Annotated in this window: 95 protein-coding genes and 6 pseudogenes (1 of these 101 only partly in view); 44 read left to right on the forward strand and 57 right to left on the reverse strand. The window is 70.9% G+C overall.

The genetic code is table 11. The annotated features are described in order from the left end of the window. Positions 1–447 precede the first annotated feature (447 nt). Positions 448–1158 carry a DUF4232 domain-containing protein gene (locus tag ACJ9NR_RS37970; protein WP_412492871.1) on the forward strand — a complete coding sequence of 237 codons (711 nt, stop codon included), beginning with the start codon at positions 448–450 and terminating at the stop codon, positions 1156–1158. A gap of 17 nt (positions 1159–1175) precedes the next feature. After that, positions 1176–1757 (forward strand): P-loop nucleotide/nucleoside kinase family protein, encoded by a 582-nt coding sequence (locus tag ACJ9NR_RS37975; protein ID WP_412492872.1) that lies wholly within the window; start codon positions 1176–1178, stop codon positions 1755–1757. A 305-nt stretch (positions 1758–2062) separates the two neighbouring features. Here the strand turns inward: ACJ9NR_RS37975 and ACJ9NR_RS37980 are convergent, their stop codons facing one another. Continuing rightward, the gene (locus ACJ9NR_RS37980) at positions 2063–2782 is read right to left on the reverse strand and encodes a VOC family protein (RefSeq protein WP_412492873.1); all 720 of its coding nucleotides are present in this window, start codon (positions 2780–2782) and stop codon (positions 2063–2065) included. Positions 2783–3071: 289 nt separating this feature from the next. Beyond that, entirely contained in the window at positions 3072–3458 is a 387-nt protein-coding gene (locus ACJ9NR_RS37985; protein WP_412492874.1) for a peptidase inhibitor family I36 protein, read from the reverse strand. Positions 3459–3709: 251 nt separating this feature from the next. On the opposite strand from ACJ9NR_RS37985, the gene ACJ9NR_RS37990 reads away from it, so the two are divergent. Continuing rightward, on the forward strand, positions 3710–4645 hold the full coding sequence (locus tag ACJ9NR_RS37990; RefSeq protein WP_412492875.1) for a helix-turn-helix domain-containing protein: 936 nt from the start codon (positions 3710–3712) through the stop codon (positions 4643–4645). Positions 4646–5357: 712 nt separating this feature from the next. On the opposite strand, the gene ACJ9NR_RS37995 is transcribed toward ACJ9NR_RS37990, so the two are convergent. Further along, entirely contained in the window at positions 5358–5594 is a 237-nt protein-coding gene (locus ACJ9NR_RS37995; protein WP_412492877.1) for a GMC oxidoreductase, read from the reverse strand. Positions 5595–5640: 46 nt separating this feature from the next. Further along, positions 5641–6243: pseudogene (locus ACJ9NR_RS38000) on the reverse strand (GMC family oxidoreductase); the annotation flags it as partial. A gap of 764 nt (positions 6244–7007) precedes the next feature. On the opposite strand from ACJ9NR_RS38000, the gene ACJ9NR_RS38005 reads away from it, so the two are divergent. After that, positions 7008–8156, forward strand: coding sequence for a glycosyltransferase (locus tag ACJ9NR_RS38005; RefSeq protein WP_412492973.1), 1149 nt, complete (start codon positions 7008–7010; stop codon positions 8154–8156). A gap of 648 nt (positions 8157–8804) precedes the next feature. On the opposite strand, the gene ACJ9NR_RS38010 is transcribed toward ACJ9NR_RS38005, so the two are convergent. Next, a complete protein-coding gene (locus tag ACJ9NR_RS38010; RefSeq protein WP_412512778.1) occupies positions 8805–10457 on the reverse strand; it encodes an ISAzo13 family transposase in 1653 nt (550 codons plus the stop codon). 66 nt (positions 10458–10523) lie between these two features. Between ACJ9NR_RS38010 and ACJ9NR_RS38015 the strand changes: the two are divergent. Beyond that, positions 10524–11270: pseudogene (locus ACJ9NR_RS38015) on the forward strand (IS256 family transposase); the annotation flags it as partial. Between the two features lie 15 nt (positions 11271–11285). Here the strand turns inward: ACJ9NR_RS38015 and ACJ9NR_RS38020 are convergent. Then, the gene (locus tag ACJ9NR_RS38020; protein ID WP_412494822.1) at positions 11286–13391 is read right to left on the reverse strand and encodes an ISAzo13 family transposase; all 2106 of its coding nucleotides are present in this window, start codon (positions 13389–13391) and stop codon (positions 11286–11288) included. Positions 13392–13438: 47 nt separating this feature from the next. On the opposite strand from ACJ9NR_RS38020, the pseudogene ACJ9NR_RS38025 reads away from it, so the two are divergent. Then, positions 13439–13897: pseudogene (locus ACJ9NR_RS38025) on the forward strand (transposase); the annotation flags it as partial. Positions 13898–14088: 191 nt separating this feature from the next. Here ACJ9NR_RS38025 and ACJ9NR_RS38030 read toward each other — a convergent pair. From ACJ9NR_RS38030 to ACJ9NR_RS38050, 5 genes and pseudogenes are all read right to left on the reverse strand, one after another. Then, a pseudogene (locus tag ACJ9NR_RS38030) lies at positions 14089–15719 on the reverse strand (transketolase-like TK C-terminal-containing protein). Positions 15720–16033: 314 nt separating this feature from the next. Continuing rightward, positions 16034–16966, reverse strand: a complete 933-nt coding sequence (locus ACJ9NR_RS38035) for an alpha/beta fold hydrolase (RefSeq protein WP_412492878.1) — start codon at positions 16964–16966, stop codon at positions 16034–16036. A 148-nt stretch (positions 16967–17114) separates the two neighbouring features. Further along, on the reverse strand, positions 17115–18398 hold the full coding sequence (locus ACJ9NR_RS38040; RefSeq protein ID WP_412492879.1) for a cystathionine gamma-synthase family protein: 1284 nt from the start codon (positions 18396–18398) through the stop codon (positions 17115–17117). 41 nt (positions 18399–18439) lie between these two features. After that, the gene (locus ACJ9NR_RS38045) at positions 18440–19303 is read right to left on the reverse strand and encodes a VOC family protein (RefSeq protein WP_412492880.1); all 864 of its coding nucleotides are present in this window, start codon (positions 19301–19303) and stop codon (positions 18440–18442) included. A 61-nt stretch (positions 19304–19364) separates the two neighbouring features. Further along, entirely contained in the window at positions 19365–20369 is a 1005-nt protein-coding gene (locus ACJ9NR_RS38050; RefSeq protein ID WP_412492881.1) for an NAD-dependent epimerase/dehydratase family protein, read from the reverse strand. 221 nt (positions 20370–20590) lie between these two features. On the opposite strand from ACJ9NR_RS38050, the gene ACJ9NR_RS38055 reads away from it, so the two are divergent. After that, the gene (locus ACJ9NR_RS38055; protein WP_412492882.1) at positions 20591–21184 is read left to right on the forward strand and encodes a TetR/AcrR family transcriptional regulator; all 594 of its coding nucleotides are present in this window, start codon (positions 20591–20593) and stop codon (positions 21182–21184) included. A gap of 397 nt (positions 21185–21581) precedes the next feature. On the opposite strand, the gene ACJ9NR_RS38060 is transcribed toward ACJ9NR_RS38055, so the two are convergent. Further along, positions 21582–22631: an aldo/keto reductase gene (locus ACJ9NR_RS38060; protein WP_412492883.1), complete on the reverse strand. Its 1050-nt coding sequence runs from the start codon at positions 22629–22631 to the stop codon at positions 21582–21584. A 90-nt stretch (positions 22632–22721) separates the two neighbouring features. Here ACJ9NR_RS38060 and ACJ9NR_RS38065 point away from each other — a divergent pair, with 90 nt between their 5' ends. Next, positions 22722–23279, forward strand: coding sequence for a TetR/AcrR family transcriptional regulator (locus tag ACJ9NR_RS38065; RefSeq protein WP_412492884.1), 558 nt, complete (start codon positions 22722–22724; stop codon positions 23277–23279). Positions 23280–23446: 167 nt separating this feature from the next. On the opposite strand, the gene ACJ9NR_RS38070 is transcribed toward ACJ9NR_RS38065, so the two are convergent. The 5 genes from ACJ9NR_RS38070 to ACJ9NR_RS38090 all read right to left on the reverse strand — a co-directional run bounded on the left by ACJ9NR_RS38070 (position 23447) and on the right by ACJ9NR_RS38090 (position 28408). Further along, the gene (locus tag ACJ9NR_RS38070; RefSeq protein WP_412492885.1) at positions 23447–24292 is read right to left on the reverse strand and encodes a MerR family transcriptional regulator; all 846 of its coding nucleotides are present in this window, start codon (positions 24290–24292) and stop codon (positions 23447–23449) included. Between the two features lie 46 nt (positions 24293–24338). Next, positions 24339–24662 (reverse strand): nuclear transport factor 2 family protein, encoded by a 324-nt coding sequence (locus tag ACJ9NR_RS38075; RefSeq protein ID WP_412492886.1) that lies wholly within the window; start codon positions 24660–24662, stop codon positions 24339–24341. 34 nt (positions 24663–24696) lie between these two features. Beyond that, the gene (locus tag ACJ9NR_RS38080; RefSeq protein ID WP_412492887.1) at positions 24697–25470 is read right to left on the reverse strand and encodes an SDR family oxidoreductase; all 774 of its coding nucleotides are present in this window, start codon (positions 25468–25470) and stop codon (positions 24697–24699) included. A 191-nt stretch (positions 25471–25661) separates the two neighbouring features. Next, positions 25662–27080, reverse strand: a complete 1419-nt coding sequence (locus ACJ9NR_RS38085; protein ID WP_412492888.1) for an MFS transporter — start codon at positions 27078–27080, stop codon at positions 25662–25664. After that, on the reverse strand, positions 27077–28408 hold the full coding sequence (locus ACJ9NR_RS38090; protein WP_412492889.1) for an amidohydrolase family protein: 1332 nt from the start codon (positions 28406–28408) through the stop codon (positions 27077–27079). Before ACJ9NR_RS38090 ends, ACJ9NR_RS38085 begins: the two co-directional genes overlap by 4 nt. 115 nt (positions 28409–28523) lie before the next feature. Here ACJ9NR_RS38090 and ACJ9NR_RS38095 point away from each other — a divergent pair, with 115 nt between their 5' ends. After that, the gene (locus ACJ9NR_RS38095) at positions 28524–28919 is read left to right on the forward strand and encodes a winged helix-turn-helix transcriptional regulator (protein ID WP_412492890.1); all 396 of its coding nucleotides are present in this window, start codon (positions 28524–28526) and stop codon (positions 28917–28919) included. Between the two features lie 260 nt (positions 28920–29179). On the opposite strand, the gene ACJ9NR_RS38100 is transcribed toward ACJ9NR_RS38095, so the two are convergent. The 4 genes from ACJ9NR_RS38100 to ACJ9NR_RS38115 all read right to left on the reverse strand — a co-directional run bounded on the left by ACJ9NR_RS38100 (position 29180) and on the right by ACJ9NR_RS38115 (position 33144). Further along, entirely contained in the window at positions 29180–29512 is a 333-nt protein-coding gene (locus ACJ9NR_RS38100) for a hypothetical protein (RefSeq protein ID WP_412492891.1), read from the reverse strand. Positions 29513–29662: 150 nt separating this feature from the next. Continuing rightward, the gene (locus ACJ9NR_RS38105) at positions 29663–30529 is read right to left on the reverse strand and encodes a helix-turn-helix domain-containing protein (protein WP_491074832.1); all 867 of its coding nucleotides are present in this window, start codon (positions 30527–30529) and stop codon (positions 29663–29665) included. Between the two features lie 165 nt (positions 30530–30694). Next, positions 30695–31627, reverse strand: a complete 933-nt coding sequence (locus ACJ9NR_RS38110; protein WP_412492893.1) for an alpha/beta hydrolase — start codon at positions 31625–31627, stop codon at positions 30695–30697. Between the two features lie 161 nt (positions 31628–31788). Then, positions 31789–33144, reverse strand: a complete 1356-nt coding sequence (locus tag ACJ9NR_RS38115) for an aldehyde dehydrogenase family protein (protein ID WP_412492894.1) — start codon at positions 33142–33144, stop codon at positions 31789–31791. Between the two features lie 349 nt (positions 33145–33493). Between ACJ9NR_RS38115 and ACJ9NR_RS38120 the strand changes: the two genes are divergently transcribed. Then, positions 33494–34129 (forward strand): TetR/AcrR family transcriptional regulator, encoded by a 636-nt coding sequence (locus tag ACJ9NR_RS38120; RefSeq protein ID WP_412492895.1) that lies wholly within the window; start codon positions 33494–33496, stop codon positions 34127–34129. A gap of 344 nt (positions 34130–34473) precedes the next feature. On the opposite strand, the gene ACJ9NR_RS38125 is transcribed toward ACJ9NR_RS38120, so the two are convergent. From ACJ9NR_RS38125 to ACJ9NR_RS38170, 10 genes and pseudogenes are all read right to left on the reverse strand, one after another. Next, positions 34474–35841, reverse strand: coding sequence for an aldehyde dehydrogenase family protein (locus tag ACJ9NR_RS38125; RefSeq protein ID WP_412492896.1), 1368 nt, complete (start codon positions 35839–35841; stop codon positions 34474–34476). A gap of 25 nt (positions 35842–35866) precedes the next feature. Further along, a complete protein-coding gene (locus tag ACJ9NR_RS38130) occupies positions 35867–36931 on the reverse strand; it encodes a DODA-type extradiol aromatic ring-opening family dioxygenase (RefSeq protein WP_412492897.1) in 1065 nt (354 codons plus the stop codon). Positions 36932–37033: 102 nt separating this feature from the next. After that, on the reverse strand, positions 37034–38314 hold the full coding sequence (locus ACJ9NR_RS38135; RefSeq protein ID WP_412492898.1) for an aromatic ring-hydroxylating oxygenase subunit alpha: 1281 nt from the start codon (positions 38312–38314) through the stop codon (positions 37034–37036). A gap of 33 nt (positions 38315–38347) precedes the next feature. Beyond that, a complete protein-coding gene (locus ACJ9NR_RS38140) occupies positions 38348–38902 on the reverse strand; it encodes an aromatic-ring-hydroxylating dioxygenase subunit beta (RefSeq protein ID WP_412492899.1) in 555 nt (184 codons plus the stop codon). Beyond that, entirely contained in the window at positions 38899–39639 is a 741-nt protein-coding gene (locus ACJ9NR_RS38145) for an alpha/beta fold hydrolase (RefSeq protein WP_412492900.1), read from the reverse strand. The genes ACJ9NR_RS38140 and ACJ9NR_RS38145 overlap by 4 nt, the downstream gene beginning before the upstream one ends. Then, a pseudogene (locus ACJ9NR_RS38150) lies at positions 39636–39857 on the reverse strand (tautomerase family protein); the annotation flags it as partial. The gene ACJ9NR_RS38145 and the pseudogene ACJ9NR_RS38150, both read right to left, overlap by 4 nt. Before the next feature lie 24 nt (positions 39858–39881). Then, positions 39882–40682: a 2-keto-4-pentenoate hydratase gene (locus tag ACJ9NR_RS38155; RefSeq protein WP_412492901.1), complete on the reverse strand. Its 801-nt coding sequence runs from the start codon at positions 40680–40682 to the stop codon at positions 39882–39884. Next, a complete protein-coding gene (locus ACJ9NR_RS38160; protein WP_412492902.1) occupies positions 40679–41461 on the reverse strand; it encodes a 2-keto-4-pentenoate hydratase in 783 nt (260 codons plus the stop codon). Before ACJ9NR_RS38160 ends, ACJ9NR_RS38155 begins: the two co-directional genes overlap by 4 nt. 109 nt (positions 41462–41570) lie before the next feature. Then, the gene (locus ACJ9NR_RS38165; protein WP_412492903.1) at positions 41571–42569 is read right to left on the reverse strand and encodes an NAD(P)/FAD-dependent oxidoreductase; all 999 of its coding nucleotides are present in this window, start codon (positions 42567–42569) and stop codon (positions 41571–41573) included. Positions 42570–42809: 240 nt separating this feature from the next. Then, entirely contained in the window at positions 42810–44264 is a 1455-nt protein-coding gene (locus ACJ9NR_RS38170; RefSeq protein ID WP_412492904.1) for an aldehyde dehydrogenase, read from the reverse strand. Between the two features lie 381 nt (positions 44265–44645). On the opposite strand from ACJ9NR_RS38170, the gene ACJ9NR_RS38175 reads away from it, so the two are divergent. Next, complete coding sequence (locus ACJ9NR_RS38175; protein ID WP_412492905.1) at positions 44646–45515, forward strand: 2-keto-4-pentenoate hydratase; 870 nt, start codon at positions 44646–44648, stop codon at positions 45513–45515. A 70-nt stretch (positions 45516–45585) separates the two neighbouring features. Here the strand turns inward: ACJ9NR_RS38175 and ACJ9NR_RS38180 are convergent, their stop codons facing one another. The 3 genes from ACJ9NR_RS38180 to ACJ9NR_RS38190 all read right to left on the reverse strand — a co-directional run bounded on the left by ACJ9NR_RS38180 (position 45586) and on the right by ACJ9NR_RS38190 (position 47866). Continuing rightward, positions 45586–46416 (reverse strand): IclR family transcriptional regulator, encoded by an 831-nt coding sequence (locus tag ACJ9NR_RS38180; RefSeq protein ID WP_412492906.1) that lies wholly within the window; start codon positions 46414–46416, stop codon positions 45586–45588. Positions 46417–46562: 146 nt separating this feature from the next. After that, positions 46563–47531, reverse strand: a complete 969-nt coding sequence (locus tag ACJ9NR_RS38185; protein WP_412492908.1) for an amidohydrolase family protein — start codon at positions 47529–47531, stop codon at positions 46563–46565. After that, entirely contained in the window at positions 47528–47866 is a 339-nt protein-coding gene (locus tag ACJ9NR_RS38190) for a ferredoxin family protein (protein WP_412492909.1), read from the reverse strand. The genes ACJ9NR_RS38185 and ACJ9NR_RS38190 overlap by 4 nt, the downstream gene beginning before the upstream one ends. A 446-nt stretch (positions 47867–48312) precedes the next feature. Here ACJ9NR_RS38190 and ACJ9NR_RS38195 point away from each other — a divergent pair, with 446 nt between their 5' ends. Continuing rightward, positions 48313–50571, forward strand: coding sequence for an ATP-binding SpoIIE family protein phosphatase (locus tag ACJ9NR_RS38195; RefSeq protein ID WP_412492910.1), 2259 nt, complete (start codon positions 48313–48315; stop codon positions 50569–50571). A 177-nt stretch (positions 50572–50748) separates the two neighbouring features. Here the strand turns inward: ACJ9NR_RS38195 and ACJ9NR_RS38200 are convergent, their stop codons facing one another. Beyond that, complete coding sequence (locus ACJ9NR_RS38200) at positions 50749–51624, reverse strand: helix-turn-helix domain-containing protein (protein WP_412492911.1); 876 nt, start codon at positions 51622–51624, stop codon at positions 50749–50751. Positions 51625–51784: 160 nt separating this feature from the next. On the opposite strand from ACJ9NR_RS38200, the gene ACJ9NR_RS38205 reads away from it, so the two are divergent. The 3 genes from ACJ9NR_RS38205 to ACJ9NR_RS38215 all read left to right on the forward strand — a co-directional run bounded on the left by ACJ9NR_RS38205 (position 51785) and on the right by ACJ9NR_RS38215 (position 56387). Further along, positions 51785–52624: an SDR family oxidoreductase gene (locus ACJ9NR_RS38205; protein ID WP_412492912.1), complete on the forward strand. Its 840-nt coding sequence runs from the start codon at positions 51785–51787 to the stop codon at positions 52622–52624. A gap of 264 nt (positions 52625–52888) precedes the next feature. Beyond that, positions 52889–55753: an AfsR/SARP family transcriptional regulator gene (locus ACJ9NR_RS38210; protein ID WP_412492975.1), complete on the forward strand. Its 2865-nt coding sequence runs from the start codon at positions 52889–52891 to the stop codon at positions 55751–55753. A 103-nt stretch (positions 55754–55856) separates the two neighbouring features. Continuing rightward, positions 55857–56387, forward strand: a complete 531-nt coding sequence (locus tag ACJ9NR_RS38215; RefSeq protein WP_412492913.1) for a sigma-70 family RNA polymerase sigma factor — start codon at positions 55857–55859, stop codon at positions 56385–56387. A 550-nt stretch (positions 56388–56937) separates the two neighbouring features. Here the strand turns inward: ACJ9NR_RS38215 and ACJ9NR_RS38220 are convergent. Next, on the reverse strand, positions 56938–57378 hold the full coding sequence (locus ACJ9NR_RS38220; RefSeq protein ID WP_412492914.1) for a three-helix bundle dimerization domain-containing protein: 441 nt from the start codon (positions 57376–57378) through the stop codon (positions 56938–56940). 590 nt (positions 57379–57968) lie between these two features. Here ACJ9NR_RS38220 and ACJ9NR_RS38225 point away from each other — a divergent pair. The 5 genes from ACJ9NR_RS38225 to gtfA all read left to right on the forward strand — a co-directional run bounded on the left by ACJ9NR_RS38225 (position 57969) and on the right by gtfA (position 64684). Further along, positions 57969–59015 carry a LacI family DNA-binding transcriptional regulator gene (locus tag ACJ9NR_RS38225; RefSeq protein ID WP_412492915.1) on the forward strand — a complete coding sequence of 349 codons (1047 nt, stop codon included), beginning with the start codon at positions 57969–57971 and terminating at the stop codon, positions 59013–59015. Positions 59016–59607: 592 nt separating this feature from the next. Then, entirely contained in the window at positions 59608–60927 is a 1320-nt protein-coding gene (locus tag ACJ9NR_RS38230; protein WP_412512779.1) for an ABC transporter substrate-binding protein, read from the forward strand. After that, on the forward strand, positions 60924–61862 hold the full coding sequence (locus ACJ9NR_RS38235) for a carbohydrate ABC transporter permease (protein ID WP_412492917.1): 939 nt from the start codon (positions 60924–60926) through the stop codon (positions 61860–61862). The genes ACJ9NR_RS38230 and ACJ9NR_RS38235 overlap by 4 nt, the downstream gene beginning before the upstream one ends. After that, positions 61859–62683, forward strand: a complete 825-nt coding sequence (locus tag ACJ9NR_RS38240) for a carbohydrate ABC transporter permease (protein WP_412492918.1) — start codon at positions 61859–61861, stop codon at positions 62681–62683. The genes ACJ9NR_RS38235 and ACJ9NR_RS38240 overlap by 4 nt, the downstream gene beginning before the upstream one ends. Before the next feature lie 435 nt (positions 62684–63118). Further along, on the forward strand, positions 63119–64684 hold the full coding sequence (gtfA, locus tag ACJ9NR_RS38245; protein WP_412492919.1) for a sucrose phosphorylase: 1566 nt from the start codon (positions 63119–63121) through the stop codon (positions 64682–64684). A gap of 214 nt (positions 64685–64898) precedes the next feature. Here the strand turns inward: gtfA and ACJ9NR_RS38250 are convergent, their stop codons facing one another. Genes ACJ9NR_RS38250 through ACJ9NR_RS38260 form a run of 3 tightly spaced genes read right to left on the reverse strand, consistent with a single transcriptional unit; the run spans position 64899 to position 69095 of the window. Next, complete coding sequence (locus ACJ9NR_RS38250) at positions 64899–66887, reverse strand: PfkB family carbohydrate kinase (protein WP_412492920.1); 1989 nt, start codon at positions 66885–66887, stop codon at positions 64899–64901. Beyond that, positions 66884–67744, reverse strand: coding sequence for a fumarylacetoacetate hydrolase family protein (locus tag ACJ9NR_RS38255; protein WP_412492921.1), 861 nt, complete (start codon positions 67742–67744; stop codon positions 66884–66886). Before ACJ9NR_RS38255 ends, ACJ9NR_RS38250 begins: the two co-directional genes overlap by 4 nt. Positions 67745–67754: 10 nt before the next feature. After that, positions 67755–69095 (reverse strand): MFS transporter, encoded by a 1341-nt coding sequence (locus tag ACJ9NR_RS38260; protein ID WP_412492922.1) that lies wholly within the window; start codon positions 69093–69095, stop codon positions 67755–67757. A 270-nt stretch (positions 69096–69365) separates the two neighbouring features. Here ACJ9NR_RS38260 and ACJ9NR_RS38265 point away from each other — a divergent pair, with 270 nt between their 5' ends. The 3 genes from ACJ9NR_RS38265 (at position 69366) to ACJ9NR_RS38275 (ending at position 72644) form a co-directional block, all read left to right on the forward strand. Beyond that, positions 69366–70157, forward strand: a complete 792-nt coding sequence (locus tag ACJ9NR_RS38265) for an IclR family transcriptional regulator (protein ID WP_412492923.1) — start codon at positions 69366–69368, stop codon at positions 70155–70157. 523 nt (positions 70158–70680) lie between these two features. Then, positions 70681–71598, forward strand: a complete 918-nt coding sequence (locus ACJ9NR_RS38270) for an endo-beta-N-acetylglucosaminidase H (RefSeq protein WP_412492924.1) — start codon at positions 70681–70683, stop codon at positions 71596–71598. 254 nt (positions 71599–71852) lie between these two features. Next, entirely contained in the window at positions 71853–72644 is a 792-nt protein-coding gene (locus ACJ9NR_RS38275) for a class I SAM-dependent methyltransferase (protein ID WP_412492925.1), read from the forward strand. Between the two features lie 10 nt (positions 72645–72654). Here the strand turns inward: ACJ9NR_RS38275 and ACJ9NR_RS38280 are convergent, their stop codons facing one another. The 4 genes from ACJ9NR_RS38280 to ACJ9NR_RS38295 all read right to left on the reverse strand — a co-directional run bounded on the left by ACJ9NR_RS38280 (position 72655) and on the right by ACJ9NR_RS38295 (position 77825). Next, entirely contained in the window at positions 72655–73884 is a 1230-nt protein-coding gene (locus ACJ9NR_RS38280) for a PP2C family protein-serine/threonine phosphatase (RefSeq protein ID WP_412492926.1), read from the reverse strand. 247 nt (positions 73885–74131) lie between these two features. Further along, the gene (locus ACJ9NR_RS38285; RefSeq protein ID WP_412492927.1) at positions 74132–74884 is read right to left on the reverse strand and encodes a GAF and ANTAR domain-containing protein; all 753 of its coding nucleotides are present in this window, start codon (positions 74882–74884) and stop codon (positions 74132–74134) included. Between the two features lie 784 nt (positions 74885–75668). Beyond that, the gene (locus ACJ9NR_RS38290) at positions 75669–76124 is read right to left on the reverse strand and encodes a DoxX family protein (RefSeq protein ID WP_412492928.1); all 456 of its coding nucleotides are present in this window, start codon (positions 76122–76124) and stop codon (positions 75669–75671) included. Between the two features lie 318 nt (positions 76125–76442). Then, complete coding sequence (locus ACJ9NR_RS38295; RefSeq protein ID WP_412492929.1) at positions 76443–77825, reverse strand: FAD-dependent monooxygenase; 1383 nt, start codon at positions 77823–77825, stop codon at positions 76443–76445. 70 nt (positions 77826–77895) lie between these two features. Here ACJ9NR_RS38295 and ACJ9NR_RS38300 point away from each other — a divergent pair, with 70 nt between their 5' ends. Together ACJ9NR_RS38300 and ACJ9NR_RS38305 are read left to right on the forward strand one after the other, a co-directional pair. Then, positions 77896–78546, forward strand: coding sequence for a TetR/AcrR family transcriptional regulator C-terminal domain-containing protein (locus ACJ9NR_RS38300; RefSeq protein WP_412492930.1), 651 nt, complete (start codon positions 77896–77898; stop codon positions 78544–78546). 391 nt (positions 78547–78937) lie between these two features. Then, positions 78938–79195 carry a Rossmann-fold NAD(P)-binding domain-containing protein gene (locus ACJ9NR_RS38305; RefSeq protein WP_412492931.1) on the forward strand — a complete coding sequence of 86 codons (258 nt, stop codon included), beginning with the start codon at positions 78938–78940 and terminating at the stop codon, positions 79193–79195. A 436-nt stretch (positions 79196–79631) separates the two neighbouring features. Here the strand turns inward: ACJ9NR_RS38305 and ACJ9NR_RS38310 are convergent, their stop codons facing one another. Then, entirely contained in the window at positions 79632–80210 is a 579-nt protein-coding gene (locus ACJ9NR_RS38310) for a TetR/AcrR family transcriptional regulator (RefSeq protein WP_412492932.1), read from the reverse strand. A gap of 89 nt (positions 80211–80299) precedes the next feature. Between ACJ9NR_RS38310 and ACJ9NR_RS38315 the strand changes: the two genes are divergently transcribed. Further along, complete coding sequence (locus ACJ9NR_RS38315) at positions 80300–81268, forward strand: NADP-dependent oxidoreductase (protein WP_412492933.1); 969 nt, start codon at positions 80300–80302, stop codon at positions 81266–81268. A 113-nt stretch (positions 81269–81381) separates the two neighbouring features. Here ACJ9NR_RS38315 and ACJ9NR_RS38320 read toward each other — a convergent pair whose 3' ends face one another. The 3 genes from ACJ9NR_RS38320 to ACJ9NR_RS38330 all read right to left on the reverse strand — a co-directional run bounded on the left by ACJ9NR_RS38320 (position 81382) and on the right by ACJ9NR_RS38330 (position 84317). After that, the gene (locus tag ACJ9NR_RS38320) at positions 81382–81582 is read right to left on the reverse strand and encodes a ferredoxin (protein WP_412492934.1); all 201 of its coding nucleotides are present in this window, start codon (positions 81580–81582) and stop codon (positions 81382–81384) included. After that, positions 81579–82766 carry a cytochrome P450 gene (locus tag ACJ9NR_RS38325; RefSeq protein WP_412492935.1) on the reverse strand — a complete coding sequence of 396 codons (1188 nt, stop codon included), beginning with the start codon at positions 82764–82766 and terminating at the stop codon, positions 81579–81581. Before ACJ9NR_RS38325 ends, ACJ9NR_RS38320 begins: the two co-directional genes overlap by 4 nt. A 75-nt stretch (positions 82767–82841) precedes the next feature. Further along, on the reverse strand, positions 82842–84317 hold the full coding sequence (locus tag ACJ9NR_RS38330) for an MFS transporter (RefSeq protein WP_412492936.1): 1476 nt from the start codon (positions 84315–84317) through the stop codon (positions 82842–82844). A 132-nt stretch (positions 84318–84449) separates the two neighbouring features. Here ACJ9NR_RS38330 and ACJ9NR_RS38335 point away from each other — a divergent pair, with 132 nt between their 5' ends. Further along, positions 84450–85007 (forward strand): TetR/AcrR family transcriptional regulator, encoded by a 558-nt coding sequence (locus ACJ9NR_RS38335; protein ID WP_412492937.1) that lies wholly within the window; start codon positions 84450–84452, stop codon positions 85005–85007. 409 nt (positions 85008–85416) lie between these two features. Here the strand turns inward: ACJ9NR_RS38335 and ACJ9NR_RS38340 are convergent, their stop codons facing one another. Next, positions 85417–86385, reverse strand: a complete 969-nt coding sequence (locus ACJ9NR_RS38340; protein WP_412492938.1) for a TIGR01777 family oxidoreductase — start codon at positions 86383–86385, stop codon at positions 85417–85419. 64 nt (positions 86386–86449) lie between these two features. Between ACJ9NR_RS38340 and ACJ9NR_RS38345 the strand changes: the two genes are divergently transcribed. Beyond that, a complete protein-coding gene (locus ACJ9NR_RS38345; protein ID WP_412492939.1) occupies positions 86450–86824 on the forward strand; it encodes a hypothetical protein in 375 nt (124 codons plus the stop codon). Positions 86825–87555: 731 nt separating this feature from the next. Here ACJ9NR_RS38345 and ACJ9NR_RS38350 read toward each other — a convergent pair. Beyond that, positions 87556–88419: a LysR family transcriptional regulator gene (locus ACJ9NR_RS38350; protein WP_412492940.1), complete on the reverse strand. Its 864-nt coding sequence runs from the start codon at positions 88417–88419 to the stop codon at positions 87556–87558. 93 nt (positions 88420–88512) lie between these two features. Between ACJ9NR_RS38350 and ACJ9NR_RS38355 the strand changes: the two genes are divergently transcribed. From ACJ9NR_RS38355 to ACJ9NR_RS38365, 3 genes are all read left to right on the forward strand, one after another. Continuing rightward, on the forward strand, positions 88513–89397 hold the full coding sequence (locus tag ACJ9NR_RS38355) for an aldo/keto reductase family oxidoreductase (RefSeq protein WP_412492941.1): 885 nt from the start codon (positions 88513–88515) through the stop codon (positions 89395–89397). Positions 89398–89881: 484 nt separating this feature from the next. Further along, positions 89882–90718, forward strand: a complete 837-nt coding sequence (locus ACJ9NR_RS38360) for a prephenate dehydratase (RefSeq protein ID WP_412492942.1) — start codon at positions 89882–89884, stop codon at positions 90716–90718. Between the two features lie 115 nt (positions 90719–90833). Further along, positions 90834–90995, forward strand: coding sequence for a hypothetical protein (locus tag ACJ9NR_RS38365; protein WP_412492943.1), 162 nt, complete (start codon positions 90834–90836; stop codon positions 90993–90995). 21 nt (positions 90996–91016) lie between these two features. On the opposite strand, the gene ACJ9NR_RS38370 is transcribed toward ACJ9NR_RS38365, so the two are convergent. Continuing rightward, positions 91017–92009: a substrate-binding domain-containing protein gene (locus ACJ9NR_RS38370; protein WP_412492944.1), complete on the reverse strand. Its 993-nt coding sequence runs from the start codon at positions 92007–92009 to the stop codon at positions 91017–91019. 99 nt (positions 92010–92108) lie between these two features. Between ACJ9NR_RS38370 and ACJ9NR_RS38375 the strand changes: the two genes are divergently transcribed. Next, a complete protein-coding gene (locus ACJ9NR_RS38375; protein WP_412492945.1) occupies positions 92109–92750 on the forward strand; it encodes a TetR/AcrR family transcriptional regulator in 642 nt (213 codons plus the stop codon). Positions 92751–93234: 484 nt separating this feature from the next. Here the strand turns inward: ACJ9NR_RS38375 and ACJ9NR_RS38380 are convergent, their stop codons facing one another. Then, on the reverse strand, positions 93235–93504 hold the full coding sequence (locus ACJ9NR_RS38380; protein WP_412492946.1) for a hypothetical protein: 270 nt from the start codon (positions 93502–93504) through the stop codon (positions 93235–93237). A gap of 966 nt (positions 93505–94470) precedes the next feature. Between ACJ9NR_RS38380 and ACJ9NR_RS38385 the strand changes: the two genes are divergently transcribed. From ACJ9NR_RS38385 to ACJ9NR_RS38405, 5 genes are read left to right on the forward strand one after another with little or no spacing between them, the layout of a single operon-like run. Then, on the forward strand, positions 94471–94581 hold the full coding sequence (locus ACJ9NR_RS38385; RefSeq protein ID WP_107056101.1) for a keywimysin-related RiPP: 111 nt from the start codon (positions 94471–94473) through the stop codon (positions 94579–94581). A 25-nt stretch (positions 94582–94606) separates the two neighbouring features. Beyond that, complete coding sequence (locus ACJ9NR_RS38390) at positions 94607–96457, forward strand: lasso peptide isopeptide bond-forming cyclase (RefSeq protein WP_412492947.1); 1851 nt, start codon at positions 94607–94609, stop codon at positions 96455–96457. Between the two features lie 48 nt (positions 96458–96505). After that, on the forward strand, positions 96506–96760 hold the full coding sequence (locus ACJ9NR_RS38395) for a lasso peptide biosynthesis PqqD family chaperone (protein ID WP_412492948.1): 255 nt from the start codon (positions 96506–96508) through the stop codon (positions 96758–96760). Then, positions 96757–97194, forward strand: coding sequence for a lasso peptide biosynthesis B2 protein (locus ACJ9NR_RS38400; protein ID WP_412492949.1), 438 nt, complete (start codon positions 96757–96759; stop codon positions 97192–97194). Before ACJ9NR_RS38395 ends, ACJ9NR_RS38400 begins: the two co-directional genes overlap by 4 nt. After that, positions 97191–99044, forward strand: coding sequence for an ABC transporter ATP-binding protein (locus ACJ9NR_RS38405; RefSeq protein ID WP_412492950.1), 1854 nt, complete (start codon positions 97191–97193; stop codon positions 99042–99044). The genes ACJ9NR_RS38400 and ACJ9NR_RS38405 overlap by 4 nt, the downstream gene beginning before the upstream one ends. A gap of 308 nt (positions 99045–99352) precedes the next feature. On the opposite strand, the pseudogene ACJ9NR_RS38410 reads toward ACJ9NR_RS38405, so the two are convergent. Further along, positions 99353–100475, reverse strand: a pseudogene (locus ACJ9NR_RS38410) (lipid II:glycine glycyltransferase FemX). Positions 100476–100939: 464 nt separating this feature from the next. Between ACJ9NR_RS38410 and ACJ9NR_RS38415 the strand changes: the two are divergent. Beyond that, entirely contained in the window at positions 100940–101908 is a 969-nt protein-coding gene (locus tag ACJ9NR_RS38415; protein ID WP_412492951.1) for a phosphotransferase family protein, read from the forward strand. A 489-nt stretch (positions 101909–102397) separates the two neighbouring features. Here ACJ9NR_RS38415 and ACJ9NR_RS38420 read toward each other — a convergent pair whose 3' ends face one another. After that, positions 102398–103294: an alpha/beta hydrolase gene (locus ACJ9NR_RS38420; RefSeq protein ID WP_412492952.1), complete on the reverse strand. Its 897-nt coding sequence runs from the start codon at positions 103292–103294 to the stop codon at positions 102398–102400. Positions 103295–103334: 40 nt separating this feature from the next. Between ACJ9NR_RS38420 and ACJ9NR_RS38425 the strand changes: the two genes are divergently transcribed. Beyond that, entirely contained in the window at positions 103335–103823 is a 489-nt protein-coding gene (locus ACJ9NR_RS38425) for a MarR family winged helix-turn-helix transcriptional regulator (RefSeq protein ID WP_412492953.1), read from the forward strand. 149 nt (positions 103824–103972) lie between these two features. On the opposite strand, the gene ACJ9NR_RS38430 is transcribed toward ACJ9NR_RS38425, so the two are convergent. The 3 genes from ACJ9NR_RS38430 to ACJ9NR_RS38440 are packed head-to-tail and all read right to left on the reverse strand — an operon-like array spanning position 103973 to position 108637. Continuing rightward, positions 103973–105463 (reverse strand): M16 family metallopeptidase, encoded by a 1491-nt coding sequence (locus ACJ9NR_RS38430; RefSeq protein WP_412512780.1) that lies wholly within the window; start codon positions 105461–105463, stop codon positions 103973–103975. After that, positions 105460–106806, reverse strand: coding sequence for a M16 family metallopeptidase (locus tag ACJ9NR_RS38435; RefSeq protein ID WP_412494574.1), 1347 nt, complete (start codon positions 106804–106806; stop codon positions 105460–105462). The genes ACJ9NR_RS38430 and ACJ9NR_RS38435 overlap by 4 nt, the downstream gene beginning before the upstream one ends. After that, positions 106799–108637: an ABC transporter ATP-binding protein gene (locus ACJ9NR_RS38440; RefSeq protein ID WP_412494573.1), complete on the reverse strand. Its 1839-nt coding sequence runs from the start codon at positions 108635–108637 to the stop codon at positions 106799–106801. Before ACJ9NR_RS38440 ends, ACJ9NR_RS38435 begins: the two co-directional genes overlap by 8 nt. Before the next feature lie 152 nt (positions 108638–108789). Between ACJ9NR_RS38440 and lxmK the strand changes: the two genes are divergently transcribed. The 5 genes from lxmK to ACJ9NR_RS38465 are packed head-to-tail and all read left to right on the forward strand — an operon-like array spanning position 108790 to position 113703. Beyond that, positions 108790–109941: a class V lanthionine synthetase subunit LxmK gene (lxmK, locus tag ACJ9NR_RS38445; RefSeq protein ID WP_412494572.1), complete on the forward strand. Its 1152-nt coding sequence runs from the start codon at positions 108790–108792 to the stop codon at positions 109939–109941. Next, the gene (locus ACJ9NR_RS38450; RefSeq protein WP_412494571.1) at positions 109938–111017 is read left to right on the forward strand and encodes a T3SS effector HopA1 family protein; all 1080 of its coding nucleotides are present in this window, start codon (positions 109938–109940) and stop codon (positions 111015–111017) included. Before lxmK ends, ACJ9NR_RS38450 begins: the two co-directional genes overlap by 4 nt. 26 nt (positions 111018–111043) lie before the next feature. Continuing rightward, entirely contained in the window at positions 111044–112024 is a 981-nt protein-coding gene (locus ACJ9NR_RS38455; RefSeq protein WP_412494570.1) for an LLM class flavin-dependent oxidoreductase, read from the forward strand. Further along, positions 112017–112715 (forward strand): flavoprotein, encoded by a 699-nt coding sequence (locus tag ACJ9NR_RS38460; RefSeq protein ID WP_412494569.1) that lies wholly within the window; start codon positions 112017–112019, stop codon positions 112713–112715. Before ACJ9NR_RS38455 ends, ACJ9NR_RS38460 begins: the two co-directional genes overlap by 8 nt. Beyond that, positions 112699–113703, forward strand: a complete 1005-nt coding sequence (locus ACJ9NR_RS38465) for a hypothetical protein (protein WP_412494568.1) — start codon at positions 112699–112701, stop codon at positions 113701–113703. The genes ACJ9NR_RS38460 and ACJ9NR_RS38465 overlap by 17 nt, the downstream gene beginning before the upstream one ends. Before the next feature lie 190 nt (positions 113704–113893). Here the strand turns inward: ACJ9NR_RS38465 and ACJ9NR_RS38470 are convergent, their stop codons facing one another. Then, on the reverse strand, positions 113894–114714 hold the 3' portion of the coding sequence (locus ACJ9NR_RS38470; protein WP_412494567.1) for a helix-turn-helix domain-containing protein. The gene runs 403 nt beyond the window's last position; only the last 821 of its 1224 coding nucleotides appear in the window; its start codon lies beyond the right edge, outside the window; the stop codon is at positions 113894–113896.

Here is a 114714-nt window from a genome sequence, read left to right on the forward strand (position 1 = left end):
AAGACTGGCCCCAACTCCACCGAGCCGGGGCCAGAACCCGAGATTTTCAGCAGCCTTCTAGTCGGGGCGGCGGCCCGAGAGGCCGGTCACGGCGGGGTGCTGGATGCGTGGGACGAGGACCTGGACCTCATGAGACCGCGATGAGGGACGCGGGAACTCCCTGCGGCCGTGGTCCACGATCACGACCTCATCGCCGCCTCCAGGACCCTCCCGGGACGGGACGATGCGTCGTAGGTGCGGCGGCCGGAGGCGCTGAGCTGCCGGCGGGCACGGTGTGAACACCGGCCTGCCGGCGCCCGGTTGCCCTGTTACCGAATACGGACAGAACGGAGTGAACGACGCTCGCACCGGCGGCATCTCATGGGGTGCAGCGAAACAGCGGATGCGGCAGGTCACCTGCGGGAGCAGGGAATGCCGCGTCCTGACCGACCATGGGGGAGCTTCATCATGACCACGTACCGTGCCCGCCGTAACGCCCGTTGCGCCGCCGTTGCCGCCGCCACCGCCGCGCTGGCGCTGGGTCTGACCGCCTGCGGCGGCTCCGACAACGGCCCGAAGGCGGTGGGAGGCGGCCACACCGCTGCCACCGCCCAGAACCGGTCCGCGACCGGCGGGGACCACAAGGGCAACGCGCCGCAGGCCGACAGCGGTGGCGCCACCAAGCAGGCTGCGCGCTCGGCGACCGCCTCGGGCGGAACGGAGGAGGTCGCGAGCACGACCACGACGGCCGGCGCCCAGCCGTGCCGTGGAGACGAGATGCTGATCACCGCGGTGCACCGGTTCGCCGGCCAGCAAGGCGACCACCTGCTGCTCACCGCCGTGAACGAGGGCACCAAGCCCTGCTGGGTCACCTCGTACCCGGCCGTGGTGCTCGACTGGAACGTCCACAACGTCGCACTGCCGCACTCGAAGAAGGACAACCCGGGCGGCGCCAGGCACATCACACTGCGGCCCGGAGCCAAGGCATACAGTGCGGTGAACCTCTTCGACTACGGCTCGAAGAACCACACGGCGCAGTCGCTCGCCATCGCGCTGCGCGGCGCGGACGGCCGCCACGGTGCCTTCTACTCCGTCGTCATGAAGGGCCAGAAGCAGCAGTTCAGCTGGAACGAGGCCGACGTGCTGAACTGGAGCACCGAGAAGCCGTACGACTTCTGACGCTAGCGTTGTGACCCGTGATCGTATGGCTCAACGGCACCCATGGCGCGGGCAAGACGACGACCAGTGTGCTCGTGCAGCAATTGATTCCGGATTCCCGGGTGTTCGACGCCGAGAAGGTCGGCGAGACGCTCATGGACATCACGCCGGGGCTGCCGGAGACGGACAACTTCCAGCACTGGCCGCCGTGGCGGCCGCTCGTGGTGGAGACGGCTCGCCAGGTACTCGACTACACCGGCGGCACGCTGGTGATGCCCATGACGGTCCTGGTCGAGCAGTATTGGCGCGAGATCAGCAAGGGTCTCGCTCAATACGCCATTCCGGTACGGCATTTCGTTCTCCATGCCGACCAGGACACCCTGCGCGGGCGCATCGCGGGCGACTCCGTCCTCGGACCCGACTCTCCCTTCCGCCTCAGGCACCTCGAGCCCTACGCCGAGGCGGCCCGTACCTGGCTGCACGCCGAGGCCGAGGTTGTCGACACCACGCACCTGACGCCCGCGCAGGCCGCCCTGCAGATCGCAGAGGCCGTCCACAGAGCTGATGTGCCGCTCCGCGAGAACCGCGTAGGGGAGGGGGAGGGGGTGGCAAAGGAATGATCTTCTCCCTGTCGGTGCGTGGTGGCCTCGACGCTCGCGCTCGCGGTGGCCCAGGGGCGCCGCGAGTTCGGGCTGCTGCGCACCGGACGGTTCGGCGCGCCCAGAGCCGGGCGAGAGCGGTGGGGGATCCGGGCCCAGGGCGGTGTGCAGCGTGAGTCCGCCGGCTTCTGTGGCCGGGCCGGTAGGGAGCTCAGCAGGCGGGACTGGTCGGGCGGGCGCGTGCCGGTTCGGTGATGGGGCGTCCGACTCTCTCCTGCGCTTCCGGCCGCAGCCACCGCCGGCCGCGGCTTGCATGGGTTCCGGCGTCACCGGTGGGTGAGCACGCGGAACTCGTTGCCGTCGGGGTCGGCCAGCAGCACCGCGCCGTCCTTGCCGGGGGCGGAGCCGAGAGGCTTTGCTCCGAGGGAGAGCAGGCGCTCGATCTCCACCTGTTGATCGCCGTCCGGCGCGAGGTCGAAATGCAGGTCCTTGCCGGGGTCCGGCATCAACGGCGGACCGCCCCACGTGATCTTCGTGCCGCCGTTCGGGGACTGGATGGCGGTCTCCTCGTCCTGGTCCCAGACCAACGGCCAGCCCAGCGCCTGGCTCCAGAAATAGCCCACGGCCTGTGAACCGTCGCAGGCGAGCGCTCCGATGACGCCGCAGCCGGCGAGGAAGTCGTTGCCCGGCTCGATGACACAGAACTCGTTGCCCTCGGGGTCGGCGAGCACCACATGGGACGCGTCCGGTCCCTGGCCGACGTCGGCGTGCTGCGCGCCGAGGGCGAGCGCCCTGGTCACCGTCTGCTGTTGATCCTCCAGGGAGGAACTGGTCAGGTCGAAGTGCCGCCGGTTCTGGCCGGTCTTCCGCGCCCGGGTGGGACGGAAACCGAGGCGGTATCCGGCGTCGTTCCCCGACGCCAGGGCGACGCCGTCGTGGAAATCGCCGGCTTCCTCCAGGTCCATGTCCAGGAGCCCGGACCAGAAACGCGCCAGGCGCTCCGGCTGGTGGGCGTCGAAGGAGAGTGCGATGAGTCGGCTGGTCATGGCGCCACGCTTCTTCGATCTGGTGAGTGCCAACTGTCGGCAGGGCGCCGTATCAGCGCCTCGAACGAGGATAGATACAGCTCTCCTGCGCGTTCGACGGCACATGTTCAAGGTTCGATGACCGCGGGAGACCAGCAGGGTGGCGACGGCCGTACCGAAGGCGTCATCACCCGCGCGAAGAGAATCATGAGTGACTACACCGTACGGACCCGGATCGGGGAGACACGGCGCGCGGCCGCCGCTCAGAGGCGTCGGCCGCGCGCTGACCAGTGGCTGTGCCCGGTCGTGTCTACTGGGGGCGGAAGGAACGAATCTGGTACGTGCCTTCGAGGCTGCCCCGGTGGCCCGATGCCGTGGAGCCGACGCGGTTGTGGTAGTTGTCCCGGGTGTAGTACTGCACGCGGTGTCCGGTGCGGTTGTAGACGGAGCGCACCTTCCAGCCCTTGCGGATCCAGGAACAGTCGTTGGCGGTGTTGCTCACGGACCTCTGCTTCCACTGGCAGCGGTGGCCGGACCCGTTCCATCCGTTGTAGATGCAGAAGTACCCCGACGAGCAGCTGTAGCTGGAGGCCTGGGCGGGCGCGGCGGTCAGGGCGGTGGCCGGTGCGGCGGTGATCCCACCGAAGGCCAGGGCGATGCCCACCGCCGGTAGTGCGAGTTTGTGCGTGATCTTCATCGGTTTGTTTTCCCCTCGTTTTCTGTACGGTCGCACGCGTCACCAGGGACGCGTCTTTCCGGCAGCCGTGACCAGCTGGTCCGGGCCGGGGCCCATGCTGCCGGGGCTACGGGGTCGGAGCTTGTACGAATGCGACTGGCGTGCCCGGATGTGCCGGAACCGGCCATATCTCGCTTTCCGTGACCGCTCCTTCTGCAGGTGTCCTAGGCTCGCCGACGTGCGATACGTCGATCGAGCGGGAGAATCGACTCATGTCCACGCATGTGCCGGAGCCGTTGCCGGGGGCCTGGCATCGGGGGAGCGCAGCAGGTGGCAGCCACGAACTGGTCGCCCGTCCCGCCGGCGTGGGGCTGCGCGACCACGTGCTCGGCTACCGCGGTTTCCGCTTCGGTGCGATCCGGGTGAGGCACCGTCTGATGGTTCCGGACGGTGTGGTGAAGGTGATGCTGGGATTCGGTGACCCACTCCGCGTCGTCGATCCGTTCCACCCGGCGCGCAGTGGCGGCGCGGCCTCGCTGGCCAACGGCGTCCGCACGACCGCCGCGATCGGCGAGCACACTGGCCTGATCTGCGGCGTGACCGTGCTGCTCACCCCGCTGGCCGCCTACCGGCTGTTCGGCGTGCCCTTGTCCGAGTGGGCGCACATGTCGGTGTGCCCGTCGGATCTCTGCCGTGCTCCTTGGGCCGGCCTGCCGACGCGTCTGGCCGCCATGCCGGACTGGGAGAGCCGTTTCGCCCTGCTGGACGAGGTGCTCCAGGCCGGTTTGCAGGCGGGGCCGGCCTGCAGCCCGGAAGTGGCATGGGCGTGGCAGGTGTTGAAGCGAACCGCCGGGCGGACCCGCATCGCGGCTCTCGCGACCGAGACCGGCTGGAGTCGGCGCCACCTCGAACGGCGCTTCCGCCGCCAGACCGGCCTCCCCCCGAAAGGGGCGGCGCAGGTGATGCGTCTGCAGGCCGCCCTGAGGCTGAAGGAAGCCGGTAACTCCTGGGCGGACGCGGCCGCACAAGCCGGGTACCACGACCAGCCGCACTTCGACCGGACGTTCAAGGCGATGACCGGCTGCACACCGAGCCACTTCCGTGCCCATCGCACTGCTGCCTCCCCCTACGATGCCCAGGACTTCGTCCCCGGCCAGGTCACAAGCGCCATCCTGCGCAACGCAGGCACTCGACCACCGGCTGCGTAGCAGCTGCCGCCGGTGGGCGGGGCTGAGGTTTCCCGCGCTGTGCGGGAGGCGCTGACTACCGGTGGGTGGTGTCGCCGCTGGTGCATGCGATCCCCCAGCCGTGGTTCCGAAGCCTTACCTCAGTGGTGTGTTTCTTGCCGAAGACCCACATCGGCGGTGTTGGTGACGCCTACTTCCGCGTTGTTCATGCTGTGGTGCCGGCCGCTGTTTCGGCGTTGGACGCGGCTGTGGTGGTGGCCGGCGCGGTCACGGTCCTACCGGTGATGGTCTCGGCCGGTGCGGGAGCCGCTGTGGCCGGCACTGTGAGGACGAGACCCGTGCGTGGCGCCGCGATCGGCAGGACGACGACGGCGCTTTCGGACGTTCATGGTCGTGATTCCTCCGTTGGTGGATGCGGCGCCGGGCCGGCTGCGGCCCGGCCCGTGCACAGAACCTACGGAAGACGCGCACATCCCGCGTCGAACCACCGCGGTAGACGTGCGGTAAACCTTCGCGGTAGATCCGCGTCGTGGATGACGGCACCCCACGCTGAGGCGCGGACTTGGCTGACCTCCCCACCGCGCGGACCCTCCACCGCCCTGACCCTCCACTGCGCTGACCTTTCCACTACGGCGAGGCCCACGACGCCGCCTGGCCGATCGCCGGCGGCACCGTTGCCAAAACAGCCGCCGCCCGAGCGCCGGCCGTCTCGACATCACCGGTGGGCGGGCAACTACCGCCCACGGGACGCGAGGATGAGGTCGCAGGCACGCTCGGCGACGGCGAGCACCGTCGCGTTGGAGTTGGCTGCGGGCAGCCGGGGCATCACGGAGGCGTCCACCACGCGCAGGCCTCCGACCCCGTGGACCCGTAGTTCGAGGTCCACCACGGACATCGCGTCGGTGCCCATGCGGCAGGTGCCCGAGGAGTGGCAGTAGGTCGCGGTGTTCTGCCGTGCGGACGAGGGCATCGGTGACGACCGTCAGATTCGGGCGGCCGAGGGCCGGCTCGAGGTAGGCGTCGTACGCACTTTGCCGGACGCCTTCGACGACGTTCAGGTCGAACCTGACTGCCCCCTCGGCGCCGGCCCCGTTGACGTCGGGGTTCAAGGCGTAGCCCTCGTCGGCCGCGGCGTCGAGGAAGGCCCGCACCAGAGGGCCGACGGGTGTGGCCGGGGCGACCTTCATGGGGCCGTCGGTGCCCCGCAGGGCCGGGTCGCGCGGCAGCTCCCCGCCTGCAGTCTCGCTGCGTTTGAAGTACGGGAGCAGAGCCTCATAGCCCCATCCCGCCGCCCCCTGTTCTTCCCAGCGCTGGTAGTCCTCGCGCGAACCCCTGATGTGGACCATGGCGTTGACGGAGCTGGATCCTCCCAGGACCTTGCCCCGGGGGATCGCCACCGAGGTCCCGTCGAGTTCTCGCTGCGGAATGGTGGTGAATGCCCAGTCGACGGACGATCCGAACAGCGCCGGCCACGCGGCCGGGACCGACATCAGGTCGGGGCCGGTTGCGGCGCCGGCCTCCACGAGCAGGACTCGCACGTCAGGGTTCTGGGTCAGCCGGGCGGCGAGGACACATCCCGCGGTGCCGCCTCCGACGAGTATGTAGTCGTACGTCGTCATCACTCGCTCTCTTTCGCCTTGCGTCTCGGACGGACCCGTTCGGCCGCCTGCCAGGTACACGAAGGTGATCGCGTGTTCCGTTCACGGAGCACACAGCGGTGGAGTGGAGGACTGCGGGTGGGGGACGGGCGGTGCCCGGTCGCTGCGGAGACGGAGAGCAGGGGGGTCACGGCCGGGCGCACGGGAGGTACTCGCGTCGGCGGCACTCCTGCTGGAGTGACCTGGGCGATGTACCGAAGTCCGGCGCTCGCGAGCCCGAGGAGACCAAGTCCTGGCGCCGGAACGGCAGATCGGCGGACTGTGGGGAGCGGGTTCCTCCGGTGGATACCAAGGGACCCGAAAGTGCCTTATTGCCCGGCGGGGACGGACGGATGACCCAAGCTCGGTGGCGGTATCAGAGGTATATCGCCCTGTGGCTTGGATGCCTTGCGCTGAGCGGGGCGGCACGGACCAGTGACCGAGCACGATCTGCCCGGCAGCACCGCCAGACAGCCGCGGAGTGTCCGGGCCCTGCCCTGCCACGCAGCTGATGGACTGCCACCAGGCGCGCGTACCGGCGCACAGCCCCGCGCGAGAGGGAAGGTCTTCCCTTTTCCGGACCGACCGCGAAGGCGACCGCTGCTCCTGGCAGGTATGAACCCTTTCGGGGACCGGTTTCGTGTGACCAGTACGCTCCCGGACTGCGGTGTGGCCACCAGAGAGATGCTGGCGGACGACCTGTGGTGCGGGCGACCCCTGTCCGAGACGAACCATCGGGACCTGTGATGCGCATCCTCTTCTCTGCAACTCCCGCCCACGGGCACATACTTCCCTTGCTTCCCCTTGCCCGCGCCTTTCGTGCTCGCAACGACGAGGTCGCCCTGCTGACGTCCGGCGGCCTCGCGTCCGCCTTCTCCGGAGAGGACGTCGAGGTCCTCGCCGCCGGGCCGGAGCTCGGCGAGCTGATGGGAGAGGTGATCGCCCGTACCGGCGCCGATCCGCTGGCCGGCCTCACTCCGGAGCAGGAGGCTGAGGCGTTCGCCGGCGTACGCGTCGACCTCACCGCTGACGTGGCGGAAGACGTTGTGCGTGGCTGGCGTCCTGACGTGATCATCAGCGAGCACTACGACTTCGTCGGGCCACTGCTGGGCGCACTGCTCGGGGTTCCGGTTGCCGTCCTCGCCTTCGGCCCCGCCATTGCACCGGACAGCGCCGCCCTCATGGCGTCCACGGTGCGCAGCCGTTGGTCCGCGCGCGGCGTGCAGGTCAAGGCGCCCGACTGGTACCTCGACACCTGCCCTCCGGCGCTGCAGATCGACGAATGGCAGCGGCCGCGGAGGCATATGGCTCTGCGTCCCGAACCCCACCGGAACCCGGGGAGCCCCTCCCGGGTGGTGGCCTCCCGAGTGCATGTCCCTGAGGACAGTGCGAGGGTGCTGGTGACGTTCGGAACCATCTTCTCCTCCCCCCAGGTCCTTGGACCGATTCTTTCGGAACTGGGTGATGCGGGATGGGAAGTGCGCGCCACGACCGGTCTTGTCTCGACGGCCGCCGAGTACGGAGTCGATCAGGACAGAGTGACTCTGGTCGAGTTCACTCCCCTTGACGAGTTGTTGGCCGACATCGATGTCGCCGTGATCCATGGCGGGGCCGGCAGCACCCTTGGGCTCCTGAGCGCGGGCATTCCGTTGGTGGTGGTGCCTCTGGGAGCCGATCACCAGATCCAGGCCGACCGGGTCACGGCTGCCGGCGCAGGCGTGACCGTCAGCTCAGGGGCCAACGGGCCGGACATCGCCAAGCTGGTGGCACACGTGCTGGGGGATGCCTCTTACCGGGCCGGCGCCCAGCGCGTCGCTGCTGAAATCGCGGCCCTTCCCTCGCCCGATGACATCGCAGCGCGGCTGCGGGTGGAAGTCGGCACGTGGAACAACTGAGTTCCACACGCGGGGCACAGTCACGCGCTGACGGGAGCCCTGCCCGCTGCATGCCTTGCGCGAAGCGGACTCCGACCGTCTCCCGTTGGACGGCACTCCCGCGGAGCGCCACCGGGGCGACGACAGGTGCGCCGTACGCCGGCACGCACCACCGGCACGGGTGAACGCGCACCTGGGGGATCGATTCGGCGGGGCAACTGCTGCGGATCTCGCCCGCACTGCCCGGCCGTGCCCCCGACCCGGCGGTGCCGCGCCCCGCGCCGGATCATCCGGATCCGGTGCGGGGCGCGGCGTCCGGCGCTCGTCGACCGGGCCCGGACGGGAGGGCCCGTGGGTGACGACATTCCGCAGACGCCCACCGGGCCGTGCGCCCAGACCCGCCCGGCGTAGCGTCGACCAAGTGCTGTCCGCGGTCCGGGCACGGGCCGGGTGCGGTGTCGTGCGACGGCAGTCGATGGCGTCCCTTGAAGTGGTGTAGTCGTTCTTGGCCGATGAGCGCCCCCGGCTCGCCACCGGGTTGCCCCTGGTGGACCGCTCGTGCGCCCTGAACGAGGACGGGCCACCGTGCAACTCTCCGCGGTGAACGGTGAATCCGACCGGGAGGTGCACGATGGCCCTGGCCCATGATGACCTGAACCTGTGCGGCAACTACTGTCCGTCTTGATGTTGCCGGGCTGCGTCGATGCGGGCCTGTAGCTGCGCGCGGGTTCGGGCCTTGGAGCCTTCGGCCGGGGCGATGTAGATGTCGTGGCGCGCGAGGAGTTCGGCAGCTCCGTCTGCGCATCGGTTCAGGTAAGTGCGGTGGCAGTCGAGGATCTCGGTGATCAGGACGGTTGTGGCCACCCGGCGGGCCCGTAGGACTGCGGCCAGTACGCGGATGTGATGTTCGAGTTGGCCGGTTCCGTGTGCGGAGGGGCGCTGACGGGGATGGCCGGTGCGGCGGGTCAGGTCGCGGTCGGCGAGCCACTGCCAGTCGTCGGCGACCAGCTCGACCAGGGAGTCCAGCTCCTGGCGGGGCATGCCGGTCAGGGCCGGGTCCGACAGCCAGGAGGTGGCGGCGGGATCGGTGCGGCGAGGCGGCGTTCGCTGCGGTTCCGGGGCTGGATGCAGGGTGTAGTTCCAGTCGCCGTGGAAGGCGTCGCGGCTCAGCGGGAGGGAGGCGACCTGCCAAGGGGTGGGGTTCTGCCCGGTGGGGTAGCGGTGGGTGTCCAGCTCGGCCCGGACGACAAGTCCGGTGCGGGTGTGAGTCGAGGCGATCGCCTTGACGGCGACCTCGTGGCTGGTCAGCGGGATGCCGCGCCATGCGCAGGTGATCCGGGAGAACAGCCGGTGTTCGACCTTGTTCCATTTACTTGTGCCGGGCGGGAAGTGGCAGACCGTGATCGGGATGTCCATCTCGCGGGCTAGGGCGGCCAGTTGCCACTTCCAGGTGTGAAAGAGAACGCCGTTGGGTCCGCCGGCATCGGCGGTGATCAGTAGGGCGGTGGCGTGGGGGTGGTCGAGGTGCCCGCGGTCGTACCACCAGCGGCGGATCGACTCCACTGCGAAGGCGGCGGTGTTGCGGTCGGTGCCGACGTTGACCCAGCCGCTGCCCTTGCCGAGGTCGTAGATTCCGTAGGGGGTGATCAGGTCGGTGTCGGCCGGGAAAGCGTGGTCGTCGACCTCGATCGGAGTGCCCTTGGGGCGCCAGGTGCGGCCCGGACGCTGATAGTTGCCAATGGCCTCCTTCTTCTTCGCATCCACGCTGATCACCGGCTGCCCGTCGGCAAGAAAGGCATCGACGGTGGCATGGATGTGCCGGAACTGCGCATCCCGGTCGGGGTGGTTGCTCCCGGAGCGGGTCTGCGCGGCGGCCTGCAGCGAGTAGCCCATCTGGTGCAGCAGCTTGCCCACGGTGCTCGCGCCGACCGGATGCCCCGTGGCGGTCAGCTGCTCAGCCAGGTCACGGAGCGAGGCAGTGGTCCAGGGCAACACCGAGGCCGGATCGCCCAGCTCGGTCGGCTCGATCAACGCGTCCAACGCCGACTGCAGCCCGGCATCGGTCGTGGTCAACGGCTTGCGACCACCACCCGGCGCGCGTTGCCGGCCCAGAACGGAAGGGCTCCCACGTAACTGGTGCAGCCCGCGACTGACGGTGGTGGTGGACACACCGGCCGCCGTGGCCACCGCGGTGATCCCGCCGTGCCCCAACGCCTGCGCTTCCGCGCCCAGATACAGACGACGCTGCCGCTCGTCCAGATGCGGCAGGACCGCCTCGAACTTGCCGCATAACGCTGCGACGGTTCCCGACGAGACCTTCATGCCGTGCGCCTACCCGCACGCCGGTCCGAAACCGGCAGAACCAGCAGTAGTTGCCGCACAGGTTCCCTGCTCCGCCTTCTGGAGTCACTACGCTCGGCGGATGGACTGGAGATCGTCCGGGCCGCGGCCGAACGAGTCCTGCAAGAACTGATAGAAGCCGAGGCGACACAGCACATCGGTGCCGCATGGGGCGAGCACACCGAGACCCGCACCGCCTACCGCAACGGCCACCGCGAACGGACCCTGACCACCCAGGCCGGCGACCTGGAACTCGCGATCCCCAAACTCCGCGCCGGCACCTTCTTCCCCAGCCTCCTGGAACGCCGGCGCCGCGTCGACCAGGCCCTCTACGCCGTCATCATCGAGGCATACGTCCATGGCGTGTCCACCCGCAGCGTCGACGACCTGGTCAAAGCCCTCGGCTCGGACACCGGCATCTCCAAGAGCGAGGTCTCCCGGATCTGCGGCGACCTCGACGAAAGCCTCGCCGCCTTCCGCAACCGCCCCCTGGACCACACCCGCTTCCCCTACGTCTACCTCGACGCCACCTACCTCAAGGCCCGCGTCGACCACCAGATCGCCTCCCGCGCGGTCGTCATCGCCACCGGCGTCACCGAGGACGGCGGCCGCGAAGTCCTCGGCGTCATGGTCGGCGACAGCGAGAACGAGATCTTCTGGACCAACTTCCTGCGTGACCTGCGTAAACGCGGCCTGAACGGGGTCCGCCTCGTCATCTCCGACCAGCACCTCGGCCTGGTCGCCGCCATCGGCAAGGTCATGATCGGAGCCGCACACCAGCGTTGTCGTGTTCATTGAAGCCGTCAAGAATCAACCTGTCGGTGTGTCGTGTTCGCTCTGCGCGGCAGTGAGGAGATCGGCTGCGGTGCGGTAGCGGGTGGTGGCCGGGGGTGGGAGGAGTCCACCTTCCGCGAGCAGGGGTCGGATCTCGCGGATGACGTTGCCGATCAGGGATCTGCTCACGTCGCCCAACGCGTCGGCGAGGACGTCCAGAGTGCATAGTTTCCGCAGGTAGAGGACGGCGAGGATGACGCGTTCCTTGTCGCCGATCTTCTGAGGGAAGACGCCGCCGCGGCTGCCCGGCTGGCGGTCGGTGCCCCGGCGCTGGTAGGAGGCGCGTTCGATCTGAGCGAGCTGGCGTGGGGCGAGACGGCGGGCGAGTGCCTCCAGGTCTTCGCGGGACATGCCGGTCAGGCGCGGATGGGACAGGCTCTCCATGATCCGGGTGCGCGTCGGGGTTTGGTCGGTGTCGAGGAAGGTCATCAGCGCGTCCGCCGTGGTGAAGCGGGTGGGGGCGTATCCGGGCTGGTGGCCATGGTCCTCCAGGACCCGGCGAGTCTCGGCGACGAGGTGGCCGACGCATTCGGGGGTGACCTCCAGCATGTCGCTCAGCAGCTTCATCGAGCACACCTGCCGTTGGTAAAGGAGAGTCAGCGGCACCCGGGTCGCGTCGTCGAACAGCGGCTTGCTGCCGCGTAGCTTTCCGGTGGCCCGGCGGGCGCGTCCGCCGCGCTGTTCGCTGTAGCGTTCCTGGGACCGGGCGGCCTGGAGTGGGGCCAACTCGGTGCACAGATCGGCGAGTTGCGTGCTGCTCAGTCCGGTCAGGCGTGGGTCGGCCAGGCGGGCCAGGAGCGCGCGACGCCGTTCGGCGACGCCGTGTGCCTCCCCGGTGGCGGGCGGGGTCTGCGCCGTGGCGGGTTCGGGCAGCAGGGTGTAGTTCCACTGGCCGTGGACATCGTGCTTGACCAGGGGCAGGGCGGCGAATCGGTCCTTGCTGATCGCGATGCCGGTGGGGTAGTCACCGCGGTCCAGGCGGGCCTCGACACGTAGTCCGGCCCGGGTGCGGGTGGCGGCGATCGTCTCGACGACGACATCGTGGCTGGTCAGGGGGCGTCCACGCCAGTTGTGGGTGATGTGGGAGAACAACCGGTGCTCGATCTTGTTCCACTTCGAGGTGCCGGGAGGGAAGTGACAGACGGTGATTGCAAGGCCGGTCTCGGCGGCCAGCGCGGCCAGCTCGCTCTTCCAGACCCGGTAGCGGTAGCCGTTGGAGCCGCCGGCATCCGCGGTGATCAGCAGCCGGGTGGCCTGCGGATAGTCGTCGTGCCCGCGGGCCTTCCACCAGCGGCGGATCGACTCGACGGCGAAGGTGGAGGTGTCATGGTCGACGCCGACGTTGACCCAGCCGGCGTTGCGGGCGATGTCGTAGATCCCGTACGGGATGGCCTGCTCGACGTCCGGTCCGCTGAAGAAGAAGTGGTGGTCCTCGACCTGCACCGGCTCGCCCTTCGGGCGCCACTCGCGTCCGGCCATGGGCAGGCGGCCGATCTGCTCGCGTTTCTTGGTGTCCACGCTGATCACCGGCTCGCCCGCCGCCTGGTGCTGCTTGACCTGCTCGTTGAGGTAGTGGAACTGGGCGTCGCGGTCGGGGTGTTGGGTACCTTCGAGGGTCTTGGCGTTGCCCTGCAGGCTGAAGCCGGCCTGCTTCAGCAACCGCCCCACTGTCGGGGCGGAGACCGGGTGGCCCTGCCTGGCCAGTTCCTCGGCCAAGTGGCGCAGCGACTTCGTCGTCCAGCGCAACGGGGACTCCGGATCGCCGCGCTCATCGGGCTCAACCAGGGCCATCAGCGCGTTCACCAGGCCGGGGTCGAGTTCCTCGGCCAGTTTGCGGCCCCCACCCTCGGCGCGGATGCGTCCGCCGGGCAGCGGCCCGACACCGGACTCCAGTTCTGCGATCCCCCGGCGCACGGTGGTCTCGCTCACGGCTGCCGCCCTGGCGGCAGCGCGTATCCCGCCGTGTCCGAGCAGCCTCGCCTCGGCCGCCACGGCCAAGCGGCGCTGCCGTTCGTTCAGATGCGGCAGCAACACCGAGAAACGGCAGTCGAGTTGGGACAGCATCTCCTCCGTGATCGCCATACCAGGCCAACGAGTCGCTGATCGCGAAGCAACAGGTTGATTCTTGACGGCTTCATTTCGTCCGCAACGTCTTCTCGGTGATCCCGAAGCAGCACGCCGAGATGGCCGCCGCGACCATCCGTACGATCTTCGCCCAGCCCGATGCCGTCTCGGTCCGCGCCCAGCTCGACACCGTCGCCGAGGCTTTCGGCAAGCAGTTCCCCAAGGTGAAGGAGATGCTCCTGGACGCCAAGGACGAGCTGACCGCCTTCGCCGACTTCCCCCACCAGCACTGGAAGAAGATCCAGTCGACCAACCCGCTGGAGCGCTTAAATCGCGAGATCAAACGCCGGGCCGACGTCGTCCAGGTCTTCCCCAACGACGCCGCCGTCGAACGCCTCGCCACCGCCGTCCTGATCGAACTACACGACGAGTGGATCGCCTTCCCCCGCCGCTACCTGTCCAACGAGAGCATGGACAGCCTCTATCCGGACAAGACCACCCTGCTGCCCGCCACCGACGAATGATCGCCTACACCACGCCAAGGGGCACGACCCGGCAGTCCTGCTGTGCCGTCCGCAGATCACGGTGCGGCCCGACTCGCATGACGTCGGGCGCCACCGCCGTCGCCACGCTGGAGCGGCGGCGCTGAGGACCTCACTGATCCAGCGGAGAGCGCCTCGGTGCCGTCACCACAGGTGGTCGGTCGGCGAGGGCTTCAGCACAGGTCGAGGCCTGCGGCGACGATCGTGTCGGCGTCCAGACCGTGGTGCCGGTAGACATCCTGCAGGCTGCCACTCTGGCCGAACCGGGTGACGCCCAGCGTGGTGGTGGGGACGTTGTTGACGGTGCCGAGGAAGGCCAGCGTGTGCGGGTGGCCGTCGACGAGGGTGACGAGGGGTGTGGCACGGTCGGCGGGGAAGACCTGCTGGAGCACCCACGAGGGTGCGTCGTCCTGGCCGTTCCGGGAGCGCAGGGCCCGGAACAGGAGGTCGGGACTGGTGATGCAGACGACGTCGGTGCGCTGTCCCAGGGCGTCGAGGCGGTCGGCGGCGGCCAGGCCCTCGGGGACGGTGGCGCCCATGGCGGCGATGGTGAGTGTGGGGGAGTGGGTGCGGCGCAGTGCGTAGGCGCCGGAGACGGCCTGGCTGCGGCGGCGCTCGCGGGCGGCGGGGTCCGCGGGGACGGCGGCGAGCTTTTGATCGACCGGCCGTGTGGACAGGCGCAGGTAGGCCGACCGGCCGTCCGGCCGGCCCAGTTGGGCCAGTGAGGCGAGCAGGCACCATTCGGTGTCGATCGCGAAGGCGGGCTCGTAGGCGATGCAGCCGGGCTGCTCGATGCCGAGCGACGGTGTCGTGACCGACTGGTGTGCGCCGCCCTCGGCGGCGAGGGTGACGCCGGAGGGGGTGCCGACGAGGATGGACTGCCCGCCGGCGTAGATGCCGAACGACCAGGGTTCCAGGGCACGGTTGACGAACGGGTCGTAGAGCACGCCGATGGGCAGGAGTGGTTGACCCCAGCGGTCCCATGTGGTGCCGAGTTCGCCGAGGAGGCCGACGAGGTTGGTCTCGGCGATGCCCAGTTGGATGTGCCGGCCCGCGGGATGCTCGCGCCAGTGCAAGATGGTTTCGGTGTCATCGGCGAACCAGTCCTGGCCTTCGGTGGGCGACCAGATCCCCACCTTGTTCAGCCAGCCGCCGAGGTTGGTGCTGGAGCTGACGCCGGGGCTGACGGTGACGATGCGCCGGGCAGCCTCGGGAGCCCTGCGGGTGAGGTCGAGCAGGGTGCGGCCCAGCGCCTGCTGGGTGTTCGCGGTGCCGGTGGGGGTGCGGCCGAGTCGCAGCAGGCTGCCGTATTGAGCGTGAGGACTTGCCAGCCGGCGGCCTCGAACATGGCGCGCAGCCGGTCGCCGCTGTTCGCGGGCACGATCCGATCCAGCGACTGCCGGTTGAGGTCGACGATCCATACGATCTCGCCGAGTCCGGCGACCGAGGGGTCGCGGACCGCCTCCCAGCACGCGCCCTCGTCGAGTTCGGCGTCGCCGATCAGCGCGTACTGCCGGCCGGTGCCGGCACCGCCGAAATGGGCGTCGACATAGCGGCGGGCGACGGCGCCCCAGACCGGCGCGGTGGCTCCGATACCGACCGACCCCGTGGAGTAGTCCACCGGGTCGGGGTCCTTGAGGCGGCTGGGGTAGCTCTGGAGGCCGCCGAACGCCCGCAGCGTGCTCAGGTGTGAGGCGCCGAGCCGTCCGAGGAGGTGACTGATGGCGTGGAGGACGGGCGAGGCGTGGGGCTTCACCGACACCCGGTCCGCGGCGGTGAGGGTGTGGAACCACAGGGCGGTCATGATGGACGTCATGGACGCGCTGGACGCCTGGTGGCCGCCGACCTTGAGCCCGGACGGGTTGGGCCGTACACGGTTGGCGTGGTCGACGACGGCCGTCGCCAGCCACAGCACCCGCCGCTCCACGGCTTCCAGGGTGGAGATGTCTGCTTCCTGGCCGGTGGCGCCGGCGTCGGCTCCTTCGCCGGCTGTCGTCTCGGTTGCCGTCATGGTCCGCCTCCTTGTCCGCCCCCTCGTCGGGCGTTTGCGCGTGTGGTGTCCGGGCCGAACGGCTTGAGCTGAAGGCGCTGGTGGGTGGCCCGTCGGATGGTGTCCGGTCATCTGCTGTCGGCCGCTTGCGCGCTGGAGGGCCGGTGCTGCCGTGCCTGGGCGGCGAGCGCGGCGACGGCGTCGGCGAGCGTCCCGTACAGCTGCGGCGGCAGGTGGTGGCCCATACCGGTGAGGGGAAGGAAGGCGGCACCGGGGATGGTGTCGGCGGTCTCCTGCCCCCCGGCGAAGGGCAGCAGCGGGTCGTCGGTGCCATGGACGACGAGAGCGGGCACTGTCAGTTCCCGCAGCAGCGCGCGGCGGTCGGGAGCGGCGGAGATCGCTGCCAATTGCCGCAGGAAACCGGCCGGATTGTGGGCACGGCGCACCGCCGCCCGCAGTGCCCCGCGCAACCGCCGCTCGTCGTGGGGGTATCCGGGGCTGCCCAGGACCCGGGCACCTGCGACGGAATGCTCGAGCCACGCATCCTCGTCGGTTCGGGGATCCGGCGCGTCGGCGGTCAGCACCGCAATCGCCTGCGGGGTGGGCAGGGGCAGTGCCCGGTTGCCGGTCGTGGACATCAAGCTGGTCAGGGTCAGAACCCGGTCCGCGTGATGGGCGGCGACCAGCTGGGCGATCATGCCTCCCATGGAGGCGCCGAGGACGTGGACGTACTCGACGCCCACCGCGTCGAGTACGGCGACGGCGTCGCGCGCCATGTCGTCGAGTGTGTACGGCACGGCCGGCGCCGGGGCACCGGCGGCAGCGGCCATGACCAGATCGAGGTCGGGGACCGGGGCGTCGTCGAGGTGGGTGGACAGACCCGTGTCACGGTTGTCGAAGCGGATCACTTGGAACCCTCGGGCCACGAGTGCCTGGGGGAATCCGTCGTCCCACTTCGTCAGCTGATCCCCCAGACCCTGCACGACCAGCAGCGGCTCTCCCGACGTGGGGCCGATGACGTCGTACTCCAACCTGATGCCGTGTGCCGTAACGGTGCTCATCGGTGTGCCTCCGCTTGCCGGTGGGAGCCAGGGGACGCCCGACAGGGAAGATGCCGGGGCGGACTGAGGGGGCGAACCAGGGAGGTATCGCTGGATGGTCGTACTCGTCCGCACGTGTTGTGCGTGCCATCGACCGGAGCGCCGGGTCTCAGCGGTGAGTGAGGGCTTGGGCGAGATCGGCGATGATGTCGTCGGCGTCCTCGATACCGACCGAGATGCGGATCAAGGAGTCCGTCAGGCCGATCTCCTCGCGCAGGTTCCTCGGGACTCCCGAGTGAGTCGTGGAAGCGGGGTGGCAGATCAGTGTCTCGGTGCCACCCAGGCTGACGGCGAGTCTGCACACCGTGAGCCGGTCCAGGAAGGCGAACGCCTCGGCCTCGCCGCCGTCGACGCGGAAGGAGAAGGTGGAGCCGGCGCCGGTGGTCTGCTGTTCGAACACCTTTCTGGCGGGGTCGTCGGTGGCGAGGAACGCCGGGTGGTCGACGCTGCTGATCCGTTGCTGACCGTGCAGGAACTTGGCGACGCGCAGGGCGTTGTCACAGGCCCGCTCGGTGCGCACGTGCAGCGTCTCCAGGGACCGCAGGAGCATCCAGCAGGTGTGCGGGTCCGGGTTGGTGCCGATGGCGGAACGGGTGCGGACGACGGCGCCGACATGTTTCGCGCTGCCGGTCACGCCCCCGGCCACCAGGTCGCTGTGGCCGCCGGCGTACTTCGTCAGCGAATACAGCGCCAGGTCCGCTCCGTGTTGGAACGGCTGCTGGAAGACGGGGCCGAGGAGAGTGTTGTCGACGGCGATCAGCGGGCGCCGCCCGGTGCGGGAACCGATCTCGTCGGCGACCTCGGTCAGCAGCCGCAGGTCCACCACACCGCCGGTCGGGTTGGCGGGTGTCTCCACCAGGATCAGACCGACCGGCCCGGTGGCCGAGGCCGCTTCGGCCGCGTCCCGCACGTGAGCGGGGTCGGTGCCGTCGGTGAAGCCGACCGGTGTGACGCCGAACGCGGACAGCGTGCCGCGCAGGAGCGTCTCGGTGCCGCCGTACAGGGGGCGCGAGTGCAGCACGGTGTCGCCGGGACGCAGGAAGGTCATGAGGGTCGTGGTGATCGCCGACATGCCCGAGGACAGGACCGCGCCGCGTTCGGCACCGTCCCACAGGGCGAGCCGCTCCTCCAGGATCTCCGCGTTGGGGTTGTTGAACCGTGAGTAGACCAACCCGATCTCCTCACCGGGGCGCGGCACGCGGCGGCCGGAGGTGATGTCGAACAAGTCCTTGCCCTGCTGGGCGGAGGCGAAGACGAAGGTGGAGGTCAGGAAGACAGGGGGCTTCAAGGAGCCCTGGGACAGACGGGGGTCGTAACCGTGCCCCATCATCAGCGTCTCAGGTCGCAGGGCGCGGCCGTCGACCTCGCGTTCGCGGTGGTGAGCAGATGTCATCGGTATGTCTCTCCACGTGCTGGAAACGGTGGGTGCCGGGCTTAGTGCGCCGGGCGCGCCTCGCGCAGGACGAGCAGGGCGCCGCAGGCATGGCGTGGCGCGACGACGAGGCTGTCGCCGGTCGCGGTGAAAGGGACGCCGGAGCGCGTCAGGCACGTCTGGGCGGCCTGTGCGTCGCGGACGGTGAGAGCGAGCACGGCGGGGCCGGACTGTGCCAGGCCGCTGAGATCGGCGCCGGGGTGGCGGGCGGTGACGGCCTCCGCCGTCAGGTAGGTCAGTGGGGCGCCGCCCGTTGGGACAACGACGGTGTCGGAGGCGATCCGGCGCGGTGAGGTGTCGAGGAAACGGGCGACGGTGGCCGCTTCGGTGTCGGGCGTGGGCGTCACGATCGCGATGGTGTCGATGCCCCAGGCGGTGTTGGGGTGGCGGGTGAGCTGGGGATGGCGAACGTGGTCGGGAGTGAGGATCTGGTTGCAGAACAGCCGCAGGAAGGGGGTGCCGGCGTCGGGGAAGTGGGCGATGGTGAAGGCGGCTTCGGCTTCGCCGCCGTCCGGCAGTGCCACAGGCCGCCGCACGCTGTGCGGTCCGCGTGCGGCGATCCCGGCAGCGGTGAGTTCGGCGACGGCCCCCTCCGCGTCGTCGGTCCCCAGGGCGATCGCGGCGATACCCTCTCGGACGGTCAGGACGTCACAGATCTCGCTGTTGAAGTCGGTGGGGGTGACGACGCCGAGGAGTTCGAGATAGCTCTGTTCCAGCATGACGGTGTGGTTGGCGGTACCCATCTCGGCGCCGTGCCGGCCGAACGGGGCGACCGTGAAACCGAGCCGTTCGAATGTCGTGCGGGCGGAGGCGAAGTCGCGTACGAGGACGCAGCAGTGGTCGATGTCTTTGATGTGGGTTCGCATGACCGGGTCTTCCTGTTCAAGGGCCGGGGTGCGGAGCCGGGAGCGCGGCGGCGCGCGCCGGTCAGACGCCGGTGGCGGGGAGGGGGGAGGCGGTGATGGCGACTCCGAACGTGCGCAGGCGGTCCAGCGCGTGCGCGGGGTCGATCACCGCTTCCGGGAAGACGACTCCGGCCCGTGGCGGGGCCGCACCGTCCAGACCGAGGACACGCTCGGCGCCGATGAGCACACCGAGTGCCGTGAGGTGGGCCTGTCCGCGCGGATCGCTGACGAGGGTGCGGCGGCCCGCGGATGCGCCGTTGTGGTCGCGGCCCCACAGGTCGATGTAGATCTCGTGGGAAGGGGTGCTGCCGGCGAGCGTGCCGAGCGAGTCGCCCGTGCCGATGTCGAAACGGATGTCCGCCGCGTCGGTCGCCGTGGCCAGGGCCGGGACGTCGAGGACCCCCATGGGCTGCGCGGCGAACGCGGGCGGGCCGCCGCGATCGACGGCGCGGATGTTCTCGGACTGCTCGATCTCGGCCCAGTGACCGCCGCGCAGGGTCAGCGCGCGGGTGAAGAACGCGCCGCTGTCGCTGCCTGTCATCGCTCCGATGGGGTCGGCGGTGTCGAACAGAGCTGCCAGCGCGATCCGGTCGACATGGGCGAACTCCCGTGCGGCCGCGAGCGCGGCGAATGTCGTGGCGCCGGCTTGCCAGTGGCCCATGATCAGGGTCGGGCGGCGTGCGAGGTCGGCTGCGGCCATCGCGGTCCGGCTGAGATTGTCCGCTTTGCGGACGATGCCGATGTGCGCGGCGCCGGCCCGCAGTGATGCCCGCAGCATCTTGTCGTCGGGGTCCTGCAGGGCGGCGATGACGAGGTCGACGGGGCCCGCAGCGGCCAGGCCGGCTGCGGCGTCGTCGCTGTCGAGCCGGACGACGTCCGCGTCGTACTCCTTCGCCAGCGCCGTGGCCTTGTCCGGCCGCCGGCCGCCGATGACGAGGTCCAGGTCGTGACCGGCCGCCCGCAGGTGGCGGACGATCCATGCGCCGACGAGTCCGTAGCCGCCGGCGACGAGTACACGGTGTTTCACACGAAGTCTCCGAGAGGGCACAGGGTCGGGTGACGACCGTCGGGGCAGAGGGGAGGGAATGCGCCGGGCCGCGTCGCGAAGCGATCCCGGCGAGCTAACCTACTGATCGTAAGTTACCATGCGTAGGTTAGGTGTCAAGGCCTCTGTCGAACAGCGGGAGGGGTCGGACGGACGCAGTAAGCTACTGTTCGTAACCACGTACGAGAGGGCGGAGGGTCACCGTGGCGGGACGTCGGCTGACGCGCGAGCAACGGCGAGCGCAGCTGCTCGACACGGCCCTTGCGATCGCCCGCGAGGAAGGCGCCGATGTCCTCACGCTCGCCCGGGTCGCCGAGGAGGCCGGCGTCAGCAAGCCCGTCGCCTACGAGCACTTCGCCACCCGGACCGGCCTGCTGACCGCGCTCTACCGCCGTATCGACCGGCAGCAGACCGAGGCGGCGACGGCTGCACTGGACACGCAGGCGCACTCGCTCGCGGAAACCGCCCGCGTTCTGGCCGAGGCGTACGTCGACTGTGTCCTGCACATCGGCAGGGAATTCGGCACCGTGACGGCCGCCCTGTCCTCCATCGCCGGCACCGAGGACCTGTTGCGCGAGGGGCGTGAACGGTACGCCGAGCTCTACCTGCGCGCCGTGGAACGCTTCGTCCCCCTTCCGGAGGGGGAGGGCATGCCCCTCATGCTCGGGGTCGTCGGTGCCACCGAGGCTCTCGCGCGTGAGGTCACCGACCACCGCCTCGGCCGCGCCGAGGCGGTCGCGGTGGCGAGCCGGATCATGCTGGGAGCGGTGATCGGCGCGGCAGAGGCGGCGCGTTGACCAGCAGGCCTTCTATTCAATGACCTGCTGGGCCGGGGATGGTTGAGCGAACCGGTGCCGGACGAGCCGGGGAAGGTGTTCCGGCGGGTTGCGTCCGGGGCGCCGTCGCGTCGGCCCGGAAGGCGGCCCGGGCGGTGCGGCCTCGGCGCGCCGGGGTTCGAGCGGCGCAGCCTCCGGCGCTCCGGTGGCTCGGGCTGTCGATCTGAGCGGCGCTCCGTCCACGGAAGGCGCCGTCGCCGTAGAGGGGGCCGGGCGGTGACAGGCGGGCGTGGTTCGGGCAGCGGACCGGTGGCCGGGCGGTCCGCCGAGGTGCTGCCCGGGTGGCGGGTGCGGGCGTGGCGGGCGGTGCTGCGGTGACGAGGGTGCGCGGTACGCCGGTCATGGCGCCCATCGCACCTCAGCTCGCCGTGGTGAACTGCGGCAGTCGCGCCATGATGGCCTGCAGGTCGCGGTCGTCTGAGATGCCCTGGAAGTCGTGGCGCGGGGTGTAGGGCCGTTCGAGGGCCAGGACCTCCTCGTCGGTGAGGTCGAGGTCGAGGGAGGCGACGGCGTCGTCGATCTGGGCCGGGGTGCTGGCGCCGACGAGTGGGGCGGCGACAACCGGCTTGCCGCGCAGCCAGGCGAGTGCGATCTGGGCGCGGGCGACACCGCGGGCCTGCGCGAGGGAGCCGACCGCGTCGACGATGGCGTGGTCGCTCTGCTGGGTCATGGGGGTGTAGAGCAGGTCGGCGAAGCCGTCGTTCTCGGAGCGGTGGGTGGCCTTGGCCTGGTCCGACGGGCGGGCGAGGCGCCCCCGGGCGAGCGGGCTCCACACCACGGTGCCGACGCCCTCGTCGAGGCAGAGCGGGATCATCTCGCGCTCCTCCTCGCGGTGGAGCAGGTTGTAGTGGTCCTGCATGGACACGAAACGCGCCCAGCCGTGTGCGCGCTGCAGGTGCAGAGCCTTGGCGAACTCCCAGGCGGGCATCGAGGAGGCGCCGAGGTAGCGAACCTTGCCGGCCTTCACCAGGTCGCTGAGTGCCTCGAGGGATTCCTCGAGCGGGGTCGAGGGGTCGTTGCGGTGGATCTGGTAGAGGTCGATGTAGTCGGTACCGAGGCGGCGCAGGCTGTGCTCGACCTCGGTCATGATCGCTTTGCGGGACAGTCCCTTCCCGTTGGGGCCCGAGCGCATCGGGTGACGCAGCTTGGTGGCGATCACGACATCGTCGCGGTCGGCGAAGTCCCGCAGGGCACGGCCGAGGATCTCCTCGCTGGAGCCCTGGGAGTAGATGTTGGCGGTGTCGAAGAAGTTGATCCCCGCCTCCAGTGCATGCCTGATGAGGGGGCGGGCGTCGTCCTCTCCGAGTGACCAGATCGGATGGCCGCGGTCGGGTTCGCCGTATGTCATCGCGCCGATGGCGATCGGGGAGATGTCGAGACCGGTCCGGCCCAGCTTGATGTAGTCCACGGACGCTCCTAGAGTCGATGAAGCGGAGAATTCTCCGCTTCATTGGCGGATAGTAGCGGAGAACTCTCCGCTTTCCAATTCGGAGGCCCCATGACACCGCCACGCTCGGACGCACAGCGCAATCGCGAGCGCATCCTCGAGGTGGCGTACGAGGCGCTGGCGGCCGATCCCGGCACGTCGCTGAACGCCATCGCGAAGTCGGCCGGTGTCGGCCCCGGCACGCTCTACCGGCACTTCCCGACCCGGGAGGACCTGATCCTGACGCTCTACCGCCAGGAGGTGCAGGCGCTGGTCGGGGAGGTGCCGGCGATCCTCGCCGTACACGAACCCCTCGACGCGCTCAGGGTCTGGTTCCGTCGCCTCGCGGAGTACGTCCGCGTCAAGCACGGGCTCGGGGAGGCGCTTCACACCGTGGCCGCCCAGGCGGCGATCAATGAGACGTACGCACCGGTCACCGCGGCGGTCGGGCGGTTGCTCGCCGCCGCGCAGGGCGCAGGAGAGGTCCGGCCAGGGCTCGATCCGGCCGACGTGCTTCTGGCCATGGGCTTCTTGTGGCGGGTCCCGCCGGGCGAGGCCGGATTGCAGCAGGCCGACCGGATCCTCGAGCTCGTCATCGACGGACTTCGCCCGCCCGCGGCGCGTCGGTGAGTCGCGTGGCCTCGGCTCGAGGCCGACGCGGCCTGTCCGGGCACGGCCGCGGCACCCGGAGAGGCCACGTCGGCTTCGAGGTTCGCCGTCGAACCGTACGATGGCCGGTTCGTCCCGTCCTGCGGGGGCCGTCCTGCAAGGGGCGGTGCACGGGATGAGGGCCGCCGCTACGCCGTCGATCGGCCGGTGTCGGGGTCGACGAGCCAGGCGACGAGGGTCCGCCAGCGGTCGGGCTGGTCGGTGTCGCGCGGTCCGACGAGGTAGATCTCCTCGACGAGGTTCTGGGAGCGCAGGCCGTGGCGCGCGGTGAAGGAGCCGATGGCGGCGTAGGTGAGGTCCAGGTCGTCGTGCGGGCCGCAGTGGGTGGCGACGGCGGCGGTGCGCTCGGGCAGTCGGAGCGGCTTCACGGTGGCCGGCGCTGCCGGTGCAAGCGGTGCCTCGGCAGGGAGATAGACGGTGGCGCGGCCGTGCCCGTCGGTGAACAGGGTGTGTTCGTAGCGGCCGCCCGGAGGGAGCACCGGACGGCGGCCGGCCGCCGCGTCCAGGTCGTCCATGGCGGTGTCGTACCAGCTCAGGTCGGCTCCGGGCGGGACGTCGAGGGACACCGCGAGAACGCGTTGCGGCGCAAGGACCTCAAGGCTCACGGTCCGTTCGGCCTGCGGGTCGAAAAGCTCCCGGAGCGCCTGGACCGCTCGCTGAGTGCGGCCGAGCCGGTCCTCGAGCCGACGGAGGTGCGCAGCGACGATCTGCTGCGCCGCACGCCGGCCCGCCTCGCCCGCGCCGCCGGACTCGGCCTGGAGGAAGCTGTGCAGGTCTGCCAGCGGGAGGTCGAGTTCCCGCAGCCGCTTGATGGTCAGTGCCAGCCGGATCTGTGCGGGCGTGTAGTAGCGGTAGCCCGTGGCCGGGTCGACCTGTGCGGGGACGAGGAGGTCCTGGGCGTGGTAGCGGCGGAGTGTGCGGATACTCAGATGTGTGATCCGGGAGAACTCCCCGATCGTCCATCGCTCCGCCACGCTGTCCTCCTTGTCGTACACATGCGGACCGGCTCGGGCCTTCATGTCAGGGTGCGATGTCCAGCAGGGTGATTCTCCCCGACGTGTTGCGTTCGAAGGTGAAGCGGAGTGTGGCCGGGCTGCCGGGGAAGTCGCCGGAAATCTCCGCGACGGCCCGACACGCGGTGGCCGTCCCGGTGACGGCGCGGAGGTCGTAGTGCACGGGCGGGACTTCGGTGCGCCAGCGGCGCACCGCAGGAAGTCCTTGGTGGCTGCGGCCGTCGTCGTGTACGACGACGACGGCGTCGTCGAAGAGCGCGAAGTAACGCTCGCGGTCGGGATCGGTCGCCGCGGCGAAGTACTCCTCGGCGAATTCCTGGATGTCCTGCACGGTTTTCTCCCGCTGTCGTGGATGAGGGGCTGGTTCAGAGGGCACGGACGGTGCCGCCGTCGACGACGTGTTCGGCGGCGGTGATCGCACTCGCCCGGTCCGAGGCCAGGAAGGCGATCAGCTCGGCCACCTCTTCCGGCTCGGCGGGTCGTCCCAGCGGGATGCCGCCGAGGACCCGCATCAGATCGGCGAGGGCGGCCTGCCGGGAGATGCCGTTCTCCTTCATCCGGCGTGCGAGGAGGTGCTCGGCGCCGTCGGTGCGGATGAAGCCGGGGGCGACCGAGTTGACCCGCACTCCGCTGGGCGCCACCTCGTTCGCGAGCCCCTTGCTGTAGGTGGCCAGGGCGCTCTTGGCCGCCGCGTAGGCCAGCGTCGAGTCGTGGAGCGGCATGCGGCGCTGGATCGAGGTCACGTGGACGACGGCGCCCGACCCGCGGGCCGCCATCCCGGGGACCAGCGCCCGGTCCAGCCGGACCGCCGGGAGCAGGTTGAGCGCAAGCTCCTCCTCCCACAGGTCGTCGTCCAGGGCGGCGTACCCGCCGGCCGGGGCGCGGGAACCGCCCACGACATGCACCAGGACGTCCGGCACACCTATCCGCTCGGCCACCGCCGCAGCTGCCGACACGACACCCTCGGGGGTGCTCAGGTCGGCCCGCACGAAGAGGGGGTCGGCCGTTTCCGGCGGCGTACGGGCGATGGTGACCACCTCGGCTCCGGCGTCTCGGAGCCGCAGAGCCGCCGCCAGCCCGGTTCCCTTGCTGCCGCCCGCCACCACGGCGCGGCGTCCATCGAGATCATCGCTGCTCATGGCCGCGACTTTGGACCCTCCCGCGAGGAGAGGGTCAAGGCGGACCCGCAGGACCGGGGCAGACGTCGGCGAACGCCGTCCGCGGGGCAGGACCGGGGAAGCGGCGAGGGAGACCCGACGGGCCGGGCGGTCTGCGTGCAACCGTGCCGTCGCCGGCCTCTGGCCGGGCGCCGCGAGCCCCCGAGCGCGGATCAGGCGGCCGAGGCCGGGTCCGGCCCGCGGCGCCCCAGAATCCCGCCGAGTACGACGCCTGCGGCCAGCACGCCGGAGGCGACCCGCAGTGCTGCCCCGACCCCCTCCCCGGCGCCCGGCCCCGCGTGCCCCGCGGCAGTGGTCATCACCGCCAGGCCGAGCGCGGCCCCGATCTGCCGGCTGGTCGTCACCAGCCCGGCAGCCAGGCCCGCCTGGGACGCGGGGACGTCCGAGGTCGCCGTGCCCGTGGTCGGTACGAAGGCCGAGCCGAGACCGAGACCGGTGAGGACCAGGGGCGCCAGGACATGGTCGGCGTACCCGACCGGGCCGTCGTTGCCGCTCAGCCACCACGTTCCCGCCGCCGCGGCGGCCAGACCGATCATGATCTGCCGGCCCGCTCCGAGGCGCACGACCGTCCGGGAGCCCAGCAGAGTCCCGGCCATCGTCGCCAGGCCGGCCGGCATGAACGCGAGACCGGCCCTCAGCGGCGCGTAGCGGTTGACGTCCTGGAGGAAGAGGGACATGAAGAAGTACATGCCGAAGAGGGCCACGCCGATGGTGGCTGCCACGCCGTTGGCCAGCATGAGCCGGCGCATGCGCAGCACGCGCAGGGGGATCAGCGCGGTGTCACCCCTCCGGGCCTCCACCAGGGCGAAGGCCGCCAGCAGGACGACGCCGAGCACCAGCGCTCCTAGCGTCGTCGGCGCCGTCCAGGCAAGCTGGGCCGCGGTGACGATCCCGTAGACGAGGCAGGACAGTCCGCAGGTCGCCAAGACGGCCCCCCACACGTCGAGCCGTCGGCGCGATCGGGTGTGCGGCCCTGTGGGGTCCAGGTAGCGGGGGACGGCCGCGAGCAGCGATGCGCCGATCGGGCCGTTGACGAACAGGACCCAGCGCCAGTCGAGGAGGTCGGTGAGGACGCCTCCGGCGACCATGCCCGCGGCGGCACCGGCGGCCGCGGTTCCCGTCCACGCACCCAGCGCCTTGCGACGGGCGTCCGGCCGGGTGAACGCGGTCGTCAGCACGCTGAGCGTCGAAGGCGCCAACAGCGCCCCACCGACGCCCTGGACGGTGCGGGCGGCGATGAGCCAGCCACCGCAGGGGGCGAGACCGCCCAGGACGCTGAAGAGTGTGAACATGCTCAGCCCGGCGAGCATCACCCGGCGGTGGCCGATCAGGTCGGCGGCGCGTGCTCCCAGCAGGAGGAATCCGGCGAAGGTCAGCGTGTAGGCGTTGATCACCCACTGCTGGCCCGTCACGCCCAGGTGGAGGCCGGTCCGGATGTCAGGCAGCGCGACGTTCATGATCGTGACATCGACCACCACCATGAACTGAGCCGCGCAGCACAGCGCCAGAACCATGCCCGGCGGCCGCGCCGGGGAGATCGCCGGCTCGGCGGCGGTATCGCTCGCGGTCACAGCGACCGTCCGCGGATACGGGTTCGCGAGCTGCGCACCTCCTGGCGTGCCTTCTCGAGGAGGCCGTCGGTGAGCGTGCCGCGGTGCTTGAGGATCCGTCCGCCGACGATCACGGTGTCCACGTCGCGTGGCCCGGCGCCCAGGAACGCCGCGAGCACGGGACTGCCGAAGCCGTCCAGGTGCGGGGTGGACAGGTCGAGCGTGATGAGGTCGGCCTGCCGGCCGACCGCGATCTCTCCGAGCTGATCGGCGAAACCGAGCACCCGGGCGCCCCCGCGCGTTGCCAGGTCCAGCATGTCGAGGTGAGAGTGCCGCAGTCCGCCGGGCATCTCACCCCGCTCGATGGGTCCCGCGTTGGTCCGGGACCGCTCGGCTGCCAGTGCCAGGCGCATCTCTGCGAACAGATCGCTGGGACCGTAGGCGACCGTGTCGGCGCCCAGCCCGACCGGCACACCGTGTTCCAGTGCGGCCCCCGTGGCGGGATGGGTGCCCAGACCCATGGTCATGTCGACGGTCGGGGTGGCCGAGACGGTGCCGCCCGATTCCGCGACCTGCTTCCATTCCCGCTCGGTGAACTCGTTGGCGTGGACGTAGTTCACGTCAGGTCCGAGAAGGTCCTGGCGCCCGAGCTGGTCGACGGCGCCGGGCAGGCCGGCCATCCCGGCGTGCAGGGAGATCGGCAGGCCCAGTTCGCGGGCGAGGCCGAACTCGTACGCGGTCTCCGCCGGTGTCGCCATGGACGGGCCGCGCAGGGCGAGCCCGAGGGCGATGCGGCCACCCGACAGGCGTGTCGCCTGTGTGGCATGCAGGCGTCGGGTCTGTGCTTCGTAGCGGGAGTGGTCCCCGCTGGAACCGGCCTTGCCGCCGAAGTACAGCCGGGCCCGGATGCCGCTGTCGTGCAGGGCACGCAGATTGGCGTCGATGTCGGCGTCGGAACCCAGGTTGTGGGCCCAGTCGGCGACGGTGGTGACCCCGGCGTTGATCGCTTGCACCGCGCCCCACAGCACGCCCGCGTACACGTCCTCGGCGGTGAACCCGTCACCGAGTCGCTCGTTCACCTGCCGCGCGTACGGCAACAGGGTGACATCGCTGGAGCCGGCCGACAGGCTTCCCAGCCACATGTGCCGGTGCGTGTCCACAAGGCCCGGCATTACCAACTGGCCGCCGGTATCGATGATCTCCTCGTCGCCGGCGGTGGCGACAGCGTCACCGGCGTCGGCGATCCGCCCGTCCCGGATCAGGACGTCGGCGATCCGGCTCGTCCCGTCCGGGAACAGGACGTGACCGCCTCGGAGCAGAAGGGGGCGGGACACGGGAGTGTCTGGCACGACGGATTCCCTCTCTAGTCGGTATACAACAGGTACCGGTATACGATTGGAACCGCCCTGCGAGTGCCGCACAAGAGAGCACTTTGAACTGCCCAGGTATCACTGGAGGTACCAGGTGGCCCACCCCGTGATGGTCGAATCGGGTGAACGCACCGACCGCGATGAGCTGTTGCGCGACGTGATGGACCGCATCGGTGACAAGTGGTCGGTCACCGTGATCTGCCGACTCGACGACGGCCCGCTCCGGTTCAACGCGCTGCGCCGGGCGGTGAAGGGCATCACGCAGCGAATGCTGAGCACCACGGTGCGTCGTCTCGAGCGTGACGGCCTGATCAGCCGCACTGTCGAGCCCACCGTGCCGCCCCGGGTCGAGTACGCGCTGACCGAACGCGGACGCAGCCTGCACGGCGTCCTTGCCGAGCTGGTCGCCTGGACCGAGGCGAACCTCGAGGCGATCCGCCGCGACCGCGAGGAGTACGACGCTGCTGCACGGTCTCACGCCGAGCAGTGACGAGGCGCCGTGCCGGCGGCCCGGCCGAGGCAATGGCCTGCTGAACCTGAGGCGCCCAGCTCGCCGGTGAGGCCGGTCCAGGGTGCGGCGCCGCCGGTGTGACGGACCCGCTCGCCGTGACGGCCCTGCTTCTGCCGCCGCGAGCCTGAAGGCGCCGCCCGCACGCGGTGACCGGCGGCGGCTGGCTGTGACCGACCGACGGCGCGGGAATCAGGGGCAACCACCGCACGCTCCGCACGGCTTGGCCCTGGAAGGGCGGGTCAGGCGGCGCCGGGGTCTGCGCGCAGGAGGCGGTGGACCAGGATGCTCCAGCTGCCGGCGAGCGGGCGGCTCGCGGCCGGCGAAGCAGGAGCGTCGGATTCGGGCAGAGCCGGATACAGCAGCAGCGGGCCTTCCGGCGCGCCGGTCAGCTGGATGGCCAGACTGTTCAGGTCGGGAAGGTCCAGCCCCGCTTGGCCGAGCAGCATACGCAGGTGAACGCGGGTGATGGTTGCCTCACCGGCCGGAACGGGCTGATTGCGGTCGAGAGCCGCGCGGGCAATGCCGTGGTGATCCAGCAGGAAGGCGGTGCGGGCCCGCCCGTAAGCCACCATGCGATCGAGTGCCGGTGCCCCCGGCCCCAGCGGGGGCGGGCAGTACAGCACTTGCTCCTGGAAGATGCACTCGTCGGCGTCGAGCAGGCTGCGAAAGATCCGGCGCGCGTGCCGAAGCGCCGAAACACGGTGCCCTTGCCCAATCGGAGATCACGGGGGCGACCCCGTGGGGGTGTCCTCCGCGCTCCACGAGGTGAGGATGCGCAGTGCTTCGTCGGACGGGCTGTCCGGTTCGGCGGTCAGGACCATGAGTCGCTTGTCCGGGTCGTCCGGGCCGGCCCAGGTGTCGCATTCCAGGGTCAGCGGGCCGGCCAGCGGATGCCGGAAGTGCTTGGTGCCGTAACTGGCGGACGATACGATCCGCCCGGCCCACCATTGCCGGAACTCCGGGCTGCGCAACGACAGTTCGCCGACCAGAGTCGCCAGGCGCGCATCGTCCGGGTTCCCCGCGGTCTCCAGGCGCAGGGCGGCCGCGCTGAGGCGGGCTGCCGCTTCCCATTCGACGTGGAGGCTGCGCATCCCGGGGTCCAGGAACAGCAGACGGGTGTAGTTCCGTTCCGCCGGGGAGAGCTGCGCGAAGTCCAGGTACAGCGCCGTGGCGGCGGCGTTCCAGGCGAGGATGTCGTTGTAGCGTCCGAGGACCATGGCCGGGGAGCGGCCGAGCTGATCCAGCAGCCGGTACATCGACGGGCGCACCCGCTGTGGCCCGCGGCGGATTCGGCGAGCGGCCGGTTTGCCGGCGAGCCCGTAGAGGTACGCCTGCTGGCCCGCGTCGAGCCGGAGCGCCCGCGCCAGTGTGCCCAACACCGTCGCCGAGACCTGCAGTCGGCCTTGCTCTATCCGGCTGTAGTAGTCGACGCTGATCGACGCCAGGCTTGCCACTTCCTCACGCCGAAGGCCGGGCACCCGCCGTGGGGTGCCATCATCGGCCAGATCCACCGCCGCAGGGGTGAGTTCAGCGCGGCGGGCCTTCAAGAACGCGCCCAACTCGGCTCGCGTCGACTTGTCATCGGTCATCTCTGTCATCCTTGCTCCGCATGGCACCCGCCGGGAAGCCGGATGTTTTCCGCTTCCCGGCGGGGCGTTTCGGTTTCCGTGCTTCCCCCTTGCGCGCCCCCTCGCACGGGTGGTTCTCGGCACTCGCTCTCGGGCTCGATTGCCCGATGGTGGTGTGTGTGGCGCTCAGGCCGCCGGCTTGTCCGGCGAGAGGCCGGAGCCGAAGAACTCGGTCAGCTTTTCCACAGCGGGCTCGACGTACTGGGCCTTGTCGTAGAGATCGACGTGGCTGGCGCCGTCGATCCAGTGCAGTTGCTTGGGTTCCTGTGCCTCGGCGTGAGCATCAACGGTCATGTGCCGGGTGATCGCCCCGGTGCCCACGATCATCAGCAGCGGTCGCGGGGCGATCAGGTTGATGAAGCGGAACGCCTCGAAGGTGGCGATCCTGTCGATGCTGGACCAGGTGAACTCCTTGGCCGAACGCGGGTGCTGGGCGCGGTCGGTGCAGTAGTAGTCGAAGCCTTCGAGTCCGTGCCGGCCGCCCGTCTCGTAGGCCTGCTCGGCCGTGGCCGGGAAGATGGGGAAGCAACCGGTGCCCTCACCGCGCGCCTCGGAGGTGCGTGCCTGGGCGGCCAGGTCCAGCAGCCCTTGGATCACCGCCGGAGCCTGGGTTCCGTCAGGACCTTCACGGTAGCTCCGCCCGACGTCGACGGCGCTGACGGTGGCGACCGCCTTGATGCGGTGGTCGGTGGCCGAGGCGGGCACGACGTAGCCCCCGGAAGCGCAGATGCCAAGAGCACCGATGCGGTCGGCGTCGACCTCGGCGCGGGTGCTCAGGAACGAGACGGCGGCCTTGAGATCCTCGACGCGCTGTGCGGGATCCTCCAGGCCGCGTGGTGTGCCCCCGCTTTCGCCCTGGTGGGCGGCGTCGAAGGCGAGCGCGACGAATCCGTGCTCGGCCAGACGGCGGGCATACAGGCCCGCAGCCTGTTCCTTCACACCGCTGGCCGGGTGTCCGACGACCACCGCGGCACGCGGCCCGCCCTGCTCGTCGTCAGGGGTGAAGAGATGGCCGGCGACCGGGATGCCGGCGCTGTCGAACGTTACGTCCGTACGCATGGATGGTTCTCCGAAACGATGCTCTTGACGCGGAAACCGATCGAGTTCCCGAGCCCCGGCGTGGTGCCGGGACACGTAGGCCAGGCTCCATGCCGCGGTGCTGCGGCATAAGGGGAGAGTTCTTGCCGGGGCAGGATTCCTCCCACCCGGTCCCGGCGGGCTCAGCTGACGGCGACGTGAAAGACGGAACGGGCGTTGGACAGCTCACGGAAGCCCCAAACGCCGTGATAGCGGCCGTAGCCGGAGGAGTTCACGCCGCCGAAGGGCAGGTTCTCCTCGGCCCAGTGCACGGCGTGGCCGTTGATGGTGACGCCGCCGGAGGTGGTGTTGTCGAGCATCCGCTCGATGAACGCGTCGTCCTTGGAGTAGACGGAGAAGCCCAGCGGCTTCCCGAGGGCGTCGGAGTGGGCGAAGATCTCCTCCTCGTCCGTGTAGGTCAGCACCGGCAGAATGGGGCCGAAGATCTCCTCCTGGATGATCTGGGTGTCCCGGGGAACGTCCACGAGGACCGTCGGCTCGATGACCAGGTTGTCCGCGTCGGTCCTGCCGCCGAAGGCGACGGTCGCGCCGCGCGCGATGGCTTCGTCGAGGTAGCCCTTGACGCGCTCGTAGTTGCGCTTGTCGACGAAGCGCCCGTCCCTCTGCCACTGGAACTCGCCGGCCTCGTCGTAGTACGCACCCTTGACCGCGGTGACGTACGTCTCGACGAAAGCATCACGCAAGTCCGCGGGAACCCACGCGTAGTCGACCGACAGGCAGGTCTGGCCGTGGTTGTAGATCTTGCCGCCCAGGAACGCCTGAGCGACCAGGCCGAGGTCGATCGTGCGGTCCACGATGGCCGGGCTCTTGCCGCCCAGTTCCAGGGTGAACGACGCCATGTGCCGGGCGGCCTTCTCCACGATGATCTTTCCGACGCGGGGGCTGCCGGTGAGGAAGATGTGGTCGACGGGCAGGTCGAGCAGTACGTCGTTGGTGCCGCGCACCCCGTCCCGTGTGCTGACGTCGTCGTCGTTGAAGACCGCGACCTCCCGCTCGTCGAAGACGGCGCGGACGATCCGCTCGATCACCTCGCCGGTCGCGGGTGCCATCGAACTGGTCTTGGCCAGGACCACATTGCCCGCGGCAACGGCCTGGATCAGCGGGGAGAAGAACATTCCGATCGGGAAGTCCCAGGTGCCGAACAGCAACACCACACCGCGGGGTTCGTACCGGACGAAGACGCGTTCTGCGGAGGGTGTGGCCGGTGACTTCGCAACGGGCAGCGGCGCCATCCAGTCCGCAAGCTCGTCCCGGACCTTGTCGAGATTGCCCATGACGGTCTGGATCTCGTCCCGGTTGTCGGCCGGGCGGCCCAGGTCCTCATGAATGGCCCGGCCGATCTCGTCCTGCCGCTTGAGGATCTCGGCGCGCAGGCGCTCCAGACGCTCGACGCGCTCCGCGGCGGTGGTGTGCCGCATGACGCGACGATGGCTGCGCTGGGCCTGGAAAATGCGCTGAATCTCGTCGGGCTCGAGCATGGTGGTGCTTCCTCTCCTGACGTGCGCAGGGCACGGCCTGTGGGTGGGAATGGGGGGTGTCCGGATGGCGCGCTGCGTACTGCAGGGCCCCGTTCGTCCGGGGGTGACGGCCTGGTCCAGGCGGCGCGCGTGGGTCGGCGTGAAGGGAGGCTCGCCATGTGGCGCCCGTCCGCGTTCTCACCCACGCTAACGCGCCGACGAGCAATGTGACAACCCTCTTACATTGGCGTCCGGGTTATCGTGTCGGCGACTCCTTGAGGGCCGGAGCGGCGCGGGTTACGCTCTATGTGATAGGCCTATAACATCTGTCGGCCGGCCGGCCGGCGCTCGCCCCACTCACGGGAGATCGGTGCCCCACAGCGACGACCCGCACCCGACGCAGCCGCGTCAGCGGCGCAAACGTGCGTACCATCACGGCGACCTGCGGGCCGCCGTGATCGACGCGGGCTTCGCACTGCTCGCGGAGAAGGGGCTCGACGCCTTCTCCGTCGCCGAGATCGCCCGGCGGGTCGGTGTCAGCGCCGCCGCTCCGTACCGGCACTTCGCCGACCGTGATGAGATCGTCGCCGCCATGGCGACCCAGGCGGCACGCGAACTGACCGCTGAGATGCGGGACGCGGTCGAAGCGGCAGGCGACGAACCGGTCGAGCGTTTCGCCGTGACCGCCGGCGTCTACGTGAGGTACGTCGCCCGGCGAGGTGCCGGGTTCAACGTCATCTTCGCGACCCGTCTGCAGAAGTTGCGCGACGAGTCACTGGCGGCCGCAGGGCGCGAACTGATCGACGTTCTGCTCGATCTGGCTGTCGCGACCGGCCGGGCTCCGGCCGAAGCCCTGGTGCTGATGGAGCGGCACATCGCCCTGGCCCACGGCTACGTCGGCCTGTTCCGAGACGGGTTCTTCCCGCAGCGCAACGCCCTCGACGAGGTCGCGGACCACGCGATCGGGGGAAGCCGGGATCTCACACGGCGCGCGAGCGCACAGTGACCGACAGGGCCCGTGCCGGCCAGCTCTGAAAAGGAGCCACGGCGGCTACGGCCGGAGCGGACGACTGGCTGAGTTCGCGGGCCCTCACGCCCGGGCGGCGGGTGGTCGCCACTGCGGCCGGCGCTGGGGACGGCAACGGCCCCACCCGCGTTCGATCCGCGGCTGAGGACGGCGATCCCGCCATGTCCGCGGGGGTACGAGGCTGTCCCGCGGGCCGGTCGGTTTGTTGCCGACGACAGGACTGTCGCACTGACCACGGCTGTATGGCCGTGTGCCGATCGCCGGGCTGCTGCGGCGGGCAGGCGGGGGAAGGCATCTGCCCGCCGCAACAGCGGTCCGATGGATCAGGGGCTGACGGCCACCGTGGTTGATTCGGTGTAGAACTGCCGGGCTGCCAGACCCTGTTCCCGGGGCCCGAAGCTGGACTCCTTGGTGCCGCCGAACGGCGCCCAGTGGTCGAGCCCGGTGGTGGGGGCGTTGACCCGGACCATCCCGGCCTCCAGGTCGCGGGTACGGGTCAACGCCGCCGTCAGATCACGCGTGTAGAGGGAGGCGGACAGGCCGTACGGCGTCGCGTTGGCGAGCTCGAGGGCGTGCTGGGAGGACCGGGCATGCAGCAGGGCGGTCACGGGAGCGAACACCTCGTCGGTGGCCAGGATGTCGTCGGCGCCCGCGACCTCGACCAACGTCGGTTCGAGGTAGGAGCCGGGATGGTCGGGACTCGTCCCGCCCGTCAGCACCCGCCCGCCGCTGGCGGCGACGGCGGCCAGGGCGCTGTCCCGGGAGGCCTCGTCGATCACCGGGCCGACCTGGCACTTCGGATCGGACGGGTCAAGAACAGCAAGGGCCTTCACCGCTTCGACCAGGGCGTCGCGGGTGTGCTCGTAGACGTCCTCGTGGACGATGATGCGGCTGGTGGCGGTGCACTTCTGTCCCGCGTAGGCGAATGCCGAACCGACGATGCCGGCAATGGCCCCCTCCACGTCGGCATCGGCCAGCACCACGGTGGGGTTCTGGCCTCCCATCTCCGCCTGGGCGACGCCGCCGCGTGCGCCGACCACAGCCGCCACCTGACGGCCCACTTCGGTCGATCCGGTGAACGACACGGCGCCGATGGCAGGCGACTGGGCCACCAGGGCCCCGGTGCCCGGCCCGACCGCCTGCAGCAGGACGCCCGGGGGAAGGTGCCGGTTGAGGATGTCCGCCAGGACCTCGGCGGTGCCGACGGCCTGTGCGGACGGCTTGAAGACGACCGCGTTGCCGTACGCCAGGGCCGGCGCCAGCTTCCAGGCGGGAATCGCCAGGGGGAAGTTCCACGGCGTGATCAGCCCTACCACGCCCCGTGGCCGTGACTGGGTGAAGGTCAGCGCCCGGGCCTCGCCACCCGGCAGCACGTCGCCCTCGGGAAACAGCGCGGTCTGCGCGAAGTAGCGGAAGGTCCGCTCCGCGCGGACGACCTCGCCCCGGGCCTCGGTGATGGGCTTGCCGACCTCGCGGGAGATCAGGTCGGCGAGACGGTCGGCCTCGGCGGCGATGCCGTCCGCGGCACGGGTGAGGGCGACGGCTCGCTCCGGGGCGGCGGTGCGCGCCCAGGCGCGGCCCGCGTCCGCTGCGAGTTCCAGCAGGTCCGCAAGCCGGTCGATCGGAGTCGCGGGGACTTCGGCGACTGTTTCCTCGGGATCGTGCGGATTGGTACTGCGCACGGTGGTCACGAACAACTCCTCGGGGGCTGGTGGCTCACGGCTGGTAGGCCGCGAAAACCTTGTCGGACACGAACAGGTGGGATCCCACGAACTCCGACCAGGTCGGCGTGGTGCGGCCCAGTTCGCTCATGGCGCCCAGCAGGGCCCACCAGTTGAGCAGTTCCTGCTGGCCGGCGGCCTCGGCCTGGGCGAGGCTGGTGGAGCGCCACACGTCCAGGTCACCGTCGACCAGCGCCCGGTACAGCCGCTGGTCGGCGGCGGTGTCCGGGAAGAGATGGTGCGTGGACTCCACGAGGAAGCTGTGCGACCAGCTGGAGGAGGCGATCAGGGCGACGCGCCAGGGGCTTTCCGCGGCCGCGCGGGCGACGGCCGCGCCCACCTGCATGACCCGGGCCGGTGACGGGCTCGGCGGATCCAGCTCGCGGATGTCACCGAGGGCGCTGATGTTGCCCTGGTAGCTGATCACCCGGCGGCCGTAGCAGTTGATGGGGAAGGCGACGACCGGGTAGCCGAAGCCCCGCCGCTCGTAGTCGAGATACAGGATCGTGTTGAGGAAGGCGTGCGGGAAGCCCGGATGGTGCAGCGGCTCGTAGGCGTAGGAGACGTCGATGTCCTGCTCGAGGAGGGCGCTCGTGAGGTACTTGGCCGCCTCGCGGTGGCCGCTGACCCGGATCTCGTGGTCCTTGGGCTCGTCCCATACGTTGTGGTCGCCCATGACGTTGGATTCGGCCGAGTGCTCCCAGGGACGGACCGTGAGGTCGTCGTAGGCGAGTACGGAGTAGGGCGGGACGATGTCCTCGCGGAAGTTCTCGTACTGGTCGTCACCCCAGATCACCACGACGTCGGGGTTGAATGCGTCGAGCGCCTGCCGTGCCTTGGCGAACTGTGCGACCAGGGCCTCGCGGTGGCGGCGGCCGGCCTGCCGGCCCTCGTCGGAGGCCCACTCCGCGCGCGCCGGTGCGGGCCAGTTGGCCGGGTCGCGGAGCGCTTCGGGAAGCCCGGGATCGGCGAGCGCGCGCTGGAACACACGGGTCAGGTTGTCGTTGGTGCCGCTCAGCGGCGGGTAGTGGGTTACTCCGAGACCGAGCACTTCTGCCATGGTCCTCGCCTTTCTGGGGTGGTGCTGCCGCGGCCGGGCAGGAGAAGAAGGCACGAGTGGGCCGCAAGTGGCCGCGCCCGCGCGGGAGTTGTGTGGAAGGTGTCAGTCCAGCAGCGACTGCCAGCGCCGCCAGAAGGCGCGCATCTGCAGCTCGTCACTGGCCATGCTGGGCTGTCCGGCGTGCTCACGGTGCATGCCGCGGGAGATGTCCGACCAGGTCACGTCCGGGGCGGTGCGCAGTCCGGCCTGGCACGCCTCACAGGCCTCCAGGTCGTCGGGGGTGGCCAGGCCCGCGGGGCCCTGGAAGGCGATGTAGCTGTCCAGGCGCCGGGCACGCAGGTCCGGGTCCTCGCCGGCGGTCGCCAGGGACCACTGGTGGATCTTTGTGTGTCCCGCCGCGGTGGGCGTGATCGTGCGGATCACCACGCCCATGATGTCGTTGATGATCAGGTTGGGGAACACCAGCAGGTTGCGGTCCGTGAGCCCGATCATCTGCGCGCGCTCGGGGCCGTAACGGTCCACCAGCTCCTGGTACTTCGCTTCGACCTGCGGGCGGTTGTGGTCGCCGAGGGCAGGGGTCCAGCGGGCCACGGGGCGCGCCCACGGACCGTGGACGCAGATGACCGCATGGCCGTTGCCCAGGTCCACCGCCTCGGTGGTGTCGTCGCGGTCGAGCGTGTTGCCCTCCCGCTCCTCCAGGTACGTGAAGTACGTCTTGTGCAGGGGCAGCAGGTGGTAGCCGTCCAGGCTGTTCTCCACGAACAGCTTCCAGTTGGCGTCCATGGAGTATTCGTGGGCGCCGGGCACGACCTCCTGGTCATCGGCCTGGTCGGCGACCAGGTCGATGTAGTCGGCCGCTCCGGCCAGATACGTCTTGAGGTCGACGGCATCGGGGTCGAAGCAGAGGAAGTAGAACCCGCGGTAGTTGTCGACCCTGGGTGGCGAGAGCAGGCCCAGGGCGGCCCGGTCGAAGTGCTCTCCGTAGCCTTCGTCGCCGGGTACGCCGTTGAGCGCTCCGGTGCTGTTGTAGGTCCAGGCGTGGTAGAAGCAGCTCATGCCGCGGGCGTTGCCCTCGGGTACGCGGCACACCAGGGCGCCGCGGTGGCGGCAGGAGTTGTACAGCACGCGCTTGGCGCCGTCGTGGCCGTGCCAGAAGATCAGCGGCCGGTTGCCGACGTCGCGGGCCTTGAAGTCGCCGGGCCTGGGGATCTCCGACGCATGGCCCACGTAGAGCCAGCATCGGCCGAACACCGACGCCATTTCGCGTTCGTAGACGGTTTCGTCGATGAGGGTGGTCCGGTCGATGCGGAACGTGCCCGCTGCGACGTCTTCGACCACCCACTCCTTGGCGGAGGTGTTGCGTGAGTCGGTGACGGGGGTCATGGTCGACGCCTCCCTTGGCGCGGACGGGACAGGTCAGAGCAGCACACTCAGCTGCCCTCCTGCCGATTCGATGCTGTGGTCGAGGGCCACCCGGCGGCGCTTGATCAGCCAGGGCACGTCGCTGTCGCTGGTGGGGACGAGCAGGTGTTCGTAGACGCCGGCGTAGCGGTCGACGACCCCGCCGCGGACCCGGGTGACCTGGAAGACGCTGCGTGTCTCAAGACCGTCCGGGCTCTGCCAGACGCGAACGTTGGTGATGTGGCGCCTGGTGCGGGAACGGGGGCTCTCGGCGTGCGCGTGCTTGCTCTTGAGCCGGTCGACACGGCCGGCGAGCGTGTTCATGGAGTCGTGCACCAGGTGCAGGGTGGTCGCCGGGTCATGGCTGAGATCTTCCGGCGTCGGGATCAGGTAGACGGCGTCCGGGTGGAACAGGCCCAGCCACTCGTCGAGGCGCCACTCGTCCAGCAGCGCGGCCTCGTCGTAGAGGAATTGGCAGACGGCACTGATCACCGTGCTGTCGCGGACCCTGACGGCGTCGGCGGGAGTGGCGTGCCCGATGGTCGTGGACGTGAGGCCGTTGGGGATCATTGCGTCAACTCCTGTGGCGGCCGCCCGTATTCACGGCCTCGGTGTTGGGCCGTCAGCAGTTCGGCCAGTGTGGCGGGACGGGACCAGAAGGGGGAGTGGGACGTGTGCAGGCGGGTGATGTGGGCGCCGAAGCGGGTCCTGGCGGCCTGGACGGCCCAGTCGCCGGAGACGGCACGGTCCGCCTCGCACACGATGTACCGGGTGGGGGAGGGGACTTCCCCACCCCAGGAAGTCTTCTCGCTGAGCACGGTGGCAGCCTGTGGCCGCAGCCGGGATGCTGCCTCGGCGGCGTCCTCGGGCGCACAGTCGTGGTAGAAGAGGTCCGCGGCGACATCCGGTGTCCACCAGCTGCGGCCACGATCGTCCTTGAGCTGGTGGGGCAGGTAGCCGGAGTAGAACTCGTCGGCCATGGGCCGGGAGGTGGACAGCTGCTCGCGCCAGCTGGCTCCTGGAAGGGGCAGCAGACAGGACAGCAGCACCAGTTCACGTACCGGTCGCCGTTCGGCGTACACCGGGGCGATCAGACCCGCCATCGAATGGGCGACCAGGACCGTGGAGCCCGGGTCCTCGACGCAGTCGTCGATGGCCCGCAGATAGGCCTCGCTGTCGGCCGCGGGGTCGTCCGAAGGCAGCTCCACCGCGACGGCCTGGTGGCCTCGGGCCCGGAGTTCGGGCAGCACCCGGTCCCAGCACCAGGCTCCGTGCCAGGCGCCGTGCACCAGGACGAACGTGCTCATGACCTGGTCCGGGCGGCGGCCGCGGCAGCCTGTTTGTCGGCCAGGAGCGTGCCCCCGGCCATGACCTCGCTCGCGTCGACCTCGACGAGCCACACGCGCACTGCGGCCTCCGGGGTGCCGGTGGCACGGGCAGCCGCCGCGGACACCTCGTGCAGCAGATCCCGCTTCTGCTCCTCGGTGCGGCCCTTGGCCATGGTGATCTGGATGAACGGCATGAATTCAGTCCTTTCTGAGGGCGGCGGTCACTGGGCGCGCACGCTGACGCCGCCCAGGCGGCTGAAGTCGGCACTGATGCAGTCGCCCGCCCGCAGCGGCACCGCGGCGGTCAGTCCTCCCGACAGCACCAGCCATCCGGGCTTGAGGGAGCCTCCGCGCCGGCCGGCCGCGTTGGCCATCCACGCCACCGCCTGCGCGGGGTCGCCGCAGACCGCGGCGCCGGCTGCGGTGGCCACCTGCCTGCCGTTGACCTCCAGCACACAGCCCAGCAGGGACAGGTCCTTGGGAGGGGCGACGAACTCGTTGCCGAGCACGAACAGCGCCGAGGAGGCGTTGTCGGCGACCGCGTCCTGCAGAGTGAACTTGAAAGCCTGGTAGCGGCTGTCGATGATTTCCAGGCCGGCACAGACCGATGAGGTGGCGTCGAGAACGTCTCCCGCGGTGATGCCCGGACCCGCCAGTTCCTCCTTGAGCACGAAGACGATCTCCGGCTCCACCCGGGGATGGATCAGCCCGGACAGGTCCACCGGCGTCGTGGCGTCGTGGAGCATCCCCGAAGTGACGTAGGCGTAGAGGGGGTTGTCCACGTTCATGTCGAGCTGCTTGGCCCGCGAGGTCAGACCGAGCTTGCCGCCGATGATGTGCTCTCCGCGCTCCTCCTTGGTGCGCAGCACCTCGTGCTGGACGCGGTAGGCATCGTCGACGCTCAGCTCCACGTCGTGGCTGAGCGGCAGGATGTCCGTCCGTGCGTCTTCAGCGGCGATGAGGCGCGAGGCCAGGTCCTGGATGGTCACCGCGGTCGTTCCGTCCTGCAGATCGCTGCTCATGCGAACACCACTCCCACCGAGCCGATCTGTCCGAAGTCGGCGCGTACGTGGTCACCGGGGGAGACCGGCAGGGCACGCGTGCAGCTGCCGGGAAGCACGACGGCTCCTTCCTCGAGGGTGACGTCGAACTCGCCCAGCTTGTTGGCCAGCCAGGCAACCGCCGAGACGGGGTTGCCCAGGGCGGCACCGGTGGCGCCGGTCTCGGTGATCTCGCCGTTGCGGCGCAGCACCACCCCGAGCAGCCGGGGGTCGATGTCGCCGATGCCGGTGGCCGTCCCGCCCAGCACGACGCGGGCCGAGGAGGCGTTGTCCGCGATGGAGTCGTAGACGGTGATCTCCCAGTTCTCAATCCGGGAGTCGATGATTTCCAGGCTGGGTACGACGAACGCGGTGGCTCGCAGGACGTCGGCCACGGTCACTCCCGGGCCGCTGAGCGGACGGTCGAGCACGAAGGCGAGTTCGGGTTCCACGCGGGGTGCGAGCAGGCTGCCTGCGGGGATCTCGGTGCCTTCGAGAAGGAACATGTCGTCGAGAAGGACGCCGTAGTCCGGTTCGGACACGCCGAACTGCTCGCGCATGACGCCGGCCGTCAGGCCCACCTTGTGTCCGCGTACCCTGGCGCCGTCGGCGACGCGGTCGGCGATCACCATGCGCTGTACCTCGTACGCGGCCGGGATGTCCAGACCGTCGTAGGTCTGGGTGAGGGGCTTGACGGGCCGGCGGTCCCGCTCGGCTTCGGTGAGCCGGCGAGCGGCCTCCTGTAGCTGGTCTTTACGCATGCTCGGAGTCTCTCCAGGGCTGTGAACAGGAACAATGCGGTCGGTCCACCGGGTGGACCGGTGTCGGTGGCGGTCGGGCGGAGCCGCGCCGAACCGGCAGGGAAACGGGCTAACAGGGCTGGTCGGTGGAGTGTCCGGGGAAGAGCGGCGCCGCAGGATTGATCAACGTCATGGCGTTGTTCACGGCGGTGGCCGCCTCGCCGAAGCCCACGGCGATCAGCCGGACCTTGCCCGGGTACTCGGTCACGTCCCCGGCGGCGAAGACACCCGGCAGACTGGTCGCCATGGTGGTGTCCACCAGGATGCGCCGGTCGCGCAGTTCGACGCCCCACTCGGTCAGGGGACCCAGATCGGCGACGAAGCCGAGCGCGGCGACCATGCTCTGGCACTTGAGGGAGCGTTCGTTGCCCTGTTTGTCGGCGACCCGTACGTTCTCCAGGGCGTGGGTCCCGCCGGCTGCCACGATCTCGTGGCCGGTCAGCACCTCGATGGACGGTGAGGCCAGCATCCGGGTCGCGCTGTGTTCGTGGGCCCGGAAGCGGGCTCGGCGGTGGACCAGGGTGACCGACCTGGCCACGCCGTCGAGCAGCAGGGCCCAGTCCACCGCGCTGTCGCCGCCGCCGACGATGACGACGTCCTGGTCGGCGAGGTCCTGGGGGCGGGGCACGAAGTACATCAGGCCGCGGCCCTCGTAGGAACCGCCGGCCGGCAGCTGGCGCGGGGTGAAGGTGCCCACCCCGGCGGTGAGGATCACCGCGCGGCAGGTGACGCGTTCTCCTGCCGAGGTGGTCAGCGTCAGCGATCCGTCGTCGGTGCGGTGCAGTTCGGTCGCCTGCTGTCCGAGCAGGTAGAGCGGCTCGAACGGCGCGGCCTGGCGCAGCAGGCCGTCGATGAGGTCCCGGCCGCGCACCGAGGGGAAGCCCGCGATGTCGTGGATGGGTTTCTCCGGGTACATCGCCATGACCTGTCCCCCCGGCTGTGGGAGCGAATCGATCACGGCCACACGAAGTCCGCGAAATCCGCCGTAGTAGGCGGCGAACAGGCCGGCGGGTCCCGCGCCGACGATGAGGAGATCGACCTCGCGGTCTCGGGCGGAAGGGTCAGCCATCACGCACTCCTAGCTTCATTGCTGGTACTTCACGATTCCGAGCAGGCGCCCGCCGGGACAACGCGGTCGTTCCATTCGGCGGGCCGCCGTTTCGGGCTTCGACGCCGCCGGACCGGCCCGGGGCGGTCGTGCGCGGTGAGAGGGCGACACTCCGTGCCGCCGGGGCTCGTGGGGCAGGCTGCGGAGCGTCCGGGGGAAGGGCGGGCGCTCCGCAGCGGTCCGGGGCCGCCTGATCGCTGCTCAGTGGAAGACGGACTTCGGTTCCTGATACCAGGCCATGCTCTGGGGCCCCAACTCCCGGCCGATGCCACTGCGTTTCACACCGCCGAAGGGTGCGCCGGGATCGGGGAGGTAGCCGTTGATGCCGACGGAACCCGTGCGGAGACGCCGGGCCACGGCGTGGGCGCGGTCAGGGCTGGCGCTCCAGACCGTGCCGGCCAGGCCGTAGGGGGAGTCGTTGGCGATGCGGACGGCCTCGTCCTCGTCGTCATAGGGGATGACGCACAGCACTGGTCCGAAGATCTCCTCCTGGGCCACGGTGCTGCGGTTGTCGACGTCGGCGAAGACGGTCGGTTCGACGAACCAGCCCTTGTCCAGTCCCGGCGGGCGGCCGCCGCCCACGACGAGGCGGGCGCCGTCGGCCTTGGCTCGTGCGACGGCGCGTTCCACCCGGTCACGTTGAGCCCGGCTGATGACGGGTCCCACCTGCGTGGCGCTATCCAGTGCGGTGCCGACGCGCAGTGCGGAGGCAAGCTCGGCGAAGACGTCGACGACCTGTGCGTACCGGGAGCGGGGCGCCAGGATGCGGGTGCTGAGGAAGCAGGTCTGGCCGTTGTTGAGCAAGGTCGCCTGGAACAGCCGCTCGCCCATGGTGGACAGGTCCAGGTCGGCGTCGTCCAGGACGATCGCGGCGGACTTCCCGCCCAGTTCGAGCGTGAGTGGGCGGAGCAGGGGGGCGCAGATTTCGGCGATCTGCTGGCCCACGGTGGTGGAACCGGTGAAGGCGACCGCGTCGATGCCGGGATGACCCACCAGGTAGGCGGCACTGTCCGCCGACGCCGGAAGGAGATTGAACACTCCAGAGGGCAGGCCGGCCTCCGCGGCGGAGTCCATCAGGTGGAAGGCGTCCAGGAGGGTGTTGGGCGAGGGCTTGAGGATCACGGTGCAGCCGGCCGCCAGCGCGGGAGCGTACTTGGTGGCGGCGAGGCTCTGCGGGAAGTTCGACGGCGGTATCGCCGCCACCACACCGGCGGGTTCCATGCGCACCGTGGTGGTGCCGGCGACCAGATGCGGGCGGGTCTCCTCCGTGGGTGTGGTGCGGGCCAACTCCGCGTAGTACCGCACGATCGCCCCGGTCAGCCCGGACTCGATCTGACGCGAGACGGTGATGGGCATGCCGTTCTGGGAGGAGACGGCATCGGCGATGAGCTCGCCGCGGCGCTGCAGTGCGTCGGCGAGCCGGCCGAGGGCTTCACTGCGTCGCTGCGGCTCCCAGTGAGCCCATCCGCCGGGCGCGTCGAAGGCGGTGCGCGCTGCCCGCACGGCGGCGTCCACGTCCGCCGGACCGGCCAGCGCGACGCTGCCCAGGCACTCCTCCGTACTGGCGCACACCAGGGTGGTCTGCTCCGGCTGATGGGTACTCAGGGGCGCCACCCAACGCCCGTCGAGGTACAGCGACTCTGTTTTGTCCACCACAGGGTCTTCTCCTGAGAACGGCGGGCGCAGCGGTGCGCCCGCGTGGTCGGCGGCGGCGTCCCGTGCTGCCGGCCGGGGATACGGTGCGGTGATCGGTGCGGCACAGCCGGGGACCGGATTGCCGCGGCACGGCGGGAAGGTTCCGGACCACGCACCCCGGACGATCAGGGCTCGTGGCACCGGAAGGCTCCGCGCACGGAGGCGGGGCGTCCCGTCCGTGCCGGCTGTTCGCCGTGCGTTGCCTCACCTTCTGGGCAGGCTCGAGTCAGAACAAGGTCATCGGTTCACTGCCTGGACCGCTTGCCTTCCGGACGGACCGGCGCGTGAGCAGGCTGGGCATCCCAGCCCCGGATAGGCGAGTGAAGAAGGTCAGTGAACGCCATGGCTTCTGCAAGACACACCACCCCCTCGGCGCGCGTTCTCCAGGCCGCCGGCGGAACACGTGACGACGTATGGGCCGAGGAACGTGCCTCGTGGCTCTTGGCGGCCCGGCGCCGACGGGTGCTGCTGGACCCGCTGTCCGACAAGGAGCCGCTCGACCTGCACGACGCCTACCGGATCCAGCGGAAGGTGCACGAGAGCCGCCTGCGCGGCGGTCAGAAGCCCGCCGGGTTCAAGCTCGGTTACACCTCCAAGCCGATGCGGGAGCAGATGGGCGTCGCCACGCCCAACTACGGCCCGCTCACCGACCGGATGCTGGTGCCCAACGACAGCAGCACGGACCCCGCTCTGCTGCAGCCCCGCGTCGAACCGGAGGTCGGGCTCGTGCTGGGCCTGCCGCTGGCCGGGCGGATCACCCGGCATGACGCGTTGCACGCGGTGAAGTACGCCGCGGCCTGCCTGGAGGTGGTCGATTCCCTCTGGGCCGACTACCGGTTCACTGCCGAGGACAACACCGCAGACGGCTCGTCGGCGGCACAGGTCGTCGTCGGTCCGCGGTTGTCGGCCCTGCGGCACGGCCTGGTGAACACGGGTGTCGTCCTGCGCCGCAACGGGGCGATGGTGGCGACCTCAGCGGCCGCGGCCGCGTCCGGCAACCCGATCGACTCCCTGGTGTGGCTCGTGCACCAACTCCACGAGGAGGGCGCCGGATTGGAGGCAGGCATGCTGGTGATCACGGGCGGGCTGACCTCGGCTGTGGAGCTGGGTCCCGGCGATGTGGTGGAGGCGGAGTTCCAGCCCGGATACAGGGTGGGCGTGCGGCGACCGCCTCATACGCGTAACGCGCGACGTGCCGATACCAGGGGCTGAACCCCCGTGGTGCCGCCGGCCGCGCCACGCCCGGCCTCCGCGGAAGCGGCACGGCGCCGGCCCGGCTCAGCTATTCGGTGTCGGTGCACGAGTGGCGCAGCTCCTCCGCGCGCCGCTGGTGCCGGCGCGGCAGGGCCTGAAGAGTGGCATGCGCGTTGACCACGCGGGCGAGGGCGACGGCGGCTTCGCGCACCGCGGTCGCCAGCCGCGGAAGGCCCATGCGGTACGAGGGGCCGGTGATCGACAGAGCGACGATCGGCAGCCCCTCCGGGTTGAGCACCGGGGCGGCGACGCACGACACCTCCCGGTGGCCTTCCTCACGGTCGAAGGCGACACCGCTGTCACGCACGAGCTGCAGCTCCCTGCGAAAGAGCGCGGGATCGGTGATGGTACGCGGGGTTCGCTTGACGAGTCCGGCGGCCAGTACACGATCCAGGACGGCATCGGAGCTGAAGGCGATGATGGCCTTCCCGAGCGCGCTGCAAAAGGCGGGATACCGTTCGCCGACCCCCGAAGGAGCCTTGTAGCTGCGGTGCCCGGTGATTTTCTCCAGGTAGACGATCTCGGTGCCGTCCAGCACCGCCAGTTGTACGATCTCGTGGCTGATCTCGTAGAGATCCTCCATGTAGGGCAGCGCCAGATTGCGCAGGAGCCGGGAGACCTGAACGCTGTGCCCGAGCTCGAACGTGCGAAAACCCAGGCGGTAGCCGTAGGCGCCGCGGTCCAGCATCCGGCGCTCGACGAGCTCGGTGGCCAGCCGGTGCACCGTGGCCTTCTTGATACCCGTTCGCCGCGCGAGCTCGCTCAGTCCCACCTCACCGGGTTCCGCGGCCACTGCGTCCAAAATGGCCATGACACGTCCGATGACGGATCGATCTTCTTCCTGATCGCTGACTCGCATAGACGCCTCTCTTTCGGGCCGTGCAAGGTACTGGACCTGCGCGGCCCCCGCTCAGCCGGAGAGGGTCGTGGGTGGCTGAGCGGTGTCGTCCGAGAATAAGTAGAAGCGGTGGCGCAGGTCCATAGAGCGCTGTCGGAGGTCTGTGGTCACAGACCGAGCAGGCGCGCGGCGTTGCCCCATCGGATGGATTCGATCGTGGCAGATCCCAGATGGGGAAAATGTTCAAGAAGCGTCACCGGGTCATGGTTCATGAACGGCTTGTCGGAACCGACGACGACCCGGCCGGCGCCCACGTTGTCCAGCAGCAGGCTCAGCAGGGGGGCGGAGAACACGAGCATGTCGTAAAAGATCCTGCGCGCGTAATCAGCCGGATCGCGGGGCATCAGGAGCCGGGCCCGCTCGTGGTTCTTCGCGATGAATTGCAGCCTGGGCAGCAGACTGACGAGCGAGCCGCCGCCGTGTGACGCCAGAAGCTTCAGGTCGCCGAAGCGTTCCAGAACTCCTTCGGCTATCAGGCCGCCGACAGCCTGACCGATCTCGTTGGGGAAGGTCACACCGTTTCCGGCCATCGGATCGGTGAAAGTGCCGATCCCCGGCGGGTGGAAGGCGTGGACGAAGACCACCAGGCCCAGGCGGGCCGCTTCGTCGAAGAACTCGACGTACCGCTTGTCGTGCAGCGGGACACCTGCGACGTTGCTGCCGATCTCCACACCGGACAGCCTCAGAGCCGCGATCTGTGACAGCTGGCCGCACGCGGTATCGGGATCCTGCAGCGCAGCGATGCCGAAGCCGCGGAAGGCATGCCGGAACTTGTCCACCCCCGCGGCGATCCACTCGTTCACGGACGTGCAGTAGTCGGCTGCCGCCTGCGGCCTGCCCCAGTAGGAGAAGAGTTCCGGCATGGGGGAGAGGACCTGGACGTGATCCGCTGCCAGCCGCTCGGCGCGATGCTCGAGGTCGTAGGCCGTGCGGGGCACCGTGCGAAAGACCCGGCCGGCGATCAGCACGTCGGACGAACTGTCGTCCCGCTCGGCCACAACGGGCCAGCGCTCGTCGTGGTCCGGCGCCGCCAGCCCCGGCGGGACGACGTGCGTGTGGGCGTCGATGGTCCTCATACCCGGCTCTCCAGGGCAGCGACCTTGGCGGTGTCGACACCGAGGACGCCGGTACGGCGCGAGCCCCCCGGGTTGCCGAGCGCCTCGGCGCGGCCCGTCAGGGTCTCGGTGAAGAACGCGGCGTTGTCGGCCACCCACTGGGCGTCAGGCGTGCCGCGCAGAGTGGATGAGATCGCTTCTACCGGGCAGACCGTCTCGCAGGCGCCGCAGTCGATGCATTCACTGGGATTGATGTAGAGCTTCCGGTCGCCTTCGTAAATACAGTCCACGGGACATTCTTCGGTGCAGGACTTGTCCATCTCGTCCACGCACGCTTCGCCGATGTAGAAAGGCACAATACTTCTCCTTGAATGTATGGAGGCGGCTCTGGGGCAGAAAAGGGATGCGGCAGGGTGGTCGCCGGGCACGCGAAACGCGTCCGCGGCACGGTGCGGCCGGTGTGCGCCGAGAGCTGGTTCCAGGCGATTGCAGGCGAAAGACGAAAGACATGTCGTACGGATAGCGGCCCCATCGCCCACTCCTTCGTCGGCTCAAATCAACGCCCACTTTCGGCGAGAGCGTCATGGGCAGCAATTGCATCGGTCCACTCAGCTGTCCGCGCAGGGCATCACGCGCCGCGGACCTGCGCAGGATGAGCGCGGTTCCGACCCGGAACGTGCCGTGAAGCGCCCGCCTTCCCACCCGTGACGGGTGCGTCCCGGCAGGACGGGGGCGGCTTGCAGGAAGCAGCGATAGCGTGGTGGCACCAGAGGATCCGACAGTCACAGAGGCGTGAGGCACAGTGAGTACCGGGATCGAGGCAGTACCCGACTCCGGGCGCCCCGGGCGTCCCGGCTCGCCCCGGGACGTGGCCGTCGCCTCGGCACTGCTCGGCCTCGCCGGCGAGCTTGCCGCCGTCACCTATGCCGCCTACCTGCCCGTGGCGGGCCGATCCGCCCTGGGGGTCGCCATGGCGGTGGACACTCCCTGTGCCTTCACCATTCCCTCGGAGCTCGATGTCGACGATGTGCGATTGCCGACTGCCCGGGCGTTCCAAAACGGCGGACTCATCGCCGTCCAAGCCGCCGAAATGCGGAAACTGACCCGCCAGGTGCCGACGCATTTCCTGCACAACCCTTTTCCGATGGCGGTGGCGTCTGTCGCGCTCGTGGCGGGAGGACGGACGTTCGGATGCCTGAGCGTGCACTGGTCGCGTACCGAAGCCCCGGACGAGCCGATCGCCGCGGAAGAACTGCGACACCTGCGGCGGATCGCGGAAGAGCTCGCGGGTGAACTGGCGGTCCTCGCCGACGCCGGCCTGCCGATGGAGGCCCCGCCGATCCCGCTTTTCGTTCCGCCCGGTCCGACCGGTCCGTCCGCGAACGCTGCTGTGCCGCCCTCCGACCGACCCGGCCGAAGCCTCACCGGCACCACCTTCCTGTACCAGCTCAAGCGCCTGTCCACGGAACTGGCTGCCGCCGTTCACGTCCGAGACGTCCTCACCGCAGCCCAGGACCAGGTCATGGCCCCGTTCGGAGCCGGTGCGCTGATGCTCTGCCGCGTCCAGGACGAGCGTCTGCGCGTCGTCGGGGCCAGCGGGTTCCCCCGCGAGGAGGTCGGCCGCGTGGACGGCCTTCCGCTGGCGCGCTCCACCCCCGAGACCGACGCCGTGACCCGCGTCGAAGTACGGCTGCAACGGCCCGACGATCCGCCTGCCGGCCCGGGCACCCCACGTCCTGCGCTCGACCCGGACGCCCGCCCGCGGGCATACGTCCCCCTGATCGCCAACGGCCGGGCCATCGGGTGCTGCGTTCTGGAGTTCCCGGCGCAGTGGCGCCGCTTCCCGGCGGACGAGGACATCGCCCTGGTCGCCCTCATGCTCGGGCAGATCGGCCAGGCCCTGGAGCGCATCCGCGCGCACGAACTGGAACACGCTTTTGCCCGGACCATGCAGCAGAGCCTGCTTCCGCCGAGCCTGCCCCTGAGACCGGAGACCGTGGTGACCTCCCGGTACCTTCCCGGCACCGCAGGGGCAGCGGTGGGCGGGGACTGGTATGACATAGTGCCGCTGCCGGACGGCGGGATCGGGCTCGCCATCGGGGACGTCGAGGGCCACAGCGCGGAGGCGGCCGGTGTGATGGGGCATCTGCGCAGCGCGGTCCTGGCCTACGCCTCGGAAGGCCACGAGCCGGCCACTGTCCTCGAACGGATCGACGGGTTGCTGCGTGTACTGGGCGCGTCCCGCTACGCCACCTGCTGCTGTCTGTGGCTCGACCCGGCCACGGGCGTCGCCAAGACGGCCACGGCCGGACATCCGCCACCACTGATCAGCCCTGCTCCGGGCGAGTTCACGGCGCTCGACGTGCCGGTCGGCCCCCCGCTGGGACTCGGCGACGGCCACCGCTACGAGCAGCGGGAGACCGTCCTGACTCCTGGCAGCGTCATCGCCCTGTACACGGACGGCCTGCTGGAAACCCGCGCACTCGGTCCCGACGCCGCGCTCGGGCGGCTGGCGGAGGGAGTGGCCGGCGGCAACCGCGAGAACATGGACATGCTCGCCGACGGGCTGATCAGCGATCGCCGACGGCACAAGACGCTGGACGACGACCTGGCACTGCTGCTGATGAGATACGACGGCGTCCAGCCGGGGGAGCAGCAGGACGTCGCCCGGTTGTCCATCCAGCGCTACGACCTCCAGGCCGTGGCCTCCACCCGTCACTACCTGCGCGAGGTGCTCAGACGCTGGAGATCGGAAGCGCTCTTGGACGACCTGCAGCTCATGCTGTCCGAAGTGGTCACCAACGCGCTGATCCACGCGCAGAGTGACGTCGACATCCGGATGCGCCGCCACGCCGGAGGCGTCCGGGTGGAGGTGCAGGACAGCAGCCCGCAGCCCCCGGTCCCCACTGTGATCGTGGCCGATGAGGCGATGAATGCCGAAGCGGAGTCCGGGCGAGGCCTGCTGATCGTCGACGCGCTGGCCACGTCATGGGGGAGCTCCCCGGCCGGGCGTGGCAAGACCACATGGATCGAGATGACGCTGCCCGAGCACGGTAGGTGACGCGCCATGAACGAGTGGACGGCAGGCACTCCCGCGAGCTGACGCGCCGAGGGCGGCCCCGGACCTCGCCCCGGTCCGCCGGCACGTCCGCGCTGTCCCAGAACAACCGGCAGCAGAGCACGCGCCTGTCCACGGCGGCCCTGCAGGTGCACGGTGTCCGGGCCTGCAGGACGAGTGTCAGTGGGCCGGACCATTGTCGGACTGGGGTGCCCTGGCGGCGTCTTGCTCCGTGGCGGAGAGCGAACCGAGCAGAGCGAGTGCGGTGGCGGAGGGCGTGCCGGGCTCGGCGTAGTGGACGACGAGGAGCAGCCCGTCGGAGCCGGTGACGGCAAGTTTCTCGCGGCGCAGATGCAGTTCGCCGACCTGGGGATGCCGCAAGCGGGTGGTGGCCCCCTCCCAGCGGCGGACGTCGTGCCGGGCCCACAGGCGACGAAACCGCTCGCTCTTCATGCTCAGCTCGCCGACGAGCTGAGCCAGGCGCGGATCCTCCGTGTCGGCGCCGACCGCGGCGCGCAGCTGCGCGACCACACCGGCCGTGCCACGCTCCCAGTCCATGTGCAGCTGCCGCGCGAGGGGGTCGGTGAACAGGGCCCGCAGACGGTTGACGCCCGGCGCCATGTGCGGCGACAGAGCGACGGCCAGGCGGTTGGCGGCGAGCACGTCCATGCATCGGTTCTGCACGAACGCGGGCACGGTGAACGTGTCCAGCAGCATCGCGATCCCGTCGGGGACGCGTTCGGTGCGGGGGAGAGGCTGCCTGCGCCGGGACTTGGGGCGGGCGAGTTCGACGAGATGAGCGGCGCTGTCCGCGTCGAGTTGCAGCACTTCCGCAAGGGCGTCGAGCACCTGGACCGACGGGTTGCGGTCCCGGCCGCGCTCCAGACGCAGGTAGTAGTCGGCGCTGATGCCCGCGAGCATCGCGACCTCCTCACGTCGCAGCCCCGGCACCCGTCGGATCCCTGCGGCGCGAAGTCCCACTTCCTCCGGCCGGACGAGTTCACGGCGTGCCCGCAGGAATGCGCCAAGGGCATTGCGGCCGTCTGCTGTATCCATGCTCCGACGGTAACGCGCCGCTTCGTCCCTTGCGGGGGCCCTGCCACTAACTGGAACAGGGGGGCACTGCCTGACCGCGCGGTGCCGGCGCAGGATCGGAGCAGGCCCTCGGGAAGACCGCGGCGCACACGAATTCCTCCCCCTCAGCAAGGAGCACGCCATGACACGGCGCACCTGGTTCATCACCGGCGTCAACAGCGGTTTCGGTCGGCACATGACCGAGCAGCTGCTCGAGAGAGGCGACAGGGTGGCCGGTACGATCCGTCGGCCCGGGTCCGTGGACGACCTCGTCGCCAAGTACGGCGACACGTTCTGGGTGGCATCCCTCGACGTCACCGACACCTCCGCCGTCAAGGAGGTCGTCGGCCGGGCCTTCGCCGAGCTGGGCCGGATCGACGTGGTGGTCAACAACGCGGGTTACGGCCTGTTCGGCGCTGCCGAGGAGGTCACCGACGAGCAGATCCTCCGTATCCTCGACACCAACCTGGTCGGTTCGATCCAGGTCACCCGGGCCGCACTGCCGTATCTGCGGCGGCAGGGCGGAGGACGGATCATTCAGATCTCCACTTACGGCGGCCAGGCCACCAACCCCGGCGCCTGCATGTACCACGCCAGTAAGTGGGGCATCGAAGGATTCATGGAATCCACCGCCAAGGACGTCGCCCCGTTCGGCATCGGTGTCACCATCGTCGAGCCGGGAGGCGCGCGCACCGAATTCCGCTACAGCAGCCTGCAGATGGCGACCCCGCTGCCCGAGTACGACGACACACCGGCTGCCATGACCCGCGGTGCCCAGGACCGCAGCCGGCCCTCCCTCGGTGACCCGGCAGTGATGGCCGCCCGCATCATCGACAGCGTGGAGCAGACGCCTGCCCCGCTGCGACTGGTGCTGGGAAGCGACTCCTACCGGTTCCTGCGAGCGGCCCTGTCCGAGCGGCTGGCCGAGATCGAGGCCCAGCGCGACACGGCAGGCCTGACGGACATCACCGACGGCGCCTGACCAGGGGCGTGGCTGCAGCACCAGCCCACCGATGGCACTCAGCACGTCGCCGGCCCCGGGCACCGATCGCGTGGATCCGTGGGCTCGTAGACTGCAGCACTGGGACGTGCAGGACCGACGACTTCACGAGCCGCGGTGATCGAAGACGTCACCAGAGGTGAAGGCGATGCGCCGGTAGCGCTCGTGACGACAGCTGTCTGCTGTCATGCGCTTTCGATCGGGGCGCACTGGATCATCCGTCGTAGCCGACGTACAGGGGATCTCGTGATTACGCGTTTTGCCGTGCTCGGCCCGGTGCGGGCCTGGCGCGGTGATGCCGAGCTGGTGCTGGGGCCGCCCAAACAGCGCGGCCTGCTCGCACTGCTCTTGACCCAGCCGGGGCAGCCCGTCGCCCTCCATGAGATCGTCGACGCCCTGTGGGGGCAGGACCCGCCTCCGAGCGCCGTCAATGTCGTGCAGCGTCACATCGGTGCGCTGCGCCGGCTGCTCGAACCGGACCTCCCCACTAGGGGCGTATCGCGGTGGCTGGTACGCAGTTCGGGCGGGTACCGCCTGGAAGTGGATACGGACCACCTCGATCTCCTGCGCTTTCGGGAGCTGCGTAGACGCGCGGCCGCCAGTGGTCAACCGGGCACGGCCACCGAGCTGTTGATCCAGGCGCTGGCCCTGTGGCGCGGGCCCGCGGCGTCCGGGATCCCAGCCGAGATCAGGTGCCACCCGGCGTTCTTGTCCGTGGACGGCGAACATCTGGCTGCCGCCAAAGAAGCGGCCGAACAGGCCCTGCAGGCCGGGGGCGGCCTCGGCGCCCGCCTGCTGGTCATACTTCGTCAGGCGGCCGCACATCACCTTCTGGACGAGACCCTGCAGGCCAGACTGATCCTGCTGCTGGCCGCCACGGGGCGTCAGGCGGAAGCTCTCGACGTCTACCGGGCCGTACGCGACCGGCTCGCGGACGACCTGGGGGTGGCGCCCGGTCCCGAGTTGCAGGCCGCCCACCAACACCTACGCGGCCGAGCCCGTGCCCTCTCGGCGCCGACAGGCCAGCCGGAAGCGTCCCGCGAGAGCGCACCGGAAACCGACAACGCCCCGGTACGGCCCGCCCAACTCCCGGCCGACCTGGCATCCTTCACAGGACGACATCGAGAGCTCGCCTCCTTCTTGAACCTGCTGCCCGACGAAGGGGCCGCAACGACGCCCATCGTCGCGATCGGCGGCATGGCAGGCATCGGCAAGACAGCACTGGCCGTGCACTGGGCCCACCAGGTCACCGACCGTTTCCCGGACGGGCAGCTCTACGCCAACCTGCGCGGCTTCCATCCGGCCGGCTCGATCATGAGTCCGGCCGAGGCGATACGGTTCCTTCTCGACGCCCTGGGCGTCCCGGCGCAGCGCGTCCCGGCGGGGCCCGACGCGCAGGCGGCGCTTTACCGCAGTCTCCTCGCCGACCGACGGATGCTGATCGTCCTGGACAACGCTCGCGACACCGAGCACGTCCGGCCGCTGCTCCCCGGCGCGCCCGGCTGCCTGGTGATGGTCACCAGCCGCCATCAGCTCTACGGCCTGGTAGCGGCCGAAGGCGCTCGATCTCTCACCCTGAGCGTGCTGAGCGAAGGGGACGCACTGGAACTCCTGACCCGCCGCATCGGCGCCGAGCGGGTCTCGCGCGAACCCGAAGCCGCCGCGCAGATCGTCGCTTCGTGCGCCGGCCTGCCCCTGGCGCTGGCCGTCGTCGCCGCCCGAGCGGTCGTCAACCCGGACTTCCCGTTGGCTTCCATCGCCGCCCAACTGCTCGAGCACCAGGGAACGTTGGAGGCTTTCAGCGAAGAGCCTCCGGCAGCAGACGCACGTACCGCGTTCTCCTGGTCCTACCATCTCCTGACGCCAGAGGCCGCCCGCGTGTTCCGGCTGTTCGCGCTGCATTCCGGCCCCGACAGCTCGCTGGCGGCGGCTGCGAGCCTCGCCGGGCAGCGGCCGGGCCAGGTGCGTCCGCTGCTCGCGGAGCTGGTCCGAGCCCAGCTGCTTTCCGAGACGGCGCCCGGCCGCTTCGGCTGTCACGAACTGCTGCGCGCCTACGGCGCGGAGCTGAGCGAGGACCAGGACACAGCGCGGAATCCGAGCGCGCCCCGACTCCGGCTGCTCGATCACTACCTGCACAGCGCACATGCGGCCGACAGCACCCTGGCACCCGGCAGGGAACGCCTGGAACTGCCGTCTCACGGAGCCGGTGTGAGCGTGTCCCGCTTCACCGGCCAGGCGGACGCGGCTGACTGGTTCTCCGAGCACCGTTCCGTCCTGCTCGCCTCGATCGAGCAGGGCGCCCGACACGGTTGCCACACACACTGCTGGCAACTGGCCGCCACGCTGGAGATGTACTTGGACCGCAACGGCCACTGGCAGGAGCAGCTGGCTGCGCAGACGATGGCGGTCAACGCTGCCCAGCGCCTGGGTGACGTCCGCGGCCAGGCGCACGCCCATCGGGCACTGGGTTTCGTAAGCGGTCGGCTGGAGCGCTGGGACGAGGCAGACGCACACCTGTCCCGCGCTCTCGAACTGTTCGCCGAAATCGGTGATGCGGCCGGCCAGGGCAGGGTGCACCGCTACTGCGCCTTCCTGGCCAACGGGCGTCGCCGCCACGAAGAGGCCCTCGACCACTACGAGCACGCCACACGCCTCTACCGCGCCTGCGGAAGACGCAGTGGCGAGGCAAGTGTCGCCAACGAGGTCGGCTGGACCTACATCCTGATGGGGAAGTACGACAACGCCCTCGAGGAGTGCGAGCGGGCGTTGACGGCACATCAGCAGATCGGGGACCTCAACGGCGAAGCCGCCGCCTGGGACAGCCTCGGCTATGCCCACCACCACCTCCACGCCCACGACCAGGCACTGGACTGCTACGAGCGAGCGCTGACGCTGTACCGAGCGATTCGCGACCGCTACCTGGAGGCCGACACCCTCGTCCACATCGGCGACACCTGCCGTGCGGCGCAACGGAGGCCGCGGGCCGAGCGGGCCTGGCGCCGTGCGCTCGGCATTCTCGAGGAGATCGGTCACCCGGATGCCGCACGGGTGCGGGACAAGCTGCCGGCCGCCGCCGCGCCCGCTGCCGGTGAAGAAACGGAAGCGGACTGACACAAGGGGCAGGGCTTCGCGTCAGTGATCCGTCAGTGTTTCGGAAGTGGGGGCTGCCTATGCTCAGCGCGCCGCTTCGGCCTGCCCCTTCTGGAACTGGAACATGAACCCAATCTCTGTCCCGACCACCCCGTCGGCTGACCGTGGCAAACAGCTGCTGGCCACGCTGATGGCCGAACACCGCCCGGCACTGCTCAGCTACGCCGAGAAGCTGCTGAACGACCGCCACTCAGCGGAGGACATCGTCCAGGAAGCTCTGATCCGCGCGTGGCCACACGCGGAACGGCTCTACAGCACCGAAGGGTCGGTGCGGGGGTGGCTGCTCACCGTGACCCGCAACCTGGTGGTCGATCGGACACGCAGTGCTTGGGCCCGCCACGAGACCGTGGATGCCGACGCGCGCGACGTGGCCCTGCCCGATCACGCCGACGACGTACTGGCCTCGGTGGAGGCGACCGCCCTGCTGCGTCAACTGTCCCACGAGCACCGCGAGGTGCTCCTGCACACCTACCTGTGCGGCCGAACGGCGCAGGAGACGGCCCAGATCCTCGGCATTCCCGCCGGCACCATCAAGTCCCGCCGGCACTACGCCCTCAGCACCCTGCGTGCCAAGGCGCGGACTGCCCGCGGGTGAACCCTTCGACACGGATCGGAGCACAGCTCGCGAAGACTGCTGTCGGGCTTGCGAACCTCCAGCCAGGCCGGCCCGGTCTTCGACACGACAGGCGGCCGTCTCAGGTGGGCGATCAGCACGCAAGGGCCGGGGTCCGCCCGGCAAGCGGCAATGACGAGGCGGACCGGGGAGGACCGAAGCGGACAGCCGCGGCGGCGCACGCCTTCCCGACCGGGCGGGGCCCGCAGTCGCCGACGTGCTGCTCGCCGCCGGACTGCCCGCCGGTGTCCTCGACGTCCGCACCGACGACGGGGCGGACGCCGCGGATCTCGCCCGGACCACTGATAGCGGGCCAGGGCGTCCGAGCAGGCGCATCACCTTGTGATCCGCGCCGCGCTCACGCTCTGCCCTCATCCTGTCGAGCGCGTGGTGTCTTCGTCTGCGCCGGTGCCGTCGTCCGGGTCCTCCGCGTCCCTGGCCAGGAGGTACGGGTAGGGGCAGCTACGGGGATCCGGGGCGATGCAGGCGTTGCAGGGGCGGGATCGATCGAGAACGCACTTCGGGGTCGGTTTCATGGTTCACCGCCTTGCTCGCTGCGGGTGCCGAAACGGGCGGACAGCCGTTGGGAGGCGCGTTTGAGGGCCAGCACGGGGACGTAGTGGCGCACGCGCGCGTCGGCGAAGAACGCGAACGCCTCTGCCGCCGCCGTCTCCAGGGCCTCGGACGCCACGTGCGGGAAACGGTGCAGGAGCCGCGCCCGGACGTCCTCTCGGGCACGCTCCTCCGCGGCCGCTGTCGGCGGGCCGGCTGGTCGGGTGTCGCGACAGTGACCGCCTGGCTGGTCAGCGGTGACGACGGGGCGGGAGATCACTTTCTGCACCTCCTGCGGTGTAGGCGGGGCAGACGAGGGTCGGGAACAGCCTGCCCGGTTCTGCCTTCGCACGGTGGGGGCGGAGCCCCCGTCTCCGATCGGTGATGAACCGGCGAATGCCACCGCCTGCGGTGGGCGCACAACGTTTCACGCAATCTGAGTCGTCCACCGCACACCTCCTGCGGGCCGGGTGCCTGAAGCGGTGCCGTATCGCCGCCTCGCGTGCGGCGATACGGATACCGGCGCAGCAGTTCGCGGATCTTCTCGTCCTCGCGACAGGCAGCGTGGCGGTCATGTCCCCAGACGTACGCGCCCCGTGCCCGCCATGGCGAGGGCCGAACAGCCCCAAGTCGCCCGGCAGCCGTCTCCAAGCCGTCCCTGCACTCACGGCACAGCGGCCGCAGGGCCCGGCGCGACGGCGACGGTGCGGGTCCGGAGGAAGCTCCCGCGAAGTCGAGGAGGTCCGCCATGCGGCGCAACTTCGAGATCGTCTCTGCGGCCGGCGCAGACGCCGTCGCCATCGGCGGGGTGTGGGTCATGCGACCACCGGCACGGCACCGCCCGGGCGCGCGGTCACCGGGCCGATGGCCGGTCCCGTCTACGCAAGCGCATGCGCTCGGTGAGTCCTGGCACAGAGTGTGCGATCAAGCCGTGCGGAGAAAATTCAACTCAAGCGCTTGTGCAGGACGGAGAGCTGGTTTACGTTCTGGTCGTCTCCCCCTCACACGTTCGTGATCGGCGCAACCGGAAGGCACCACATGACCGTCAGTCTCACCGATGTCGCGCAGGCGGTGGGTGTCTCACCTTCCACGGTGTCGCGTGCACTGCGTGGTCAGACCGGTGTTTCCGACGAGGTTCGGGCGCGCATCGCGGAGACCGCGGCCTCCCTCGGCTACGTGGCGTCCCGCTCGGCGTCGAGCCTCGCCAGCGGGCGGACGTACACGGTCGGTGTGATCGCCCCCTACCTCGGACGATGGTTCTTCGGCACCGTGCTCGACGCGGCGGAACAGGTTCTCAGTGCCGCCGGGTACGACGTTCTGCTGTACAACCTGGGCTCGGCGGACGTGCGCAAGCGCTTCTTCGCCAAGCTCCCGGTGCGCAAACGCGTGGACGCCGTTCTCTCGCTCCTCATCCCCGACGAGGACGAAGCCGCCGCTCTGCGGTCGCTGGACGTGCCGCTGGCCGCGATCGTCGGTGAGGCTCGCCCCGGCTTCACGGTGGTGGGCATCGACGACCGGGCCGGGGCCGAGGCGGCCGTCCGGCATCTTGTCAACCTGGGGCACCGCAGGATCGGCATGATCGCCGGGAGCAGTGGGCCGCTGCACTGGACCACTCCAGTCCAGCGCCGGCTCGCCTATCTGAACGTGCTGAACGAAAGCGGCATCACATACGACGCCCAACTGGAAGTGGACGGCGATTACACGGTCGAGGGAGGTGAGCGGGCCATGAGCAGACTGCTGGCCGTCACCAACCCTCCCACGGCGGTGTTCGCCCAGTCCGACGAGATGGCCATGGGAGCGTTGCGCGCCCTGCGGCTGCACCGCCTCAGGGTGCCCGACGACATCTCGCTCATCGGCTTCGACGATCACGAACTGTCGGCAGTGGTCGGCCTCACGACCATTGCCCAGCCTGTCGCCGACCAAGGCGCAGAAGCGGCGCGGCTGCTGCTGCGCCGGCTCGACAACCCCGACGCGAAGGTGGCGGACCACATGCAGATGCCGACCATGCTCGAACTACGCGACACCACTGCCCCACCTCGTTTCGTGGCGTCGCCGTAGGCCTTGCGCCGGCCTTCCCGGAAGACTGCCGTGATCGCGTGCCCGCCCGGACCGCGGGCGTCACCGGCCACGGTGCCACGCACACCGGCTCCCACGAGCCGTCCCGAACGAGCACGCCTGGGACACACCCCGCCGCTGCTCCCGCAGCGCCCGCCGGTCTGGCCGGGTCGTACCACGACATGGACAGCGCCAGGCCCTGGGCGGCCATGAAGGAGGCGATCGGGCAGGCCCACCCAAGGGCGCTGTCCCGTCGCCACGAGTACCACCTCCCATTTTTCGCAGGAGAACCACCGGCCGCCATTGCGGCCCACGGTTCACACCGTGTCCGACCTCATGTATCGCCGCGGCCCATTCCGGCCGCTTCCGCCAGTGCAGGACGGCACGCCGGCTGACCGGATGATTTCAACCGGCCGGGAAATCGCCGCTTTTGTTCACCGGGCTCGGACGACCCTGCGAACTCACTGGCAGGAACCTTGATCCGAAACTTGCCACTGCACTGACCAGTGCCGTCTCGCACACGCCAGAAGGAGTCGCCATGTCTCGATCCAGTTCTCAGGAGCGCCGGCAAACGCCCGGAATCTCTCGCCGATGGGTGCTGTCCGCCGCCGCGGGTGTGGCTCTGACCGCAGCCTGCAGCGCTCCCGGGAGTTCCTCGAGCGGGGCCGGCGCCAAGAGCGCGGCGGGCAGGACGGTCAGCGCGGCGGCGCCGAAGGGGCCCGTCACCCTGAACTTCTATGTCGAGACAGGCTTCCCCCTGCCGGTGAAGCTGGCAGAGGAGTTCCAGAAGCAGTACCCGAACGTCAAGATAAAGATCCGCCAGGACCAGTTCGCCGTCATCACCCAGAACGCTCCGAGAGTCATGGCGAGCAGCGACGCGCCCGATCTGATCCGGATCCCGACCATCGTCGCGTCCGTCAAGGACGGACTGCTGGCCGACCTGGACGGATATGCCCGGGCGTACGGCTGGGACACGTATTCCACCGGCCTGATCGACCAGATGCGAGTCAGTGAAAAGGGCGTCCGCGGCAGTGGACCGCTGTACGCGCTGGGAATCGGCTACAACGTCACAGGGATCTTCTACAACAAGAACCTGGCTGCCAGGATCGGCATGAAGAATCCGCCCGGTACGGTGGCGGAACTGGAAAGCCTGCTGGCCAGGGCCAAGAAAGCCGGGGTCCAGCCGATCGTGCAGTTCAACGACATCGGCGGCATCAACTTCCCGTTCCAGGCGCTGCTCAACCAGTACGAGGACCCCAAGAAGATCGCGGACTGGGTGTTCGACAAGCCCGGAGCCGATCTGGACACCCCGGCCACGGTCAAGGCTGCCGACAAGATCGCTTCCTGGGGCGCGAAAGGCTACTTCACCCCGGACGCCAACGCGCTGACCTACACCGACATGATGTCCCGGTTCGAGAAGGGCGGGGGCCTGTTCATGTTCAACGGCGACTGGGAGTCGCAGAACCTCGCGAAGTCGATGGGTAAGAACGTCGGCTTCTTCCTCGCACCGCCCGCCTCGGCCGGCGGCCGCCCGGTCGCCATGAGCGCGCCCGCCACCTACGCGATTCCGACGAAGTCCAAGAACGTCGCGACGGTGGCCTTCTTCCTGAACTGGGTCCACACCAACAGCAGGGCACGCAAGATCATCGTCGATGTCACCGGTTCCTCGCCCGGCGGCCCCACGGATCTGGCACTCCCGGCCGTCCCCGGCGGATCCGTGGTCGCGCAGACGCTGCAGGCCACGAACACCCTCGCCAAGAAGGGCGTCGCTGTGGACTTCACCGCCAACGCAACGGCCGGCATCTACGCCAACACCATCAAGCCAGAGCTGCAGAAACTCATCACCGGCCGCGAAACCGGAGCGGGCTTCGCGAAGAAGCTCCAGGCCGATTACGAAAAGGAGCTGTCGCAGTGACGCTTCTTTCCGACCGCACCGCCGCTTCCGGCCGGCAGGACCCGGTGTCCCGTCGGCCGGGATCCCGGCTCCGGGCGCGGCGCTGGGCGGGGCTGCTGTTCGTGCTTCCGGCGCTGGTGCCGTACGCGGTGTTCGTACTGCGCCCGCTGGTGGTGTCGGTGCAGTACTCCCTCTACGACTGGAACGGCATCGGAGTCGCCCGCTTCGTCGGAATCGACAACTACCGTCGCGTTCTGACCTCCTCCGAACAGCTGACGCCGATCGCCCACGCCTTCGAGCTGATCCTCTTCTTCACCGTGATCCCCGTGTGCCTGGGGCTGGTCACCGCGGCGCTGCTGCACGGTCTGCCGAACGGGCCGCTGGCCAAGACGGCGCGCGTGGTGCTGTTCATTCCGCAGGTCATTCCCCTGGTGGCCGCGGCGCTGGCGTGGAGCTGGGTCTACTCCAGCGACGGAGTGCTGAACCAGTTCCTGCGGTTGATCGGTCTGGGTAGCTGGTCAAGGGCATGGCTCGGAGACTTCACCTGGGCCTTCACCGCCGTCGGTCTCATCGGCTCCTGGGTCTCCCTGGGGCTGTGCACACTGCTGCTGATCACGGGCATCAACAAGATCGACCCCACCCTGTACGACGCGGCCCGGATCGACGGGGCGGGCCTCGTCCAGGAGTTCATGGCCGTCACCCTCCCCGGCCTTCGCCGCGAGATCGGCGTCTGCGTCACCGTCACGGTCATCGCCGCCCTCGCCAGTTTCGACATCGTCTACGTGACGACGCAAGGCGGACCCGGCACCCAGACGCTGGTCCCCGGCCTGCAGATCTTCCAACTCGCCTTCACCCAGCGGGACGTCGGGCTGGCGTCGGCCACCGCCGTGGTCCTCATGGTGCTCGTCCTCCTCGTGGTCACCCCCCTGCAACGCATCTCCCGGGGAGCAGAATGAACCATCGCGGCTCTCAACTCATCGCCGGGCGAGTCATGCTCGTGCTGTTCATCACGGCGACGGCCATCCCGTTCCTGTCTCTGTTCACCACGGCGCTGGCGCCGCAGAACACCACGCCCCACGGCATCAGCTGGCCGTCCCACCCGCACTGGCACAACTTCATCGACGCCTTCCACGCGGCCGATCTGATGCCACTGCTGGGATCCAGCCTCCTCATCGTGCTGGGCGTCGTCCCCGTCGCCCTGGCGCTCGCCGCCGCGGCCGGCTACGGACTGGCCGTGCTCGGATTCCCCGGTGCCCGCATCGTCTTCGGTCTCCTGCTGGTGGGTCTCACCATCCCCACCGAATCGTTGATCACACCGCTGTACTACCAGCTGGAGTCGATGGGACTGCTCAACACGCGATGGGCGCTCATCCTCCCGCTGACGGGGCTGTTCATGCCCTTCAGCGTGGTCTGGATGCGCACCTTCTACCTGTCCCTGCCGAAGGAGCTCACCGAGGCGGCGTCGGTGGACGGGGCAGGGCTGTGGACCGTCTTCCGCCGCATCCACCTCCCGCTGGCCAGACCGGCGATCTCCTCCCTGGCGATCCTGCTGTTCCTGTGGACGTGGAACCAGTTCCTGCTCGCCATCGCCCTGATCGACGATCCGGCGAAGCGCACCGTTGCCGGTGCCCTCGGCGCCTTCCAGGGGCACTACGGCACCAACGTGGTGCTCCTGTCCGCCGGTTCGCTGCTGATCATGTTGCCGGCAGTCCTCGTCTTCATCATCTTCCAGCGGCACTTCGTCACGGCCCTTCTGCAAGGAGCCGTCAAGGGATGACCACGGCGTTCCGCGAACGCCGCAGAAGACTCTTGGCTCAGCTCCGTAGGACCACTCGCGGCAGCTCTCGCCCCTCGCCCGGCGAGGGCCGGCGCGCACTCCCGCCGTCCGGCCCGTGCCGGTTCCTTCACCCTTCTCACCCGAGGCAGGCCCACGGTGCCGGCCGGCACCGGCCCGCCGACATGCGCCCACATCGCCGGAGGGACGATCGCCCCGGCTGCGGTCGCCCGTGAGGAGGACGCCGCCCCAGCACGCGGCCGAACCGCAGGCGTCGCCCGGCGCACCAGCGGCGTACCGGTCCCGGCGCCGGGCCGAGAACGCCCGGGCCGAGAACGCCGGGCCACCCCGCGAGCGCTCACCGATGGCATGCGCGAGCCGCCCCCACCCGGGCCCCACCCAGTGGCCGCCCCAAGTCCCAGCTGAAAGGTAGACCGCATGGCCGGCGCAGACAGCGCGACCCCGGAGCCCTGGTCCGCGATGGGCCCCCAGCTCATCACCTACGCGGACCGCTTCGGCGGCTCCCTCCAAGGCGTACGCCGCTTGATGGACGGCCCGTTCCAGGGCGCCTTTGCCGGACTCCACGTCCTTCCGTTCTTCGTTCCCTACGACGGTGCCGACGCGGGTTTCGACCCCGTCGACCACACGCGTGTCGATCCCCGCCTCGGCGACTGGCAGGACGTCACGGACCTGGCCGCGCACCACACGGTGGTGGCGGATGCCATCGTCAACCACCTATCGGCCAGGTCGGAGGAATTCCGCGATGTCGTCGAACGTGGCGAGGATTCCGAGTGGGCACCGATGTTCCTCACGTACGACACGGTCTTCCCCGACGGCGCCACGGAGGAGGACCTGACACGCATCTACCGGCCACGGCCCGGACTGCCGTTCACCCCCATGACCCTGGGCGGAAGGCAGAGGCTGGTGTGGACCACGTTCACGGCCGAGCAGATAGACCTCAACGCCGTACACCCTCTGGGAGAGGCGTACTTGGACCGGGTGCTGTCCTCCCTCACGTCCGCCGGCGTGCGGATGGTACGCCTGGACGCCGCCGGCTACGTCGGCAAGAGGGCAGGCACGGACTGCTTCCTGACCGACGAGGCGTACGCTGTCATGGACCGCCTGTCGTCATTGGCCCACGAGCAGGGGGCACGCGTCCTCGTCGAGGTGCACGGCCACCACACGCAGCAGATCGACATCGCACGCAGGGTCGATCTCGTCTACGACTTCGCGCTTCCCCCGCTGGTCCTGCACACCCTGATGACAGGGGACACCGAACCGTTCCGCGCGTGGCTGCGGATCCGTCCGGAGAACGCCGTGACCGTGCTCGACACACACGACGGCATCGGCGTCATCGACATCGGTCCCTCCCAGCTCGCACCCGATCGTCCCGGCCTTCTGTCCGCCGAGCAGATCGACAACCTCGTCGAGACCATCCACGCCAACAGCAGGGGAACGAGCCGGCCGGCAACCGGAGCCGCCGCGTCGAACCTCGACCTGTACCAGGTCAACTGCACCTTCTACGACGCGCTCGGCCGGAACGACCGTGCCTATCTGCTGGCCCGTCTGCTGCAACTCTTCGTTCCGGGCATCCCTCAGATCTACTACGTCGGCCTCATGGCCGGCAGCAACGACCTCGACCTGCTCAGCCGCACCGGGGTGGGCCGGGACGTCAACCGCCACCACTACACGCCCCACGAGGTCGACGAAGCGCTGAAGCGGCCGGTGGTGAGCACCCTGCTCGACGTACTGCGCGCCAGGAACGGTCATCCTGCCTTCGCCGGGAGGTTTACCTGCACCATGGACGGGCCGGTGATGGTTCTGCGGTGGGACGCCGAGAACGGGGCCACAGCCCAACTGGAGGCCGATGTCGGCGCCATGACGTTCCGCGCCTGCTTCTCACCGCGGGGAGACGGCGACGACGGACTGGACATCACGGACGCGTCCCTCGGTGGGACCGGCCAGGACAGCGACATGGCCGTCATAGCGCCCGGCAACGGCTGACCGGGTGAGAGATCGCAGGGCCCGAGCCTCTCCGGACGCCGGCGCACCACGGCGGCAGAAGCCAACTTCGTTCCTGCGCCGCCGGATCGTCTTGTCGAAGCCGGGGGGCCGGCCGTCCTTGCCGCCGCGGCGGTGCGGTTGGCCTGCTGGTTCTTCAGGGCGGGGGTGGTGTGCTTGATGTGGCGTCGGCGCACAGAACCCGGTGACCCGATGCTCATGCGCTCGTCGTCGTGACGACGTTGAGGAGTGGGCGGCCGGCGGCGAACCGGCGCAGCTGTTCGGCGGCGAAGCGCTCGGCGCGTGGGTAGAACGTGGCCGATCCACCGCCGACATGGGGTGTGATCAACACGTTGTCGCAGTCCCACAACGGGTCGTCGGACGGCAGTGGTTCGGGGTCGGTGACGTCAAGGGCCGCACGGAGCCTGCCTGTTGTGGTCTCCGCCCGCAGCGCCGCGGAGTCGAGGGTCCGGCCGCGGCCGACGTTGACCACGAGCGCGTCGTCGGGGAGCAGCGCCAGCAGCTCGGCGTCCATCAGGCCGGTGGTGGCCGGGGACTCCGGCAGCGTGAGGATCACGATGCCGGCGTGCGGCAGCAGCTCGGGCAGTTCGGCGGCGCCGTGCACGCGTTCGGTGGGACGGCGGTGGCTCGCCACGCGGACGACCTCGGCCTCACAGGCGAGCAGTCGCTGCTCGATCGCCGCCCCGATGGAGCCGTATCCGACGATGACCGCACGGGTACCGGCCAGTGACCGGGTGAAGTGCGGTGCCCAGCGCCGTGCGCCCTGGTCGTGGACCCTGCGGGGCAGGTCGCGTTGAGCGGCCAGGACGAGAGCCAGCGCGTGTTCGGCGACGCTCGCGTCGTGCAGGCCCCGGCCGTTGGACAGCACGACGCCGGGTGTGATGAGCGGCAGCAGTTTCTCCACTCCGGCGCTGAGAGTCTGCACGGCACGCAGGCCGGTCATGCGGGGGATCAGGTCCCGCGGGGCGTTGCCCTTGGCGTAGGGCATGACGTAGAACGCGACGTCGGAGACGTCCTCGGGCGGGGCCTGCTCGCCGTCGTAGAGGTCCACCTTCAGGTTGGACGGCCAGCCGCCCATGAGCTCGCCGATCTGCGGCCAGGGCACCAGGACCCTCATCGTCTCCTCCTCGTCGGCGGTCTGCTCCCGTGCCGCGGCGCGGTGCTGTCGTGCGGCCGGTGGAGCGGTGCGGCCGGTGTCGATCCGCTCGGGGCCTTGGTGGCCGGCAGTCCTCTGCTCGGTGAGGAACGCGTCGAGAGCGTGCTCGGTGGGCATGCCGTCCATGTCGCCCGGGCTCGTCGTGGCGAGGGCCCCCACCGCGGCGGCGCGCTCCAGGCGGGCGGGGAGGGGCAGGCCGCTTATGGCGCCGCTGATGAGTCCGGCGGCGAATCCGTCGCCCGCTCCGACGGTGTCGACGACCGTGACCCTGAACGCCGGCATCCACCACGCTTCGTCCCGGGTGAACAGCGCGGCGCCGTCGGCTCCGAGTTTGACGGCGACGAGCGAGACGCCCCGCTCGAGATAGAAGTCGGCGATTCCTCGGGGCGTGGTGCGCCCGGTGAGCAGCTCACCTTCGGCGAGGCCGGGGAGCACCCAGTCGGATCGTGTCGCGAGGTTGTTGACGACCTCGGCCATCTCCTCGCGGTCGGGCCACAGCGACGGGCGCAGATTGGGGTCGAAGGAGATGGTCGCGCGGGCGGCCCTGGCGGTCTGCAGGGAGTACTCGGCGAAGGCGCGTGCCTGCGCGGAAAGGGCCGGGAAGACGCCGGTCATGTGCAGGTGGCGGGCGGACGTCAGGCGGGCGTCGGCCCCGGGGCTCGGCCGCAGGCGGCTGCCGGCCGAATCGCGGCGGTAGTAGACGACCAGCGGGTCGCCCTGTCCGTCGGTCCTGCTCTTCAGCTGGAACCCGGTGGGGGCCTCGGGGTCGGCGACGACCGCACCCACCTCCACCTTCTCCGCGGCGATCCGGGAGACGGCGAACGTGCCGAGGGGGTCGTCTCCGACCCGGCCGAGCCAGCCGACGCGGTGGCCGAGACGGGACAGGGCGACGGCGACGTTCACCTCGGCGCCGGCGAGGGCCCGGCGGTAGTGCGTGACGGATGCGAGCTGTCCGGTCTCCTCGGCCACGAACATGGCCATGGCCTCGCCGAAGGTGACGGCGTCGAGGTGGGGGGTCCTGGGTGTCACTGAGGGTCCTTGGCGAAGGAGCGAGTGTGCTCGGGAGTGCGGGGAGCTGTCGGGGCCGCGACCACCGGGTTGGTGAGGACGCCCAGGCCGGGAGCGCTGATCGTGACCGTCTCGCCCACCGCCACCGGCCCATGGGTTCCGGGGGCACCGGCGAGCACGACGTCCCCGGCGTGGAGGGTGAGGAAGGAGGTGAGGTACGCGAGGATCTCGCTCACGCCCCGGGCGAGCCGGGCGGTCGAACCGACGGCCGGGGATCGGCCGCCGACGCTGACCGCGAGGTCCACGGCGCCGGCATCGAGGTCGGTCTCGATCCACGGTCCGAGGGGCGTGAAGCCGTCGTAGCCCTTGGCCTGGAGCGGATCATCGGGCTGCAGGTCGCGGGCGGTCACGTCGTTGCCGAGGGTGTAGCCGAGGACGGCGTGCAGGGCGTCGCCGGCTGTCAGGTTCCGGGCGGTGCGGCCGATGACGACGGCGAGCTCTCCCTCGGCGTCCACCCGGCCCACGCGTGCGGGCAGTGGTATCGGGTCGCCGGTGCCGATCACCGACCCGGGCGGCTTGAGGAAGGCGCTGGGCGGGAGGCGGCGGTCCTCGGGTTCGCCGTTGCGGGCCATTCCCACGACGAGCCGGGGCTCGACCGGTGCGAGCAGCCGTACGGAGTCCAGCGGGAGGGTGCGTCCGGTGCGGCGTGGCCTCGTTCCCTCGAAACCTCCGAAACCCTTGAACCCGTGGAACCCGTTGAACCCGTCGAGGGAGTCGGGCAGTTGGTGCAGGACGTTGCCTTCGACCAGGCCGTAGCCGGCCACCGGCTTCTCACCGGTGGCCGTTGCGCGCTGCGGGCGGAATCTCACGATGCGCATGTACGGGCCTTCACGCGGCCGGGCGGACGTGCGCGGGAGCCGCGGGCGAGACGGCACGGGCCCGGACGAACGGCATGATCAGGGCCGACAGCAGCAGTGCCACGGCGAGGACGAGGAACGAGGTTCCCTCGGTACCGGTCGCGCCGTCGACCCAGCCGACCAGGTAGCTGCCGAGAAACCCGCCGAGGGCGCCGAAGGAGTTGATGAGCGCCACGGAGGGACCGGCCACGGTGCGCGGCAGCAGCTCCGAGATGTTGGCGAAGTACGGTCCGTACGGTGCGTACATCGCGCCGCCCGCGATGACCAGCAGGACGAAGGACAGCCAGAAGTGCGAGCTTCCCAGCAGGTACGAGCCGTAGAACGCGGCCGCGCCCAGGGCCAGCCAGGGCCAGACGAAGCGGTTGCGGCTCCCGGCGCGGTCGGAGAAGCGCGAATTGACGACCATCAGGACCACGGCGAGCGCGTAGGGCGCGGCGGAGATCAGGCCGGTCGCGCCGATTCCGGCACCGGAACCGGCCTTGACGATCGACGGCAGCCAGAAGACGAACCCGTAGACGCCGAGGCTCCACAGCAGGTACTGGACGCTCAGCATGACCACGTTGCGCGAGCGGAACGCCTCCAGGTAGCCGTTGACCGGGGTGATGTGCTGCTGCTCGGCTTCGAGGGCGGCCGTCACGGCACTCTTCTCCGCCGGGTCCAGCCAGGTGGAGCGCTCGGGACTGTCGGCGACCAGGGCGCGGAAGACGAAGGCCCAGGCGATGGCGGGCAGGCCCTCGATGAGGAACATGCCGCGCCAGGAGGTGAGGTCGATCAGGTAGCCCGACACCGCGGTGAGCCACAGCACGGTGACCGGGTTGCCGAGGATGAGCACGCTGTTGGCGCGGCCTCGTTCGCGCTTGGTGAACCAGCGGCTGAGCAGGATCACCATGGCGGGCAGGATGGCGCCTTCGACCACGCCGAGCAGGAAGCGCACCACGATCAGCGCGGTGGCCGAGGTGAGCGCCGCCTGGATCGAGGCCAGTGCGCCCCAGGCGATCAGGCTCCAGAAGATCAGCGAGTTGACGCTGCGCCGCTCCGCGTAGAGGGCGCCCGGGATCTGGAAGAGGAAGTAGCCGAGGAAGAACGAGGCTCCGACCAGGGAGGCGAGACCGCTGCTGAGGCCGAGGTCGGACTTCAGGCCGCCGGCGACCGCGATGGAGAAGTTGGACCGGTCGAGGTAGGCGAGGCTGTACGTGATGAACACGATCGGCAGCAGATGGCTCCAGCGCTGCCGTCCGAGCTCGGACGGAGCGGGGCTGCTGGCGGAGGCGGCGTCCTGCCGGACGGCTGCGCCTGAGTGCGGCTCGGTCATGGGTGTCCTTGGGAAGTGTGAAAGCGGCGCTGCTTTTCCCGTATAGTGGAAAGAGATTCCACAATGCGGCGGGGAGTGAGTCTCCGCTTCCGGTCGCGTCGCGTCAAGGGCCCGCGCGGATCCCTTCGGCCTGCGCGGATCCCTCCGCCATGCGACCGCCGCGTCGCGGCACCCGACCCGTTACGGTGCTGTCCGGGCGCCGCGACGTGTGGAGGCGTGGAGTCGGTGGGGGCTCGCAGAGGGCTCGGAGGCAGGGAGAGGGGCGAGGCAGTGACATCGCATCGGGCGCCGGCGGCAGCCGCCGACAGGACCGGCTCGGACATGGTGGGCAAGGCACTTCGCCTGCTCGGCCTGCTGTCCGAACACCCGCACGGGACCACCCTGTCGGAACTCGCCCAGACCGCGGGATACCCGGTCAGCACCACCCACCGACTGCTGAAGTCGCTCCAGCGCGAGGGATTCGTCCACAGCGACGACGACAGCAGGCGGTACAGTCTCGGGCTCCGGCTCTTCGAGCTGGGCCAGCGGGTCTCGCACGGCCGCGGCTTCGCCGGTGTGGCCCTGCCGGTCATGCAGCGCGTCACGGCCGCGACCTGCGAACCCACGCTGATGTCCGTGCTGGAGGGTCATGATCAGTTGTACGTGCACTATGTCGAGGGCCCCCAGCAGGTCCAGATCACCGGTGAGCCGGGCAATCGCGGCCCCCTGCACTGCACCGCCATGGGCAAGTGCCTCGTGGCCTTCCAGTCGCCGGAAGAGACCCGGAACCTCGTCGGCGAGCTGGAACTGCCCAGCTTCACCCCGCACACGATCACTCACCAGGACGCGTTCGCCGAGGAGATCGCACGGGTGCGCCGGCTCGGCCACGCCGTCGCCGACGAGGAGCACGAGTTCGGCATCCGCGCGGTGGGCGTGCCGGTGATCGGGGTCGACGGCATCGCCATCGCGGCCCTGTCCACGGCGGCCCCCGCCTACCGGATGACCATGGACCGGCTGCGCGAGTTCGTCCCCCTGCTCCAGGACGCGGCCCGGGAGCTGGCTGCCGTCCTGCCCCCTCGCTGAGCCGAACCCCGGAAGGTCTTCCCCGCATCAGAAGGCCGCGAGGCTCCCGTACAGCCGGAGACCCCACGTGCCGTCCGACATCACGTCCACCGCGAGTCCTGGTCGCGTGCCATTGCGCCCGGGCGTGAGCTGATCGAATCAGTCAACGCCATCCTCAAGGGCCGGCTCGACCTGGGCACTCCTGCGTGCCGGTCCTTGCCTGCTTGCCTGTCTGACCGCAGCCGCGATGGCGGCCGCTGTGCAAGGGATCGGGAAAACGCAGCCTCATCCCTTGAGCTCCGGCCGTGCCTGCGACGTTCGGACGGGACGGTGAGCGATGCCGCCGGCTGGTCGGTTCGGACGGCAGGGGCCGGCGCGGACAGGCTCCTGCCTGGGACCGGCTCACGACGCGCCGTTGGCGGGAGTCGTGAAGAGTTCGCGCACGGCTGTGGGATTCCGGTCACGGCAGCGCAAAACTCGGAGGGCTCACGCGGCGCATGCGAAACAGGTCGGCGCCGACTCACGCGATGGGAGACCGATCACGATGTTCACTCTGGTACGGAGCAGAGTGCGGATGGCCGCGCTCGCGCTGTCGTCCGCCGCGGTTCTCGCCTTAGGCACGACAGCGACGACCGGCGCGGCAGCGGCAACCGCTCCTGCGAAACAGGGGCCGACCTCGGTGGCGTACGTCGAGGTGAACAACAACAGCATGCGGAACGTCGGCAAGTACACCCTTGCCAACGGCGGCGGCAACGTCTTCGACGTCGCCGTGATCTTCGCGGCGAACATCAACTACGACACGGGTACGAAGAAGGCGTACCTGTACTTCAACGAGAACGTGCAGCGCGTCCTCGACAACGCCGCCACGGAGATACGGCCGTTGCAGCAGAAGGGCATCAAGGTCGTCCTGTCCGTGCTCGGCAACCATCAGGGCGCGGGCTTCGCCAACTTCCCCTCCCAGCAGGCGGCTTCGGCGTTCGCCGCACAACTGTCGGACGCCGTGGCCAAGTACGGACTCGACGGCGTCGACTTCGACGACGAGTACGCCGAGTACGGCAACAACGGCACCGGTCAGCCCAATGACAGTTCGTTCGTGCAGCTGGTGACAGCGCTGCGTGCGAAGATGCCGGGCAAGATCATCAGCCTGTACGACATCGGCCCGGCCGCGTCGCGCCTCTCCTACGGCGGCGTCGACATCTCGTCCAAGTTCGACTACGCCTGGAATCCTTACTACGGCACCTGGCAGGTCCCCGGCATCGCGCTGCCCAAGTCGAAGCTGTCGCCGGCGGCCGTGGAGATCGGCCGGACCTCGCAGAGCACGGCCGCCGGCCTCGCCCGCCGCACCGTCAGCGAGGGGTACGGCGTCTACCTGACGTACAACCTCGACGGCGCTGACCGCAGCTCCGATGTCTCCGCGTTCACCCGGGAGTTGTACGGCAGTGACGCCGTCTACACGCCCTGAGGCGACCGCACACCCCGGCCCCCGCCGCCCCCGCAGGGCTTGCGCCACCGGGTAGGCCGCGACCCGCACAGGCCGCGTCTTCGACAACGATGTCGAGGGCGCGGTCGGCCGACCTCGACGCAGACGCCGCGGCGCGGGTCCTGGTCGATGGCCCTGGTGCGGTGACCGGTGTCGCCGCAGGCCCACGCCGCTGTGACCGCCGCAGCCCGAAAGGCGGTCGCCGCGCGGGCCGTTGGGCCCATACGTTGGTCTCCATGGTTGACGCACTGTTCGGGCACCCGCGCCTCGCCGCCCTCTACGACTTCCTCGACTCGGACCGCAGTGATCTCGACACGTATCTCGCGATGGTGGAGGAGTTCGACGCGCGGTCCGTGCTGGACATCGGGTGCGGTACGGGCGTGTTCGCCCTGCTGCTCGCCGAGCGCGGGACGACGGTCACCGGCGTCGACCCCGCGCGGGCGTCCGTCGACGTCGCGCGGGGCAAGCCGGGCGGGGAGCGGGTGCGCTGGCTCGACGGCGACACGGGGGACCTGCCACCCCTGCAGACCGACCTGGTGACGATGACCGGGAACGCCGCTCAGGCGATTGCCGATCCGCGGGCGTGGCACGAGACGCTGCGCGGTGCGTACGGGGCGCTGCGGCCCGGTGGGCGGCTCGTCTTCGAGACGCGCGATCCGGCGCGGCGCGTGTGGGAGGAGTGGGCGGAGTGGACGCGTGAGACCACGTATCGCGTGACGGACATCCCGGACGTGGGCCGCGTCAAGACCTGGACCGAGCTGACGGACGTGAGCCTGCCGCTGGTGAGCTTCCGGGGTACATACGTGTTCGCTGCGGACGGGACCGTACTGACCTCGGAATCGACACTTCGCTTCCGTGAACGTGCGGAGATCGAGCAGGACCTGCACGCACACGGCTTCGTCGTCGAGGACGTACGCGACGCACCCGACCGACCGGGCAGGGAGCTGGTGTTCGTGGCCCGTCGCGGCACCGAGGAGCCGGCCCCTCCCGGAACGCCTGTGCAGTCTTCGGGCGATGAGCGGCCGTAGGTGTTGGTGATCAGTTCGGCGCGCGGGCAGCGGAGCGTGGCGTTGTCTGGTCGGTCGTCTTGCCGTGCCATTGGCAGAACAGGACGGTGGCGTCGTCGTCCAGGCGGCCGTCGTGGTGGTCGAGGACGGCATGGATGAGGCGGCGCAGGGTTTCGGCGACGGGCAGGCCGTCGGCGTGGTGGCGGATGAGGAAGTCGGTGAAGCGTTCCCGGCCGAACAGTTCACCCTGAGCGTCGCGGGCTTCGGTGATGCCGTCGGTGAACATCAGCAGCCGGTCGCCGGGTTCGAGCTGGTCGACGCACACCTCGGTCGGCAGGCCGAGGCCGGTGCCCATGGGTCCGGCCGGCGGGCAGTGCAGGGTGGTGGCCCAGCGCCCGCCGCGGATGACCACCGGCAGCAGGTGCCCGCGGTTGACCCAGCTGAGCTGTCCGGTGGCGAGGTCGAGAGAGGCGAGGATGCCGGTCGCGTAGCGGCTGTGGCCGAACTGCTCCGTCAGGGTCTCTTCGATGGCGTGGCTGGTGGCGGCGAGGTCGCTGCCGGACCGGCGGTGGCTGCGGCAGGTGGCCATGGCCAGGGACGCGGTCAGGCCGGCGGAGGTGTCGTGGCCCATCGCGTCGAAGATGGCCAGGTGCGCGTTGTCACCGCCGACGGCGTAGTCGATGGTGTCGCCGGCCATCTGGTAGGCGGGCTCCATCACCGCGCTCACGGTGACCCGGTCGTTGGCGAAGGTGCGCGGCGGCATCAGCGTCCACTGCAGCTCCGCCGAGACTCCCATCTTCCGTGTCCGGGTCAGCCGGGCGTGGGCGTCGCTGTTGCTCCGTTTGGAGACCAGCAGCAGTCCCGCCACGGTGGCCAGCGTCCGCACGACATCGGGGTCGGAGCCGTGCGTCGTCCCCGGGGGCGGGTCGACGCGCAGGACGCCCAGGCGCTCGGTGCCGTCGAGTACCGGCGTCCAGCACGAGCCTCCGGTGGGTGCGGTCGTGCTCTCCAGGATCTGGTAGGCCCGGCCGGGCAGAGTTCCCTCGATGCGTACCTCTTCCCCGCCCCGGCCGGCGTCCGGACCGATGCCGGTGACCTCACGCAGTACGTCCTGCTGCAGATCCGCCACGAACAGCCGGGCCCCGCCCGCGCCCGCCTCCCGTGCGGCCGTCTCGAGAAGACCGGGCAGTTGCTCGAACGCCGTCGTGTGACTGGCCTCCAGCAGCCGGCTCAGCGTGCCTCCCAGTGCCTCGGTGCTCACAACCGCACTTCCTTCGCGTCGTGGGGGCCGGCAAGACCTGCATCCGTCCGGATCCCGTCTGACATGAGCCCCGCGTGCCGACGGATCCGCGGGGGCCGACGCGGCTCCACGGGCCTGGGGAGGCCTACGCGGTACGGCAACGGTCGGCGAGCGCGGCGCGGGTGGCCTCGCCGGTCACCGGCCGGCGCGGCAGCGCCGGGTGTGCAGGAGGAAACCGGAACGGCCGGTCGTGCCATGGGCGGTCGTGTCACGGGCGGCGGTGCCAGACGGGTGTGATGGGAGGCTGGCCGGTGAGCTCGGTGATCAGTGCGGTGCACAGATCGCGGAGCTTGATGTTGCGGTGCTGGGATTCGGAGCGCAGGATGCCGAAGGCTTCCTCGGCGGTGCACCGGCGCTGACCCATGATCACACCGAGGGCATGGTCGATGACGCTGCGGGAACGCATGGCCTGTTGAAGCTGGTCGGCGAATGCCTCCGCGTCGGCGATGCGCTGCGCCAGTGCGATCGCGCCGGTGGCCTCAGCGGCCAGGGCCCGCAGGGCGGTGAGATCGGTTCGCTCGAACGCGGCGGGCGGAGCGGCGTACAGGTTCAGTGCGCCGGCGGTGTGGGTGTGGGCGGCGATCGGCAGGGAGAGGGAGGAGCGGATTCCGCATGCCACGGCGTAGCCGGGATAGGAGCCCCACCGGGTCTCCTCGCGCACGTCGTCGATGCGCAGTTCTTCGCCGGTGCGCAGGGTCTGCAGACAGGGGCCGTCGTCCTGGCCGTACTGCTTCTCGTCCAGCTCGGACGCCGGGGTTCCGGAGCTGACCACGGTCAGCGGTCGGCCCTCACCCTCCAGCGTCAGCCCGGCACTCTGGGCGGGGGACAGCTGGAGCGCTGCGTCGGCCAGCGTCTGCAGGAAGTCCTCGACCGAGTCGGTGTCCAGCAGCCACTGGGTGATGCGGCTGGTGTCAGAGACGCCGGAGACGTCAGGGACGTCGTGAGTGTCGTCGGAGTTCATCAGGGGGTTCTTTCCTTCGAGGCACGCGGCCTTGGGGCCGGCGTTTACTTCCCGTCACCAGGGGCGACGGAGTCCAACCTCCGAAGGAACACCTCCAGTGTGACCACTGTCTGACGTTGGTGGAGTCACCAGAACGGCGTGGCCCTCCCTCTTGAGTAACCACGTCGCGGTGCGTGGAAACTGCGATACGCCGTGAGGACGCGCAGGCTGCCCAGTCGCGTCGGTCCTCCGGGCGGGACAGAGAGACCGGGAGACGGCGGGGCAGAGAGACGGGTGGACGGCGGGGCAGGGCACGGCAGCCGCCGCCACTGTCTTTCTCTCACGCCGGCTGCGTCACCACTCTTGGTCGTCTGGTCTTCTGGTCCTCTGATCCTCTGGTCCACGGCACGCACGATCCATCGCGGGTGGGATCGCAAGCGGCGTCGTAGCCGAGTCCATCACGATCAGCTTGGCCGGGCCGTCCGGTCGTCTTCAGTGACCTGGATTCGTCAATCGTCCGCCGGCGTCCGGGAGTTGGGCCGACCGGGCATCCGTTGGCCCCGCCTGCGGTCGCCGAGTCGGTGGACATGTTGAGAAGAGCCGGGCGTCGTTGCAGTCGTGGGCGCGTCGGGCCGTAGCCCGTGCGAGGACCGCTGAAGGGCACCGCGTCGTCGTAGCTCACGGCTCGCAAGGACGCCGTCCCGAACCCGGTCCGCGAGCGGCTCGGGGCGTCGGCGCCCTTCCCGCCGTGGGACGGCGTGGGACGGAGGGAAGGGCGCCGCGCTGTGCCGTACGTCGGGGTCGCTCAGGCCGCCACGGGCCGCTGCTCCGCGGCCGGCTCGGGCACGGCCGCCGTGCGCCGGGAGGCCAGCCGGTCCAGGCCGAAGGCGCCGGAGCCGGTGAAGACGAGCAGGAGGAACGCCCAGCAGAACAGCACCGCAGGCTCGCCGCCGTTCTGGATCGGCCACAGCGCGTGCCGCTGGTGGACGTCGAAGTACGCGAACGCCATCGAGCCCGACGCGATGAGCGCGGCGCCACGCGTGCCGAGGCCCACCAGGACGAGGGCTCCGGCGACCAGCTGGATCACGGCCGCGTACCAGCCTGGCCAGGTGCCGGCCGGGATGGTGCCGCCGTGGGTGCCCATGGCTCCGCCGAGGACGCCGAAGAGCGAGGCGGCGCCGTGTACGGCGAACAGCAGGCCGGCGACGATGCGGAACAGCCCTATCACATACGGTTGAGCGGAGTTGAGGCGTGCGGACATGGGGGGTCTCCACTTCGGTGTGGGACCGGCCGGCCGTCCGGGTTGCCGGACAAGGGGGGACGCCGGGCCGGTTGTGGGGGCGGTACCGAACGAGGAGTCCAGACTGAGGCTCCGCCCGTAGTGCTTGCAAGTTCAACATCAGGCCATGTTTTTCCGCGCGGTCACGGCCTTGTCCGGGCCGTGATCGCACGTCGGACGGCACACCGCCCCACACTTCAATCCGAAAAGGTGACCGAATCCATATGGAATGGGACCGCTCCCATGGCCCGCCGGCGGTGCCGTGTGGATCAGTTCTGTGGTGCCGCGTTGCGGCGCGGTTCATGACGTCGTGAAGGCGCCCGTCCGCGCCGCGTACTCCGCCAGCCCCCGGGTCGTGTCGCCCGCCCAGCCGACGTAGCCGTCGGGCCGGATCAGGAAGACGCCCGGGCCGTAGGAGTCGGGGGCCGCCGGGAGGGCGCGCAGGTCGGGGGAGGGGGCCGGTGCGCCCAGCAGGGTCCAGTGCGGGCCCCGGAAGGCGTCGAAGAGCCGTACGCCGTTCACCGTGCCGTCGGGTGCCCGGTCGCCCGCCCGTACGCCGGGCGGATCGGTCCGTGTCTCCTCGGCCAGGGACGACCCGCGGTAGCCCAGCCCCAGCTGCACCGTCGCCTGCCCGCGCCTCACCGTGCCGCGGTGCACCCCCGTGGACAGGTCCAGCATGGCCGCCGCGTTCGCCCGCCGCTCCTCCTCGTAGGTGTCGAGCAGCGTGTGGGGTGCGTCGCCGCGCAGCACGGCGCCCAGCTTCCAGCCCAGGTTGTAGGCGTCCTGGACGCTGGTGTTCAGGCCCTGGCCGCCGGCCGGCGAGTGCACGTGGGCCGCGTCGCCCGCCAGGAGGACGCGGCCCGCCCGGAAGCGGTCCGCCAGTCCGGTGCGCGGCCGGAAGTCCGAGGCCCAGCGCAGCTCTGTGACGTCCTCGCGGCTCAGGTGCGTGTACGCGGCGACCAGCTCGCGGACGCCGTTGAGGGTCAGGTCGGGCTCGGTGTGCCCGGCCAGACGCGCCTGGAGCTGGAAGTCGTCCGTGCCGGCCAGCGGGCACAGCGCGACGCCGCTGCCGTCGTCCGCCGGGAAGGTGTGCCAGTGGTCCCGGTCCAGACCTCGTAGCCGTACGTCCGCCACCAGGAACGGTGCCGCGTCGACCGTCTGCCCGTTCATGCCGACGCCCACCGCGCGCCGGACCGCCGAGCGTCCCCCGTCGGCCGCGACGAGGTACCGCGCGACGAGGACCGTACCGTCGGCGCAACGCGCGCTCACCCCGGACGTTTCCTGCTCCACGGCCCTCACCCCGCACCCGAAGACGACCTGTCCGCCCAGCTCGGCGAGCCGTGCGTACAGCACCTCCTGAGTGCGCCACTGGGTGACCATGAGCGGATCGGTGTACGGCGTGCCCTCCTCCGCCTCGACCGGGTCGAACATCGGCTGCTCGCCGAGTTGTTCGCCGTCCTTCCAGACGACGCGGGGCGGGTAGGGGCCGCCCGCCGCGCGGATCGCCTCCAGGACACCCAGGTCGTCGAAGACCTCCTGGGTGCGGGGCTGGATCCCCTTGCCGCGCGAACCGGGGAACAGCGCGTCCGCCTGCTCCACCACAACTGCCCGCACTCCGCGCCGCGCAAGGTCGACGCCCAGGGTGAGGCCGGTCGGGCCCGCGCCCACGATCAGTACATCCATCACAATTCTCCTTAACGTTGTTAAGTCGCTGCGGATCGAGAGTGCCCTTATCGCCGTTAAGCTGTCAAGCGTGAGTACGGAACGACGCGCGCCGCTGGACCGTCGCCGGGTCGCGGACACCGCGCTGCGACTGCTGAACGAGGTCGGCCTGGACGGTCTGACCCTGCGCGCCATCGCCCGGGAACTGGACGTCAAGGCGCCTGCCCTGTACTGGCACTTCAGGGACAAGCAGGCGCTGCTGGACGAGATGGCGACCGAGATCCACCGCCGGATGGCCGCCGGCACCGAACTCGACCCCGCCGACACCTGGCAGGAGCGGCTGCTGAAGGCCAACCGTGGACTGCGGACCGCGCTGCTCGGCTACCGCGACGGCGCGAAGGTCTTCAGCGGCACCCGTTTCACCGGCACCGACCACGCTCCCGCCCTCGAGGCGGACCTGCGCCTGCTGAGCTCCGCCGGCTTCACCCTCGCCCAGGCCGTGGACGCGGGACGGACGGCCAACTCCTTCACCATCGGCTTCGTCATCGAGGAACAAGGCATGCGGCCCTCCCCGGAAGCCGCCCGGGAACGGCTCGACATCGGCGAACGCACCCGCCGTATGACCGACTTCCCGCTCGCCGCGGCGGCCGGCGAACTGCTCTTCGGCGACTACGACCGCCAGTTCGAGGAAGGACTGGCGCTCGTCGTCACGGGCATCGCCACCCGTTACGGCATCGACTGACCGCTGTCGTGTGCCTGTGCGATGGCGGGGGAGAGCCGGAGGCGGTGGCGTCGCCGAACTCTCGGATCGGGTGGCTGGTGGCCGTCGGCTGATGCCGTGATCGAGGGCTTCCTCGATGAGCCCGCCGACCAGGTCGTGCTCGCCGGCCCGCTTCATCGGCCGGGGTGCTGCCGCACGCCGGGCATGTCGCGAGCCGTCCTGCGCCGCACTCGACGGTCCGCCGACGTCCGCGGACACCTGCGGATCGCGGACAGGGCGGAGTTGTCTCACGGCCCCGGCGGACGGGCCTGTCTCCTGGACCGACCGGGCGGATGCCGCCGAAGCGGCAGCGGTCATCCTGGCCGGCGACCGAAGCTTCGACGGCCCCGTCACGCTCACCGCCCGCCGGGCCGTGACGTTCGACGACCTCGCCGCCATGGCCTCGGCGGCCACGGGCCGGGAGGTCGAGCGCGTCACGCTGGACGACGAGGCATGGATCGCGGAGAAGGTCGCCGCCGGTACTCCGGAGGCGATGGCACGGATGACGCTCACCACTTTCCAGGCCGCCAGGGAAGGCCGCTTCGCGGGGGTCGGTCCGTTGCTCGCCGAGCTGCTGGGCCGGGAGCCCCGCAGCGTCGCCGACCAGCTCACCGGCGCGAACGCCGGCTGAGCGAGAGGCCAGGGGCATGCTCGGCAGGGGATGCCATCGATGACGAGTGGGGCCCGCTGGAGGCTCGGCCGCCCAGGAGCAACGCCCGCCGTGGCCGCCGGCGGGACCGGCGACAGGTGGCCGACCCGATCATCCACCGCTGGCGAACCGGGAGCGGTTGCTCCCGCGCGTCCAGGCCAGCCACCGCCGATACAGCGGGTGACATCGACTGGAACGGCAGCGTCGACTCCACCCCGGCTCCGTCCGGCTCCATCCGGACTCGAGCCCGCCGGCAGGCCGCCGGCGCGCCGGCAGATCCACCGCGAGCGGTGTGGTCGTGCCGGCGGGTGTGCGAGAAGCCGTCCGGCTTCGTCGCGACGCGCGTGATCACGAGGGTGCTTGCTCGCGCCTCGTGGTCAGTGGACCTGGGGGCTTCCGCGGGCCGTCCGACGGTGCCTCACGGATGCCCTTGAGGGCGAAGGCCGTCGAGGAGGATGTCGAGAAGCCGATCGGCTGTGACCGCGTGGCCGGGCTGGTGCGCGACGGTGAAGATCCCGATCAGGCTGGCCGCGACCTCCTCGGCGGTGACGTCGGGCCGGAGGTCTCCCGCGGCGCGCCCTGCGTCGAGGATCGACGATACGGCGTTCAGGAGCTCGTCCCTGGTCCGGGCGTGGCCGACGACGTCGGACTCGATCATCGTCAGCAGGGTGTCGAGCATGCCGTTCTTCGTCGCGATCCAGTCGCCGAACAAGTCCATCCAGCGCCGCAGCGCGACGGCCGGAGCCGCCTCGGCGAGCAGGTCCCGGGCACCGTTCGTGAGGCGGACGACCTGGTCACGGTAGACAGCCTCCACCAGCGATTCGCGGGTCGGGAAGTGGCGGTAGAGCGTCGCGATGCCGACACCGGCCTCGCGGGCGATGGCGCGCATCGACGTCTCCTCGCCGGGCGAGGCGAGCACGCGCGTCGCGACCTCGAGCAGCTGCTCGCGGTTGCGGGCGGCATCGGCCCGGGTCGCCCGCGGCTCGGGTTCGGTCAAACGGATCACGCTCCGGTTATGGTGGACCTCGTAAACGGAGCATAGTCCGCTTCAGGCTGGCTCCACGAGCGCGAGGAGACGAGTACGACATGCGGCAGCACGACAACCGACCTCGGGACGGCGCGAGCAGGGCGGTCCGGCTCGAATCCTTCGGCGGCCCGGAGGTACTGGCCCTGCAGGACGTGCCCGAACCCCAGGTCGGCAACGGACAGATCCGCGTGCGTGTGACGGCAGCCGGGTTGAATCCGATGGACTGGTTCATGACCGCGGACGCCGACACCGCGGCACGGTTCGGCCTCGGCCTGCCCGCAGGGTTCGGGACTGACTACGCCGGAGTCGTCGACCAGGTCGGTGCGGGCGCGAACGGCTACGCGGTCGGTGACCGCGTGTTCGGGGCTGCCTTGTCCCGAGCCGTCGCCGACCACGTCGTCCTCGACGCGAACGGGAACCTCGCGAGCGGCATCGCTCATCACACCCCGGACGGCGTCGACGACCGCACCGCCGCCACGCTCTCGATCGCGGGCAGCACCGCGGCCGCTGCTCTCGATGTCCTCGGCCTCGGTCCGGACGACACGGTGCTGGTCGGCGGGGCGGGCGGCGGGGTCGGCGTGTTCGCGGTGCAACTGGCGCGGATCGCGGGTGCGCGCGTCATCGGGACCGGCTCGCCGTCGTCGGCGGAACATCTGCGAAGCCTCGGCGCCGAACCGGTCGCGTACGGCGAGGGCCTGACCAGCAGGGTCCGCGACCTCGGTACCGGCCCCGTCACCGCGGCACTGGACCTGCACGGGACGGACACCGTGCACGTGGCCCGCGAGTTGGGGGTGCCGGATGGGCGCATCTGCACCATCGCGGCGCACGTCGACGGGGTCCCTGCTGCCAACGGCGCCAACGCCGCATCCGATGCTCTCGAGAACATCGCGCGCCTGGTGGCAGCCGGCCGCCTGCGGGTACCCATCGCGGCGGCCTTTCCCGTCGAGGACATCCGCGCGGCCGTCGAACTCCAGGCGGCCCGGCACGTTCGCGGCAAGGTCGTGATCGACCTTCGGCCTCAGCCCTGAGTGCACGCGCCGGGCCGCGGATCAGCCGATGCGTGAGCCGGCCCGCAGGCCCGCGCCGGGGCGGTTGACCGGTCGCGGACGGCAGCCGCCACGGCCGCGCCCCGCGCCGGCGGCTACTCCGTCAGGGACAGGGCCCGGCTCGGGCAGATCGCGACGGCCTCCCGGGCCCGTTCCAGTGCCTCGTCGTCCGCCGGGGTGTTCTGAAGGACGACGACCGTGCCGTCCTCCTCGCTCTGATCGAACGTGCCGGGATCGGTCAGGACGCACTGGCCCGCTCCGACGCACCGGTCGGCATCCGCCACGATTCTGGTCATGCCGGCTCCTCCCACGTCACGGGTACCTGGTGGATGCCGTAGATGAGGGCGTCGTCCTTGTAGGGCAGCCGGTCGGCGGGCGTGGCCAGCCGCAGCGTCGGAATCCGGTGCAAGAGCGTGTCGAAGACGATCTGCAGTTCCAGCCGGGCCAGGTTCTGGCCGAGGCACTGGTGGATGCCGAAGCCGAAGGCGACGTGGTTGCGGGCGCCCCGGTCGAGCTTGATCTCGTCCGCCTCGTCGAAGGCCGAGGGGTCGTGGTTCGCCGCGTTGGTCAGTGCCAGGACGGGGTCGCCGGCCCGGATGGTCACGCCGCCGATCTCCACGTCCTCGACGGCGACGCGGGAGTTGGCGAACTCGGCGATGGTGTAGACCCGCAGCAGCTCCTCGATCGCGGGCAGGGTACGCGCCGGGTCCTCGCGCAGCGCCGCCCGTTCCTCCGGGCGTTCCAGCAGCGTCACCACGCCCAGCGAGATCATGTTGGCGGTGGTCTCGTGCCCGGCGAGCAGCAGCAGAAAGGCCAGCGACAGGACGTCCTCGGGGTCGTTGTCCTGGGCGAGCTGACGGCCCAGCAGGTCGTCGGTCGGCTCGGTGGCCCTCTTGGCGATCAGGTCCTTGAGGTAGTCGCGGAGCTCCGTGAGCGCCCGGGTCCTGCCCTCGGTGGTGAGGGCGCGGCTGAGCAGGGCAGAACTGCGGGCCTGGAAGAAGTCGTGGTCGTCGTACGGCACGCCGAGCTGCTCGCAGATGACCAGGGACGGCACCGGCAGGGAGAGGGCCTGTACGAGGTCGGTGGGCCGCGGCCCGGCCAGCATCGCGTCGATGTGCTCGTCGACGATCTCCTGGATGCGCGGGCGCAGGCCGGCCATGCGGCGCAGGGTGAACTCGCCGACCACGGCCCTGCGAGCGGGACCGTGCTCGGGCGGGTCCATGTGGATGAGCGATCGACCGGGGAAGAAGGCGCGCCGCTCGCGGGTGAACCGGGGGAAGTCGGGATGCCGGCGATCGGAACTGAACCGCGCGTCCGTGAGCATGGTCCGGATGTGTTCAAGCCGGCTGAGGGCCCAGGCGACCTGGCCACTGGGCAGGGTGACCTGGGAGACGCCGGAAGCGGTGTCCCGGATGCGGGCGTGCTGTTCGGGGGGCGCGTACGGGCAGCGGCGGGCGGTCTGCAGGGAGGGAGCGGTCATCGAGGAGTCTCCATCGCTCAGGATCGAATCCAAGCGGATTACGGAAGAGGGGCCTTGGTCGTGAGAGGCACCGCGTCACTCGTTCCTGGCTCCGCTGGAGTCCGCGGAGCGGCCGGCCAGAGGGTGGCTCTGAGATGCCGGGTTCGGCGCGGTGGCGAGGCGCTGGCCGTTGCGAGCGGCGGCGGCCTCGGCCCAGCCGCTGGTGGAGAGGACGCCGAGCGCGAGCGCGACGAGTCCGCAGCCGCCGAGGACGGCCCAGGCGGCGTGGCTTGAGCTGACGAAGCCGGTGCCGGTGCCGGCCACGATCGAGCCGGCGACGGCGACGCCGATGGAGGCGCCGAACTGGCGGGCGCTGGCGGCGAGCGCGCCGGCGACACCGACCTGGTCGGGCGGCAGTCCGGTGACCGCGGTGTGGTTGACCGGTGGGCTGACCATGCCCGCGCCGAAGCCGAAGACGGCGTAGGCGGCCAGCAGGTGGCCCGTCCCGGTGTGCGCGGTCAGGGGGATGAGCAGGAAGCTGCCGGTGGCGAGCATTGCGCCGCCCAGGGTGAGGGGGAGGCGGCCGCCCTGGGAAGCGAGAAGACGCCCGGAGAGGTTGGCGGCGACTGCCTGGCCCACGGCCAGCGGGATGATCATCAGTCCGGCGTGCAGGGGGCTGAGGCGGCGGACGTCCTGGAGATAGAGGGTGCTGATGAACAGGAACCCGCCGAGACCGGCCGACATCACGACGGAGATCGTGTTCGCGCCGGAGAACGGAGGGCTGCGGAAGAACCGCAGGTCGATCAGTGGTTCGGAGCGCCGGGGCTCGACGACGAGCATTCCGGTGAGGGCCAGGACGGCGAGTGCGAACAGCCCGACGATCCAGGGGTCTGCCCATCCGTGGCGGGGGCCCTCGATCGTCGCGGCGATGACCGACGCGAACAGGACGATGATGAGCGCCTGGCCTGCAGGGTCGAACGCGCGGCCCCGGGGGGCCTTGGACTCGGGGACGAATCTCCGGGTGAGCAGGATGGCGGCGATCCCGATCGGGACGTTGACCCAGAACACCGATCGCCAGGTGATGCCGCTGACCAGGAGGCCTCCGAGGACGGGCCCGGCCGCGATGGTGATGCCGATCACCGAGCCCCACACGCCGACCGCTCTGGCCCGTTCCCGGCGGTCGGTGAACACGCTGACGATGATCGACATGGCGACCGGGTTGAGCATCGAGCCGCCCACCGCTTGCAGAGCGCGGAAGGCGATCAGCCACCCGACGCCGGGCGCCAGGCCGCAGAGCAGGGAACTGAGGGAGAACAGCGACAGCCCGAGCTGGAAGACCCGCTTGCGGCCGAAGCGGTCGGCCATGGAGCCGGACAGCACGAGCAGGCAGGCCATGACCAGGGAGTAGGCGTCGACCGTCCACTGCAGGCCGCTGACCGAGGCGTGCAGGTCCCTGCTGATCGACGGGAGCGCCACGTTGACGATGCTGAGGTCGATGCCGGTCACGCCGACGCTGAGGCAGCAGATCGCCAGCACCATCCGGCGGTGAACGGGACGTGATGGGCCGGTCATGGCCGGCGGTCCGGGGCGTTTACTGTGCTCATGACGGATCCTTGAACAGGTTCGGTAGAGTCTCCGCCGGAAACGGAGAGGGTGTCCACATCACCATACGGAGACCCTGTCCACTTACGCAAGGACACTGGAATGACTGACCATCCGCCCTCCAGAAGGGCCGACGCGGCCCGCAACCGCCAGCGGATCCTCGAGGCGGCGCGCAGCGCTTTCGCCGTCACCGGAGCCGAGACGTCGATGGCCGAGATCGCCCGGAGGTCCGGGGTCGGCCCGGCGACCCTGTACCGCAACTTCGCGACCCGCCACGAACTCCTGGAGGCACTCCTCGTCGACGAGGTGGATGAGGTCTGCGCCGCCGCCGCGACAGTCGAGGGTGACAGCCCGGGGGAGCGGCTCATGACGTGGCTGCGCCGGTTCTTCCAGTACGTCACCACCAAACGGCCGGTCGTCCTCGGACTGCTGGAGCACACCGACACGACCGATCCCGTCTTCCAGAGCCGGGGCCGGATGCTCGCAGCCGGCCGGCCGCTGCTCTTTGCCGCCCAGGAAGCGCGCGAGATCGCCGGCGACCTCGACCTCGACCAGATCCTCGACCTCGTGGTGGCCATCGCGAAGATCCCCGGAACCCCGGAATACCGACAGCCGATTCTCGACGCGGCACTCGCCGGACTGCACGGGCGCGACACCTGATGCCCACTCCGTGCGGCGCACGGCGCCGAACTCGCTCCTCACGCGGGCTCGCCGCACTGACCGATGCCGCAAAGCTCGGAAGAGCTCGGACCGGCTGCACGAGCGTCAGCGGCGCATCCGGTCCTTGTCGCCGTTCGCCGGCTTGCAGGCGCTGCCAGGAGGCGTCGCCGCGATCCTCGTCGAGGACCCGGAATGAGCACCGCGGCGCGACGCCGCCGTCCGAACCGGACAGCTGCTCGACTTCGACGGCTGTCCCGGCATGACGGCGTGACAGAGCAGATCCGCCCTGATCACGCGACGCCGAGGCCGGCCAGGGGGAGGGCGGCGTTGCGTGCGTGCGTGGTGGCTGGTGCAGCACAGGTCGGCCAGGGCCGAGGGGCGGCCGGATCGGCTGCCTTGCCGGATTCGTTCACCGGCGTGCCGCGGAGCCGCCTCCGAGTCGTTCGCGCACCCTGCGCACCAGCTCGTCCGCGGCCTGCGGCCACTGCGCGTATCGAAAGTCGAAGCCCAGTTGCGTCAGCCGGCCCGGGACGACACGGCGGCTCTTGAGCAGCAGTTCGGTGTCGGAGCGCAGGGCGAACGCGCCGACCTCGGCCATCCACCTGGTCGCAGGCAGACCCACCGGCACACCCCACGCGGAGCGCAGGGTGCGCATGAACGCACGCTGCGGCAGAGGATGGGGAGCCGCCAGGTTCACCGGCCCTGTGACGTCCTCCCGGTCGATCAGGAACTCCACCGCGCGCACGAAGTCGTGTTCGTGGATCCACGACACATACTGCGCGCCACCGGCGACCGGGCCGCCCAGACCCAGGCGGGCCAGTCCCAATAGAACGGCGAAGACCCCGCCGGGGTCCGGGCTCATCACCATGGCCGAGCGCAGGGCGACCTTGCGCGTGGCCGGCGTATCGGCCTGTTGCTGGGCCTGCTCCCAGGCCTTGGCGATCTCGACGCTGTACGCCCAGTAGCCGGGCACGCCCGGTTCGCTGCCGCCGATCACACCGGTGGCCTCGTCGTTGGGGGCGTCGAAGCGGTGCGCGTACACCGTGGCGGTGCTCATCTGCAGCCAGACCCGTGGCGGTCGGGCAGCGCCCGCGATCGCGGCGCCCACGACCCGGGTGGAGTCGACCCGGGAGTCCATCATCTCCTGCAGATTGGCCGCCGTGTACCGGCAACTCACCGTGCGTCCGGCCAGGTTGATCACGACATCGCTGCCGTCCACCGCCGCCGTCCACGGGCCCAGGGTCTGACCGTCCCACGGGACCTCGCCCTCGCGCCCGGGGCGTCTGGTGAGAATCACGACTTCGTGGCCGGCGGCGTCCAGCGCGCGCTTCAGGACCGCGCCGACCTGTCCGCTGCCCCCAGGGATCACAATCTTCACCGGCTGCCTCTCCTTCGTCCCCGGTGAGTCTAGACCCAAGAGTTGAACGCGTTCAAAACCGGGGGTGCGGGTCGTCCACGTGCCCGCGCTGGGCGACGAGCCCGACCGCACCGTGCCCGCCAGCGGTGTCATCCTGCGGCTCACCGTCACCGTGCTCGCGGGCAGGACGGTTGTACTCAGCGCCCTGCGCCCGGTGGTGCTCGAACGGCATCGCCCGCGCGGTCACCTCATGCCGCACGCCGGAGTGGTCTCGCCCCGCCGCCACACCGTCCTCCTCGACCCCGACCCACCCCGCCTCGAGCCCCGGTACGACGACAGGCGCCCCTTCTCGTACAAGGTGAGCCCGGACGACCCCGAGGTCTGCCACCCACCGGCAGTCCGTCCGGCGCCACCGCACCCGACGACGGCGTCCGGTTCGCCACCCGCCTGCTCGGACTGACACACATCAGCGTGCGCCTGCTGCCCAGCTCCGAGGTCGGCCCCGAGTCCCTGGACATCCGCTGCTCCGGCCATCACGTGTAGGTCGATCTGATGGCCAACGGTACGGTCCCCGTCGTCCTGCGCGCGCTGCGTGCCGAGGTCGTCTCCCATGAGGAGTTCCGGCCCGACGGAGTGGTGGTCGTGCCCCTGCCCGGCCCCTCCGCCTCTTTCGCCGACGACCTGGCCGAAGCCCGACGCCGCGGCCTGGAGAACTACCAGCCGATGCTCATGCCGGACCACGAGATCCTCCTGGACGAGACACCGCCCGCCGTCCGGACTGCCGTCGGTGACAGGCGACGCCCGCTCAATCCGAGCTCCGAGCTGCCGCTGACCGTACCCGTGGGCGGGACCCGGCGGGTGGTCGTCGTCCCGCACACCGAGGACCGGCGCCTGCTCACCTGGCGCCTCACGGCCGAGGTGACCTACGCCGGCAACCACGCCGAGCCCGCTTGGACGTTGAGGACCACCGCCGAGACCACGATGCGGGTGTTCGCCCCGGACGGCCCCGAGGGGCGCTTCAGTCCTGCTCACGCCGCCTCCGACCACTGGGCCCCGGTGGAGGCGGCGACGCCGCTGAACTCGCACCTGTGCCCGCACGCCAGCGGTCCAGTCGCCCCGAGGACCCTTCCTGAGGGCTCCCTCCTGAGAGCTCATCGGGCAGCGGCGTTCCCTCGGGGCGCGGCCCGCCGGTCACAGTCGTGTGGCTGTGCGGATCAGTTCTGCGAGGGCGAGGGAGCGGCTGTGCGCGGGCCAGGCGAGGTGGGTGACGACGGGGGGTGCGTCGGTCAGGGGGACGGCGGTGTGCTCGGCCCACAGCCAGGCGCGGGCGGAGTCGGGGTAGACGGCCATGGTGCGTCCGAGGGCGATCAGCTGGGCCAGCTGTGTCTGGTCGTGGATCTCGGGGCCCGGGCCGGGTGGGTAGACACCGTCGTGGGCCCAGCGGGCGAGCGGAAGACCGGGAATGTTGCTGATGTCGGCGAGGGACAGTGTGCTGTGCGTGGCGAGGGGGTGCGCGGCGGGCAGGATGGCGATCTGCCCTTCGGTCATCAGTTCCTCGCTGTCGAAGCCGGTGAGCGAGTTGAACGGTGCGTGCATGAGGGCCGCATCGGCGCGGCCGTCGCGCAGCATCTCGCCCTGCTCGCACGTGCCGCTGGGCAGGACCTCGATCTCGGCTGCGCCGGGCTCGGCCGCGTAGGCGTCGAGGAGCTTGTGCAGCAGTTCATGGGATGCGCCGGCCTTGACCGCCAGCACCAGGCGGTTGCGGGAGCCGCCCGGGCGGTCGGCGCCGGCGGTGCGGCGGGTGCGGCGGGCGGCGGCTGTCATCGCGTCGAGGGCTGCGCGGCCCTCGTGCAGCAGCATCCGACCGGCGTCGGTCAAGGCGACGCCGCGGCGGTTGCGCTGCAGCAGGGCGACGCCGAGGCGCCGTTCGAGCTGCTGAATCGCCCGGGACAGCGGTGGCTGCGCGATGCCGAGGCGCTCGGCGGCACGGCCGAAGTGGAGTTCCTCGGCGACGGCGAGGAAGTACCTCAGCTCGCGGGTCTCCAGGGCGTCCATGATCCCAGCCTACTCCGGTGATACCCGCCGGGTATGACAGGGCACCGGATCGGTATTGGATGCGGTGCCCGTCCCAGGGTGAGCATCGACGGCATGAGCGACACCGCGAACACACCCTCCGCGTCACTGCCCGGCGGCACCTGGACCCTGGGCGACCTGACCGTCAGCCGTTTCGGGTACGGCGCCATGCAGCTCGCCGGCCCCGGCGTCATGGGCCCGCCCGCCGACCACGACGGCGCACTCGCCGTCCTGCGTGAGGCCGCCGCCCTGGGCATCACCCACATCGACACTGCCGGCGCCTACGGACCACGCGTCACCAACCGGCTGATCCGTGAAGCGCTGCACCCTTACGACACATCGCTGCACATCGTGACCAAGGTCGGCGCGGTCCGCGACGAACAGGGCGGCTGGCCCCCCGCCCGACGGCCCGAGGACCTGCGCCGCGCCGTTCACGAGAACCTCCAGGACCTCGGCCTCGACGCTCTCGACGTGGTCAATCTCCGGCTCGGCGACGCCCAGGGCCCGAGGTCCGGCTCGCTCGCCGAACCCTTCGGGGCCCTTGTCGACCTCCAGCAGCAGGGCCTCATTCGGCACTTGGGAGTGAGCAACGCGACGGCGGAACAGGTCGCCGAGGCGCAGGCGATCGCGCCGATCGTATGCGTGCAGAACATGTACAACCTCGCCCACCGCCAGGACGACGAGCTGATCGACGACCTTGCCGCCAGGGGCATCGCCTACGTTCCGTTCTTCCCCCTCGGCGGCTTCACCCCGCTGCAGTCGGCGGCGTTGACGGCGGTGTCCGCCCGGCTGGATGCGGCGCCGATGTCGGTCGCCCTGGCCTGGCTGCTGCAGCGGTCACCGAACATCCTGCTCATTCCCGGCACCTCGTCGGTCGCCCACCTGCGCGAGAACGTCACCGGCGCGGGACTCTCGCTCTCCGAGGAGGAACTCGCCGAGCTGGACAAGATCGGCCGCTGAACCCGGCCGGCGTGAGCCCGCCCGGCGGCCTGCGGCACTGTGCCCTGGAGTCCGACCCCTGGAAGCCCCTGGAAGCCCTACAGGGCCGCCACGACACCGGCCTGGGCCGGTGCCAGCGCCGCCCGAGGCAGCGGCCGGCCCTGCCGCCGACTCTCCCGCAGGGCGCGGCGGCCTCGGTCTGTCCGTGGCGTCCGCCACGACGAGCGGATGAGCCGGGTCGTGGCCGTGCAGGATGTCCCCGCGGCCCCGCACTGCCTGACCGTGCCCTTCGAGGAGCGGCTCGCCGCTCGGGTCGGCCGAGCCGGTCACGCCGTCCATCATGTGGTCACCACGGCGTGAGGACACGCACTGGCGGCAGACTGGTGCCGCGGCCGGCCTCCTCCGGTGAGCCTGCTCGAAGCCGGTTCACCGGTTCAGCAGGTGCGCTGCACGACGGAGCTTCTGCTGCGCCACGCCAGGACCTCCTCCAGGAAGGCTGAACACGGTGACGATCGCCGCCTATCAGGGCGAACCCGGATCCAACTCGGCGACCGCCGCGCGAGCCCTCCACCCCGGAGGCGGCGAACTGTCCTGTACGAGCTTCGAACAGGCCCTGGACGCTGTGACCCTCGGCGACGCCGACATCGCCGTGATCCCGGTGGACAACTCTGCCGCCGGTCGCGTCGCCGACGTACACCATCTGCTGCCCGAGTCGGGTCTGTTCATCGTCGCCGAGCACTTCCTCGCCATCCGCTTCGACCTGATGGGCGTGCCCGGCGCGACGCTGGACCAGGTGGAGTGCGTACGCAGCCATGTGCACGCGCTGGGCCAGTGCCGCAAGGTGCTGCGCGAGGGCGGCTGGCGCACCCTCGTCAGCGACGACACGGCAGGCGCGGCACGTGAGGTGGCCGAACTGGGCGACCCGCGGCACGCGGCCCTCGCCCCGCCCGCCGCGGCCGAACTCTACGGCCTTCAGGTGCTGCGCCCCGAGGTCGAGGACGATCCGGACAACACCACGCGGTTCGTCGTCCTTGCCCGGGACGCCGTCCTGGCCCCGAACACTGGGCAGCCGACCATGACGAGCCTGTTCTTCTGCGTGCGCAACATCCCCAGCGCCCTGTACAAGGCGCTCGGCGGCTTCGCCAGCAGCGGTGTGAACCTCACCAAGATCGAGAGTTACCAGATGGGCGCGGGGCTCAACCCCAGCCGCTTCTACGTCGAGATCGAGGGCCACCCCGACGACGAGCGCGTCGCGCTCGCCTTGCACGAACTGCGCTTCTTCTCCACCGAGGTACGCATTCTGGGCGTCTACCCTGCGCACCAGCGCCGGCGCAGAAGCTGAGAGTGCCCGGAGTGAGAGACGCACCCTGCTCGGGGAAGAGGGTCCGGCCGCTCTTCAGGGGTAGTGGGCATGACCCAGCACCGCAGAGGGCGTTGTGTTCGACTTCGGTGGTGTCATGACACCCGCTCGGCTGCCCGCGGTGCCCGCCTTCGAGCGACGCGAGGGCCTGACCGACGGGACGTTGCTCACCAACCTCCACCTCGGCCCCGACGGGGTCCGGCTCACCGGGGAACTGGAGCGCGGCGCCCGCACCAAGCCCCAGTGCGACGAGGCGTGAAGCCGGCCGCGCCTCCGACGACTAGGTGTGGAGGAACTCGGGGACGAAGATGTCGCGGTTGGTCAGCAGGTTCTTGGAGAGGCCCTGTTCGTGGTGGTAGCGCAGGAAGGTGTCGACCGCCGTGCGGTTCGCGTGCAGGCCGTAGGGCCACCAGTCCTCGCCGAGCAGGCTGCGGTTGCGTTCGAAGAGGCTGCTGAACCAGGGGGTCACCAGGCTCATGTGCTGTTTCAGGGCGTCCTCGAGGTATGTCCGTTGGGCCAGCTCCTTGGCCTGGACGAAGGCGCGGTAGACCGAGCGCAGTTCCTCGCCGTGGTGCACCAGGTCCTTGCGGACGGCGATGATGTGCATCGGGGGGAAGATCCCGGTGCGCCGGTAGTAGTCGCGTTCGACGTTCTCGTAGTCGGGGAAGAGCCGGGCGATTTTCGTCGATCCTTGCATCATGGCCTGCGGCACGTCGACGGAGATGAGCGCGTCGATCTCGCCGGAGGCGAGCATGGCGCCCAGGGTCCGGCCGTCGCCGGCGTGCCGCACGTGCACGCCGTCCGGCACCGGCTGCGGTAGCCAGTCGAACGCGGGGACGGGATGGTTGGTGCCGCCGATGACCCAGCGGCATTGGTCGGCGCTCACGCCGTACTCGTCCGACAGGATGCCCTTGGGCCAGATCCCGGCGTCGTGGCCGAAGAGCGCGAACTCGCCGAGCGTCTTGCCGGCGAGGTCCTGCGGCTTTTCGATCCCTGCCTCGGTGTTCACGAAGATGGCGGAATGCCGGAAGTTGCGGTTCGGGAAGATGGGCAGCGCCATGAACGGCGGGTCCTGCAGGTCGAAGGTGCGCAGGAAGTAGGTCAGGCCGAGTTCCGCGATGTCGTAGCGGCCTTGGAGCATGTTTCGGAAGAGGTCCGAGACCAGCGGCTCCGTTGCGAGGGCGGCGTCCACCCCGTCGATCTTCACGCGGCCGTCGAAGAGCGCCTCGGTGTGCTCGTAGCGGTAGGTGCCGATGGTCAGTTCGGTGCTCATCAAGATCCTCGCTTCCGTGAATGAGCTTTCACTTTCACCATCGGGCAGATATGCTCCCCATGTCAAGATGAACAATCATTCACTGTGGTGGAGGCCGGCATGCCGCGTATCACGCCCGAGCGTCGGGAGGCCAGGCGTGCGCAGATCGTGGCGGCGGCGCGCCGTTGTTTCGCGCGGGAAGGCTTCCACCAGACCTCGATGCCGGACATCGCCGCCGCAGCCGGTGTGTCCGCGGGTGCCCCCTACCGCTACTTCGCGAGCAAGGAGGAGATCATCCTGGCCATCGCCGGGGACGCCTTCCGGCTGATCTTCGAGCCGATGGAGCGGGTGGCCGTGGCCGCTGACGCTCCTTCCCTGAGTGACCTGGCCGCCGCCTCCCTTCAGGCACTGAGTGCCGAGAGCGTCACGGACGCCGCAGGGCAGGTGGTACCGGTCGAGGAACTGCTGGCGTGCGTCGTGCAGACCTGGTCGGAGCTGCTGCGCAACGACGGTCTGCGTGCCCGCGCTTCGGAGGGCTTCGAAAGGGTCCGTCGCGGCATCGCCGACGCCTTGCGCCGCGGACAGGCGGCGGGCGCCGTCCAAGCCGTGGAGCCGGAGAGCGGCGCACGGGTGTTGATGGGTCTGCTGCACGGATTCCTGCTCCAGCGTGTGGCGTTCGGCCTGACCGACACGGCGGGATTCAACGACGCCGTCCGGGGGCTGCTCGACGGAGCCGGGCGCCCGGACGACACTCCGCGGTGAGCGTCACCCAGCTCAGGCTGCACGGCCACTGCACATGCGGAGGCGGCACCGTCGTGCGTCGGCGCCGTGACGGACCACGCCGCGGTGGTGTTCCGCCGGCGGGCCACGGACGGCGGTGGGGGAGTGGCGCCCGGGCGGGGTTTCGGGGCGGTGCGGGCCGAGGCGACACCATGACCTTGACAATGATCAGTCTCGTTGTCCCGTTGGGTTTCGCGGGAGGTCGCGGTAGCGCAGAGGCCTGCGGCGCTGAGGACGTGCCGACCAGGGGTGCCCGCGGGCCGGCAGGGTGATGTCCGGCCCGCGGTGCACTGCCATCAGTACTCCCGCGAGCTGACGGCCACTGCTGATCAGGCGGTTCCCGAGTGGATGCCGGCCCCGACGTACAGGCCGGGCCTTCTGCCCTCTTCATGCTGCTCCCTTTTCCGGGAGCCCGGCAGACGAGAAGTGGCCTCATCCCGGCGAAGCAGCCTGCCGCCGTCCGTGGTCAGCCCAGTGCCGGGTGCCCCTGGGTTTCCAGCCAGTCGATCAGTACATGACGCTCGTTGATGATCGCAGCTCGTTGCGGGGTGCTGCTGGACGGCCGGGCCAGCACGTCCAAGGTTCGGTTGGCTGCCCAGAGCCTGAGCTGGCTGACGGTGACCCGGTCGAGCTCGCCAGTGTCATGCCAGTGCGCCAGGGCCGACGCGGCCTCCGGATGGCATTGCGCGAAGAACTGATCGACAAGGCCTCTGGCCACTGAGTCGACGTTCGTCATCGTGACCTCCCGGGGGCTGGTACTTCACTATGCGTTGAGGATGCGTTGAGGCGGTGGCCGGGCACAGGGCCCTTTGGTCCCCTTCGGTGCGGCGCCTGGCCGCGGGGTGTGCTGCAGCCGGTTCTGCCGATGGCCGCGGTGACGGCGAGCACGGTCAGGACTGAGGCAGCGTTCAGCGTCGACGTCCGAAGCAGGGCGCCGTCGGCGTGAGACGGCTCCGCTCGGCGCGGCCGAGGTTGCTCGCCTCGGGAGCATCTGCCGCTCCGGTGCCGCAAGACTGGTGAGTCCGACCAGTAGGCGCCCAACAGCTGCGGTCATTCCATGCTGCGAGCCGCGCGCCTCCTGAGTTCGGCTCGTCGGGGTGGTGCGATCCGGAGGCGCCCGCATGCCCCTTGCACGGCCTCGCCGCCGACGCGGCGGTCGGCGAGCTCGCCGGGGCCGTGCTCGCGCCGGGACAGCGGACGGCGGATGCCGCGCCGGCCCGTCCGGCAGGCCCAAGCGCGCCGTACCAGGGGCCGCAGGCGATGCGGAACCCGCCGTGGAGCGAGGAGATCCGGTGGGGACGCAACGGTCCAGCGGTACGGGCCACCCCCAGGACAGGACAGGAGTTGGCGCACGCGCCCCGGCGGCACGCGCGCCGGGCGCCGCCCGCGGGCGGCCGCGGGCAGAAGGGCCCGGCGCGTCCGGTGCGCCGTCGCCGGGCGGCAGGTCGAAACGCTTCTCCGCGGACGGCGCAGGTCAGCGGCGCAGGCCGGCGCGGCACCGGCCGTCGCCCGCGCAAGCGGAGCGCATGCCCCGGGCGACACGGATTGTGCGGATTATCAGATTTTAGCCGGTGTTCTTGCCTGGCTCGCCGGGTCCGCAGCTAGCTAGGTGCCAGGCCGCTTCCCGGCCCGGGCCCCCGATGAGCCCAGGCCACTGATCGATCGAGGGACGCGGTCGGCAACCCCTACGTGAGGAGTGATCATGAAGAAGGCCTACGAGGCACCGACCCTGGTCCGGCTCGGCACGTTCCGGAAGGAGACCGGGCTCCTCGGGCGCGCCGGCAACGACCGACTGATCCTGAGCAAGAACTGACGCACGACGATCCTGACCCGACGTCATGACTGAGCTGCACGAAAGTGCGGGGACGGGCCCCGGCGACGCGCACTTCGCGGTCTTCGCCGACCGCGCGGACGCGGCCGCCGTGGCCCGCTCCTTCGCCCGCGCCGGAAGCCGGACGCTCACCCATGCGTCGGGCAGGCCCTGGCTGGTCGGCCACTGGCACGACGACGACATCCTCGCGGTCCACGCCTGCGGTGCCTCACTCGCCGTGGTGGGCTGCTGCCCGATCGACGCCGGTGACCTGCGGCGCCGGGCGGCACGCCTTCGTGATCTCGCGGAGCTGGACACGCTGGCGCGGTCCCTGCCCGGCAGCTTCCATCTCGTCGGCGCCCTCGACGGGCGGCTGCGCGTGCAGGGCACCGCCTCCGGACTGCGACTCGTCTTCCACGCGGAGATCGACGGGGTGCGGGTGGCCGCGACCCGCGCCGACCTGCTCGCCTCCGCCCTGGATCTCGATCCCGACGTGGCGGAAGTGGCCGTACGGCTGCTGTGGCCGACGCCGTACCCGCTGTCCGAGACATCGATGTGGCGTGCGGTCACCGCGGTTCGCCCGGGGGACGCCCTGGTGGTCGCCGACGACGGGCGCGGCCTACGGCACACCCGGTGGTGGACGCCGCCGGAGCCGGTCCGGCCGCTCGCCGAGGCGGCGCCGCTGATCCGGCAGGCGCTGGAGGAAGCCGTCGGCGCACGCACCCGTCAGGGCGGCGTGGTGAGCTGCGACCTGTCGGGCGGCCTGGACTCGACGTCCATCTGCTTCCTCGCCGACCGCTCAGCCGCCCGCGTGGTGGCCAGCACCTGGCCGGGACGCGACCCGGCCGACACCGATCTGCCCTGGGCCGAGCGGGCGATCGGCTGCCTCCCGGACGCCGAGCACGTCGTCTGGGACGCCGATGCCTCGCCGCTGGTCTACGACAACCTGCTGGGCATCGACGATCTCCTGGACGAACCCACCATCGGGGTCATGGACCGCTCCCGGGTGCTGCACCACCTGCCCGGTCTCGCCGCCCGCGGCAGCCGGCTGCATCTGACCGGCATCGGCGGCGACCACGTGGCCTGGTGCTCCGAGGCGTACTACCACCGGCTGCTGCGCACGCGCCCGCTGTTCGCCGTGCGGCAGGTGCGCGGCTTCCGGGCACTGTGGCAGTGGCCGCTCGGCGGCACGGTCCGCGCTCTGGCCGACGCGCGGCCGTACCCGGTGTGGCTCGCCGACGCCGCCCGCAGGTTGCGCGACGCGCCGCCGCCACCGGTCGCGACGGCTCTCGGCTGGGGCATGGCGCCGCGTCTGTTCGACTGGATGACGCCGCAGGCCGAGCGGCTGGCGCGGCAGAGGCTGCTCGATGCCGCGGCGACCGCCTCCCCGCTCCACCCGGACCGCGGGCTGCACGCGGACCTGGAGCAGATCCGCTCGTGCACCCGCGTCATCCGGCAGTGGGACGGGATGGCGGCCCGCACCGGCCTGCCGATGGCCTCCCCCTTCCTCGACGACCGCGTCATCGAGGCATGCCTGGCCGTGCGGCCCGGCGACCGCGTCTCACCCTGGCGGTACAAGCCCGTCCTGGCCACGGCCCTGCGCGGGATCGTGCCCGAGGAGTGCCTGCGGCGCGGCACCAAGGCGACCGCCTCCATGGACGCCGCCAACGGCCTGCGCGAACACCGCGCCGACCTGCTGGCCCTGTGGGACGATGCGCGGCTGGCACAGCTGGGCCTGGTGGACCGCGACGCGCTCCGCCACCTCGCGCTGCGGCCCGCCTCCCGGGGACTGAGCGAAGCCGTCCTCTACTCCACCATCGCCGCCGAGGTGTGGCTGCGGGGGCTGGCCCGCGGGCACACCCCCGTCCCGCAGCCCTGAGCACCCCTTCGGACACGTCAGACTCGGACACGTCAGAAAGGCCCCCACATGCCCCTGCGGTTCGCCGCCGACGTCTCCACGGCCGAGACCGACTACGGCACGGTCCTGCTGGACGAGCGTGCCGGTACCTACTGGGAACTGAACCCGACCGCCGGCCTGGTGGTGCGGACACTGCTGGCCGGTGGCGAGGAGGCGGACGCGGCCGCTGCCCTGGTCAGGGAGTTCGAAATCGATCAGGCGGCAGCGCTGCGCGACGTCGAGGCGCTGGTACGGGAGCTGCGCGGCGCGGGGCTCGCCTCGTGACCACGCCCAGTGCCCTGGAGCGCCCCGGCGACGTGCCGCTGCGCCGGCGCCTGGCCGCCCGCCTCGTCCTGCTGCCCGCCCTCGCCCTCGCCCTGCTGCCGCCGCATCGCATCCGCACCGTGCTCGGCGTCCTGCGGCGCGGCGCGGCGCCGGCCACCACGGCGCAGGCCCGCCGGGCGCGCGACGCCATGTGCGCCGCCAGCCTGCACTGCGCCGGCCCGAAGGGGTGCCTGCCGCGCTCGCTGGGGGCGGCCCTGCTGTGCCGCCTGGGCGGGACGTGGCCGACCTGGTGCGCCGGTGTGCGCGTCGTGCCGCCGTTCACCGCGCACGCCTGGCTCGAGGCGGACGGGCGCCCCGTCGGCGAGGGCACGCCGGAGGGCTACTTCGCCCGGCTGATGGCGGTCGGCCCGCTGCCCCGGCCGGCGGACCGGTGACCGGCGCGGCCATCCCGCCGGGCGCCGGGAGCGACGGCGCTCAGGGCGCCCGGTCGGTCCGCGCGGCGGTGGCCGCGATGTACCGGCTCACCAGCGGGCACCGCAGTGCCATCGCCGCCGCCACCGCACTGACCCTGCTGTCCGCCGCACTGGGCCTGGCCCAGCCGCTCGTGGCCAGGGACGTGGTGGACGCGACCGGTCGCGGACAGGTCCTCTGGCCCCTGCTGGTGCTCCTCGGCGCGCTGTTCCTCGTCGAGGCGGCGGCGGGAGCAGCCGGGCGGTACGTACTGGACCGGATGGGCGAGGCAGTCGTACGGCAGCTGCGCCACGGACTGGTCGGCCGGCTGCTCCGGCTGGAGATGAGGGAGTACGACCGGCACCGTGGCGGCGACCTCATCTCCCGGGTGACGGCCGACACCACCCTGCTCCGCGAGGTCGTCTCGCAGGCCCTGGTGGACCTGGTGACCGGGAGTCTCGTGGCCGCCGGGGCGATCGCCCTCATGGCGTGGCTCGACGTCCTGCTGCTGCTTCTGGTCGCCCTCACGGTGGCGGCCGCGGCCGTGGTCGTCGCCTCGCTGCTGCGGGGCATCAGATCGGCGTCCGAGCACATGCAGGACTCGGTCGGTGCCGTGGCCGCCGAGCTGGAACGCGCCCTGGTCAGCCTGCCGATGGTCCGGGTGCACCGCGCCGAGGCACGCGAGGCGGCCGGCATCGGCGCGCGCGTCGACGCCGCCTACGGCGCCGGGGTGCGCGCCGCGAAGCTCGCCTCCGTGATGAGCTCCGCCGTCGAACTCGCCGTACAGGGCTCCTTCCTCGTCGTGCTGGTGGTCGGCGGCCTTCGCGTGCGCGGCGACGCCGGTTCCCTCGGCAACCTCGTGGCCTTCCTGCTCTATGCCTCGTACCTGGCCCTGCCGCTGTCGTCGGTCTTCCGTGCCGTGGGACTCGTCCAGCGCGGGATGGGCGCCTACCGGCGCATCGACGAGGCCCTCCGGCTGACGGCCGAGCCCACCGCGCACCGGGGCATCGGCGACCGCGTGCCCACGGCGGGGCCGGCCGGCCCATCCCCCGCACGGGAGTGTCCCGCCCTCGCGCTGCGCGGCGTCCACTTCGCCTACGACCCGCGGCGGCCGGTGCTCCGCGGAGTGTCGTTCACCGTGCCGCACCGGCGGTTCGTGGCCCTGGTGGGCCGGTCGGGAGCCGGCAAGAGCACGGTGTTCTCCCTGGTGGCGAGGTTCTACGAGCCGGACGGGGGCACGGTCCTCTTCGACGGGCGGCCCGCGGCCGAACTCACCCGTGAGGCATGCCGCCGGGGCATCGCCCTCGTCGACCAGAACGCCCACGTCATGCACGGCACCCTGCGCGAGAACATCGCCTACGCCCTGCCCGGTGCGACGGACGCGGAGATCCGGCGCGTCGTCGAACTGGCCAGGCTGGAGGACGTCGTCGCCCGGCTGCCCGGCGGTCTGTCCGCCGTCATCGGCGAACGCGGCGGCAACCTCTCCGGGGGCGAACGCCAACGCGTGGCCCTCGCCCGCGCGCTGCTGGCCCGGCCCTCGCTGCTGCTCCTGGACGAGCCCACCTCCCACCTCGACGCGATCAACGAGTCGGCGCTCACCGCCGTCATGAAGGACGTCGCCGGGGAGTGCGCCCTGCTGGTCATCGCGCACCGCCTGTCCACGGTGCAGCACGCGGACCGCATCGTGGTGCTGCAGAACGGCCGCACCACCGCCGTCGGACGGCACGAGGAGCTGCTGCGCGGCAGTGCCCTGTACCGCGAGCTGGCGGCAAGCCAGATGCTGCGGCCGGGACAGGAGCCGGACGGCGGCGGCCGGGACTGGACGGGCGAGTGAGCCCGGTGGCCTCGGCGACCCCGGCGGCTGCGGCCGCGATCGAAGCCGACGGGTCGCGCTCCGATGGCGACCCGGGGGAGCCGACCGGGACGAGATGACCGTGACCGCCGGATGCGTGCCGACTCCACCGGGGAACGGCACTTCGCAGACCGCGGCGATGGCGCCGTCCGCCGTGCATCCTGCGGCTGGCCATACCCCCGGGGAGCAAGCGGCGCCCAGCAGGGCGGGCAGTCCAACTTGGCTGCCTGCAGCTGGTGTTCCACCCGCCCCACATCGGAGTCGGTGATCAGCACGAGGCTGCCCTCGCCTCAGCGCCGCGACATGTAGAGGTCGAGGGCTTTGTGCAGGACCCTGCTGAGGGGGTAGTCCCACTCGCCAAGGTATTCGACGGCCTGGCCGCCGGTCCCTGCCTTGAACCGGAGCAGTCCCAGCAGGTGGTTGTCCTCTTCCAGGGTGTCGGTGATGCCGCGGAAGTCATAGACAGCCGCCCCGAGTGCGTGGGCGTCCGACATCATCCGCCACTGGATGGCATTGTTCGGCTGGACCTCGCGCTTGCGGCTGGTGGAGGCGCCGTAGGAGTACCAGACGTGCTCGCCGACGGTCAGCATCGTGGCAGCGGCGAGCACCTCGCCCTCGTGAGAGGCGAGGTAGAGGCGCATCCGGTCGTCGTCCTCGGCCTGCAGCGCGGTCCACATCCGCTGGAAGTAGGCCAGCGGTCGTGGGATGAACCGGTCTCGCTTGGCGGTCTCGACGTAGATCTCGTAGAAGGCGGGCAGGTCCTCGTAGCCGCCCTGGACGACCTTGACGCCGGCCTTCTCCGCCTTCTTGATGTTGCGCCGCCACTGCTGGTTGAAGTCGCGCTGGATCTCCTCCAGCGACCGCCCGGCGAAGGGGACCTGGAACACGTAGCGCGGCTGGCCCGCGGCGAAGCCGTCCTCGCCGCCAGGCTCGGTCTGCTGCCAGCCCATCCGGCGCAGCCGGTCGGCGATGTCGAAGGCCCGCGGCTCGTGCGCGGTGGCCTGCACATTTCGCAGATGCCGGGCCTGCGGGTCGGCGATCGCGGCCTTGACCGCCTCAGCGCTCCAGCGTCGGGCGACGACGGGCGGTCCCATCTTCACCGAGAACGCGCCCTGCCCCTTCAAATACGCGAGCATCGGCTCAAGCCACCGCTCCAGATCTGCCGCAGCCCAGTCGATGACCGGGCCCTCGGGCAGGTAGGCGAGGTACCGCTTCAGCCTCGGCAACGGCCGCAGCAGCACCAACCCAGCCCCGACGAGGTGGCCTTCCTCGTCGAACCAGCCCAGACTCTCCGCCCGCCAGTCCGGCTTCACATCCCCCCCACGAGGGAACCTGCATGTGACTCACCGAGGGCCGGGTCGTGACGAAAGCCAGATGCTCCTCGCGGGTGATCGCCTTCAGGCGATAGCTCATGCGCAGCGCTCCTTTGTCCGGCGCACAAGCCTACTGAGACGTATGGCCGCCCACGTTCCCATGCACATGGTGTCGTCGCACACGAAGCAGAAGCAGACTGGATTTTCCAGCAAGATCACCGATCATGCTCGTCGCCAGTGTCGCGAACCCGGACTTCATCAACGTACGGAGCGTCGCCGGGCGCCCGGAGCATCTGCAGACCGAGGACGCCCTCTCGCTGATCCACACGACCTCGCACGGCTACCCGCGGGCTGTCGACTGCCTCTTTCTGCGGGCCCCGGCGGCGCGTTCGCCACCGGCAAGGACCTCGTCGACGAGGCAGCCGCCCACGCCGCCGTGCGGGAGGTGGCCGGTGACTGAGGACCAGCTGCTGAAGAAGGTATGCCGCGCGTTGTCCGTCGATGCTCTGCGCAGCGCCGGTATTTCGCTCGCGACGCCCGCCCTGGTGCACATACGGTTTCAGCGTGTCCGCTGCAACAGCGCTGCCGTCGGCGATAGCCGGGGAACTCCTGCGTCCCGTCCTTCCAGCCGCGTCCGTCGGGGAGATCGTTCCGCGTTCTGGCGGGGAGCTGAGCACGATCTTCGAGATCCGGTTCGTCGGGACGGCCGAGCCGGTCGTGATCAAGGTCTATGAGGATCGGTGGCGCTGGAAACAGGAGAAGGAGACCTACGTCTACCGGCTGCTTCAGCAGCACGGTGTCGGGCCGGTGCCTGCCGTGTTGCACCAGGCGGGCGCCGACAACGCGCTGGGGCGCTGCTACACGGTGATGACGATGCTCAGAGGCCGGCCGTTGTCTGCCGTCAGCCACGCCCTCGACAGGGCGTCGTTGCGGGAGGTCTACCGTCAGATCGGGGGCTGCATGGCCGCAGTCCACCGGATCCCTCAAGGCGCCTACGGGTACCTCACCACTCGGGTTGTGGACGCCCAGCCGACAAACGCCGCCTATATGACACGGCAGTTCCACAACAAGCTCAGGGAGTACACCGATCACGGGGGCGATACGACGCTCGCGACGGCCATCGAAGCGAAGGTCGCCCGGCAGGAAGAGCTGCTCGCCGGGTGCCGGCAGGCGGTGCTGTGCCACAACGACTTCCACGAGGGCAACGTCCTGGTCGCCGAGGACGGCGGCGGATGGCGGGTCAGCGGCTTCATCGACGTGGAGAACGCGATCGCCGCAGATCCACTGATGGACGTGGCCAAGACCGACTACTACTGCGTTCACGACGACCAGGACAAGCGCGAAGCGCTTTGCGACGGCTACGGCCCGCTGCCCGCCGACTGGAGCGAGCGGGTCGGCCTCTACCGCCTCTACCACGCTCTGGAGCTGTGGGACTGGTTCGCCTCCATCGGCAACACGGCGCCGCTGGAGGGCATCAGCGCCGACATCCGGCGGATGACGGCACGATCTCTGGTACTGCAATACAGGTTCTGAAGCTCCGTGGCGAGGTTGCGGAGTGGGGCGGGGCTGCTGTTCGGCATGAGCTGCATCGTGCCGGACACCTCTGACCATCCGGGCCACCGCCCCACATCATGTCCGCGGCGTCCTCGATGTCGAACCGGGCCGGCAGCACCCGGTCGCCCGTCTCCTCGGACAGCCGAGGGTCGGCCCAGGACACCTCGCCGTCCAGGACTGCCTCCGCGATCTCGGTCTCCACCGGGTTCTGCACTGAGCGAGCAACGGGACGGGCAGGTCGATGCCGATGTGCCACGGCTCCGGATGCTCGCAGTCGCGGTCACCTTGCGCCGTCACCGCTCGGTCGTGGTACGGATGTCGGCCGATGGGCAGCGGCTGGGCAAGCTGGTCCGTTTCGACGACGATCCGGCCCGGCTCGAGTGGGAGATCGCCAAGGCCGGGCCGCGGCCGAATGCCGTGCTGGAGGCCGCGCGCGGCAGGTACCGGGTTGCCGACCGGAGTTCTCCTTCAGGCGCTGAGGTGCTGGGTGAGGAACAGGGCGGCGCGGTCGAGCGCGTGGTCGGCTTCGTCGAGTTGGCCGATGAAGGACTGGAAGACGTGCGGTACCCCGGCCGTGATGTCCAGGATCACGTCGACCTCGGCGTTCCGGGCGCGTTCGGCGAGGCGCACCGAGTCGTCGAGCAGCAGCTCGTTCGTGCCGACTTGCAGCAGCAGTGGCGGGAAGCCGGTGAGGTCGGCCAGAACGGCCGGCGCGAGCAGTTCCTGGTGGGGGTCCTGCCCGTTGAGGTACAGGTCGCCGGTGTGGGCCATGCCCTCGTGGGTGAAGAAGGGGTCGATTCCGGCTTTGGTGTCCATGCTGGCGCCCGAGCGAGTGTGGTCGAGGCCGGGTGAGAAGGCGACGATGGCGCCGGGCATGGGCAGTGCGGCCTTCCTGGCGGCGAGCGTGGTCGTCACCGTGAGGCCACCACCGGCCGAGTCGCCGGCGAACGCGATGGACTCCGGGCCGACCCCGTCGTCGAGCAGTGACCGGTATGCGGCGAGGCAGTCCTCGATCGCTGCGGGGAACGGGTGTTCCGGCGCGAGCCGGTAGTCGAGCGACAGCGCACGGAACCCCGTACGGGTGACGAGGCCGGCGGTCAGTCCCATCGCGGTCTGCGGCGATCCCAGGGAGAACGAGCCGCCGTGGAAGTAGAGGATGGTGCCCGCGCGTGCCTCGCCCTCCGGTTCGACCAGTACCGCGGGCCGTTCGCCGAGCACGGTGTCGGACGTGCGTACCTCCGGGACCGGGAACAGCGCCATCAGCGCCGCGAAGTCGCTGCGCATCTCTTCCACGGGCAGGGGCTTGAAGCCCTGCGGGCCGCGCCGCAGCATCGCGTCGACCGTCGCGCGCTGTGCCTTGCTCATGGCTGTGCTCCTCCAGAGGTACGCCGGTAAACTGTATGCCGTGGAAGGTAATATATATGCCGCGGCATCTAGAGAGGTCGGGGCGGCGACTGTGACGTTCTTCAGCGATCTGGTGCGATGCGAGACCCGCCTGTACAACGCACTCAACGATCAGATGCGCAGCCGTCACGGGATCGCGGCCTCACAGTTCGAGTTCCTCCGCTACCTGCGCGATCACCCCCGCGCACGCGTCGGCGATCTCGCGGGGTTCTTCGCCGTCGGCGTCGGAGCGACCAGCAAGGGGATGGACCGCCTCGAAGGGCGCGGCTGGGTCAGGCGCATCCCCAATCCCGCGGACGGCCGCTCCTCGCTGCTCGAACTCACCGACGCCGGCATCGAGCTCGTCGACGACGCGGAGAACACGTTCGCGACCGTCAGCCAACTCGTCCAAGCAGCCCTCGACCCCGAACAGCTGCAGGCCACGGCGCAGGCGCTGCGGCGACTCTGCGTCGCGCTCGAACACGACAGGATCGGCACGCCCGTCGGCTAGCCTCGCGCTGTCGCACGCCCGGCGGACCGGAGGCCTCGATGACGTGGCTGGTCCCCGGTCGGAAGCTCGTTGTCGCCCGCCGGTGGACGTCCCGTCCTTGCCGATGATGCCGAGCCGCTTCGGAGCTGGCCTCTTCGTCCTCGGCGCGCTCAGTCGCCGGCGCCCGGGGCCCGTCCGATCGTCCAGTGGCGGCTCGGGCCGGGCGGTGGGCCCTCCGCGCCGATCACGACGCCCGTGAAACGGCCGGGGGAGAAGGCGTGACCGGCGGCCGCGACGGCGTCGGGCGGTGTGCGGTGCAGGTCGTTCAGCAGATCCCACAGCTGCGCCGGGTCCGCGGGCGGCAGCGGATCCGGGTGGTGGGCCAGCGCGTCCGCCAGACCCGCCTGCGTGGCCCACGTGGTGAGCGAGGCTCCGGTGAAGTGGGCGCCGGCCCGGGCCACTTCGGCGGCGGAGGGCGGGTCCGACGCCATCCGCGCCAGCTCGTCGCCCACGGCTTCCAGCAGGGCGTGGGCCTTGGAGGGCGCCGTGTCCGCCTCGATGAACAGACGGTGGCCCGGCGGTGGCGGAAGCGGCCCGCGCGCACCGGTGCCGGTCCCGTCGCCGGGCAGGCTCTCCGGGCGGCACCGGACGGCGTACGTGTATCCGTGGCGTCGCCGCAGACGGGCGACGAGCCGGGAGTGCGGGTGACCGCCGAACACCAGGGACGCCAGGCGCAGTGCGGGGGTGAGCGGCTCGTCGCCGCGCGCGGCGACGAGCCGCACCTGAGCGGTGCCCGCCCGTACGGCGGGATGCAGCCCGACCGTGCGGGCGGGGGTTTCCTCGGCCGGCGTGTGCGGGGGGCCTTCGTCCGGGTCCGGTACGAGAGGTCGTGCTGCGTCGGAGGTCCATCCCGCGAAGGCCTCACGCACCGCTTCCACGGCCCTGTCCGGGTCCAGGTCGCCCACCAGGACGAGCCGTGCGTGCGCCGGCACGAGCAGCCGGGCGTGCAGCTCCCTCACCTGTCCGGGCGTGACCGCGGCGATGAGTTCCGGGGCCGGTGGTTGCTGTGGGTCGCCGGCCCAGCGGGGGGCGTGCCGGCACAGCAGGGCGTGGGCGGCCAGGGCGGGACTCATCCGGGCCAAGGCCGTCTGACCGCGCAGCACGGTGCGTGCCGCCGTCACCTCGTGGTCGGGACGCTCCGTGCGGGACAGCGCGTCGGCGAGCGTGCGCAGCAGGTCGTCCAGGCCGTCCGCGAGCACGCCGCCCCGCAGTGCCAGGCGGTCGGCGCCCACCAGCGGTACGACGTCGCCGCCGATCCGGCCGAGGGCGGTCTCGACACGGGTGCCGTCCGTCCCGGTGGTGCCGCGCAGCACGCAGGCCGCGAGGACGGCCGCCCGTGCGGCCGGCACGGGTCCGGTGGCGGTTTGGGCGGAGTGTGGCGGCGCGTGGCCGGGGGTGAGGGGCATCGTGAGCCGCATCTCGACGCGGGCCACGGTCGCCAGCCGGACGGCGGTCACCCACAGTCCGCCGGGGAGGCGGGCGGTGACGCTCGGCGGGAGGGCCGTCGTGCTCGGCGGGAGGGCGGCCGCGCGAGGGCGTACGCGGTCCGCGTGGTGGTCGTCCGGACGCGTGGTCGTGCTGATCGTCCTGCCGGTCGTCATCCGAGGGCCTCACGGTGCGGGAGCGGGGTGCGGGGGCGGCGGTTTTCCGGAACCAGGGTGAGGACGGCGCGGTGCGCGTCGCACAGCCGTCGTGCGGCTCGGACCACGGCGGCCGGGGTGGTGGTGGCCAGCAGGCGGGGAACGCGTTCGTGGAGGGCCGCGTCCGCGTGGAGCAGTTCGAAGGCGCCGAGGGAGCGGGCCCGGACGTGCGGCGCGTCGTGGTGTCGCAGCAGGCCGCTGATCCACCGGTTGGTGACGAGGAGGAGTTCGTCGGGGTCCGGCCCGCGCCCGGCCAGCGTGGCGAGTTCGGCGTCGAGGGTGCCCACGACCTCGTCCGTGCCGATCGCTTCCGTGTGGGTGACGGTGCAGGCCAGGGTGACCGGATGGCGTGCGGCGAACGGTCCGCCCACCAGTCCGCAGCCGGCCGTCACCGCCACCGCGGTGTTATCGCGCGCCACCAGGTCCTCGCGCAGGCGCTGTTCCACCAGCGCCGCGAGGAGCACGTGCGCGAGGTAGCCGGTCAGGTCGGCGGCGGGGTCGGGCAGCCGGTAGCCGACGCAGACGGCGGGCAGCGGGGCGAGCGGGTCGGTGTGCCGTCCGTACCGGTCGGTGACCGGTTCCGGCTCGGGCGGGGCGTCCCCCGGCGGTACCGGCCGCGCCGGAAGGTCGCCGAACCGCAGCCCGATCAGCCGCCGCACGGTCTCCGGCTCGAAGCCGCCGACGACGGTCAGGACGGCGTTGCCGGGGGAGTGGTGCCGGTCGAAGAAGTCCTGGCACTCCTGCGGGGTGACGTCCGCGAGCGCCGCCATGTCCCCGTACCCGTCGTGGGTGTGGGCGTAGGAGCGGTAGAGCAGCGGGGGCAGCAGCGACTTGGGAAATCCGCCGTACGGGCGGCCGGTGACGTTGCGCCGGATCTCCTCGGCGACGACGTCTCGCTCGGTGGCCAGCGCCGCCGCGCTCGGCCGGGGGCCCGCCATCCGGTCGCGTTCCGCGGCGAGTGTCCCGGCCAGCAGGCCGGCCGGGACGACCTGGTGGAAGTCGGTGGAGTCCTGGCCGGTGGCCGCGTTGGCGTATCCGCCGGCAGGTCCCGGGACGTCGGCGGAACCCGGGTCGTCGGAGGTGCCGGGGCGTCCGCGGAACATCAGGTGTTCGAGGAGGTGCACGAGCCCGGGACGGCCCGGCGGGTCGTCGCGGAACCCCACGCCGTAGCGCAGGCCGACGGCGCAGACGCCGGTGCCCTGTTCGGGCGCGAGCACCACCCGCAGGCCGTTGGACAGGGTGAACCGCTGGATCCGGCCGGTGTCGGACGCGCGCGCGGATCCCACGTACGTCGTGTCAGACACCCGCGCCCACCCGCAGGCCGAGCCGCTGGCCCCGGACCAGCTCCGCGTACATGCCGCAGCGGCCGAGGAGCTGGTCGTGGGGGCCCGTGTCGAGGCAGCGGCCCTCTTCCAGAACCACGATGTGCTGGGCCTGGCGTACGGTCGAGATGCGGTGCGCCACGACGACCACGGCGCGGTCCCGGGACAGGCGGTCGACCACTTCGCGCAGCCGGTTCTCGTTGATGCTGTCGAGCTGGGAGGTCGGTTCGTCCAGGAGGACCACCGGGGCGTCGGTGAGCAGGACGCGGGCGAGCGCGAGCCGTTGCCGCTGGCCTCCCGAGAGGTCGTCGGCGCGGCCCACGGTGGTGTCGAGCCCCTGGGGCAGCAGGGCGACCGCCTCGTCGAGCCCGACGGCGGCAAGCGCCTCCCACAGGCTGTCCTCTGCGGCGGGCGCGGTACGGCCGAGCAGCAGATTCTCTCTGACGGTGCCTTCGAGGAGGGTGAACGCCTGGTCCAGATAGGTCAGATGGCCGCGCAGTTCGGCCAGCGGCCAGTGGGTGGTGGCTCGGCCGAGGACCCGGACGGCGCCGCTGTCGGGCACGAGGAAGCGCTCCACGAGGTTCAGCGCCGTCGTCTTCCCGGCCCCCGACGGGCCGACGAGTGCGGTGACCCCCTGCCGGGGCACGGTGAAGGACAGCCCGTCGGCGGCACGCCGGGCCCCGTCGTGGCTGAACGTGACCTGGTGGAACTCGATCGCGGGCCCGTCGGGGTGGGCCGGGTCGGCGGGACCTGCCGGAGTGGTGCGGGGCCGGCTGCCGGCACTCACGTACGGTGCGCTGAGCGGCTCGTGGAGCGCGCGCGCTCCGTCAGACGTGTCCTCGGTCTGCTCGGCGAGGACGTCCTCGATGCGCGACTGCGCGGCGAATCCGAGCTGGAGCCGTGCGATGCCGCTGGCCACCAGGGTGAGCGGGGCGATGAGCTGGAGGAGGTACAGCAGGAACGCGGCGAACCCGGCGATGCTCAGCGAGCCGGAGGCGAGCCGGGCACCGCTGCCCAGCACCACTCCGATCAGGGCCAGTTGCTGGCCGAGCCCCATGATCGGTGTGACGAACGCCTGACGCCGGGCCGCGGCGACCGCGGAGCCGGCGGCCGTCACCGCGTCCGCGTCGATGGCACCCGTGACCTGCGCCTCCGCCCGGCAGGCCTTGACGGTGGCGAGGGCGCCGAGTGTGGCGGTGAAGCGCTGTGCGAGTTCGCCGAGCGCTTCCTGCTGGGCGGCGGTGCTGTGCCGGATGCCCTTGATGAAGACGGCGATCGCCAGCCCGGCCACCGAGAAGGTGCCCAGCACGATGAGCAGGAGCACCCAGTCGAGCAGGCCCATGATGATCAGGGTGGCGGTGACCGTGAGCGTGGCCATCGGCAGCTGGGTGACGCCGATGTCGACCACCGACCGCAGTTGACCGGAGTCCGACGTGACCCGGGCGACCAGTTCGCCGGCGCCGATCCGGCGGGCGCCGGTCAGCGGCAGGCGCAGTGCGTGGGCCACCACCCGCTGCCGGACGGACAGCACCATGGTCTCGCCGGCCCGTGCCAGGCAGAACGAGGAGAGGGCCGACGCGATCGCACCGGCCAGGGCCAGCACCGTCATCAGCATGACGGACCGTGTCACGGAGTGGTGCTGCGAGAAGCCGCCGACGATACGGCGGACCACCAGGGGAACGGTGAGCGTCGCGGCGGTCGCGGTCAGGGCCAGGAGGACGGCCGGGACCGTGTTCCTGGTGTCCCGGGCCACCTGGCGCAGCACGCGCAGAGGGAGACGCGGGGGTTTCACGGACATTTGATGGGCCGACATGGCTGCTCCTCCGTCGGGTCGCCGGCCTCCGCGGCGGGCAGCCGCGGGGGCACCGACTGTGATACCCGATCACACCCCGAGCTTGTCAAGTTTTATGTCAAGCATGTCGCTTTTCTTGACACGCAAAGGAGGGTCAGGGCTACGGTCCTGTCATGACAGTCGACATCATGGCGAGGACGGACCAGCACGCCCGCCGTCGCATCGCCCCCGCGGACCTGTCCGGCTTTCCCGCCGTAGCAGGCCTTCTGGAACGCCTGGGAGCGGGGACCTTCACCCAGGAGACGCTCAGCGCCTACCCCGGCCGCAACGACAACTGGGCGGGTACCACCACCCGGGGCCGCTCGGTCTTCGTCAAGCACCTCGGCGGGGAGGCCGCGGAGTCGCTGCGCCGCTTCCGCCGGGTGCTCCGCTTCGAACAGGCCGTCTCGGCAGCCGCGGCCGGCGGGGGACGGCCCGTTCCCCGTCCCCGCCTGATCGGCTCCGACGAGGCGGCCCGGCTCCTGGCCTTCGAACTCGTGGAGGGGGCCGCACCGGGCAGCGACCTGGCGGCCCGGGACGAGTTCGGCACCGACCTCGCCCAGCGGGCCGGCCGGATCATCGCCACGCTGCACACCCTGCGGCCTGCCGACCGGACCGGCATCGAGTCCGCCCCGCTGCCTCTGCCGGCCCTCGGCCACCTGCGGGCCCTGCCCTGGGCCCTGTACACCCGGGCCAGCGCCGGGGCCCTGGAGGCATGGCGGCTGCTGCAGGGCGACACCGCGCTGCACGAGGCGCTGCGCGAGCTGCGGGGCGACGAGGCACGCGCCCCCGGCACCCTCATCCACGGCGACCTGCGCCTGGACCAGTTCCTCAGCGCACCCGACGGGCGCGTGCTGCTGACCGACTGGGAGGAGTTCCGCCACGGTGACCCAGCCCGCGACCTCGGCGGATTCGCCGGTGACTGGCTGCACCGGGCGGTGCTCAAGGTGCCCGCGGGCCTGCAGCGCAACCCCGCGGCGGCCGTCTCGCACGACGAGGTCGTCGCCACCGGCACCACCGAGCTGGCCCGGGTCACCCCGCTGATCGCCGCCTTCCACCACGGCTACACCACGGCGCGACCGGACGCCGTCGAGCGTGACCCGGATCTGCTCGTCCGGGCCACCGCGTTCGCCGGCTGGCACCTGCTCGACCGGCTCCTCGCCACGGCCGAGCGCAGCGCGCGTCTGGGCGCCACCGAGCGCGCGGCCGCCGGCATCGGCCGCACCGCCCTGCTCTCCCCGCGAGCCTTCGTGTCCGTACTCGGCTGGGAGGGAACCCAGGCATGAACACCACCCCCGACGCCCCGGCCGCACCGGCCCCGCTGGCGCCGCCGATCCTGCGCATCCTCGCGGAGACCACCGTCGCCGCCGACGCCACGAGCGCCCTGGCCTCCGGACGGGAGGTGACCGCCGACGACCCGCGCGCCCTGCGCGCCGCGCTCGCCGCCGAGTTCTACCGGCGCCACCACATGGGCCGTACCGACGACGGCGAGGCACTGGCCCCCAGGTCACTGCCGGACCCCGCGCTGGAGGCACGGCTGCTCGCCGCCATGCCGCACCGGCACATCACCCGCGAGGTGGAACTCCTCGGCGACGGCGACGCATCCGGCGTCCCCGTCCTGCTGGACGGCGTACGGGTGAGGGCGGCTCCGGAGCGCCTGGACACCGTCCGCCCCGGGGCCCGCGCCCGCGTCCGCGTGCGCCTGGACGCCGCCCGCCCCGCCGTGTCACCCGGCTTCTTCCTCTGCGAGTCCACCGTGCCCGCCCGCGTCCGCCCCACCGGCATACTCCGGGTCTATCTGCACATCACCGTGCCCGACACGGCACCGCGGGTCTGGGCGGACGTACTGGGCCTGCTGGAGGGCGAACGGCTTCCGTACCGGGCCAAGATCGCCTCCTCCCGGACCGGCTACCCCCGCCAGGACGCCTGCGTCGTCTACCTGGGCCCGGAGAGCTGGGACGCGGCGGAACTCATCGCCGACGCAGCCCGACGTCTTCCCGGACTCGGCGGCACGGTCTCCGCCTTCGTGAGGGAACTCGCCCCCGGCGTCGGAGCCGCCTGGGAACCCGACGACGCCCGGCCCGGAATGCGCCGGGTCAGCTTCGGCGAGCACCGGGCCGCCGCGCTGGCCGCCGGACTCACCGAGCACGCCCTCGACCCCACCGCCCGCAGCCGCGAACAGGCCGTGCGCGACTGCCTGCTGGAAGCCGGCGTCGACCCCGCCGACCCCGCCCACAACGTCACCTCACCCCGCGAGGTGCTGCCCGCCCCGACGCCGGCCGCCGCGCCCGAGCGGCCCCCGCGCACCCGGCAGACCCCGCCCGCCGGCCGGCCGGAGCCGCTCACGGCCGCCGGGTGCTGAACGACGATTGGAACCCTGCCATGGTCATGCCCTCGAGGGCCAAGCCCGCCGTGATGATCCCGCACCAGCCCGACTGCGTCGATGACGCGCTGCCCTACGCCGAACTGGTGGCCCGGCACCGCGCACGCCGCCTGTGGACGGGGCAGTCGCTGCGCCTCGACGCCTTCCAGCTCTTCGCCCACCTCGCCGGACGCGGGCTGCGCCTCCCGGTCGGCACCGGCGTGTCCCTGACTCCGCTGCGCACCCCCTACGACGCCGCCGTCCAGGCCCGCTCCCTGGCACTGATCACCGGCCGGCCCGTGGTCATGGGGTACGGTCCCGCCACCCCCGGCTTCGTGGCCTCGCTGCGCGGAGCGCCCTACCGCAGCCCGCGCACCGCGGCCGCCGAGTTCCTCACCGCGGCCCGCGCCCTGCTCGACGGCGGGACAGCCGACCTGGCGGGCGAGTACCACCACGTGCGCACCGCGCTGACGCCCACCCGCCCGCACCCGGTCGTCGAGGTCGGCGCGGGCGTGCTGCGCCCCGCCATGGCCAGATCCGCCGCCCCCGTGACCGACGTGGCCATCACCTGGCTCACCCCCGCGGACTACGTACGGGACACCCTCGTCCCCGCGCTGCGGGACGGGGCCGGCGACCGGCGCCCCCCGCGGGTGGCCACCGTGGTGCACCTCGCCGTCGACCGCCCCGGCCGCGACCCCGCCCGCCTCGCGGCGGCCGTGCTCGCCGGGCACCTGTCCGCGCCCCACTACCTCGACATGCTGCGCCGCGCGGGCGTGACCATACGCGCCGAGGACGACCTCTCCGTCAAGGCCAAGCAGCTGGTCGACGCCGGCGTGTTCGTCTACGGCAGCCCCGCGCACATCGCCCGTGAACTGGCCCGGCACCGCGCGGCCGGCATCGACGAGGTGATCCTCAACGCCGGAGGCGTCCACTTCACCCACAGCGTCCAGGAGGCGCTGGCCGATCTGGAGGACGTGTTCACCGCCCTGGAGGAGCACCATGGCTGAGCAGCAGGCGCGGGCAACGACCGGAACGCGGGCGGAGGCGGCCGGCACCGGGCGGCGGCAGTCCGCGGGACGGACGGGAGACGGGGAGTGGGCGCCGTCCAGGCTGCTGCTGTTCGGCACGGGCGCGCTGAGCGTCGCCTTCCTGCCGTTCTGGCTGAACTGGCTGCGTGTCACCCGGCCCCGCACCGAGGTCCGCCTCGCCGTCACCCGCAGCGCCGAACGGTTCGTCAGCACCACCGCCCTCGGGGCGATCCTGGGCGGCGAGGTGCTGCTGGACGTGTGGCCGGGCACCGCCGACTGCTCGGCGCCGCACGTGGACCACGTCGAACTCGCCCAGTGGGCGGACGCCGTGGCGGTGCATCCGGCGGGCCTGCACTTCATCGGCCGCTTCGCCCAGGGGCTGGCCGACACGCCCGTACTGATGGCGCTCCAGTGCACCCGGGCCGTCATCGGCATCGCCCCCGCGCTCCCCCCGGGCGCCGAGGCGGGCCCGGCCTACCGCGGCCACCTCCAGGCACTGGAGCGGTACGACAACGTGGCCGTCGCACCGCCGCATCCCGGCCGCAGCGCCTCCACCGGCCGGGACGACGCCTCTGCCGCCGCGCCGCTGCCCGCGCTGCTCGACCTGATCGCACGTCACCGGCCCGCGCCCCGGCCCACGGAGGGAGCGCCGTATGCCCGCGCGGTCTGACGTCGGCACCGGCATCCGGGTGGCACCGGACGAACGGCTGGCCCGTGAACTGGGCACCCGGCACATCGGCACCGCCATCCTGGCGGTGCCCACCGGCGGTTATGTGTGGGCCCGCCGCCCGGGCCCGGCCCGCGACGCCCCGCTGCCGTCGCCCGACACGCGCCGCGCCGCCGCGGTGCGCGCGGCATCCGCCGGCGCCCCCGTCGGCCTCGCCCTGGCCACCGCCGACCCCGGCCAGGCCGGAGTGCTGCGCTACCCCGCACCCGGGACCCGTTCCGCCGCCGCGGTCGTCCGCGATCCGGCGCCGCGCTCCCAGGCCTCCGTACGGGACGCCGTCCGGGGCCTCGGCGTGACGCTACGGAAGCTGCACACCGCCCCCGTGGCCGAGGAGGCGCCCGGCCTGCCTCCGGCACCGGCCCGGCTCCTGCGCTGGCTGGGCGCCGGGGCCGGCCCCGGCGCCGCCCCGCGCCTGCACGCCGCGGCCCGCTCCCGCCTCGGCGAACGGCGGCTGCGGCTGATCGCCGACTGGAGCGCGGGCGCCGCCCACGGCCCGGGCCCGCGCGTCCTGCTGCACGGCGGCCCGTCCCTCGGCGCGCTCGTCCTGCCGTCCGGGCCGGCCCGCGCGGTGCTGCTGACGGGGGAGGAACTCACCGGCGGCTCATGGGAGTTCGACATCGCCTGGCAGCTGGCCGAGTTCGCGGAGATGGCCGCCGGACACCGCTGGGGGGTGTGCGGCGCCGCCGACCACGTCGCCCTGGCCAGGGCCCTCCTGGACGGCTACGGCAGGCAGCCGTCCCCGGCCGCCGTCCGCCGGGCAGTGGTCCTGCGCAGCCTCACCCACGCCCACGACTTCGCCGCGTACGTGACATGGCACGCACAGCTGCTCACCTACCTGGACCTGGTTGCGGAGGCCATGGAGGCCGCGGAGGCCCCTGACGCCCCGGCCGGATGGGACGCCGCCCGGGTGTGCGCGCCCCACGGCCGGTGACGGGGCCCGCGACAGCCGACGGTGACGACCGGGCCCGGCGGCCGGGTCTCTTCCGCCCGCCTGGTGCCTGCCGGGCGGCCACCGCGCGGCAGTACGGGCGGTACGTCGGCGCAGTGGCCGGGCGGGTGCCGGTCCGCGGGCCGCGGTGACGCGAGTCAGGACGCGCGGGCGCGCGGGCCCAGGCCCCTGATCACCTCGCTGCCGCCTGCGCGAGCGCCTTCCACGCGCGCGTGGCGAGTTCGAGGCTGCCGGAACGGGTGGCCTCCTCGGCGATCCGGCGCAGCTCCGCCGCGGCGGCCTCACCGGCGCCGGTCGCCAGTTCCGCCTCGTGCAGCAGGATCTCGGTGCGGACGCGGTCCTGGTGGGTCATCGTGCCGGCCTCGGCGAGGGCCTCGCCGCACAGCGCGACCGCGGCCTCCGGATCGCCACGGCGGAACGCCACACGCGCCTGTACGGCCCGCAGTTCGCAGAGGTGTCCGGCACCGTCCATCATGCGGAGCGCGGTCTCCGCCTCCCGGCACCAGCGTTCGGCGTCCTCCGTCACCGCGCCCCGTGCCTCGACGTGCGCGGACACGGCCGCCAGGCGAAGCCGGGCCCACAGCAGCAGGTCGCCGCGCGCGTCCGAGAAGCCCAGCGCCTCCTCCAGCAGCGGCAGCGCCCGCTCGTGCGCGTCGCGGGCCGAGTGGACCGCCGCGGCCGTCCACAGCGCGCGCGCCCGCCGGGCCCCGGACATCTCCCCGGCCCGCTCCAGCAGCAGACCGGCGTGCTCCTCGGCCTCGCCGAGCCGCCCCGCCGCCACCTCGGCCGCAGTGAGGGCGAGCAGCGCCTCCGCCTGATCGGCGCTCGCTGCGCTCTCGGCCACCGTCAGGGCCTCGCGTGCCCAGACGATCGCGCTCTCCGTCTTCCCGAGCACCCGGTCGCAGTCGGCCAGCGCGGCCGAGGCCCGTACCCGGAGATGGGTGATGCCCGACTCGCGAGCGACCGGGCGCAGCCGTTCCAGGACGTCCCGCT

Source organism: Streptomyces sediminimaris (assembly GCF_047049295.1).
In the GTDB taxonomy this organism is placed as follows: domain Bacteria; phylum Actinomycetota; class Actinomycetes; order Streptomycetales; family Streptomycetaceae; genus Streptomyces; species Streptomyces sediminimaris.

Coding starts and splice junctions, on each gene's coding strand:
- ACJ9NR_RS37970 (WP_412492871.1), top strand. CDS start 448: ATGACCACGTACCGTGCCCGCCGTAACGCCCGTTGCGCCGCCGTTGCC.
- ACJ9NR_RS37980 (WP_412492873.1), bottom strand. CDS start 2,782: ATGACCAGCCGACTCATCGCACTCTCCTTCGACGCCCACCAGCCGGAG.
- ACJ9NR_RS37985 (WP_412492874.1), bottom strand. CDS start 3,458: ATGAAGATCACGCACAAACTCGCACTACCGGCGGTGGGCATCGCCCTG.
- ACJ9NR_RS37990 (WP_412492875.1), top strand. CDS start 3,710: ATGTCCACGCATGTGCCGGAGCCGTTGCCGGGGGCCTGGCATCGGGGG.
- ACJ9NR_RS37995 (WP_412492877.1), bottom strand. CDS start 5,594: ATGCCCTCGTCCGCACGGCAGAACACCGCGACCTACTGCCACTCCTCG.
- ACJ9NR_RS38005 (WP_412492973.1), top strand. CDS start 7,008: ATGCGCATCCTCTTCTCTGCAACTCCCGCCCACGGGCACATACTTCCC.
- ACJ9NR_RS38010 (WP_412512778.1), bottom strand. CDS start 10,457: ATGAAGGTCTCGTCGGGAACCGTCGCAGCGTTATGCGGCAAGTTCGAG.
- ACJ9NR_RS38020 (WP_412494822.1), bottom strand. CDS start 13,391: ATGGCGATCACGGAGGAGATGCTGTCCCAACTCGACTGCCGTTTCTCG.
- ACJ9NR_RS38035 (WP_412492878.1), bottom strand. CDS start 16,966: ATGAGCACCGTTACGGCACACGGCATCAGGTTGGAGTACGACGTCATC.
- ACJ9NR_RS38040 (WP_412492879.1), bottom strand. CDS start 18,398: ATGACATCTGCTCACCACCGCGAACGCGAGGTCGACGGCCGCGCCCTG.
- ACJ9NR_RS38045 (WP_412492880.1), bottom strand. CDS start 19,303: ATGCGAACCCACATCAAAGACATCGACCACTGCTGCGTCCTCGTACGC.
- ACJ9NR_RS38065 (WP_412492884.1), top strand. CDS start 22,722: ATGACACCGCCACGCTCGGACGCACAGCGCAATCGCGAGCGCATCCTC.
- ACJ9NR_RS38080 (WP_412492887.1), bottom strand. CDS start 25,470: ATGAGCAGCGATGATCTCGATGGACGCCGCGCCGTGGTGGCGGGCGGC.
- ACJ9NR_RS38100 (WP_412492891.1), bottom strand. CDS start 29,512: ATGGTGGCTTACGGGCGGGCCCGCACCGCCTTCCTGCTGGATCACCAC.
- ACJ9NR_RS38105 (WP_491074832.1), bottom strand. CDS start 30,529: ATGACCGATGACAAGTCGACGCGAGCCGAGTTGGGCGCGTTCTTGAAG.
- ACJ9NR_RS38110 (WP_412492893.1), bottom strand. CDS start 31,627: ATGCGTACGGACGTAACGTTCGACAGCGCCGGCATCCCGGTCGCCGGC.
- ACJ9NR_RS38115 (WP_412492894.1), bottom strand. CDS start 33,144: ATGCTCGAGCCCGACGAGATTCAGCGCATTTTCCAGGCCCAGCGCAGC.
- ACJ9NR_RS38130 (WP_412492897.1), bottom strand. CDS start 36,931: ATGGCAGAAGTGCTCGGTCTCGGAGTAACCCACTACCCGCCGCTGAGC.
- ACJ9NR_RS38135 (WP_412492898.1), bottom strand. CDS start 38,314: ATGACCCCCGTCACCGACTCACGCAACACCTCCGCCAAGGAGTGGGTG.
- ACJ9NR_RS38140 (WP_412492899.1), bottom strand. CDS start 38,902: ATGATCCCCAACGGCCTCACGTCCACGACCATCGGGCACGCCACTCCC.
- ACJ9NR_RS38145 (WP_412492900.1), bottom strand. CDS start 39,639: ATGAGCACGTTCGTCCTGGTGCACGGCGCCTGGCACGGAGCCTGGTGC.
- ACJ9NR_RS38155 (WP_412492901.1), bottom strand. CDS start 40,682: ATGAGCAGCGATCTGCAGGACGGAACGACCGCGGTGACCATCCAGGAC.
- ACJ9NR_RS38160 (WP_412492902.1), bottom strand. CDS start 41,461: ATGCGTAAAGACCAGCTACAGGAGGCCGCTCGCCGGCTCACCGAAGCC.
- ACJ9NR_RS38165 (WP_412492903.1), bottom strand. CDS start 42,569: ATGGCTGACCCTTCCGCCCGAGACCGCGAGGTCGATCTCCTCATCGTC.
- ACJ9NR_RS38175 (WP_412492905.1), top strand. CDS start 44,646: ATGGCTTCTGCAAGACACACCACCCCCTCGGCGCGCGTTCTCCAGGCC.
- ACJ9NR_RS38180 (WP_412492906.1), bottom strand. CDS start 46,416: ATGCGAGTCAGCGATCAGGAAGAAGATCGATCCGTCATCGGACGTGTC.
- ACJ9NR_RS38185 (WP_412492908.1), bottom strand. CDS start 47,531: ATGAGGACCATCGACGCCCACACGCACGTCGTCCCGCCGGGGCTGGCG.
- ACJ9NR_RS38200 (WP_412492911.1), bottom strand. CDS start 51,624: ATGGATACAGCAGACGGCCGCAATGCCCTTGGCGCATTCCTGCGGGCA.
- ACJ9NR_RS38205 (WP_412492912.1), top strand. CDS start 51,785: ATGACACGGCGCACCTGGTTCATCACCGGCGTCAACAGCGGTTTCGGT.
- ACJ9NR_RS38215 (WP_412492913.1), top strand. CDS start 55,857: ATGAACCCAATCTCTGTCCCGACCACCCCGTCGGCTGACCGTGGCAAA.
- ACJ9NR_RS38240 (WP_412492918.1), top strand. CDS start 61,859: ATGAACCATCGCGGCTCTCAACTCATCGCCGGGCGAGTCATGCTCGTG.
- gtfA (WP_412492919.1), top strand. CDS start 63,119: ATGGCCGGCGCAGACAGCGCGACCCCGGAGCCCTGGTCCGCGATGGGC.
- ACJ9NR_RS38255 (WP_412492921.1), bottom strand. CDS start 67,744: ATGCGCATCGTGAGATTCCGCCCGCAGCGCGCAACGGCCACCGGTGAG.
- ACJ9NR_RS38260 (WP_412492922.1), bottom strand. CDS start 69,095: ATGACCGAGCCGCACTCAGGCGCAGCCGTCCGGCAGGACGCCGCCTCC.
- ACJ9NR_RS38270 (WP_412492924.1), top strand. CDS start 70,681: ATGTTCACTCTGGTACGGAGCAGAGTGCGGATGGCCGCGCTCGCGCTG.
- ACJ9NR_RS38275 (WP_412492925.1), top strand. CDS start 71,853: ATGGTTGACGCACTGTTCGGGCACCCGCGCCTCGCCGCCCTCTACGAC.
- ACJ9NR_RS38285 (WP_412492927.1), bottom strand. CDS start 74,884: ATGAACTCCGACGACACTCACGACGTCCCTGACGTCTCCGGCGTCTCT.
- ACJ9NR_RS38290 (WP_412492928.1), bottom strand. CDS start 76,124: ATGTCCGCACGCCTCAACTCCGCTCAACCGTATGTGATAGGGCTGTTC.
- ACJ9NR_RS38295 (WP_412492929.1), bottom strand. CDS start 77,825: ATGGATGTACTGATCGTGGGCGCGGGCCCGACCGGCCTCACCCTGGGC.
- ACJ9NR_RS38315 (WP_412492933.1), top strand. CDS start 80,300: ATGCGGCAGCACGACAACCGACCTCGGGACGGCGCGAGCAGGGCGGTC.
- ACJ9NR_RS38320 (WP_412492934.1), bottom strand. CDS start 81,582: ATGACCAGAATCGTGGCGGATGCCGACCGGTGCGTCGGAGCGGGCCAG.
- ACJ9NR_RS38325 (WP_412492935.1), bottom strand. CDS start 82,766: ATGACCGCTCCCTCCCTGCAGACCGCCCGCCGCTGCCCGTACGCGCCC.
- ACJ9NR_RS38330 (WP_412492936.1), bottom strand. CDS start 84,317: ATGACCGGCCCATCACGTCCCGTTCACCGCCGGATGGTGCTGGCGATC.
- ACJ9NR_RS38335 (WP_412492937.1), top strand. CDS start 84,450: ATGACTGACCATCCGCCCTCCAGAAGGGCCGACGCGGCCCGCAACCGC.
- ACJ9NR_RS38350 (WP_412492940.1), bottom strand. CDS start 88,419: ATGGACGCCCTGGAGACCCGCGAGCTGAGGTACTTCCTCGCCGTCGCC.
- ACJ9NR_RS38355 (WP_412492941.1), top strand. CDS start 88,513: ATGAGCGACACCGCGAACACACCCTCCGCGTCACTGCCCGGCGGCACC.
- ACJ9NR_RS38365 (WP_412492943.1), top strand. CDS start 90,834: ATGACACCCGCTCGGCTGCCCGCGGTGCCCGCCTTCGAGCGACGCGAG.
- ACJ9NR_RS38370 (WP_412492944.1), bottom strand. CDS start 92,009: ATGAGCACCGAACTGACCATCGGCACCTACCGCTACGAGCACACCGAG.
- ACJ9NR_RS38375 (WP_412492945.1), top strand. CDS start 92,109: ATGCCGCGTATCACGCCCGAGCGTCGGGAGGCCAGGCGTGCGCAGATC.
- ACJ9NR_RS38380 (WP_412492946.1), bottom strand. CDS start 93,504: ATGACGAACGTCGACTCAGTGGCCAGAGGCCTTGTCGATCAGTTCTTC.
- ACJ9NR_RS38385 (WP_107056101.1), top strand. CDS start 94,471: ATGAAGAAGGCCTACGAGGCACCGACCCTGGTCCGGCTCGGCACGTTC.
- ACJ9NR_RS38390 (WP_412492947.1), top strand. CDS start 94,607: ATGACTGAGCTGCACGAAAGTGCGGGGACGGGCCCCGGCGACGCGCAC.
- ACJ9NR_RS38395 (WP_412492948.1), top strand. CDS start 96,506: ATGCCCCTGCGGTTCGCCGCCGACGTCTCCACGGCCGAGACCGACTAC.
- ACJ9NR_RS38420 (WP_412492952.1), bottom strand. CDS start 103,294: ATGAGCAAGGCACAGCGCGCGACGGTCGACGCGATGCTGCGGCGCGGC.
- ACJ9NR_RS38430 (WP_412512780.1), bottom strand. CDS start 105,463: ATGACGACCGGCAGGACGATCAGCACGACCACGCGTCCGGACGACCAC.
- ACJ9NR_RS38440 (WP_412494573.1), bottom strand. CDS start 108,637: ATGTCGGCCCATCAAATGTCCGTGAAACCCCCGCGTCTCCCTCTGCGC.
- lxmK (WP_412494572.1), top strand. CDS start 108,790: ATGACAGTCGACATCATGGCGAGGACGGACCAGCACGCCCGCCGTCGC.
- ACJ9NR_RS38450 (WP_412494571.1), top strand. CDS start 109,938: ATGAACACCACCCCCGACGCCCCGGCCGCACCGGCCCCGCTGGCGCCG.
- ACJ9NR_RS38455 (WP_412494570.1), top strand. CDS start 111,044: ATGCCCTCGAGGGCCAAGCCCGCCGTGATGATCCCGCACCAGCCCGAC.
- ACJ9NR_RS38460 (WP_412494569.1), top strand. CDS start 112,017: ATGGCTGAGCAGCAGGCGCGGGCAACGACCGGAACGCGGGCGGAGGCG.
- ACJ9NR_RS38465 (WP_412494568.1), top strand. CDS start 112,699: ATGCCCGCGCGGTCTGACGTCGGCACCGGCATCCGGGTGGCACCGGAC.